Genomic DNA, 115,343 nt, shown 5'->3' on the forward strand with positions numbered 1-115,343 from the left:
TGCAAATTTAATTTCCTAAAGAAATAATACAACCATTAATTTCGCTTTAAAGAGATATTAATGGTTACTTATAATTTGCTTATAAAAAATCATTAGCTCTTTTACAGGGTGTACATTAAGAAACTCTAAGTATTATTTCAGTATGTATTAAATAGGCACAAAAAAGCCAGCTTAGCAGCTGGCTTTTAGTCAAAGGGAAGATAACTTATTAAAGGCCTGCTCGTTCCTTTAATGCAGTAATAACAGCTGAACCTGAGTGACCATTAGCATCAGCCCACGCTACATCACCGCCAGCCTCTAAATCACTTTTTGGCAACTGCTTAACAATGTACTCACCTGTACCATCAGCACCGCTAACAATCGCGTGACGAATTAAGTTGTTACCACCACAACTAATGCCAGCATATATGTTACGAAGCTTTACGCGAGAATCCTTCAGCGTTTTACGAATACGACTTTTATCATCTGCAGCAACGTAGTCACACAAACTTGCAGCTAGCTGCTCGTTTGCATTTACTGTGTGAGAGCTCAGTAACGCAGCCGAAGATAAAGAAAGAGTGATTAAAAATGTTGATAATTTCATGGTACAGCAACCTTAGTAGCACTTTATACTTAACTTGTTGATGACAATTCTAACAACAAGTTAAATTCTCTTCAAGAAATTAACCCTAATTTATTATAAATAACAAATCGGTAATGATATTGATTGACTTCATCAGGTGAAAAACTAGTACTTTCTAATATTTCCCAATTCGCAACTGCTTCGTAGTCAGGAAACTGTGTATCACCTTCAACATCCAAATCGATATGAGTTAAGTATAGACGATCTGCTCGGGTTAAAAAGTCTAAGTAAATTTTTCCACCACCGATGATCATCACCTCTTCAACATCACCAGCTAGCGACAAGGCGTGCTCTGGGCTTTCAGCCATTATTGCACCATCAATAACATAGTCACTATTTCGCGTAATGATTATATTATCTCTTCCTGGGAGTAAGCGCCCGATAGACTCATATGTGCGGCGCCCCATTATCACGGGTTTGCCTAAGGTGACTGCTTTAAAGTGTTTTAAATCTGCTGGAAGGTGCCAAGGCATATCATTATCTTTACCAATAACACGATTATTAGCCATCGCAGCTATCATTGAAATCATCATAAGAAATTAATACTTTTAACCTAGTAATTTATTATTAGTACTTTTTTATTAAATATAAAAAAAGGTGCGCAAGCACCTTTAATTATCGTTGATACACGACTTCTACATCGTAGTCATCTTCATCCCAATCTTCATCATCGTCGTCATCATCAAAATCTGACAACTGATCTTCATGGTATGTATCCCACTTAAACTCAACTTCAGCCTGTTCATCTTCTACAACAAACTTTTCTTTTGGCATTGACTCTAGTAACTGCATAATGTCGAAACACAGTTGCTCTGTACCAATTTTATTAAATGCTGAAATTTTATATGTTTTCTCTGCTTCTAACTCTTCAGCTATTTCAGCACATAACTCATCAGCTTCATCATCTAATAAGAGGTCAATCTTATTAAATACTAACCAACGAGGTTTTGCAGCAAGCTCAGGGCTGTAGCGCTCAAGCTCACCTAAAATAGTGTAAGCATTTTCTACCGGATCAGAACCGTCAACCGGCATAATATCAATTATGTGCAGTAAAACACGGCAACGCTCTAAGTGCTTTAAGAAACGTATACCAAGACCTGCACCTTCGGCAGCACCTTCAATAAGCCCTGGAATATCAGCGATTACAAATGATTGATTTTGGCTTGGTCTTACAACGCCTAAGTTAGGCACTAGTGTAGTAAATGGATAATCAGCCACTTTTGGTTTTGCCGCAGACACACTACGGATAAATGTCGATTTACCAGCATTAGGCAGGCCTAACAAACCAACATCAGCAAGAAGTAATAACTCTAAACGAAGGTTTCTGATTTCACCTGGTGTTCCAAGCGTTTTTCTGCGCGGGGCACGGTTCGTACTTGATTTAAAACGGGTGTTACCAAGTCCATGAAAGCCACCTTTAGCAACAATAATTTTATGGCCATGTTGCGTTAAGTCACCTAGTACTTCGGCAGTGTCGACATCAACAATGCGAGTACCTACAGGTACTTTCAAAGTGAGATCTTCCCCTTTTTTCCCTGTCATATTGCGACCAGCACCATTAGTACCGCGCTCAGCTTTATGGAAACGCTCAAACTGGTAATCAATCAAGGTATTTAAGTTTTCATCGGCTTCAATAAAAACACTACCGCCATCACCACCGTCGCCACCGTCAGGGCCACCATCAGGAACAAACTTTTCTCGGCGAAATGAAACTACACCGCTACCGCCATCACCAGCTTCAACGCGAATTTCAACTTCATCTACAAATTTCATATATTTAGCCTTACACAGCCTAGAATGTTTTCATTATACAAGACAATCAGGGTGTGCGTAATCAAGAAACAAAAAAAGCCCCGCATTTGCGGGGCTTTTTAAAATTTTTTAGGGATTACTCAGCAATGATGCTTACGTATTTACGACCTAAAGGACCTTTTTGCTCAAACTGAACTTTACCGTTTGAAGTTGCAAATAAAGTGTGGTCTTTACCCATACCAACGTTAGTACCAGCGTGGAACTTAGTACCACGTTGACGAACGATGATGTTACCCGCTAAAACTGATTCACCACCGTAGCGCTTAACACCTAGGCGTTTGCTTTCTGAATCACGACCGTTACGAGTACTACCAGCTGCTTTCTTATGTGCCATCTTTCTGTACCTCTAAATTAAGCGTTAATGCCAGTGATTTTAACTTCAGTGAACCACTGACGGTGACCCATTTGCTTGCGAGAATGCTTACGACGTCTAAACTTAACGATCTTAACTTTCTCACCACGACCATGAGATACAACTTCAGCTGTAACCTTACCGCCATTTACGAAAGGTGCACCAATTTCGATTTTCTCACCGTTTGCAACAAGTAATACTTTGTCAAATTCTACTGCTGCACCAGTTTCAGCCTCTAATTTCTCAAGGCGAATCGTTTGACCTTCAGTCACACGGTGCTGTTTACCACCACTTTGGAAAACCGCGTACATAATTAACTCCGTTCTGCGCCCTCAAATCGACGCAACTTAATAATCTTCGATAGGGCGCGAAGTCTACGCGAAATTAGACCATTGCGCAAGCCTATTTTTATAAAAAAGACTAATAATGTTGCGTTTCGAAAGACGCACTTAAAAATTTGATATTATTGGCGCCAATTCTACCCAATTATGTCCACTTAGAAAACCATTATTTTACATAAAATATTGATTCTACTAAAAGCCAAAAATAGTGTACAATCCCCGGCAAATATGTGGCTCTTCCCCTTTAAACTTGGAGACTCATGGATATCAAAGCGATCCAAGCCTTAACAGAACAAGATATGTTAGCAGTTAATCAACTCATCGAGCAGCAGCTGCAATCGAATGTCGCACTTGTTAATCAGTTAGGTCTTTATATTGTCAACAGCGGTGGCAAGCGAATTCGTCCTATTTTATCAATTCTTGCTGCAAAAGCTCTTGGGCACCAAGGCCAAGAACATGTTCGTTTAGCTGCAATTGTTGAGTTTATCCATACAGCGACTCTTCTTCATGATGATGTTGTTGATGAGTCATTACTTCGTCGTGGAAATCCTACAGCAAATGCTGAATTTGGTAATGCAGCAAGCGTTTTAGTTGGTGATTTTATTTACACTCGTGCATTCCAGCTAATGGTTGGTTTTAATAAAATGCAAGTAATGGATATCTTTGCCCATGCGACTAATGTGATTGCAGAAGGTGAAGTATTACAGTTAATGAATTGTAATGATCCAGATACAACTGAAGATAGCTACATGCAAGTTATCTATAGTAAAACAGCTAAGTTATTTGAAGCTGCAACTGAATTAGCTGCAATTATTACCGAGCAAAGTGATGAGGTAATTAACGGACTAAAATTCTATGGAATGCATTTAGGAACAGCTTTTCAGCTTGTTGATGACGTACTTGATTATAGTGCTAATCAAGCTGAACTAGGGAAATCTATTGGTGATGATCTTGCCGAAGGAAAACCAACACTGCCTTTGATCTATGCAATGCAGAATGGATCTGAAGACCAAAGAAATTTGATCCGCGGTGCAATTGAAAAAGCGGATGGCAAAGACTACCTAGATAAAGTCTTAGCCGTTTTAGATGAAACTAATGCCTTGTCACTTACAATGCAAAAAGCACAAGAAGAAGCACAGAAAGCAATTAACTACCTATCTGTGATACCAGAATCAGACTACAAAGATGCATTGATAGCACTTGCCAAAATATCTGTTGATAGAAAGTATTAAATTTTATCTATAAAAAAACCGCTGAAATCAGCGGTTTTTTTATTTTACGCTCTAAACAGCGATTCAATATTTAATCCTTGGTGCGTTAACACCTCTTTTAAACGACGAAGCGCTTCAACTTGAATTTGTCTAACTCGCTCGCGTGTTAATCCAATTTCTTTACCCACATCTTCTAATGTAGAAGGTTCGTAACCGAGTAAACCAAATCGTCTTGCTAACACTTCACGCTGTTTTGCATTTAGCTCTTCAAGCCAGTGAACAATATTATTGTGAATGTCTTGGTCTTGAATTTCACCTTCAGGACCACGCCCTTTTTCATCAGCAATAATATCCAGCAGTGCCTTATCAGAATCCCCTCCAATTGGAGTGTCAACTGAGCTAATCTTTTCGTTTAAACGCAGCATCTTACTTACGTCTTCAACTGGACGATCTAACTTTTCTGCTATTTCTTCTGCTGTTGGTTCGTGATCTAATTTTTGCGTTAATTCACGAGCAGTACGAAGATAAACATTAAGCTCTTTAACAACATGGATGGGCAGTCGAATAGTGCGCGTTTGATTCATTATCGCGCGTTCAATCGTTTGACGGATCCACCAAGTTGCATATGTAGAGAATCTAAATCCACGTTCAGGATCAAATTTTTCTACCGCTCTGATCAAACCTAAGTTACCTTCTTCGATCAGATCTAATAATGCTAAACCTCTATTATTGTAGCGTCTCGCAATCTTCACTACTAAACGTAGATTACTTTCAATCATACGTTTTCGTGATGCTTCGCAACCACGTAAGGCCTTGCGTGCAAAAAATACTTCTTCTTCTGCACTAAGTAATGGTGAAAAGCCGATTTCGCCTAGGTATAGTTGTGTAGCATCTAAGTTTTTAACAACTTCTTCTTTAGCGAAGATTTCGTCTTCTGTATCTTCTATCTCTTCAAGATCCTCATCTTTTACATCCATATCGATGATTAGATCTTCAGTATTTTCTTTCTTTGTGCGTCCCATAAGCATCCTCCCGAGTCATTCAGTGACCTTTAAACACTAAAACACGTTCGCGCCCCAACTAACTTAGCGTGGCAAATACCTTAATGGGTCAACCGATTTTCCGCGGTATCTCACTTCAAATCTAAGCCCTACAGACTTGGCTTCGGAGTTACCCATCGTGGCAATTTTTTGCCTAGCTGTAACTTTTTGCTTTTCTTTAACCAAAATTCTTTGGTTGTGAGCGTAAGCAGTTAGATAATCATCGTTATGTTTCACAATGATTAAATTACCGTACCCTCTTAACGCACTTCCCGCATAAACAACAATACCATCTGCTGCTGCAAGAATATCAGTCCCTGATTTATTTTTTATTAGTATCCCTTTGTAGCCATTTTCTTTTCCTGAAAATTTCCTTGCTACACGGCCTTTAGCAGGCCAATACCATCGCAACTTGTCACTACTCTGAGCTACTTTTTGTTGCTTTTTTAAACTGGCTTGATTTTCAACATACTCTTGTTGTTTTTTGGGATCAAGCGGTTTTTTTAATGAATTGTTATTTTTTTGTATAGTTTTAGTAGACTTGCTGGTCTTATCAGTGTAATTTTTAGGCTTTTTTTGACTTTTGATAGGAGCATTTAACTGTAAGATTTGGCCTGGAAAGATCGTGTAAGGGGCTTTAATACCATTGATCTTAGCCAGATCTCGAAAGTCTTTGTTTGATCTAAAAGCAATTGAATATAAGGTTTCACCTTTTTTAACTTTATAGTTACTTCCTTTAATTTTAATTTTTTGTTGCGAACTAGTCTTACCAGATGTGAGATTTGCAACAGGGGCAGGCGTTGTTCTACTACTACATGCGATTAGCTGTAAACATATAATGCAAGTAAAAAGCTGTAGAAATAAACGCATATTTACTCCTAATCAATCGCACCAGCGACTAATGGAACAAATCTTACTTCTTCTAAGGTTTGTGTAATAAAACTTTTTCCTTGCCGTTTTACTGCGACTAAATGCTGCTGATGCTCACCTATTGGAGAAATTAGCACACCACCATCATTTAATTGTTCAACTAAAGCTTGTGGAATTTCACTTGCTGCGGCAGTCACAATAATACCATCATAAGGTGCATTGGCATGCCAACCCTGCCAACCATCACCATGCTTCATTACCACATTAAATAAATCTAACTGCTGTAACCTTCTTTTTGCTTGCCACTGTAATGCTTTAATTCGTTCAACTGAATAAATACGCTCAAAGCACTGCGCTAGAATAGCTGATTGATAGCCTGAGCCTGTGCCAATTTCTAATACAGTTGCCGAAGGACTTGTTAGCTGCAAAAGTAACTCAGTCATTCTTGCAACAATGAAAGGTTGTGAAATCGTTTGCCCAAGCCCAATAGGCAAAGCCGTATTTTGATACGACTTATGTTTTAAAACATCATCAACAAACATATGACGAGGTGTTGATGCAATAGCGTCTAACACTTTTTGCGATCGAATTCCTTGCTGATATAAAAGCTGCGCCAATTGATGTGCGCTACGACTATAATTATTTAACACCTGAAATATTCAATCCTTCAATCCAGGTTTCCATTTTTTTAAGGCTCGATTTTGCTGTCATATCAACAGTAAGCGGAGTAACAGAGGCAAATCCATTCGCTACCGCATGAAAATCAGTCCCTTCACCAGCATCTTGCGCTTCACCTAAATGGCCGTACCAATAAATTTTTCGTCCCCAAGGGTCACTTTGCTCTTGCATAGTTTCGGCTTTATGACGAGAGCCTAAACGAGTAACTTTAATGCCTTTAAGTTCTGAAAGTGGAATGTCTGGTACGTTTAAGTTGATTATTTGATCTGACTCTAGTGGATGCGCTTTAATTTCATTAATAATAGAGACGGCTACGGCAGCAGCTGTGTCATAGTTTTCTTCTTTTTTTGAGCACAAAGATACTGCAATTGCAGGCAAACCTAAAAATCGCCCTTCTGAAGCAGCTGCAACAGTACCCGAATACAGCGTATCATCACCTAAATTTGCCCCATTATTTATACCTGCCACAACAATATCTGGCGTAAAATCAACCAGTTTATTTATGGCTAATTGAACACAATCACTGGGTGTACCATTAACTGAGATAAAGCCATTTTCATGTGTATGGGTTCTTAAGGGGTTTAGTAAAGTAAGTGAATTACTTGCACCACTACAGTTACGATCAGGCGCCACAACGGTGACTTCTGCAATTTGAGACAGCGCTAAATATAAAGCTTCAATGCCCTTTGCATTTACACCGTCATCATTGCTCAGCAAGATTTTCATTATTTTCCTTATTCTTTACAGATACATCTTGGCACAGTGCAAGCTCACGTAATACTGCCGTTGCAAAGCACCCTTTGGGCAGTGCAAAACTAAACTCTATCACATCTTCATCTACATGATGTACTTCAAATTTTTCTGGATAAAGGCGCATATTTCTGCGCTCAGATTTAAGGCCTAGTTGAGCAAGGCTCTCACACCAAGAGGCAAAAGGCGCTAGCCAAGTTTGTTCTTGCTCTGTGACACCTTGTTCACCTTTGCCTGCTAAAGGCGCAGATAAATGTATATCACCACTAGCAAGGCGATTAACGGTTTCAAGGCTTATCTCTTCTTTAAAAAAGGCATTGCTACCGTTCAGTAAAAATACTTCTTCTGTCATTGTTTTTGCAATGCCATATTGCGCAATTCGTTGGCTAACAACCTGATTAAAAATATGCGAACGCGCAGCTGATATTATTATGCCGCGCAATTTTTTATCATAGATTTCTTTGCCTGCAAATAATTGCTCTGCCAATTCTAAATTATGCCCATTATGACCAAAGCGTTGAGCGCCAAAGTAATTTGGAACACCTTGTCTTACAGCATTGATACGCGTTAGCACTTCGCTTACCGAGCTACAATGACGTAACACAATCGTGAAGCGGTTTGCCTTATGGCATCCTGTTTTGAGCTTACGGTTATGCCTTACCTGCTGCAATATTTTTACGCTATCACTATTAAGAGAAGAGAAATCAGCTTCTTTCTTGATAGGGACAGGCACACTAAACCATTGCGAGGTTACTGCGTTGCGATCTTTTAATCCTGGATAACTAACATTACGCGCTTGTGTGCCAGCGATTTTGGCAATTTGTTTCGCTATAAATTGTGTATTCTCGCCTTTTTTAAGCACCTGCAAACACACATGCTCACCAGAACCTGTCAGCTCAAAACCAAGCTCTTCATCAACGCGAAAATCCTCAGCTGAACTTTTAAACTCAGCTGTCGCATTCGGTTTTCCGTAAAGATAAGTTAAATTATCCATTTGTAAGTAACACTACCGCGTGGCTCTCAATACCTTCTTTTCGACCAGCAAAGCCAAGTTTCTCTGTTGTTGTCGCCTTAACATTAACCTGATCAATATTTATCTTTAGATCATCAGCTATCACCGCACGCATCGCTTCAATATGAGGAGCCATTTTTGGTGCTTGCGCCACTATAGTTATATCTGTGTTGGCAACGGAATAGCCACGTTCTTCCATTAATGACACAACATGACGCAGTAAAATTCGGCTGTCTATATTTTCAAATTCAGAGGCCGTATCAGGAAAGTGTTTACCAATATCCCCTAGTGCAAGTGCACCCAAAATTGCATCACATAGTGCGTGAATTGCAACATCACCGTCAGAGTGTGCGATAAAGCCAAATTCATAATCGATTTTTACACCGGCAATTGTAAGAGGACCTGTACCACCAAACTTGTGCACGTCATAACCATGTCCTATTCGCATTTATCTATCTCCAAAAGTTGTTTCGCAATTAAAAATTCTGCAATTGCTACATCATCAGGGGTCGTTAATTTAATATTATCAGCTCGGCTTTCAACTAGTTGCACTTTGCCACCAGCCCACTCAATCGCTGAGGCTTCATCCGTTATTGAAACCTGTTGAGCTAATGCATTTGACACTGCATTAGTTAATTCATCCAATAAAAACATTTGTGGAGTTTGTGCCTGCCAAAGCGAGTCTCTTGGTACTGTATTTTCAACAAACGAGGTACCTTGCTTAATCGTATCTCGCACTTTACTGGCTAAAATACCGCCACATTGAGTCGTTTGACACTGAGATATCAATTTTAGTATGTCACTTGGTAAAACAAGTGGACGCGCAGCATCGTGCACTAGCACCCACTCAATTGAAAAATTATGTGATAAGTAATTTAATGCATTTAATACTGAGTCGGCACGCTCTTTTCCGCCCGTTACGGTAATTACATTTTCAGGTAATGTGAGATCTTTAAAATAAGCATCACTATCACTAATCGCAATAATAATCAGCGCATCAGGCAAGGTTGCTTTTAGCTTGCCAATTGTGTGTTCTAATACTGTTTTTTCACCAAGATGGATATATTGCTTAGGCTTATTAGCTTGCATTCGTGCACCCACACCAGCAGCAGGCACAACAAATGCGATAGAAGGATTAATATCTGTCATTTTTATGTGTTACGCGAAAAAATGTTTCGCCTTGTTTGATCATCCCTAACTCATTTCGAGCACGTTCTTCAATGCCCTCTAAACCAAGTTTTAGATCTTCCACATCCGCTTTTAAAAGCTTATTTCGTCGTTCTAATCGAGTATTCACTTCAGTGTGTTGTTCAACCGCTGACTGCAGCTTTCGATAGTCTTTAACACCATGATGGCCAAACCATAACTGGTATTGCAAACTTGCAAACAAACACAACAAAGCTAGTTGAAATAATCGCATGGTAAATTCTATTTTTGAGTTATAAATGGGCGTTTAAAATCTTGCCAGTTTATTCGTGCTGCGAGCAACATTTCGCGTAATGTTAATACACGCGGGGTTGTCGCTCGTGAAAGCAACCAAACATGCCCGCAGCAAGCAGCTGAAAATGCCGCTTTGCTCGGTTTTAATACTTGTATTCCCGTATTTTCTTGGGAGCTTCCAGACATTGCAACCCAACCAAATTGATTACAATGAAAACCCGAGCTTGTTACTTCATCAACACTATCGATTCTAACAGTTGAATACTCAGCGTCATATACTAAAACAGGAATAATTAAGCCGACAAATACATTTTGGCTAAAGAATTGATGGTTTTTCTCTTCATCAACTTTTGGTATTGCACGTGACTGTTTCGCGATCCAACTGCCGTTTTGTGTATCTAAGGTAAGCGGGCTGTTGCCTTCTAAAATATGATTCGCGGCTTTTTCAATGTAATAAGGCAAACTAGCAAAGCGTCGTTGCAATCGCTCAACTGAACCAAACTGCTCTTTGCTTAAGCGATGAATCTCCCGAACATAAAAAGTATTACATAACGCATTGTACGCATTACTGCGTGACGAACTGCGCCATAACTCTGTTTGCTCTTCACATCCTGATTGCACTGATAAAAAACCTAGCGAATACACTTAATTAACCATAGTACATCATAATAAAATTGGATGTAACATCGACAATAGCTTAAAAATGATACGCCAAGAAATAAGACGGTATTCAGCACTTAAAGGAAGAATAAGTATAGAGTTAATTTACCTTACTGAACGACAGTAAGATAAATGAAAAAATTGAAAAATGTGAGATATTTTCGCAATTGCTACCAGTAAACAATTACGATAGGTAATTTAATCTATGCGCTTGCCCAGCTTGGCATATCCAGTTTCTAAAAACTGCACCACCTGATGACGTTTTTTACCAATTAGCAAACTGCCATCACTCATAAATAAAAAGTTTAACCATGTTGCTTTAAAGGTTCGCCAATCAGTTTCAATAACGTGCTTGCGAGATAAACAAAAATACACAGTCGTATTTTCATCCCAATCGAGGTGATTAATGATTTCATCTGGCAATGCATCATCGTTATCCCAAGCTGACTCCCATTTAACCGAGTTCACCCAAGTTTTGCCATTTCCTGGCCAATCTTTGTTATCAAAAAAATCGGGGTGATCTTTTTCACAACTGACAAAAGTAGCCCATAAATTTGTCGCACGACTTTCAGACATTGGTTTTATTTTAGCGAGTAAAGAATCATCAATAGGTAACTGCTGATGACGAAATGCCCATGCATATTTAAAATCATCAAGGGATATATAATTCATGCTTTATCAAATCTGTAACAAGTCGCGAAACTATACCATAAATCCCTATTTAAGCAGAACCGTTGTGGAGCCAGCTTGCCTTATAATTTTTTAGGAACTACTTGTTGGTATTTTTGATAAATCTCACTAAGCCGACCTGACTTTTCTAATTCGGAAAAGCGCATATCAAACAGATTTGCAATGTATTGACCTCTTACTGAATTGGAAAAAGCCATATATAAATTAAGTGAGCTAATATCAATAAGTTGAAATTCAGCTTTATCAGACTGATTTGCTAAATGCGTTGCTAAGATTGTGCGTACATCAATAAGGTAATCTACACGCTTATACCTCACTAAGTTAAACCCACTCTCAGTGTTTTCCGTTTCTACGCCATTAACCAAAGGCTTTATCGTATCGTTTAATAGTTCATTTTTGTAGCCAGAACGCCATACACCAACCAATTTAGGTAAATCACTTTCAGACACTTTGGCATAACGGTCTTTTCGAACTAACAGCGAGATAGGCTGACTTAATACAATATGCTTTGACATTATAAAGGTTGGATTTAATGGCATCGCCCCTGTTAAATCTGCCCCACCTGATTTAACCAGCTCTAAAGAGCGCAGCCAAGGTGCATACTGCACATTAAATTCGTTAGCTTCATAAAATATAGAGCGCATCAGCTCATGGTATAAGCCTGTACCATCCTGACTTGTGTAATTTGGCCAGGAGTCCGTCACCCATCGAACTGGTTTGCTAATGTCATTAGTATTTGAAAAAGTAGCCGGAGAAAATAAAAAAACGCTTAATAAAAATAAACATCCTAATCTCATTTTGCGCTCCAAATTAATCCAATTTCACTTAAACTCAACCTTAAAGACCACATTTTGCAGCAACTTCATACTTTACTTAATCACTTAATATGACACACTTACACATCATACCAGTTTAGTCTAAAAGGTGCCCTGTGCAATTTAATGGTACACAAAACTATATCGCTTCTGAATCACTTAAGTTAGCTGTTAATGCAGCAATTACTTTAGAAAAGCCATTATTAATAAAAGGTGAGCCTGGAACAGGTAAAACCATGCTTGCTGAAGAGCTAGCCCAAGTGCTCGATACTGAATTAATTCAATGGCATATCAAGTCAACGACTAAAGCACAACAAGGTCTTTATGAATATGACGCAGTATCACGATTACGTGATAGCCAATTAGGTGATGAAAAAGTTCATGACATCAGTAATTACATTGTAAAAGGTAAGCTGTGGCAAGCATTTGAAGCGCAAAAACGCCCTATTTTACTCATTGATGAAATTGATAAAGCTGATATTGAGTTTCCAAACGACTTACTGCTCGAACTCGATAAAATGGAGTTTTATGTATACGAAACCCAGCAGCAAATAAAAGCGGTTGAACGCCCCATTGTAATTATCACCTCAAATAACGAAAAAGAGCTACCGGATGCTTTTTTACGACGCTGCTTCTTTCATTACATTAATTTTCCTACACCAGAAGAAATGGCACAAATAATTGAAGTACACCACCCTAATGTGAAGCAAGATTTACTAGCACAAGCGCTACAAGTATTTTTTAATTTACGCGATGTAAATGGGCTTAAAAAGAAACCATCCACCAGCGAGTTAATTGATTGGTTAAAGTTGCTATTAGCTGAAGATATTGACGCCAAAACACTGCATGACAAAACTCAAAGTGGTGGCTTAATGCCATTATTTGGTGCACTTTTGAAAAATGAACAAGATGTTAGCCTAATTGAAAAACTAGCATTTTTAGCAAAGCGTTAGACCTTTTATGCTAATAGATTTTTTCTTTACCTTAAAAAAACATCGCGTAAATGTGAGTGTGCGTGAATTACTTGATTTAATTAACGCTCTAAAACAACACGTTGTTTTTGCAAATATTGATGATTTTTATCATTTAGCCAAATTGTGCTTAGTTAAAGATGAAACCCAATTTGATAAATTTGACCGAGCCTTTGCTGAATATTTCGAAGGTGTTGAATCAGTTGATATATTTTCAAAGCTACAAGCGCAACACCAATTACCTAAAGATTGGTTAAAGAAAGAATTTGAAAAGCATCTTAGCCAAGAAGAAAAAGATAAAATAGAAGCCATAGGCGGCCTCGACCAACTTATGAAAACATTGGCTGAACGTTTAAAAGAACAACAAAAAAAACACGCGGGCGGAAATAAATGGGTAGGTACTGGCGGTACATCACCTTTTGGCGCGTATGGTTATAACCCTGAGGGGGTTCGTATTGGTCAAGATGGCAACCGTCAGCGCCGCGCGGTCAAAGTGTGGGATAAACGCCAATTCAAAAATCTCGACCAAGATGCTGATATTAGCTCTCGAACAATGAAACTGGCTCTCAAAAAATTAAGAAAATTCGCTAGAAGCGGCGAAAGTGATGAGCTTGATCTCAACAGCACAATAAGCGCAACCGCAAAACAAGGTGGTATGCTTGATGTCAAAATGAAACCTGAACGTCACAATGCGATAAAAGTGCTTATGTTCTTTGATATCGGTGGTTCAATGGATGATTATATTCATACCTGTGAAGAGCTTTTTAGCGCGGCACATTCTGAGTTCAAGCATCTTGAGTTTTTTTACTTCCATAATTGTCTGTATGAACATGTTTGGCAGGATAATCAAAGACGATACACAAATGTGCTTGATACCTACAGTATCATCAATCGCTTCTCCAGTGATTACAAAGTGATATTTGTTGGCGATGCCACAATGGGTCCTTATGAAATAAGTTACCCTGGCGGCAGTGTAGAACATTGGAATGAAGAACCTGGCCAAGTATGGTTAGCGCGTATCACACAACATTTTAATAATGTTGTTTGGCTAAACCCTCAACCACAACAACATTGGCACTATTATCAATCAATAGGCCTAATTGAACACTTGATGGAAAAAAGAATGTTCCCATTAACTTTAGACGGGATTGGCCAAGCGATTAAGTGCTTAAATTAATTCTTAAACACATGTTTATGCTATTGAGCAGTTTAATGTAAAAGTTCGCGCCAATATCGTGTTTTGCAAAAACCAGCAGACTATTCGCTCAAGTATAAAGTATATAACCCATAAAAAAATAAGGATATTAGCTGAAATGGATAAACAAACCGTTACCGATTATTTACTGAAGAAACCTTTCACGAGTGTCACTCAACCTTTTGGTGATAACGTTGATGTATTCAAAGTAAAAGATAAAATGTTTGCAACTCTCTCTTTAGGTAACGGGAATGAAAAAGGCACAAATGGAAAAATGGCGGGTTATTATTGTATTAACTTAAAATGCGATCCAAATGAAGCACTTGCATTGCGTGATATTTTTGACGCTGTAATCCCTACTTACCATATGAATAAAAAGCTCTGGAATACGGTTATTCTAAACGATTCAATTCCAAAAGGTGAGATTGAGCGAATGATAGATAACTCATTCTTACTTGTAGTTAATAAAATGACCAAGAAAGAGCAAAAACTCATCTCGATGCACTTGTAAGCTATATAAATTAACTATTTAAAGATAGAAGATAGAAGATAGAAGATAGAAGATAGAAGATAGAAGATAGAAGATAGAAGATAGAAGATAGAAGATAGAAGATAGAAGATAGAAGATAGAGTAAATTGAACATAAAAATATTAACAATAAAATCTTTTAACACTTCACAATAGAACTTTAACAATCACTGAGTATTCAACATAAAAAAAAGCAGACTAGAAGTCTGCTTTTTTATTTGAAAGTATTTTATAGATACTGGAATCCCAAGAACTGGAACTTCCCAGTTGAAGATTCATTTGGATCAGGCCCAACCACAGATTCACCTAGATAAGCATCATAGTGAAAAGCGCCACTGCCAGTTACAGATACCGTTTTTCCTAAAATTGCGCCCATAAAATCAGCGGATGATGTTACTGTCACATCTGTTTTTGGTGCATAAACAGCTGCGTAAATATCTTCAGTTCCACCTTGAATAGCAATGCCATCGCCAACATAATCACTAAAAATACTTAATACAGGTAACTTATCAGGATTAGTCAAACCAACATCAGGGGTGTATATTTCTCCACCGCCACCAACCTCAAAGGTCCCTTGAATAATAATCATCAAACTACTGCCATCGGGAATGGTTAAGCTAGATTGGCCGCCCATTTCAAAATTGCCTTTAATAAACCACACTACATGGGAATTCTCAGCAATTTTAATATGCCCTTTAACAGAAACGTTATCGACCATAATCACATCGCGTTCTAAGCTTAAAAAAGTAGCTCTTACACTTTCTAAAGAAGCTACACTACCTTGATTTGTAGAATTTCTGTCAACTGAAAACTCCGCACTTGTTTCTCCAATGACAAAAACATCGCCACTACCAGAACCACTTACAAATAAATCACCATTAGAAACGTAACCTTCATTAATATCTGACATCTGACTATCAATATTCAGTGGATCGCATTGTACATCACCTACACCGCTGCCATCATCAAACGGAATTTCTTCAAGTGGCTCAATCTCATCGAATAATGCTAAGATATTTTCTTCGGTATCGTGGAAATCTCCTAAACCAAAATCGGTGTGTTCAATAAAACTACCGGTACCGGCATACAATAAATCTTTATCGGTAATAGTAGTGCCCCATTTGGGTAAACTAACATCACCAATAACACGAATACCCCCATCTACCCGACCATAAGTTTGCACAAAATTACCATATGTTTGAACACCATAAGATAAGGTCGAGGTGTCATAATCGATAATGGTGTTATTAAGAAAAACATCCCCTTTGCTATAAACACCACCATAAACAGTTTCACCTGTAATACTGACATTTGAGGGATCATTCAAAGAGCCTGAAACAGGGGAAGAAATTACGTCCCCGCCAACCACAACTTGAGATAACGTAATGTAACTATTACTTTGGATTGTGCCACCGATAATAGTATTTTTTACATCAACATAATCTAATGCTGTTACATCTCCACCGATAAAGCTTGATGCACTTGTGATATCAACAAATCCATTGGTGCTTAAATTCCCCGATATAGATGCCGAACCACCAAAAATAACATTACTTGTTGCTTTAACATCCCCTTGTATATCTGCGCCACCTTTAATGGTAATTACGCCAATATCGGATACCGTACTCACTGTCACTGCATCACCAACATTATCACCTCCATATGCACCATCCTTAGAGTTATAACTATCAGCTTCGCCACTACCTCCTAAAACGACGCCATCGCAACCAGTAAGCCCTGTTGCAAATGGTGAGGGGTAGTTAACGACATTGCCTGGTACAAATTTGAAAACGGCACTTAAAGTATCTCGCCCTTCAAATTGACTACCTTGCGTTTTAAAAGTGAATAAATCTCCCGAAACGGATGTCATTTCACTGCGATATTTGCTTGAATCTGATAGCCCTTCACTTACGAGCATATCTGTATTATTTGTCACTGCCTCAATAAAATCATCCAATTCCATATATGGATTGGCTTTGATCATATTTTCAACTTCTTCGCGAATATTTATCACACCTAATTCTGCGGTATGGCGTGAATTAATTTTCTTGTGAAAATTACCTGTTAGCCTTTCTTGGATAAAATTATCTTTCAGAGAACCCGCTACAAGTACACTTGCCATCATTACTAACAGCATAATACTTAAAAGCGCGAAACCTTTTGATGGATAAGAACTACGCATCAGTTAGTCTCCTCCAATAAAATCTTACTACTCAAGGAAATATCTATTCTTACCCCATTAGGTAAATCTGCAATAGGAAAGTCACCAGGTAAAACAGTGATTTCGACAAGATCCCCATTTATAACAATCGACATATTTTCAATGCCTTGTAAAATAACAATTTCCCCATTTCCTGCATTACACAACAAATTTGGCGCTTCAAAACGAAAAGATTCGGTGTAAGGTGCAACAATTGGTACTGTGCCATCACATGCCACAGAGCCCACTTTATCTTGAACAATGCGAATATTATCTGTACCAGTAGAAACTGGTGTAACAAGTGTTTGTTTCAAGCTTCGACCAAACACATCTGACGTGTATCGTAAAACCTCTTGGGTATTTTCGATGTTCTTAGATAGATTTATTGAATCTGAGATACCAATATAAGCAAAGCCTGTTCCGGCAACCAAAAACATCGAAACAGCCATAGCAACCATCAATTCGACTAAAGAAAATCCTTTATGCATTTTCATGAGCACACCCTTGGTAACTTCACATTTAAACCAGCTGTATTAGCGAGGTTATCTGTCATGCGTTCGTCACTCCAACTTACCCTGATTTCAAAATCATCAACGTCAAAACCGTTTGGAAACTCAATAACATATTTATCTGTTTGGGTTGCTACATTAAGATCATTTAATGTCAGAGTGCCATTTTGTAGTTCACACAAATTAGCCCATGATTGCTCAACTGCATTATTCGCCTGTATTAATGAAAGGGTATAATCTAAGCTGCTCGATGCATATTGAAGGGATTTAACTTGCCCAACACCCAAGCTTAAAAGCGCTATGGCTGAAACTACCGTTGCAACCATTGCTTCAATTAAAGAGAAGCCTCGTTGTTTATTGGGTGCTTTCATTTACACACCCTCCTTTAGTTAACTGACTTTGCCCACTCACTAAAACAGAAAAACAACGGTCAACCGTATCCGCATCGCCATCTTCAATAGTTAAATTTATGCTTGTGGTTTCACCAGAAGCACGTACAGTCATATTTGCTAAACCATTAACACTGACACTTGAATAATTACTGCTAAACGTCATGATTGTTTCGCCATCCAGTTGAACTAACCAATCACCTCCTGAGGCAACTAATTGCACGTCGGTTTCTCTTTTTACCGCTTCGCTTCGAGCAAATTTAAATGTACTGGTTAATTGATTAGCTGTAGCAACCAGCCTGTCAGATTTAATAGAAGTGATCATAGAAGGGATAGCAACGGTGCTTAAAACCCCTACAATACTTGAAACAACCGCTAGCTCTATTAAGGTATATCCGTTTTTCATAAATCACCTCAACGCCAACAGGTATCGAGTGATGCAGTCGTTGCACCTTGTTGATTAACCGATAAATCACCACATTTATCGTCTGACTGAGCTCCTTTAGGACTAGCACTTAGAGTAAATGAAGTGTCGCTATCGCGAGAATATTTGTAAGCATAGTAATCTGAGGTTTCAGGGGTAATTGAGTCTTCTGTTGGGTACTCACCAAGGCGAGTATAATTTCGTTCAAGCGTACCAGAGAGTTGCAGCAGATATTGCTGAGCATCTACTCTCCGACTTTCTTTAACATATTCAGTGTAAGCTGGTAGAGCTAATGCTGTAAGGATCCCTATGATTGCGACAACAATCATAATTTCAACAAGCGTGAAACCCATTTGTCTTTGCATTTCTATCCCCTTCTATACAAATACCAGAAATGCAAATCCATTTGTAACTGGTATAGAATAAGTATAGAAAAGTCTAAAAAATAGACAAAATGAAAAAACTAATTTTTATTTGGATACGCAGGGGTTGTTCAGTTTTAAGAAATGATTCAATCAAATAGAACTTTAATATTTTGAAAGTAATTTAGCTTCATACTTATCCGTATCAAGGATTACATTCACTTCTCGTGCTTTTGCATCTAATTCAGCTTGCCAGATGCTAAGTTCTTCCATAGTGATAGTGTTATCATCCAGCTGCCAAAGTTGACGCGATCCAGCATATGAATAGTTAATAATCTGCATTGCAACAACATCGCCCTCTTCAACTGCGGCTTTTAACTTACGCATTTTTCTGGTGATGTAATTCAGTTGCTTTTTTAATTCCCACACATACGTTACTTCAGTCATAAAGTCATGGTGCTTATATTTTTTTAATATACTACCAATGAATAAACACGTCACAACTACGCCTAAAAGATTCCAATGAAAATGGCTGCCCTGCTCACTAGGGAAAATAGCAATAAGGGCTTGTGCAATGCCCAAACTACCAATCACTAACGCCCCAATACAACCTACAATCACTTTATTTAAATGATTGCGATAACGAGCTTTATTGATCTCTTGAATTTTCATTAACGTAATTACCTATTAATTAATAGAACATTGAATTTTGAAAAATCATTTTACCATTAATCAAATGAAACAAAACCTTGCATGCATGCTCACAAAATATAAAATAGAAATAATTCTCAATAACATTTGAGTTGTAAAATATATGAAATGTTTAATCAAGCTAGGTCTACTCTCTCTTGCTGCATCATTTTTTTCTGTCAATGCTTCAGCGTCATGTTCAGCTACGCTCGAAGCAAACGACATGATGCAATTTAACCAAAAAACGTTAAGTTTTTCTAAAGACTGTAAAGAAATCAGCATAGAACTGAAACATACAGGCAAACTGCCAGCAAAAACGATGGGCCATAATATTGTCGTGGTTGATAGCGCAAATGTTCAGGCTGTAGCTACAGACGGAATGTCAGCAGGTATTGCAAATCAATATGTAAAACCGGGAGATGAGCGCGTTTATGGCTTTTCAAAAATAATCGGTGGTGGTGAAACAACTACATTAACCTTTAAAACAGATAAGCTCAAAGTGGGCGGTGACTATGCCTTTTTCTGTTCGTTCCCTGGTCACTGGGCAATAATGAAAGGTAAATTAGAGTTTAAGTAATTAAACCATCTCTTCTGGGCGTTTTTTAAACGCCCTTAAGGACATTTGTCCTTATAACTATAATCAACAAAGCACTATAGTGGTAAATCACTTTGAAAATACAGTAACGTTAAAATGAACTTTAACGTCATTAAAACGTCATAACTCTGTATTAAGTTAATGGAAATCGCAATCACCCTGATCCAGTGATTGCACATGTTAAACCTGTGTTTACTCTAAACACATAGAATAGAGAGTCGAAAATGGACTATTTATATCAAGGATCCAAAATCCATGTGGCGCTGCCTGTGGACTTTGCATCCATCAACAAAAGCAAGGTGACTTTCGAAGATAAGTCAGGCAATCAACGCGTTGATTTCGAGAACAAAAGCGACGCACGCCAATTCCTAAGCTGGCTAACTAGCCAAAAATAAAAAAACCGCGAACATCGCGGTTTTTTTATATCTAAATTCCCTATTCTGCTCGCTTTCTAGTAACGATAAACCAAACTTATTTTTAATTTTTCGACAAACGTCCAATCCTAATTAAAACTTTATAAAAAAACTGATTACGTTTGCCCATGAAAATTCGCACTAAAATACTTGCTCCAATTATATGCGCAACATTCATAATGATGTTGAGTTCCTTTTTTAGCATATACAAACTAGAAGCGTTACTTGCCGAATATGATGGCTTACTGAATAATGAAGTATCGCAGGCGCACAGCATCACACACGTTCAGATACTTTTTAAAGATCAAGTTCAAGCATGGAAAAACACGCTAATACGTAGTGCTGAGCAAGAAAAATACTGGGCGCAATTCTCAAGCCTTCAAAATGAAATTCAAACTCAATTAAATACTTCCTCAAAGTATCAAGCGTTACGGTCTCAGCATCAAAAATTGTTCGAACGCTATAATGAAGCAAAAAATCAGCTTAGCTCAGGTACAATCATGGAAGATGTTGACTCAAAAATAAGAGGCATTGATAAACAATTTAGCCAACAGTTAACATCGACAGTAGAAAGCAAAAACGAACAGGTTGTAAACGTACAAAAAACAATTAATAAGCAAAAAAATACTATTACTGTTATCTACCCAATCATTGTAATCGTGTTATCAATCTCTTCTGTTTTACTGGTTTTACTTTTATTAAACTCTTTAATCATCAATCCGCTCAGGCAGTTAATTAGCGAAATTACCGAAATTTCCGATGGCAAATATGATATTGCACTCAACTATGACAAAGACGATGAGTTAGGTGAACTCAGAAACGCTGCAACTGAGATTAAATCCCATATTGTCGATACAGTGTCCAGCATATCTTTAGTAAAAATGGATGTTGAAACTGCCTTTTCGTTATTAACTGAAGTAAGTAAACAAATCTCGAATGGCTCTACTGAACAACTCCACTGCACACAACAAATGGAAGAAATTATTGAAGAGCTCGTACATATTGCTACAGAGCTAGCGCAACAGAGTGATAATGCTCATCTTTCAACAAATACCGTACTTGAAAAATCAAATCTGTGTAATCAACAAATGATTGACTCCTCTAAAGACATGTTTGCATTAGCCAAACAAGTTGAATCAACATCACAAATAATAAAACAGCTCGATCAAGAAGCAGGCTCAGTAAGCTCTGTACTTGATGTCATTACAAGTATTGCGGAACAAACTAATTTACTTGCGCTTAATGCGGCAATTGAAGCTGCAAGAGCAGGTGAAGCAGGCCGAGGCTTTGCTGTTGTTGCTGACGAAGTTAGAATGCTCGCTACAAAAACACAGCAATCAACATTAGATATTGGCGAAATAATAAAATCTTTACAAGTTGCTGCCAAACAAGCTGTTGAGGCTATGCATGAATCTGAATCTATTACCGCAAAAAACCACGAGCAATCAAACTTGGTTCGCGAATCATTAAACGAAATTAGTGAAGAAATGGGTAATATGACCTCGCAAAGTCAGCTTGTGTCAGACATCTCCTCTCGCCAAGTAAATATAAATAATCAACTTAATGAGAATTTAAAGCATCTCAAATCAGTAACTGATAACTATCAAGAAATTGCAAATAGCAATACCGTGAGTGCAAGTGTCAATAAAGCCACTGATGATCTAAATAAAATGGTTGAAAAGCTTACTGGGAACCTCGCCCATAACGAAGTAGAACTCTTTTAATTGACGTGTTTACTAATTAATACGCTTAAGCTTTAGAGTAAATACTTCATATAAATGTAAATTGGCTGTAAAAATAACCACTTAGTTTAGTACCTTTATTAACAACAAAAATAAAGGTAAATATGAACATCAAACTCACCTCGCTACTGCTGGCAAGCTCGCTTGCTGCAGTCAGCCAACTAGCTAATGCATTCTCACAAGAAACACATAAACGTATTGTGATTGATGCTGTGAATTATATGCAGCAAAACCCTAATTCCACAGAATACGCAAAATTAGCGAACTGGGCGTCACAGCTTAATCTAACGGTAACTCAGTTAGCAAATCTGCTAGGGCAAGCAGCTTACGACGTTGATGATTTTGAAGATACATTCTTTTGTGGCGCAATCACAGGCTCTTGCGTACAAGCGCCTATTTGGGGCGCAGCTGAGAGCATTGTAAAATACACTAGCTACTGGCACTTTCAAAACCATACTCAAGGCCCTGACCAACACGGCAATGACTTTGGCGGTTATAACTACCAAAAACTTACGGTATGGGGTGACATTGATAATTTAGCCGCCACTTGGTTAAAAGGCGATTACTTGGACGATGGCCGCGGTGGCGAAACCGGCTGGTTTGGTTCTGACTCAACTAAATACAATAGCTACGGAATCACTGAAGCAAACTACCGTATTGATGGTCACTCACACTACAACATGTATGATGACTTTGAAGAAATGCCGTTCCAACCAATTGATCATTTAGGTCAATACTGGTTTCAAAAGTTTGTCGAAAGCAAAAACCCTCAGATCCTAGGATTTGTATTTCACACCACTGATTTACTACAACCACACCACACTTGGGTAACGTCTGCATTAAATCACTCTGGTTGGGAATCATGGGTAAAAGATTACTACGACAAAGAACAACTAAACGATTTTAGTAAAGTCAGCCAAGCACTTGAATACTACGCAACACTTGATGCAAGCCAGCAAGATATCCGCCCTATTCTTACTCAAGGTGGTGCGCTTTCATATTCACAAGGTGGCATAGTCCTTAACTCGAAAGACCATTATGACCGCGTAAATACCGGGCAAGTCGTGATCCCACATGCCATTGCTATGGTCGTTCATTTACTTAATCATGCCGTGGTACAGCTATAAATGAAGTTCTTAGTATTATTAAGCACGCTTTTAGCGTGCTTTGCACACGCTAATGTGCAATTTAATTACGATGAAATTGCTTTTATGAACCAGTTTTATATCAAGCAAGGCGAGCAATTATCCAAGCAGCAAACACAACAAAGGCTTGAAACCCTGTACTTTCATCTTGCCCTCGCTAAACAAAAAGCACCAACATTATTAAATCGTGTTGCAAGTGTTGGCTTTAGCACTAACTATCATAAAAAACGCTATATGATCAGCTTATTAAGTAATGAAAGCACTAAAGTTTCAGTGCCAAACATTGCTCTTACCAGCACAAAACTAAAACAGCTACTTGGTAACTATCCTCATAATGGCATCGCAACAACGCAAAATTTAGCTAAGTTAACTCAGTCTCTAACTGAAGGCTACACATTGGCAGATGCTTATAATGATGCATCGATGCAAGCACGTTTTAACCTGCACCAAGGGGACGTAAAACAGCTCACTGAACTCGTAAAGGTAGAAGCCCACTACCAAAGCGTAAAGCAACAGCATCAAAACCCAAATATTCGCTGGCAGGTGCTCGAGTCACTCAGTACAAGTCAGGCTATCACACCAGCACTGCTCTCTTACCTCGGTGTAAAAGCCAGTATGCATAATGAAAGCCCTTACCTCGACAATTTGAAAAAGCAGATAACATCGTCAGAAATAGCTCATTACTACAAACAAAATAAACAGCAATTTCGCTACAGCTCAGAAGTAACAGCCGCATCGCTTTCCTTTAGCTCGCAAGAAACTGCACAAAACGCTTATAAAAATAACGAGCTGTCACAACAGCTTAATAGAAAAAAAGCAGTTATAAAACGTCAAGCACTTAACACTAATTTTGTTAATCAAGCCGCATTCAATTTATCCACAAAACAAGGCCCTACACTTTTACGCACACCTAAAAACCAGTGGGTGATCATTCAAGTATTTGATAAAAAATATGATTACTATCCTGAAAACAGTGAAACCGTTGTTTATCAGGCAAAAACCTCCCTTGCAGCAACATTGGCCAAAAATCAGTATGCCAATGCTAAAAATCAATGGCTAAAAGGCGGCCAATTATGAAATTAAATTTACTGTTAGCTAGCATAGTTATAGGCTTAATTATCGCGCTTAGTTGGTTTAGCAATTTGCCAATGAGCCCTGAAGTTTATAGTGCTATGAATACCCCAAAAACCGTACATTCAAGAGAAAAACCCGCAACAAAAATACAATCCATTGAAGCACAAACACCAGTACCAACCGTTAACAGCAGATTAAAAACCACTTTAATCAGCCCTGTAAAAACGCATGTTAAGGTTGATATTCCGCCGATATCACCAACTAAATTAGAGACAACATTTACCGGTGATTTAGATGATCACGACGCTTACTTAGTGTATGAGAATGAACAAGAAATAGCTCTTAAAACAGCCTATATTCAAGCAGCGAAAGAAAAGGTGAAATTACTTAATAGTTGGCTTGCTAGAGGGTTAGAAGCAAAAATTGATCAAACACAAATCGAATTTGCTAAAGAAAAAATAAAAGCACTTGAACAACTAAGTCAAACCTTGGAAGAAGAACTAAAAAAGGCGAGCTAGATGCTCGCCTTTTTCTATATCAATTTTTAAGCCGGTTTTAAATCAACTTTACGTTGATTGTAATAGGCAATTAATTCATCAACTGTTTTTTGACAATACTCGCGTATGCCCGAAACCAGCATATTCTTCTCGCCTTTGCCAATTACTTTGTCGCCATCTTTAAAAACAAAAGGTAGTGTGATTTTTCCACGCTTACCTGAAAGTTCAAATTCAGGCGTCACAAACTCTAACACAGGTTGTTTAACATCAAGGTTAGAAAACTCAATCGACATTGACTCGTACATTACCATTGGGCGCGCAGGGTTAATCATCACCTCTTGTTCACCCATTAATGGAATAATCACATGTGGAAACGCTTTACCTGAAAACTCCACATAGTTTTTAATTAAACTATTGGTCAGCTCTTCACAGGTTGAAGTATCACCTTCACGGTTTACCGATAAGTACACTTTATCATCTTGTGTTAATGCAATATCACTGTCAGCGTCAGGGAAAGTAAGAGATACTTTCTCATCAACCATACCAGCAAAAGTAAAGTGCATTTTTTCACTTACACCGTACTTGTTTAACACCATTGAGAAAAGTAAATCACCTGGCACACAAAAACGCTTTGCATCAATATCGTGAAGCGGGTTGTAATCGTCAGCAATCAGTTTCGCAAATCGGCTTGCCTGATCACGTGTAAACGATACTTTTCCTTCAGATTCTTGATAGAAACCAGATAACATAAAATAACCTCAATTTTAACTTGGCCGCGCATTTTATCAGCGTTTTTCTGAATAATTGGTCATACCTGTTGAAAGGCTAAAATAGCGTTTAAAATCGATACTCCATATTCAAGTAATATTTATCCATTGATAAGAAGGTATGGTGACTATAGCCCGCTTTTAGCCCCCAGTTTTTCGCAAAGTTATATTGCACACCAAGCCCTAAATTGGCACCGTAATTTGTTGAGTGTTCTCGTGTAATCACTTCTCGCTGATGATCTCTCCAATAAGAAAGTTTGGTCGTTACATGAGTAACTGCAAGGCCTGCTAAACCGTAAAATGAAAGTTTGTCATTTACTGAATAAAAGTGATAGATACCATCTAAAGTGAGAATGCTCGCATCGCTATCATGGTAAACATTGTTTTTACAATCCAAAAAGCAAAAATCTAACCAATCCAGCTCAATGCCATAGGTGTAATTGGCGCGTACAGCTAAGTCATTCGTCAGGTAGTAACCCAAACCAATACTTGCATTCACAATATCGGCATCGTCGCCATTTAAATCATATTCATCTAGCAAGTCTTGAAAGTTTTGATCTAGTTCGTCTCTTGCATCCTTACTGTTGTAGTTATAATAGTTAGAAGCAAGACCAAAATTAATAAAATATTGCCCTTGATTCTGATTATTTGCCAAGGTGGAAATAGGAAGTAACAGAGCGAGAAAAAGAACCAAAGAAGAAACCGGTTTCATAACATATCCTTTTGTATTTAAATGAAAAATCAAAACCGGATATATCGTACCTAAAATAAGTAAAACGACTACAAATTAATAGTAATAAAATGTAAAAAGCCAGCATAATGCTGGCTTTTTAAAAATAAGTTACCAAGCAAAAATTATTGCGCTTGATACTCTTTATAAGCTTTTTCTAATTTCTTAGCTTGCTTCTTCGATACACCAATGTGGTTAAGTGCCACGCGTAAACGTGCACGCGACATATCTGAACCAAGAATTTCCATTGCATCAACAACCGATGTAGACGATGTTTTACCGGTAATAGCAACAAAAATCGGCTCTAAGAAGTCTTTAATTTTAAGGTCAAAGTGAGTTGCAACCGCTTTTGCAATGGCAAAAATCTCTGACTTTTCCCAACTACGTAGTGCTTCTAATTCCCAGATGAAAATTTGTAATGCTTCACGCACAATATCTTCTTCTACTTTGCCAGCTGTTAATAATGCAGGGTCATATTGTGGTGTACCCGCAACAAAGTGGCCTGCTAAATCAACTAAGTCAGATAACGTATTAATACGTGTTTTTGCTTGTGGCAATACTTTAGCAAGTAACTCAGGGTTAAATTTCCAGTCAAAGAAACGCGCCATTAACTCTTCGTCAGATAAGTTTTCGCGGATCCATAAACCGTTTAACCAGTTAAGCTTGTCGATATCAAAAATTGGACCACCTAGTGATACACGCTTCATATCAAAGTGTTCAATCATTTCATCAAGCGTGAACTTTTCACGCTCATCTGGCATTGACCAACCCATACGGCCAAGGTAGTTAAGCAATGCTTCTGGTAAAAAGCCCATCTCTTTATAGTAATTAATCGATGTTGGGTTTTTACGCTTAGATAATTTTGACTTATCAGGGTTACGCAGCAGTGGTAAGTGACCTAGTACTGGCGGCTGCCAGCCAAAATCTTCGTAAAGTTTTAATAACTTAGGCGCTGAGTTAATCCACTCTTCACCACGGAAGATATGGCTAATTTCCATATGGTGATCATCTACCACATTGGCTAAGAAATAGGTTGGGAAACCGTCAGCTTTTAAAAGTACCTGCATGTCTACGTTTTCCCACGGGATTTCAATCTCGCCACGTAGGTAATCGTTAAACTTAAAAGAACCTTCAGCAGGAATTTTCATACGAATAACGTAAGGCTTACCCGCTTCAAGGTTTGCTTTAATTTCGTCTTCAGACAAATTTAAACCACGGCCATCATACTTAGGACGAAGACCTTCAGCCATTTGCTCTTCACGCATTTGGTCAAGTTCTTCAGCTGTGGCAAAACAGTAAAACGCTTTACCTTCATCAACTAATTGATGCGCAAACTTTCTGTACAAATCAGAACGCTCAGACTGACGGTAAGGGCCAAACTCGCCACCCACATCAGGACCGTGATCCCAATTAAGGCCTAACCATTTAAGGCTATCCATAATCGCTTGTTCTGATTCACGCGTGCTACGCACTTGGTCTGTATCTTCAATACGCAGTACAAATTCACCACCTTGCTGTTTCGCAAAGCAGTAGTTAAATAGTGCAATATAGGCCGTTCCTAAATGCGGATCACCGGTTGGTGACGGTGCAACACGTGTACGAATTGTCATCAAATGTCTCTTATAAATCGATAGCGATAAAATTGGCGAAAAGATAGCACACCACAGCTATTTTTCGAAGTCATTCCCACACTTTTTTAAGCTAAATTACCACTTCAATACCACCATCACGATGCCGTAGTACTTGATCAACTCGAGCAAGACCAAGTTCAAATGCTTGTCGTGAGCTGGGACCGCCTAAAGTAAATCTAAGTGCATTGCAATTCGCGTTGCCATTACGTGTGAATACATCAACGGTTCGCACAATTACGCGATTTGCTTTTAATTGATTTGCCAATGAGAACATATTGATATGTTCAGGCAGAGGTAAATACACATTCAAGCCCGAAAACACTGCCTGTAAGCCATGTTTTTCAAAAAGTGTTCGCAGTAAGTTGATGCGCACTCTTACTTCTTCTGCGAGCTGTAATTGGTTACGTTTAAATTCATCATCGTGTAATGCAAGTGCTAACAACTCAAAATTCATCATAGATACCGACCAACACTGACTATGAATTTGCTTAAGCACTGCTTGCTGCCACAAAAATGGCGCAATTAAGTAACCAGCACGCAAGCCACCAGCAAAATATTTTGAAAAGCTACCTATATAAAACACTCTGTCATTGGCTGTTTGCCAAAGCGGTAAACGCCAGTTTTCAGGCAAACAGTAGTTCACATCATCTTCAAGAATAAAAAAGTTATAACGCTGGCTAAGCGCAAGCAGCCCATCTAACGTTGCTTGGTCATAGCGAATATTGGTGGGGTTTTGACAGTTTGGCGTAATGTAAATCGCTTTTACGGTATGTGACTTACAGTAGGCCTCAAGGGCGTTTAAATCGATGCCTTCAGGTGTAAGCTCAATCGGTTTTGTATTTAAACCGAGTGAATCGCATGCTTGATAAAAACCCGGATAACACATTTCTTCGTGAAGTACCGTGTCGCCAGGTTGGCACAATGCAGCAAGCACACTATAAATCGCTTGCTGAGCACCTTGGCAAAAAATTAGTTCCTGCTTGCCAATTTGCAAACCTTTATCGTTTAACCAAGCTTTAAAAATACCTTGTAGTTCATCGCTGCCATTGAGTTTGTAGCGCAAAATATCTGTCAGCGCAGAGGCGTTATTTGCTAGCTTGCGCATTTGCTCAGCCAATATATTTTGTTGCCCCATAAGCGGCATCATGCTCGATGAAAAGTCGGTATCGTCTAATTCATCCAAATGTACTGACTGTGCTTTTATAAACGTGCCGGCCCCCAGTTTTGCTGTCGCAATACCGCGCTTAACGAGTAAATCATAGGCGCGCGTAACCGTGCCATGAGTCACACCAAGGTGATCAGCCAAAATTCGCTGCGCTGGCAACTTTTGCTCCGCAGAAATTACCCCAGATTGGGCGACACGCTCAATTAAAACCGCAAGCGCTTGATATTTTGAACTTATTTTACAGAGCTCTTGGTACTCCGCTATATCTGGAAACCAAATTGTATTCATAACAATATTTCAATTGATCCTTTTTAATCAATATGCCATTGCTAACAATATAAATAAACATGAAATTGTATTGATACAATTTAAGGGTCAAAATGGAAACCAACACAGTATTGTCATTACTACCTGCACTTATATTATTCAGCATAAGTGCCACGCTCACTCCTGGACCAAATAATATTCTGCTCGCCTATTCAGGGGCGAATTTTGGATTTCGTAAAACGCTGCCGCATATTGTGGGCATTCGTATCGGCATGACGTGTATGCACTTAGCTATGTTACTTGGCCTTGGCAAGCTGTTTGAGCAGTTTCCAATGCTGCATCAAGTATTAAGTGTGTTTGCCGCCAGCTACATTATTTATTTAGCAATTAAGATTGCTCGCGGTAAGCCAAATAGCAGTAACAGTAGCGCCTCCCCTATGACATTTAGCCAAGCGGCACTGTTTCAACTGGTGAACCCTAAATCATGGGCAATGTTACTCACTCTAGTAACCGCACTTACTTTACCCAATGAACAGTACTGGCCTTCAGCCTTGCTAGGTGTAATCGTGTTTAACTTGGCAACCTTGCCCTGCTCGTTTTTTTGGGTTGGTGTTGGTCGTTATTTAAAGGGCTTTTTACAAAATCCACAAAAGCTTAAACGCTTCAATTTAGTCATGGCGAGTTTGCTGCTACTGACATTGCCACTTATTTTTTATTAAGGAGTAAATAATATGAAGGTGTGCCACACAATTGATGAGCATGATTTTGAGCACATTCATCAGTTTTTATCGCTTCATGCATATTGGTGTTTAAATATTCCAAAGCACACATTAAAAACGGCGTTAAGCAACTCACTATGCTTTGTTGTAAAAAGTGATGAGGATGAACTACTCGCATTTGCACGGGTAGTAAGTGACTATGCTACATTTGCTAATTTACTCGATGTCTTTGTTTTACCAAATAACCGAGGCTTTGGAGTTGGTAAAGCGCTCATGAAAGCCATTGTTGAACATCCTAAGTTACAAGGTTTAAGGCGTTTCACCCTTGCGACTAAAGATGCTCATGGACTTTATCAACAGTTTGGTTTTAAAGCGCCTAAATTTCCTGACACTAATATGGAAATCTATTTACCGAATATGTATTAAATTTAAGGCACAATAATAGTGGGTGCTTCTGGCTCTTCTTTACCTAACATGCGGCGAATAGCGTGTAGCTTTTGTGCATGCTCATTCTCTTTATGATACGCAATATACACATCACGCTTAAACTCAGGTAATGCATCTAATCGATGCAATGAGCCTTGTTCAATAAATGGCTCTACTAATACATCAGGTAAATAGGCTGTGCCGCCACACTGCAACATTAAATCGAGTGCGATACGTGCCGTACTTGTTCGCATCACCGGGGTAACCATGCCTTTTAACTCTTTTGCATGCCACGCGGTAAAATGCGCTCCCCAATCAACACGAATATAACGCGCTACATCACTTGGCTGTGCAATAGTGTCTGGCGTGGTTGAAACTGGAATAAGCGCAAAGGTATAGAGTAGCTCTATTTTTAATTCTTCCGCTTTCGGAGGATCAAAAATAATCGCAATATCTAATGAGCGCTCAAGTAATTGGCGAGTAATTTGTTCACGCGCCAAAATCTCCGCAACCAAACTAACATCAGGCTGCGATGCATAAATTTTAGAAATTGCATCATGAATATAGGTATCCCACGTATTTGGGGTGCCTGCTATCGAAATTTGTGTCACTTGCTCTTGCGTTAATGCAACATCTTGCTTTGCCATACGCAACGTTTGCATCATCACCTCAGCATGAGAAACAAAACGCTCTCCCGCGGCTGTTAATTGAATATTGTTGCGGTTGCGAACAAATAACTCTACACCAAAATACTGCTCTAGCTGACGAATTCTGGAGCTTACTGCGGCTTGGGTTAGATATAAATTTTCGGCTGCTTTGCCAAAGTGACGGCAGTCTTTTACTTCAATAAAGGTCTTAATTAATTCTATATCCAAAACGCTATCTCTTATCGTGACGATAAATTTTTATTGTTGTACTTGTTAAACGCAATTCACGCATACTCCGCCAAAATGGGCAAAGTTGTCAACATGAGAATATCATATGGACTTATTACATGGTTTTGTAAAAACAAGCAATTTCTATGATGACCTGAATTTTCCACAAGGATTTAACCGTAGCGGCCACTTTACAATTCAAGAAGCAGAGTTGTTAACAGCCATTGGTAAGAGATTATTTCAACTAGAACATCAACTTGCAGATCCTCAAAATCATACGGAAGAGAATTTCGTGATTATGTGCCACACTAAACGAGAAGCCGAAACGCGTATCGAAAGTTTGTGGCACAAGTATAAATCGGTGACACAAGGAAGAAGAATTCACACGCTCACTGGCAGTACGCCTGGAAATGTTGGCAACACTCTTAATGAATTAGAAGGTAATTATTAGTGCGTGGTTGGATAATTTACAAACACAATGACATGCTATTGCGACAAGAAGCATATGAAATTAATCGCTTAGTTGAAGTAGCAAAAGAAGAAAACATCGATCTTCAAGTTTTTTCCCCTGATCAGTTTGACCTTACAGTGACTCGTGATGATGAAAAAAGTATTTTGATCGATGGCGAGCGTCAGCAATTACCTGACTTTGTTATGCCGCGCATGGGTGCAGGCACAACGTACTTTACACTTGCGGTTATTCGCCACTTAGAGCGTTTAGGTGTTTACTGTGTAAATAGCTCACATTCAATTGAAACCGTTAAAGATAAACTGTTTGCACAGCAAATCTTAGCTGAGAAAAATTTACCAACACCAGACACTATGCTAGTTAAGTTTCCAGTAAACGTGGCGCTAGTTGAAAAACAAATTGGTTTTCCTGTTGTTGTTAAAACACTTTCTGGTTCACAAGGCAGCGGTGTATTTTTATCAAAATCACCAGGTGAATTTGATGACTTAATGCAGCTTATTGAAGCAACAAGTCCAAAAGCGAATATCATTTTACAACAGTTTGTTAAAGCCAGCCACGGACGTGATTTACGCGTATTTACTATTGGTGGTCGCGCAATTGCCTGTATGGAACGTAATTCAAACGGTGAAAACTTCAAAGCAAATGTAAGTTTAGGCGGTACAGGTAAGCTTTACCCAATTACACCTGAGATTGAATGGCTTGCAACACAAACAGCGAACGTGCTTGGTTTAGATGTAGCGGGTATTGATTTATTATTCGATCAAGAACACTTTAAAATTTGCGAAGCAAACTCATCACCAGGTTTTGAAGGGCTAGAAAGCGCAGTTGATATTGACGTACCGCGCGAAATCTTCCACTTTATTCGCATTCGCTTAGGTATTTTTGAAAAAACCTCAGCAAAAAAAACATCTAAAGTATCTGCTGCTAAATCGTCAGAATAAAGCAACGACTAACTTTCAGCTTAATAATAAAACGCAGCTACGGCTGCGTTTTTTGTTTGTTCGATAAATAGTTTTGAAATTGCTTAGGCAGCTTACACTTGCGACTACTTTTACTATTGCTATTACAATCAACAGCTGCCACTTTAAGTAACTTGCTCTGTGCAATAGGTACTACATATTTTTCACAGTGAGTGCCCTTTTTAACATAGCCATCTATGCACTGCCAACCACCTTTTGCATCATCAATAGCAAACTCTGGTAACCCATTACTGACACATTTGCCGTAGCGCCAATCTTTACCTATCGGGCAGACGCAACCTCCACCAACTAACGACGTGTCCATATCTGTACCGCATTGGTTCGCCAATAAACTAAGTGGAAAACATAACAGCAAAAACAGCAACTTCATTTATCTATCCATGAAAAACAACTATTAATTAAATTGTATATTACATGCAAAATGTCAAAAAACAAAAAACGCAGCCGAAGCTGCGTTTATATCAATTTGATTTTTAGCAATTTAAGCAGCTTTTTTTGCTACTTCATTTTCTAAAAAGGCAATAATATCGTTAGACTCATAAAGCCATGTTACTTTGTCGTCTTGCTCAATACGCAAACACGGCACTTTAACCTTACCGCCCTCTGCTGCAAGCGTTTCACGGTGAATACCTTCGGCTTTTGCATCACGTAACTCAATATTTAAGCTGTTGCGCTTCATTGCACGGCGTACTTTTACGCAAAACGGGCACGCTTTAAATTGATACAAGCTTAGGTTTTGGGTTTTTGCGTCAATTTCAGCCTGTAACTGTGCATCGCGCTTAACACCACGTGGTGTTGTAATAAAATCAAAAAATAAAATAATGCGGCCTAATAACCAACGAACAAACTTCATACAACCTCCAATCAATTTGGCGGCATTCTACTGTAAATATTGGAACGAATAAAGATTAGCCCTAAGCTAGTTTTGCTTATTTAGAGCCAACGGCGGACGTTTGTTTTGTACTGTGTAAACTGCTCACCAAAGCACTCGGTTAACGCGGCTTCCTCTGGTTTAATTTGAAAGCGCTCAATAAACAACATAAATGCCACAACACCTAACAAACTTAACCAACTGCCAAGTAAAATAGCAAAGCCTAAAATCGCTAAAGCCATGCCCAAATACATGGGGTTTCGCGTGTATTGAAAAATACCGCTAGTAACTAAGCTTGAGGCGGTTTCAGGTTTAAGTGGGTTTACCGTGGTACTGGCTTTACGAAATGAAATAACACCAGCAAGGGCAATCGCTACCCCAAGCAAAACGGCAAGTGCAAACAGTTTAAAATTAAGTGTGCGAATAATCTCAAATGTGAATTCAGCATCTGACACTAAATACATGCCCAGCATACAAGATAATCCCACCACAGGGGGTGGGATTTTATTATTCAGCTTATTGGCGAATGAGGTAATCACCCTCACCTACCCATTTATATGTGGTTAATGCCTCTAAGCCCATAGGCCCGCGGGCATGCAGCTTTTGTGTTGATACGGCAACTTCAGCACCTAAGCCAAACTGCGAACCATCAGTAAAGCGGGTACTCGCGTTAACATATACCGCCGCAGAATTTACCGCTGCAACAAACTTATTCGTGTTGCTTAAACTCTCAGACAAAATACCATCTGAGTGACCTGATGAATGCTCACGAATATGCATTATCGCCTGATTAATATCATCAACGACTTTTATGCCAAGTGTTAGGCTTAGCCATTCTTTGCTGTATTCACCATCAGCAATTAGGCTAACGCGTTCACTTAGCGCTGCCGCTCTTTCACAGCCTTTAAGTGTCACTTGCTCTAAACGCTTTGCTAATAGTGGCACTAACTGCTTTGCAATTGATTCATCCATAAGCACAGTATCAAGTGCATTGCACACACTTGGGCGCTGTACCTTAGCGTTTTCAATAACATCCAACGCTTTTTGCAAATCAGCTGAAGCATCAACGTATAAATGACAAATACCAATACCGCCAGTGATCACCGGAATTGTGCTGTTTTCCACGCATACTTTTTGCAGCGTATCGCCACCGCGCGGAATAATCATATCGATGTACTTATCTTGCTTTAAAAGCTCAAGAACTAAGGCGCGATCTGGGTTGGTAATTAATTGCACTGCGTCTTTATTAATGCCCGCATCAATAAGTGCTTTACCAATTAATTCAACTAAGTAAGTGTTGGTATTAAGTGTTTCTTTACCGCCGCGCAAAATGCTGGCGTTACCGGTTTTTAAACACAAACAGGCAATGTCTAAAGTAACATTGGGGCGCGCCTCATAAATAACGCCTACCACACCTAATGGCACAATTTGTTTTTTTAAGCGCAGGCCATTTTCAAGCGCTCTACCATCATATTCACCGCCAACAGGGTCATCCATTGCTATTAAGCTTTGAATATCATTGGCAATGCCTAGAATGCGTTCTTTGTTTAATAACAAACGATCAAGTAAGGCCTCGGTTAAGCCATTTTCTTTACCAGCATCAATATCTCGCTGGTTCACTTGTTCGATTTGTTCGGCATTTTCTAAAATGATGGAACGAATATTTTCTAATGCTGTATTTTTCTGTGCTGTTGTCGCCACAGCGAGATCAAAACTTGCTAACTTTGCCTGCTGTGCTAATTGCGTAATCACGTTAATCCTCCAATAAGTACCAAATCATCGCGATGAATCACCACCGCCCCATAGTCGTAACCGAGCAATTGATTGATTTGCTCGGAATGTTGCCCTTTTATTTGGGCCAAATCGCTTGATGAATATCGACAAATGCCACGTGCTATTTGCTCTCCATTTTGGTCGCATAATTTCACCATGGCACCGCGTTCAAATTCACCAAGCACATCACTCAAGCCTTTTGCTAATAAACTTGAGCCCGAGTGTTTCATTGCGCGAACAGCGCCTTCATCTAATATCAGCTCACCGCTTGCTGGCGGCCCTGCCATCAACCACTGTTTGCGGCTTTCTTTCACTGATGCCGTAGCTAAAAAACGTGTGCCAACATCTTCACCAAGTGCCGCATCCACAATTACGTTGTCTTTATGGCCTGCAGCAATAATCACCTCAACGCCAGCTCGGCATGCAATGTCAGCTGCTTGCAGTTTAGTTGCCATGCCGCCGGTGCCTAAATGCGTGCCCGAGCCACCTGCCAATGCTTTTAAATTAGCGTCTATTTTATCGACCAAGTTAATCAACTTGGCATCTGGGTTAGCGCGCGGATCGGCGGTAAATAATCCCGGCTGATCCGTCAGTAACAACAATTTATCGGCCTTAGCGAGAATGGCAGCCAAAGCCGATAAATTATCATTATCCCCAACTTTAATTTCTTGTGTTGCCACCGCATCATTTTCATTAATGATCGGCACAATATCGTGCTTAATAAGTGCTTTTAGCGTATCGCGTGCATTTAAATAGCGCTCGCGGTCATCTAAGTCTGCACGTGTTAACAGCATTTGCCCCACATGCATGCCATACAAGTTAAACAAGGTTTGCCATGTATGAATTAAATGACTTTGGCCAACGGCAGCAAGCATTTGTTTGTTATTCACATTGCTTAAATCACAGCTTAAATGTAAATGCTCTTTACCCGCAGCAACTGCACCGCTCGATACCAAAATAACTTTGTACCCTTTCTTTTTTAATTGGGCACACTGGCGCACTAATTCAACCATATGCGCTTTATCTAAAGTAAAACTGCCACCGGTTAATACACTCGTACCCAGCTTTACAACAATTGTTTTTTTCCCGTCACTCATTCCCAACACCTAACACCTCAGGCAACAACCTTTGTTATATCAAAGCTGAGAAAATCAACAAGGGTAAAATGGTCTCACACAAAAAAATATCATGCAAACCACCAAATAAACCAAATATAAATAAAAAAATCTAATCTATGTCAGCATAAAATTTGGCATTTATGTGTTCTGCTATTCTTTGGTCGAGACTTGTCGCTTGATACTTATTGCACCAATAAAAGTCTGTTAAAATCCATTGCCCCTTTTATTTGAGTATTCGTTATGCCCGCTAGTTTATGTTTGCTTATCGCCACCTTTTTGTGGGGAAGCTCGTTTATTTCCTTAAAGTTCGCCATTGATTTATACCACCCTGCGGTAGTGATTTTTCTTCGCATGCTCACCACATTCACTTTATGCTTAATGCTTTGGCGCTATGTGAAAAAATTTGATTACCAACAAGGTGATTGGAAGTACCTACTCGGCATGTCACTTGCCGAACCTTGTTTGTACTTTTTATTTGAAGGCTACGCCCTTGAATATACCTCTGCGAGCCAAGCAGGTGTGATTGTCAGTTGCTTCCCACTTATCGTAGCGATTTTGGCGTTCTTTATGCTGAAAGAGTATTTATCTAAATCCATCATCACCGGATTTGTGTTTTGTATTGTTGGGGGTATTGCGCTTACCCTTGTATCGCCCGATACCAGCGCCGCACCCAACCCAATTTTAGGTAACTTTTTAGAGTTTCTAGCCATGGTATGCGCCGCTATATATGCGGTGTGCGTAAAACATTTAGCTCATCGTTACTCACCACTAAGTTTAATTGCTTTGCAAGGCATTAGCGGCACCTTATTCTTTGCACCCTTTTTGTTTTTTGTTGAATTACCAAGTGAAATGTCGCTCGAAGGCATTGCTGCCATTATCTATTTAGGCTCGTTTGTAACCTTGGGTGGCTACGGTATGTATAACTATGCCATTTCAAAAGTATCGGTATTAACCGCAGCCGCGTTTTCAAACCTTATTCCCGTATTCACCTTGTTACTTGCGTCATTACTACTTCATGAATTTTTAACGTGGCAACAGTGGCTCGCCATTGGCTGTGTATTTATTGGCGTAGTGATTGCCCAGCGCCATAAGCCAAAACCACACCAGGATATGGAGCCGCAAATGGATACCATGCCGGTAGAGGTTGGGGGTGAAAGGTAGTTTTTATTTATAGCAGTTACTTATACTTTTGAGTGGCTGCTAAATTGTGCCTCCATGCGTTTCGAAAAAGCCCATCCTTGGGCTTTATGTTACTTTTCTTTGCTTCGCCAAAGATAAAGTAACCAAAAGAAAGGCGACCGCACTATCAAACTTAATCCTCAAATCAAATTTGAATTTTATGATAAACGCCATGAAGCAACGTCCATGTTGTACATGGCTTGCTCGACCGCTTCGCTCCCTGTCTCGCATTATTCATTTAAGCCACTTTTTCAGGTTTGATTAATGGGGTGACGAAAGACCAAAGCAACGCTTCGCAGTTTGAGGAAGTGAGGTCATGGATGACCGATGGAACCAAGCTTCATGGATGAATTTTAAAGCGTAACGGTTTGGTCAAAATCGGCTTTTACACAGCCTGGGGACTACGAGGAAATAAGCTATGAATTTAATTATGTATCCGGCAGCAATGAACCCTCGACGGTCACTATAAAATTATTTTTCAGCACTGATTTTATGGCCAGTTGCTAAGTGTTTCTCCTATGTTCAAGAAAACGACCCATTTGGTCGTTTTTATCCTTTTTATAACTTCTAAAATGATTAAAAGTTTATCTGTAGCAACAAGTTAGTTAGTATGATAGAACTGGTACAATGATAAAAATAACCCGTGGCTCGGTAGAAAAACATCCCATTGGGTCGATATTAAATTGTTAGCTGCTAGGAAAGCAAATGTCTAAATATGTTCTAGAGGATTTATGTTGGAGCTTCATCGGTGAGCCGTTTGAGCTGATAGATGAATTTGAAGCTGAGTTGAAAGAATACCAATTAGATATAATTGGTGAAGACTTTGATGAGCAAATACTCAATGAGCTAGTTATTATTGAGCCCTCCATAAGAGTCAAATATTGGTGTTATGACGGTGATGAACAGATTGAGCCGACTGTGACCATTAATGCGATAAATTCGCATGCATTTACAGCCACAGATTTAATGTTTCAGTTGCACAATGCTGTTGTATGCAAACTAGATGAGATTGATCATCACTTTTTCCAAGGGTTAGTTTTAGAAAAAGAGCAAGATGAAAATTTACCTACATTATACACGCTGCAGCAAGGCAGCTAACAAGTCAAATCAGGCATGGACGCGCTTACAGCGCGCCCCTGTTTGAGACGTTCAATGTCATAGGAGTAGCCACATTGGAAGGTAATACCTATCCTGTAAGATGGAAAAAACAAGGTGAAAAATTTCTAGTCTATCTTGATAACGATAAAACTGTGAAAGGTTTGGATATAGACTTTGAAACTGCATGTGAAGAACTATGTTTCGAAATTTGTGATAGATATGCTGACGGTGAAGCAGCACTAAACTTTTTACGTGAACCGCCGGAACCCTCAGGAGTATCCAAATTCGCGAATCCAGCATTGGTGACTTTAAGTTGGAATGAAGCTGCAGAAGGAGAAAAGTGGCAGGAAGGGCTTTTCGAAGGTGGTTATTGCGGAGCATGCAGGGGTGGCATAGGTAAACGCACATCTATAAGCTTAACTGTTAGCACATTTCCAATAGGAGACATTGGGGGTTTTAATCAAATTATGTATAACCCCCTGTTGTTATCTGAAGACTTTTTGACCCTTTTTACGGAATCTGAAAGAGATTCTTTTGAACTCATAGAAGTCGTATCCACTAAAAAAAGAAAGAAGAGATTTTTTGAAGTAAATGGCGAGGCTGTTTTAAAACAGGTGGGTGTTAAAGAAGGTAAATATTACTCGCTTGCTAGCTGGGAATGTCAATCGTGTGGTTATAAATCATTTTCCTGCACTCATCCAGATATGCCGGACAATTACAAGTACTCGGACTTTATCTCCAAATCTGATTTACCAAGCGATCTAAGTAATGCATTTGTCATAGAAGATAATATCGGCCGAAAAATGATATGTATGTCCCTAAATAAATGGAAGAAGATTAATAATCACAAGAATGCAAAAGGGGTTTCTGCAGATAGAATATACGTCTTAACAGAAGATCAAGTGGATAGAAATCCATCCGTAAGAATTGAGACCAATGCAAACTAAAACATTGAAGAAAAAATTAGAGTCAAATATTGCAGCATTGAGCACGACACTCTTTAAACCTAAGCACAGTTTACAAGATTCACTCCTTCACCCCTTAATCAAACCTGAAAATACAATTTAAATGAATAATGCGAGACAGGGAGCGAAGCGGTCGATCAAGCCATGCACAACAGGGACGTTGCTTCATGGCGTTTATGTTCATATTTAAATTGTGTTTGAAGAATCAGTTTGATTTTGGGGCGTCGGGGGAATCCAAAGGGGGGCCGGCATTAGCCCCCTTTTGGCTGCCGTCGCCAGCGCGACAAATATGCGTTCTAATTTGCATTACAGCTAATAATTAGCTTCCCAGTCAGAGCTCTGAGATCCTGAAACAAGTTCAGTAGGACAGTATTTTGCACCTTGGCTTTCCGCTGTATTTGTGTCGCATGCCGCAAAATCTAAATCACTGGCTCTGCCACAACCACAACCCTTCCCTCTGGCACTAAATCCAAACTGTTGCGACGCTCGCAAGTAATCAGTACTAAATACCCATCTAACCCTAATAGCCAGTTTGAATCTCGGTAATCTACATGTATTTTATTCACTACTTTAAAATGTTGCTGCGCCTTACCTTGTGCTTGATAGCTAATTTTCTCGTCGAGCTTTAACTCTCTAACAAAGCTAAAATGAGTGTCGTTATGTGCGGCGACTAAAATGTTATTGCTTGGGTGATGCCAAATACCGGGGCCAAATGCGAGGTTACGGTTACTTGCCTCATTAAGCACAATTTGCGAAATATCTCTGCTTTTAACTTTGAGTTCACCAACCGGATAGCCGTCGGCGTAGTACCATGCTTTTTGCTGGCGATTGGCATCCGTTTTATTTTCTAGCCATGCCTGCCACAGTAAAAACTGAGCAAGTTGCGCTTTGCCATACACATAACTTGATTTAAACACTAAAACTAAACCTAATATCGCAATACAAAACGCCAAAAGGCGTAATAATTTACGCCTACTCTTCATTTTTCTGCGTCCTCTTTTTGCCCCCAAAGAGCTAATAAAAAACCGCCAACTAGCAATAAAATGCCAAGCCAAAGCAAGCGGTCGTTATTACCTGATGTTTGAGGCATCGCACTTCCTTGCGGCAGCATATTTGGCGCTTCGAACGATTTATTGGCAACATCACCAAAGTATCTTTCTACCGCGATAAAAGCTGTATATGGCGTTAATAACCCATGGCGAATGCCAAGCTTGGTTATTTCCGCTTTATCTTGTACTAAATCTAGCGTGTTAATGTGTTCTTTAGCGAAAGCGCGGGCGATGCCTTTTGCAGCAATCGCATTTTCAAGCGAAACCCGTTTTAAAAACTTTCCATTAACACCATCCCCTGCAATTTGCACCGCTTGAGCCGGTTGTGCTAATTTAAAATACGCCACCAGCGGCGATGAAAAATAAAGATCTGCAGTTGGTAAGCTATCAACAAGTGGTAAGCCCATATCATTTAATACGCGAATATTCTGAAGTGCTGGATTGCTAAGCTTGTCACTTAACAAAGCCACTTCATCAGCGATGCTTTCAAGGTTATTAATAAACAAGGTTTCACCTTTGCCGTGCTTGGCTAATAAGCGCATTAAATGGCTATTGGGTGCACTGCCAATACCCACGGTAAATAGCTTGCTATCGGCGCGGCGATTTTTTACTAAGCCCTTAACAGATTCAGCGTCGGCAACTGCGCCATCGGTTAATAACACCACTTGGCGTACGCGTGTTTCATCAAATTGACCATCAAAGCTAGCTGCTAATGCGCTATTTATTTCGGTACCACCGTCAGCTTCAAGCCCTGCAATAAAGCGTTTTGCCGCTTGCAATTGCGAGTAGGTTGCTGCAACTGCTTCTGGTTTAAACAGTTCAACTTGATGATCAAATGCCACAATATTAAAAAGATCATCTGTGCCGAGTTTTCCTAACGCTAAAATCAGCGCCTGTTTTGCTTGCTCCATTGATATACCTGCCATCGAACCCGAGGTATCAATCACGAACACCAATTCGCGGGGTAAACTGTGCGACACAAAGTCCGATTTAGGCGGCATCATCATCACTTGGTAAAAAAGTTCGCCATCAATATTTTCATGGAACACTTGCGTGGTAATTTGCTCATTTAGAAGCGGCACAAATTTAATATCAAAGTCGCGATTTGCCACTAAGCTTTGTGGTGCAGGAATCAGTTGATACTGTGTATTTCCGGTTTGCACTACCGACAACATATGACTTGGGCTGGAAATGCTATCGAGTTCAAAGCCTAAGTTCACATCAAAATTGATAGTAATCTTGTTGTTTGCATTGAAACTGGTTAACACAGTGTTTGGCAAAAAATCGAGAGTTGGCGCCTCCTCAGCCATTAATGTATTAGGTTGAAAACTGCTTTGCGAACGCGTTTTAAAATGGCTATTCGGGTCATTTTCATCAAGGTCAAGATTATTAAAATAGCGCGGCGCAACCACTGTCGGTAATCGCAAGCTAAACACTTCATCTTGATAGGTTAAAGGAAATTGAAAGCTCAGCTTAACAGCGACTTCCTGCCCCGGTTCAATATTGGCCACCTTTGTTTTAAATACATTGGCGCTTTGGTTTTTAACTAATGCGGCTTTATGGCCTTGTTGCTGGGCTTTTTTATAAATCACCTCAGCCTGCTGTTTTTCTTTAATTTCACCAATAATTTTGCGGTTATCAAGCATCATTTCCATGGCAAATACCGCGCTATTTTCAGGCAGTGGAAACTGGTAACTGCCATTTAGCGTTTCTAATGCTGGATTTTGATAGACCTGTTTTAATTCAACAAACGCCAGCATGCCTTTTACTTGAATATCAAGGTGGGTCGATTTAAGCACACTTTGCTCAACTTCTTGCCCTGCCTGATTAGTTAAAATAAGCCCTTGCGCCGACACTTTCGCGCTAAACAATATGGCCGAGGCAAGCCAAGCAACAAAAAGAATGGCAAGGTTGATGAAAAGGCGCAGATGCGCGCCTTTTCGTTTACCTTGTTGTTCTTTTTCACCTCCTTTTGTGTGTTTTGGTAACATTACTAGCCCCTCTCTAGTATTGGTTGTTAGCGGTTTGAGATTGTTCTTGCATGCGTGCATGCACGGTTACGCGGCGGTCAAACACGTTGCTTTCAAAGCTGTCTTCTGCATTTTGTTTGGCAATACTTTGGCTTTCACCAAAGCCATGTGTGCTTAAGCGGTTATGGTCAACACCTTGTTTAATTAGAAATGCGGCTACATTGTCGGCACGTTTAGTTGAGAGTGCTAAGTTGTTTTCATCGTCACCGCGTTGGTCAGCAAAGCCGTTTAGGTCGAGATAAATTTCAGGTTGCTGTTTCATCACTTCAGCAAGCTCAATCAATTGCTCGGCAAAGTGTGGTTCAATGTCAGCCGAGCCTGAGCGGAACTGCACCGACATTGCGAGTAAGTTGTCGATACGCTGCTGTGCAATGCGTTCAAGCTGAGATTCTAGCTGCTGCTTAGACGCAACTAACTCTTGGTAATCTGATGTTTTATGTTGCAGTGCAACGATGGTTTGTTGCTGCTTTGAAATTTCAGCTTGCTGCTCTTTAATATCAACTTTATCCCCTTCTATCTTGCCGATAAAAATCCCCACAATACCACCAGCAACTGCGCCAACCGGACCACCGATAATTGCCCCCATGGTTGCGCCAGCGCCAAAGCCAATTAATGGCTCTTTTTCAAATTCTTTTTCTGTTGCCATTGCTGGGTTGCTAAGTGCTAATGCGATTACTGAAACTAAAAGTGCTTTTTTCATAATATTCTCCAAGAATGAGTTTTAATTTTTTTACTGCGTTTATGTGTTGATGCTGCTGCTCCGTTTGCGTTGGAGTAATTAAAACAAGCTGTTCTGGCAATTTTTGGGGTGAAAAAAGGCAATGCGATGAGCAATTGTGGCAAAAAAATGGCAATTGGCCTCAGTCCCTATTTTTTGCGCAATTTTTCGGTATAGTGGCGGCTATTGAGTAGGTAATTATCAGTAATCCATGAAAAAAATCGCCATCATTGAAGATCAAGACGCTATTCGCGAAAACTATATTGATATGCTGCAAGGCCAAGGTTATTCAGTTAAAGGCTATGCTGATCGCATCAGCGCACAAGATGAGTTATTAGCTAACCTGCCAGATTTAGCAATTATTGATATTGGCCTAGGTGATGAAATAGATGGTGGTTTTATGTTGTGCCAAGCATTACGTGCAAAAAGCCAAACTTTACCGATTATTTTCTTAACTGCGCGCGATAACGAAATCGATACTGTATCAGGGTTACGCATGGGCGCAGATGACTACTTAACAAAAGATATTAGCCTTGCTCATTTAGCTGCGCGTATTTCAGCGATTTTCCGCCGCCAATTGGCACTTAATGCGCCACAACAGCAAGAGCAATTAATAGAACGTGGTGATTTAGTGATTGATCCTGAGCGCATGCAAGTCACTTGGCAGGGCGTTACCATTGATTTAACCGTGACTGAGTATTGGTTAGTACATGCGTTGGCTATTCGCCCAGGCCATGTAAAACAGCGCAATGATTTAATGAGTGAAGCAAAAATTTACGTTGATGACAGCACCATCACCTCACATATTAAGCGTATTCGTAAAAAGTTTTTGAAAGTTGATGAGGCATTTAACCATATTGATACTGTTTATGGCATGGGTTATCGCTGGGAGGCAAAATAAACCATGAGAATTGGTCTGCGTACTAAAGTTGTTGTTCTTTCTAGCTTTTTGCTATTACTGCCTTGGCTTGGCCATCAATATGTGGCCGAAATGGAAAACTTTTTACGCTTAGGACAAGAAAAAAACTTAGTTGCCACCAGCCGCGCTTTAGCAACCGCACTGCACGACAGACCAAAACTATTCGACAGCCAAGCAAGCTTTTTAGACTCAGTTGAAAAAGGTCGCGATCTCTACGCTTACAATATTGTGGGACCCATTCAGCTCGATGGTAAATTACAGGAATGGCAGCCCTATTTACCGCTCGTTTGGCATTATGGCGACGCCTATTTAACGCAAGATAAGAATGCCCATAGCGATGCCGATATATCGTTTAAACATATGGTTGGTAAGTATAATAACTACTTGTATGCACAATTCAGTGTGACCGATGACGATGTGGTACTTCGCGGTAAAAACACCATCAGCTTAGAGCGCAATGATCATTTAAAAATCGCCTTTACCAATGCTGCTGGGGTCGTGAAAACTTATTTAATATCAACCACGCAACCTGGTTGGGTAAATGCGTTCGACGCTGAAACAAAAATGCCCTTTACGCAAATTCAAGGTTATTTTCGTTTAACTGAACAAGGCTACAATATTGAACTGCGCTTGCCGTTAACGCTTCTTGGTAACAAATTAGGTTTTGCTATTTTAGATAAAGACCAAGGGGAAGACGATTTAACCGAAATCGCCACCTCTAACCTCAGTGAATTACAAAGCTTAGGCTCAATTTTAGTACCCTCTCCAGAGATTGAAGAAATTATTAAAGGAATGGCACGCGCTGGCAGCCGTGTGTTTGTTGTTGACCAGCACCGCCGCGTATTAGCCGATGCTGGCAACATTAAAAACGCCGATGGCGGTTGGGGTGATGCCATTAAAAAGCGCAAGCAATCGCGCTGGGAGCAATTTGAAGAAGAATACTTGCACCCAATTTACTACAAGATTCTTACTCGCCCTGCTACAGAGTTTACCGATATAACCCGTGATGTAGCTGCACTTGATGGCAGCCATATAAATGCTGCTCTTGAGGGGCATGCTAAATCAACATGGCGCTTAACCCCTGATCAAAAAGCAGTGATCCTCTCTGCTGCCTATCCTATTTGGATTGACGACCAAGTAATGGGCGCCGTAATTGCTGAAGAAACCACAAATGGCATTCGCGAAATCAGAAACAAAGCGTTTGAAAAGCTGTTTAATGTAATTTTAGCGATTATGCTGATTGGCACGTTGAGCTTATTTTTATTTGCATCTATTATCTCAACGCGTATCAGGCGCTTACGTGATGCAGCAGAAAAAGCCATTGATGCACAAGGGCGTGTTACCGGTAAGATTGAAAAACAATTTTCCAGTGATGAAATTGGCGACCTGTCACGCAGCTTTGCCAATATTGTTAATCGCCTTGGTGGCTACACTCATTATTTAGAAAATATGAGCTCGCGTTTATCACACGAGCTGCGCACCCCTGTTGCTGTAGTGCGCTCATCCCTTGAAAGCTTAGAATTACAAAACACCGATGAACCAAGCCAAAAATACATCGCACGGGCAAAAGAAGGGGTAGCGCGATTAAATAAAATTCTGACTACCATGAGCGAGGCAACACGCCTTGAGCATGCCATTGAAAATAGCCAAAAAGAGCAATTTGACTTAAGCGAAGTAATAAATGGGTGTTTGCAAGGCTACGCCCTTGCCTACCCAGATAAACAGTTTAAGTTAGCCTTAAGTGAAGAAGCATTTAAATTAAATGGTGTGCCTGAGTTTATCGCTCAGCTACTTGATAAGCTTATCAGCAATGCAGTTGATTTTGCTGAACCTGAAACAGCAATTGAAGTGAACTACACAATCCAAAATAACAAAGCGCAATTTAGTATTTTTAACGCAGGTCCTGCACTTCCTAGCGATATGGCAAACCATATTTTTGATTCAATGGTATCGGTACGTGAATCAAGCAAACAAAAAGAGCCGCATTTAGGACTTGGTTTGTACATGGCACGTTTAATTTGTGATTTTCACGGTGCAAGCATAACAGCCAACAACAAAGATGGCGGCGTTGAGTTTTTGGTAAGCTTTAAACTATAAATTTTAAAGCCCTTAACTTATTAATAATTAAGGCTATAAAGATTTTTATTTGATGCGCTTTAAAAATTATTTCTCAAGTTTTTATTGCAGAAAACGATATAAAGCTATTGTATTAGTTGAGAAGTAGACATGTAATGCAAACGAACCAATTTAATGAAGTTAATTTCGCGTCTTTAAACAGCGCAATCATTGTTGAACAAGAGCTTTGGCAAGCGGTTTGTATTAATTGCTATGACCTTGTTTCGCGTGGTGTATCTAATTGTGCAAACTCGCTAAATTATGTGATTGAAACAGCGCTTAAACTTGCCAAGCAACTAAATTTACCCGCTGTTCTTTGGACGACTAACTGCGAAAACGAGCAAAAATTAGCAACTTTATTAGTTGCCATTAACGCGCAGATCCAAACGCCTCAGCAACTATTAAATAGATAACCCTCGACTATGTGGTAGCGCCCTACCACAGTTTATTTAACGCCAGTTCATGTAATGAGTGGCGTTAAATACTTTTCTTCATCAACCACTTATTTTTTAATTTGTTTTTGCTATTCTGAATACACACACTAAGCGTGAGAATAACAATGACAACAAAAAACCAACTTAAACGCGCATTCATCGCTGTTACCAGTTTGGGCCTAAGCGCCATTGCACCTGTAGCCTTTGCTGATTACACCATTTTACACAACGCAAACGGTTACACCTTGAAACAGGGAGCTGGCGTTCACGAATTTTCGACCTTGGTTATCAAAGACGGTAAGGTCGTTGCCACCGGTGATAAATCGATTATTTCAACCTACAGCCCAGCTGAAAAAATCGATGTAGAAGGCAAAACATTACTGCCAGGTTTAATTGATGCTCATGGTCACATTATTGGCCTTGGTAAAAATCAAAGTCAGCTCGATTTACGCAGCAGTAGTTCGCTTAAAGATGCTCTAAAAGCAATTGAAGAATACGCAAAAAATAGTGATGGTTGGGTTATTGGCCGTGGCTGGAACCAAGAAAATTGGCCAAGCAAGTCGTTTCCTAGCGCTAAAGATCTCGATGCCATTGTAAGCGACAGGCCTGTAGCCCTTACTCGTGTTGATGGTCATGCCCTTTGGGTAAATTCAAAAGCGCTCGAAATTGCAGGCATCACTAAAGACACAAAATCACCTGACGGTGGTGAAATTATTCGCTTAGAAAATGGCGAGCCGTCGGGTATTTTAATTGATAATGCAGAGCCTTTGGTTTATCAACATATGCCTAAAATTGATAAAACAGAGGTTAGTAAACGCCTTGATGCTGCCGGTGAACATTTACTGAGCTTGGGTATTACATCTGCCCATGATGCAGGTATTGATGACTTAACCTACCAAGTTTATATGGAGCGTGCTGCCAAAAACACCTTACCAATACGCATTTATGCCATGTTAAGTGCGACGGATAGTCAGCTCAGCAAACAACTGGCGGCAGGTAAGCAATTTGACGGTAATGATATGCTGGCAATTCGCAGTGTAAAGGTATATTCCGATGGTGCTTTAGGCAGTCGAGGTGCGGCTCTACTTGAAGATTATCAAGACCGAATTGGCCATAAAGGCTTAATGTTAATGTCGAATCAAGAGCTTGAAAATGTGTTTACGCAAGCATTTAAAGCGGGCTTTACCGTTAATACCCATGCTATTGGTGATAAAGCTAATCGTGTAGTACTCGACACCTACGAAAAAGTCTACGCTAAAACCGGTGGTAAATTACTTAGGAACCGTATGGAACATGCGCAAATTGTTGAACCAAGCGATATTAAACGTTTTAAACAACTTGCGATTATTCCGTCAATGCAACCGGTACATGCCACATCTGATATGCATATGGCAGAAGATAGATTAGGCAAACATCGTCTGACAGGCGCATATGCGTGGCAAACCTTCTTAAAACAAGGCTCTCGTGTAGCCGCAGGATCAGACTTCCCTGTTGAATTAGCAAACGCGTTTCATGGTTTATACGCAGCAGTTTCTCGCCAAGATAAAGATGGAGCCCCAGAAGGTGGCTGGCTTGCTGAGGAGAAATTAACGCGTGAGCAAGCGCTTCGCGCATTTACTTTAGATGCAGCGTATGCCGCACACCAAGAATTTAAAATTGGTAGCCTTGAAAAAGGAAAATGGGCAGATTTTATAATTGTGGATACTAACTATTTTAAAGCGCCGCTGACTGATATTTACCACACGCAAGTTGAACAGACATGGCTTGCAGGTGAATTAAAATATCAACAAAAGTAAGCTCAAAGAGCGTTTAGGATTCAGAGCACTATTGCGCTCTGAATTCTTCATCCAGAAACTGTTAACTGTCAGCTTTATCCTTAGTTGCAGTAGATTTTTTCTTTGCTAACTTAATTAAGTGATAGATATTTACCAGTGAAAGCAAACCGTTAGTAAATGCAACTGGCCACGCTGAAATTGCAAAACCATAAAGGGTAAAACAAATACAGCCGGCTAAATTAAACCAGCGTAATTTAGCAACATCTTCCATCATTAACGAAGCAACAAGCAATGCCGATGCAAAATAACCTAAATATTCCCAAACCATGTGCTGCTCCGATTCTAATTATTTCCAGTTTGCTGTAAGCTATACGGTTCGTTAGAATAGCTAAAGGACAATTGTCCAACGGTTATTGCTCACTGGCGCTAATTATATGTTCTCAACAAGCGAGACTTTATGTTCGATTACCACTTTTCAAAAACTCTAGTTGATGAGTTACTGTCTTATGCAGGCAATAGCTATACCTTAAAAAAGGGAAAGCTACTTGCTGAACAAGGCAAACCGCTAAGTAAGTTAATTTTAGTACGTAGTGGCACAATTTCATTTAGTTATGATGTGGGTAATGGCAGGCGTTTGTTACTAGGCCAGTTAGATTGTAACAATACTCTTGTGGGTGAAGTGGAAGCACTTAACGACAGGCCATGTATTTATTCGATGACTTGTCAAAGTGAAGTAACCTACAACCTGATTGAGTTGAAGTACTGGCGTGAGTTATTACAAGAAAAACCAGAGCTTGCGATGTACACGGCAAAAAGCATCGCTGAAAAGTTTATTGAGAACCAACAAATAAACTTAAATAAGCTGCTATTACCACTTAGTTTTAATATTGCCAAAGACTGCTTAGCGCGCTACCAAGATGAAACAGTGACTATGCTTAAGCCTTATCCAAAAGTAAGTGCTGAAGCTGAGCGTTTTGCAACCACAGAGCGTGCCTATCGTCGCGTGGTCAGTGATTTGGTAGAACAAGGTTTAGTGCAGCGCACAGAGCAAGGTTTAAAACCGCTTGATGAAGATAAACTAGAAGATTTTATCGATAGTTTTGCAAGCCGCTAAACGCATTTATCAATACTAAAAAAGGTCGCAATTGCGACCTTTTTCTATTTATTAGAGATTATTTTTTATCAATAAATAAATGGCTGATTTCTTTTAAATCTGTTTTGCCATTAGCTAGTTCATCTGGTGTTAAACCTGAAAGCTCATGTGGGAATACTAACCACTCATCTGAATCATGAATGTAGTAATCAGGCTCAATTGGTGTTTTGTTGTTTTTAGGCTTGTAGTAAGGACATGCTACGCGAATATCTTGCGGTAAATTTAAACGCATTAATTCTTTTAGCTTTTCTTTTAATGCAAAGATACTACGGCCAGAATCAAATACATCATCAACAATTAATAAGCTATCAGACGCGTTAGCGTTTTCAATGATGTAGTGCAAGCCATGTACTTTAATATCTTTAGATTGCTTGCCAATACCGTAGTATGACGACGTACGTACCGCAATGTGATCTGTGTCTACACCTTTAAAGTCATAGTATTCTTGTACTGCAATACCAATTGGTGCACCACCACGCCAAATACCCACAATATAATCAGGGCGAAAACCATCATCAAAAACTTGTGCTGCGAGTTTAAATGAGTCTTGCAAAAGCTGCTCTGCGGTAATAAAAACCTTATCTGACATGAAGTGCTCCTGATTTTTTGGGGTATAAAAAAGGGTGTGAATAATAGCTCATATTAAACTAAATAGCTTGCTTTATATCAAAAATGCATGATGTAAGTCTTATAAAATATATTACACCCTGATTGGTTAAATACTAAGCTTATTAAGTAATCGAAGAACATAGACGTAAATAGATTATGGAGTTATTTTTGGTCTTTTACCAAAAAACATATTTTAGGGATGAAGCAAATAAATTGAGGTAACTCTTATGTTGTGGATATTTGCTTTCATGCTTCTTGGTTCATTAATAGCATTAAAACTAGTTAGATTTAATGACTCAACACCAAGCAACGAAGAATTAAAGCGATTAGGCTTTAAAGATCGTGAATAAAAAAGCCTGCATTTGCAGGCTTTTTTATTGTTACAACTAACCTTGTCTATGCTTTTTCAAGCAAAGTACGCGCAACAGTTCGCATACCCCAAGTTGTTGCACCTGCAGCCCACTGGCTGTTTGCTGAATCTTGGAAGCTAGCAGCAAGGTCGATATGCACCCAGCCTTTACCTTCATTTGGTACAAAGCGCGATAAGAAACCAGCTGCATTTGATGCACCACCAAAACCACCGCCTTTCTGTGCACGGCTGTTAGCAGTATCAGCATAAGCTGATGGGCAGTTAAATTGGTGGAATTTTTCAAGCGGTAATGCCCATGCAGCTTCAAACTCATCACTTGCAAAGCTTTCAACTTCACGAACAAGTTCTTTATCAAGACCAAAAAGTGCGTTGTACTCTTGACCAACTGCTACAAGTGCTGCACCCGTTAATGTTGCAGCATCAATAATTAGTGGTGCACCCGTTTCACCTGCAGCCATTAAGCCATCAGCAAGCACTAAACGGCCTTCCGCATCAGTATTCACGATTTCAACAGTGGTACCATTTTTATATTTAAGAATATCGCCTAGCTTATATGCATTACCTGAAATAAGGTTTTCTGCGCAGCAAAGGAATAATTTAACGCGCACATCTAAACCACGGCTAATTGCAAGAGCAAGACCAGCAGTAACCGTTGCGGCACCGCCCATATCACACTTCATTGAAAGCATGCCTTCACTTGGTTTAATTGAATAACCACCTGAATCGAAAGTAATGCCTTTACCTACTAATGCCGCGGCAACAGGTGCATTTTCATCACCCGTTGGGTTGTAATCTAACGTAAGTAAAACTGGTGGGCGTTCACTACCACGACCAACAGAGTGAATACCAATCCACTCTTGCTCTAGTAATGCATCACCTTTAATGATGTCATAGCTAACATGTTCAGGTGCCAGTGAGCCGATAAATTCTGCTGCTTTTTCAGCAAGGCTTTCTGGGTAAACATCTTCAGCTGTGCCATTGATCATTTGACGTTGCCAAATTGCAGAACGTTTCAATGCAGCAAGTTCTTCTAAAGATGACTGGCTGTTTTCCGCAAATGTCACAGCATCAAGATTTTTTGCAGTAACAAAGCCTTGGTAAAGTGCCCACTGGCTTTCAGTACACCAAGCATCGCCCTCTAAAGCGATTGTTTTAATGCCTTGATTAGCAAGTGCGCGACCTGCTTTTTGCACATTTTTAAGTGTTTCTTGTTGCTGTAAATGAACGGTAGCACCGTCATTTGAGAAAGAAAGAAGTGCGTTTTCGCCCCAATGCGCCGCAGCAGCATCTTGCGATAACTGAACTTTGAACAGATCTGACATATTTTTTCTCTTGTGTGTTCACATAATTGCGTGGCTCCAGTGTACACTAGTGGCATTAATAGCCCAATAATTTGCGACCAAGCCAATGCAATTTCAGTCTGAATTAAAACAAGCTAAATTAATTAAGCGCTACAAACGATTTTTAGTCGATATTGAAACAGCACAAGGCGAGATAACCATTCACTGTGCTAATACCGGCCGTATGACTGGCTGTGCTGACTCTGGATTTACAGCGTATTACTCCACATCCAACAATAGCAAACGTAAATACCCACATTCGCTAGAACTAACACAAAACCTCGCAGGTGATTTAATTTGTGTAAACACCAGTATGGCGAATCACGTGGTTGCCGAAGCGATTAGCAATCGAAATATTCCTGAATTCATTGGTTATTCAACTTTAAAACAAGAAGTGAAATATGGTGACGAAAACAGCCGTATTGATATTTTACTCAGTGATAACAATAAACCCGATTGCTACATCGAAGTAAAATCAGTCACTTTGCTTGAAGAAAATGGCAAAGGTTACTTTCCAGACGCAGTAACCGCCCGTGGTAGCAAACATTTGCGTGAATTAGTTGCAATGAAAAATGCTGGACACCGTGCAGTTTTATTCTTTTTAATTCAACACACTGGCATTCAGTCTGTTGCTCCAGCTGCGCATATTGACGCCAACTACGCCAGCGAAATAAAAAAAGCATTGGCCGCAGGGGTTGAAATTTTATGTTACCGTACCAACATATGCTCGGAACAAATTGTAATAGATAAATCCATTCCCTTTGTTGAGTCGCAGTAATAAATAAGATGGTTCAAGCCTTTTACCGCATAAATGATTGTCATAGCTTCTCGCTAAAATTTTTTAATTGGTAAAAATTAATTGCACTTCATTTTTTATTCTGCTATTTATAGCCGCCGACTTTTATTGGGACTCTATTCATAGAAGAATTAGGAGACAGTTATGCCATCACAAAATAATTTGAGTTTACTGGCTCAAGCGGGCGTTGTACCGTACACAGAAAAACCTGGCGAAGAATACATGAATGACGCTCAACTAGCGCATTTTAAAGCGATTCTTGAGACATGGCGTAACAATTTACGTGAAGAAGTAGATCGTACGAAAAACCATATGCAAGACGAAGCTGCAAACTTCCCAGATCCGGTTGACCGTGCTGCACAAGAAGAAGAGTTTGCATTAGAATTACGTACACGTGACCGTGAGCGTAAGCTAATTAAAAAGATTGAAAAAACATTACAACTAATCGAAGACGAAGATTTTGGTTATTGTGATGCATGCGGTATCGAAATTGGTATTCGTCGCTTAGAAGCACGTCCTACCGCTGATCTTTGTGTTGATTGCAAAACATTAGCTGAAATCAAAGAAAAGCAATCAGGCCGTTAATTTGGCCTAAATGTTGGCAAACACATTTGATTTTGGGGCATATCGTGGCCGATTTGCCCCTTCACCTTCAGGCCCACTTCATTTCGGCTCATTAGTTGCTGCACTTGGCAGTTACCTCGATGCAAAAGCACATAATGGTTCATGGCTAGTTCGCATCGAAGATATCGATACCCCCCGCGTAGTTGCAGATAGTGATTCACTCATTTTACGTGCGCTTGAAAACTATGGCCTGTATTGGGATGAAACGATTCGCTATCAAAGCGAATGTTTAGACCACTATCAAGATGTACTCAATACACTTACCAATGCAAAACAAGTCTATGCGTGCAAATGTACCCGTAAAGAAATAAAGCTGCATGGTGGTTTTTACACAGGCCATTGTCGTGACTTAGAACTTGCATTTGAACAACAAGCTTTAAGATTAAAACAGTCTTTACCTACCTATCAATTCAATGATTTATTTAAAGGCAATATCATTGTTGAAAGTAAATTTGCCGAAGAAGATTACATAATCAAACGCCGCGATGGATTATTTGCCTACCAACTTGTTGTCGTACTTGATGATATTGAACAGCAAATTTCACATATTGTGCGAGGTGCTGATTTACTTTTCCCCACAGTACGACAAATCAGTTTATACAAGCTGTTGGGAGCCAAGGTACCGCAATTTGGCCATTTACCTCTCGCCGTTGCAGAACCCGGATTTAAACTATCAAAGCAGAATTATGCAGCTGCAATAGATATGGATAAGCCGCAACAAACGCTGCTTGCCGCACTAAATTTTTTGGGCTTAGATACTGCAGCTCAACTTAAAAGCGCAACTGTTGAAGAAATAATTCAATGGGCAGTAAACACATGGCAACGAGAACTTGTGCCTGCCAATGATGAAATCCAACTTATACCAAACGATAACAGCTTTACCTTTAAACCTCTTTAAGATGTTCAATCTTTAGGCTAAATAATGCCTAAATAACAGCCCATTCAACCCTGCTAGAGATGGCATTAACACAGTGATTAGTATATTATTACGCGGTTAATTTTCCCTGTATGAATTCTGGAGCTGTCCCATTATTTCTAAGCTTGTAAAAATCTGCCGAGATATTTTATCTGGGTCAGAACAAAGTCAAGAACCACAAAGTGCTGCGAGTTTCTCAAAGCCGCTGGTTGTCACCAGAGAACATCACGTGGTTTCGCGTAAACAACTTAGCCCAAATGCCTTAAAAGTACTTTATCGTCTTAAAGATGCTGGCTACGACGCCTATTTAGTTGGCGGCTGTATTCGCGATATTTTACTTGGCTTAGAACCAAAAGACTTCGACGTGGTAACCAATGCCACACCAGAACAAATCAAAAAGCAGTTTCGTAATTGCCGTTTAATTGGACGACGCTTTCGCCTAGCGCATATTATGTTTGGCCGTGAAATCATTGAAGTGGCCACAATGCGTGGTCATCACAGTGACGAACAAGAAGAAAAAAACAAAAGCCAAGCGAGTGACCAAGGTCAATTACTGCGCGACAACGTTTACGGCACCATAGATGAAGATGCTGAGCGTCGTGACTTCTCAATTAATGCGCTTTATTACTCAATTAATGATTTCAGTATTCATGATTTTGCCGGTGGAATGGAAGCGATTAAAAATCGCCGCATTGAATTAATTGGCGATCCTGAAACACGCTACCGTGAAGATCCAGTTCGCATGCTTCGCGCAGTGCGTTTTGCTACTAAGCTGGATATGACCATTGCACCCGCCACAGAAAAGCCGATGTTTCAACTTGCATCGTTGCTTGGCAATATTCCAGCAGCCCGCCTATTTGAAGAAATGCTCAAGCTATTTCTAAATGGCAAAGCAGAGGCTAATTTTGACTTATTACGTCATTACGGGCTTTTTTCTTATCTTTTCCCAGCGCTTGATAAGCTGCTAAATAAAAAGCCTGATGGGCCTGAAATAGCACTTATAAAACAAGTGTTAAGTAATACCGATAAACGAATCAATGCCGGTAAAAAAGTAACACCTGCTTATCTTATTGCCGCATTTTTATGGTATCCACTGCAAGCACAAACCAAACGTATTACAACGCAAGGTGAGACACCGTTTAATGCATTTAATATTGCAATGAACCAGATTTTATCTGAAAGCGCAAAAGCCATTGCTGTACCAAAGCGCTTTACCATTGGTGCCCGAGAAATTTGGCAATTGCAGCACCGTTTTGACAAACGTGGTGGTCAACGTGCATTTCGTTTAACGCAGCAACCACGTTTTCGTGCTGCAAAAGATTTTTTCTGCTTACGTGCCCAGTACGAACCAGAACTTGCTGAGCTTGCTGCATGGTGGGATAACTACACAGAACAAGATGCAGGCAGTCAGAAACGCATGGTAGGTGAATTAAATAAATGTGCCAAAACCAGCAGTTTCCGTCGCAGACGCCCACGTAAACCAAAAACTAACAATGCGAAACGTCATGACTAATCAAGCTACTCAGCGTGTGTATTTAGGTTTAGGCGCAAATTTAAATGCTCCTTTAGAACAAATCCGAAATGCCACAATGGCGCTATCTGAGCATGCTGCAATTAATTTAGTTGCAAGTTCTTCGCTCTACGGCAGTAAACCGATGGGACCGCAAGATCAGCCTGACTATGTTAATTCAGTTGTGGCTATTGAAACAAATTTAACGCCTTTAGCACTTTTAGACATTACGCAAAAAATTGAACTTGATTTTGGTCGTGTGCGTAAAGAAAACCGTTGGGGACCACGTACACTCGACATAGATATCATTTTGTTTAAAGGTGAAGAGATTGAAAACGAACGCCTTACTATACCGCATTATGGTATGAAAACCCGTGAGTTTGTTCTCTACCCGTTAAATGAAATTGCTCCCAATTTGTGCCTACCGTGTGGCACTGAATTAAACGCATTACTCAAAACCATTGATAAAAATGGCTTAACCATTTTGGCATCAAGCTAATAACAAAAAACAATCGAGAGACACATGGCTAAGATTACTGTTTCAAAATTAAAGAAGATGAAGCAAGAAGGCGAAAAAATTGCTGCACTAACGGCATACGACGCGAGCTTTTCCAGCCTATTTGAACAGCAAGGCGTACACGTTTTATTGGTAGGCGATTCAATGGGTATGGTACTACAAGGTGGCAGTGACACACTTGCGGTGACCAATCAAGAGATTGCTTATCACACTCGCTGTGTCCGCGCTGGCGCCAAAGACACATTTGTGATTGCCGATATGCCATTTATGACATACTCAAACCCAGCGGATGCCTGTCGAAATGCTGCTGAGCTAATGCGCTCAGGTGCAAATATGGTCAAGCTTGAAGGGGGTGAATGGCTTTACCCTGCAATTGAATCACTTACGCAACAAGGTATTCCTGTATGTGGTCATTTAGGATTAACGCCACAGTCGGTTCATGTGTTTGGTGGTTTTAAGATTCAAGGTCGCACAAACGAAGCGGCTGAAAAAATGATTAATGATGCCAAAGCGCTTGAAGCTGCTGGTGCACAATTATTGGTACTTGAATGCATTCCTTCTGAGCTTGCTAAAGCCATTACTGAAGCGGTATCTATTCCAACAATTGGTATTGGCGCGGGTAAAGATACCGACGGTCAAATCTTAGTTATGCACGACTTAGTAGGTATTTCAGCAGGGTATATTCCTAAATTTTCAAAGAACTTTTTACTTGAAGCTGGCAGCATGCCAGAAGCAGTTAAAAAATATATCGATGATGTGCAAAGTGGTCAGTTCCCTGCCCCTGAGCATGAATTCAATTAATTTAAGTGTTAAGTAGTTACTTTTATGCAAACGGTTTCTAACGTTTCTCAATTGCGCAGCAAAATAAAAAGCTGGAAGCAAGAAGGTTTAACAGTTGCTTTTGTGCCAACCATGGGCAACTTACATGCAGGCCACTTTTCATTGGTGGATAAAGCGAAACAAATTGCCGACAAAGTGGTTGTCAGTATTTTTGTGAATCCAATGCAATTTGGCAAAAATGAAGATTTAGACAAATATCCTCGCACGCTTATCGATGATCAAAATGGTCTTATCGAGCATGGCGCTGATTTACTCTTTACACCAACAGTTGAGACGATTTATCCGAAAGGACTTGAAGCGCAAAGTTACATTGATGTGCCAGGTGTATCAGAAGGTCACTGTGGTGCTAGTCGCCCTGGTCATTTCCGTGGTGTTGCGACTATCGTAAATAAATTATTTAACCTTGTGCAGCCAGATATCGCGTGTTTTGGTGAGAAAGATTTCCAACAGCTTGCGGTTATTAGAACTATGGTGGAAGACTTATCAATGCCCATTGAAATTATTGGCGTTGCTACCAAGCGTGAAGAGTCAGGCCTTGCAATGAGTTCACGTAATGGTTATTTGTCTGAAACTGAAAAACAGCAAGCCAGCGCGCTTTATCAGATTATGCTAAACGCTGAAAATGCCTTAAAAGCCGGTGAGTTAAGTATTGCTGAAGTCACTGAACAAGCGCATTTAGCAATCGTACAAAACGGCTTTAAGCTCGACTATTTTAATATTTGTAACGCCAGCACCTTACAACCGGCGTCAAATGATGATACAAATTTAGTGATTCTGGTTGCTGCATTTTTAGCAAATGTGCGTTTAATTGATAACTTACAAGTTACAACAGCCTAACCTCGCTACTCAATTTAAAAAAATTATAAGGATTAAGGATAATGAAAAAGCTAGTCACCATCGCCTTAGTAGCTTTATTGGCTGCATGTAGTGCAAATAAAGACTTAACACCAGCACAAAAAGAAGTACTTAATAGCTGTGCACAACAAAACTTCCAGTGTGAGTCTTCATGTGAAAACACCAATATGCGCGATAATATGGCGAATGGCGTGTGTATGCGTCAGTGTATTGATCAACATAATGCGTGTAAGGCACAGCTAGGCCCAGAATTTATTAACTAACCTGAATTCAGGTTAACTAATACCATTCACTTGAGTAGCTGATCACCTACTTAGCAGAATTGGTATCAAAGTTCTTTTAAACACAAAAAAGCCGCTAACTAGCGGCTTTTTAATTGGCTGAGATACTTTATTTATAGAAGGCCTAGCTTCTTAAGTTCTTTGTTTGCCATGTTTGAATCAAGTGGTACATAACCATCTTTCTCAACGATTTTCTGACCATCTTTAGAAAGTACCATCTTCAGGAACTCTGCTTCGATTGGTGAAAGCGGCTTGTTAGGGTGCTTGTTCACGTATACGTATAGAAAACGAGAAAGTGGGTATTTACCAGTTGCTACGTTTTCTAATGTTGCATCAACATAGTTAGTGCCTTTCTTCGCTAGAGGTACTGTACGAACACCAGACGTTTTGTAACCGATACCTGAGTAACCGATTGCATTTAACGAAGATGAAATAGACTGTACTACTGATGCAGAACCTGGTTGCTCATTTACGTTGTTTTTAAAGTCGCCTTTACACAGTGCTTTTTTCTTAAAGTAACCATAAGTACCTGATACAGAGTTACGACCATACAACTGAATGTCTTTACCTGCCCAAGTACCCTCTAGACCAATATCGCTCCAGCGAGTAGCTTCTTTATCAGCACCACATTTACGTGTTGATGAGAAAACTGAATCTAGTTCTTTAATTGTTAAACCTTTGATTGGGTTATCTTTGTGTACAAATACTGCTAATGCATCAATTGCAACACGAACTTCAGTTGGCTTATAACCGTATTTTTTCTCAAAAGCTTCAATTTCTTTTGACTTCATTTTACGGCTCATTGGACCGAAGTTTGAAGTACCTTCTGTTAATGCCGGTGGCGCAGTTGATGAACCAGCTGCTTGAATTTGAATATTAACGTTAGGGTATTGACGCTTATATTCTTCAGCCCAAAAAGTCATCATGTTTGCTAATGTATCTGAGCCTGTAGATGAGAAATTACCAGAAATACCAGTTGTTTTTTCGTAATCTGCTAATTGGTTATCTACTGCAATCGCGTTACCAGCAAACATTGCAGTAACAGTTAGGCCCATTGTAGCCACTAAGTTTTTAAGTTTCATTGGGTAACTCCAATTGATTATCCCGTTTTGATGATGCGACTATTTTTAGCCTTTTCCATGACAGTAACATGACTAAAATATGACAAATTTATTAACACCAATATTTATTCAAATCCAGCTTCTAACTTTTTGTTTTTTAAGCGTTCGCGTGAAAAACAAAAACTAAAAATTGAACCTTCACCTACTTTTGATGAAATATTTAAGTGAGAATCATGACGAGTTAGTACATGTTTAGTGATCGCCAAACCTAAACCTGAGCCACCTGTATCCCGTGAGCGGGCTTGGTCAACTCGGTAAAAACGCTCTGTTAAACGGTGAATATGTTCACTCGCAATGCCATCACCATTATCTTCTACACTAAATTCAGCGCCGGTTTCATTCTTTTGCCAAGTGATAATAATTTCACCACCTTTTGGTGTGTAGCGAATTGCATTAAACACAAGGTTTGAAAAAGCACTGCGTAGCTCTTGTTCTTTACCGATAACGTTAAGCGTATCGTCAATATTAAGCGCAATCGTGTGTTGCTTGTCTTGATTCAACTGCTCGGCTTCACGGTAAATATTCATCAACATATCGCTGATATCCACTTCTTCTTCGAAGTCCGGCTTGTCTGAATTCTCGATACGCGCTAATGCCAGTAATTGCTCTACTAAACTTGCCATGCGCTTACATTGCTCTAGCATAGTTTGCTGTGCTTTGCCCCACATCGCAGGCGGTGGCGCCATATCGGGATCAAACATTTCAAGATAACCCGACATTACAGTGAGCGGCGTGCGCAATTCATGGGATACATTAGCAATAAAATCACGGCGCATTTCTTCAAGCTGCTTTATTAACGTCACATCACGCACAACCATCATCAATTGTGATGTTGCGTAAGGTGTCACCCTCACTTCTAAAACACTATGAGAGTCAATTGGCGATTGCAGTTCAAGCGGCTCTAGGTACTCTTTTGAGCGCATATATTTAATAAAGTCTGGACGACGAATTAAATTATCTAAACGCTGGCCATGATCAAGCGGCCACTGTAAACCAAGTAGCGCGATCGATTCTTTGTTGCACCAAACGATCGCCAGATCATCTTGCAACACTAATACACCATCTGGAACCGCTTCAGCACCTTCTCGGAAACGACGAATTACATCCGCAAGCTCATTGCGCTTTCTGCGATTTCGCTGTTGTAAGCGGTAAATACCCTCAAACACTTGTTCCCACACACCCTCACCTTCAGGTGGGTAGTATTTTCGTTGTTCCGTTAACCAATCGCTAAGTCGGAATAACTGGCGATAATTCCACACTAATAGTGAAAATGTACCTAGCCATAAAAGTAAAAAAGGAGCCCCTAACAGGACTCCTATTAATGTAAGTGGAATAAAGTAAACAAAAAGGCGTTTAACTAATTCCCGCTTACTAACAATTCGTAGCATAGACTTCTCTTAGATTTTGCTCGAAAAACGATAGCCAGCACCGCGTACTGTTTGCACTAATTTATCATGTCCCATTGGTGCAATCGCTTTACGTAGACGACGAATATGTACATCAACAGTACGGTCTTCTACATACACATTTGTACCCCAAACATTATCTAGCAGTTGTTCACGGCTGTAAACACGCTCTGGGTGAGTCATAAAGAAGTGCAGTAATTTAAATTCCGTTGGGCCCATATCCAACTCGTTACCAGCTGATGTAACACGGTGAGAAATAGGGTCTAAACGTAAACCGTGAACTTCAATTGCTTCTTCAAGAGATGTTGGCGATACACGACGGAAAACGGCTTTAATACGTGCCATTAATTCTTTCGGTGAGAATGGTTTAGTAACATAATCATCAGCGCCTACTTCAAGCCCTTTAATTTTGTCTTCTTCTTCACCACGAGCGGTTAGCATTATGATTGGGATATGACGAGTGTAATCGCTATTTTTAATCTTTTTAGCAATTTGTACACCACTGGTACCAGGCAGCATCCAGTCTAATAAAATCATATCAGGATAAGGCTCAACTAGCGCATCCATTGCTGAATCATAATCCTGAGCTTCAATAGCCTGAAATCCATTTTGTTCAAGTACGAATACCAACATTTCACGAATTGGTGCTTCGTCATCAACCACTAGTATCTTACGCGACATGAAATAATTCTCTTAGTTATCAACTGACTTCATTATCAAAGTAAAGTGTGACACTTTTATGAATATAAACATAAAAATATCATAAATAAAATGTTGTTAATCTGTAGTGTTATTTTCATCACTCTTTAATACTATAAAAAACAGCATATTTATCATTACGATAGAGACAAAAAAACACTATAAATTAATATTAAAAAGCCCCTAAAAGGGGCTTAAAAAATTAACTAAATTGTCACGTTTTTATTGCAATTAAAAATCATATCTAAGGGTAACCGCCAAGTGCCCTTCGTCATCACTGTTATCTAAATCTCGCTGGGTATACCAAATATAGGCTTTAGCTTGTTTGCCTAATTTGCGTTCAACACCCACAGAACTTGCCGTGCCGCTGTCTTTTAATTTACCAAATCCGGTTTCATCATCTTGATACTGAACAAGGATCTTATAATTTTCAATTTTGTATGAAGCACTTACAACAAAGGTATCACCATCGTCACCAGAAGATACTTTTTCGCTGTTTTGATACATACCATTAATCGTAAAATCCCCTAATTTACCTTGAGCTGATACGCGGTCAATATTATAGCCAGCAACATCCTCATCATGCGCGTATGACACATAGAAAGGTGTTTTCTTTAATGCCTTATCACCGTAACCAATTGCTGCTGAAACCCCTGCTCCGTCAGTTTGTTTACTATTTTCTTCAGCGACATAAGTCACTTCAAATTGCAATTGGCCAAATTTAGGCGATTGGTAATTCACCATATCTCCTAAACGGTTTTCACCCGTTGCCAAATGTTTAATATCACCGACAAAATCATTCATCATATCGAGTTTATTTTGCGATTTTTTAAGTGCGGTATCTTTTCGGCCAATTAAGATCTGACCAAACTTATTGCTTTTGATCCCGACATATTGATCACGCGATTTAATATTATCGTCGCTACCGTTAGCACCATCTTGCTCTGAGATATTCACTTCCCACTCTAACTTGGTCAGAACCGAAAGATCATCCGAAATACTATGATTTGCTTTAATGCCAAAGCGAGAGGAATAAGAATCTACTTCAGTGGAGCTATCTTGATTATCAATATCGACATACCTTAAACCAAGGTGTGCTCGACCATACACTTTGGCTTCCGTGTCTGCGATCACATCCATTGGTAGCAGCACTAAACCGATACAGCTCGCTAGTAAGAGTTTTTTGATCATGATGATTTCCTCAAGCAGAGTATGTTTCAAGCAATTTGCTTTTATTTTATATACTTATGAACTGAATATATATTTTATTTATTATTTACTCTAGTACATTTTTGCATGATGGCAATGATTATGGATCACTATTTTACTAGTCGGATCATCTTTATACTAAGAGTGAGCAAAAAAGGCGTTGTTTGGATCTAAAAATTACCAAGATCATTGTGGTTTTAGATCAAATTTCAATGAGTTAGCAGTGTTTTAACTTTGAAATTAGGTAAAAAAAGGCATTTAGTTGGTAGGATCGTGATCCCTAATCGTAAAATTGAGATCTTGTTGGTAAGAAAGTGATCCCAAATTAAATTTGAGATCACCGCAACTTAATTATTGAGCTTGTTTTTCTGCAATCTGCCAAACACTTACTGAGCCTGAGATCTCATTACCAACAACCAATAGAGGTTTACCTGTTGGACTGTGTTCAGCCGCAATAAACGACATACCTTCAGGCGCTAAATCACCACTGATTTCAGCACCTTCTTCAACGCCACGATTAATAAAGTAATCAACAAATTCAACGTTATATGGGTTAGTGATATTAAATACCATAATCCCTCCCATACGCTCTAAACCTAAAAAGGCATAACTTTGCTCGCCAATCTTACCGATTGCAAGTGCCTCAGGCTCTGCTCCTTTGGCATCAGAGCGTGTATCGCCTTCATTAGTATCTTCATCATTATTAAATGCTTCACCATGGATAGACGCTGTGATTCGGTCAACCTGATCACCTGAATCAAACACCAACAATCCATTTTGATCCCAAATAGAAAATGATCGCGCACCATAGGTGTACAACTTCTCATATAGACCATCTTGATCCGCATCACCGTACTCGGTTGTTACTTTTAAACGGCCAATATCATCATTGTCATTATTCAAGTGGCTAAAGTTTGCAGCTAGGTTAAGGTCTTTTACGCGAGACTCATCGGTATAGGCCAAGCAGCCGTCGTCTTCATCATAGTCAAGGCCACCGTTTGCAATACATTCAGCTTCATTTGCAGCATCAAAAAAGTATTCGCGACCGTCACCTTCATTAGCTGAAACTATAAATGACGCACCTTGCCAGGTGTAAGTTGCGATTGTATCGGGCTGATACATGCCAAATAAATCGTTATAGCGTTTGAAGTTTATACCTCCGTCTTTATCGGATGCGTCAAAATCAAGGTTTGACCAATCTTTAAAGCCTAACCCTTTTATTTCCAGTGTATTAGTTGTTAGATCTAAAAACGCAATAGCATTGTTTTCTTGCAGGCTAACATAGGCCATCTTGCTATCTGCACTTACAGAGATGTATTCAGGCTCTAAATCTTCAGCAACGGTGGTGTTAATTAACTTGCCTTTAATGGTTTGCCCTTTAGGATTAGCAAATACAACGCCATCAGCTTCAAGCTCAACTTGCTTACCATTATATGCTGTCAGTGAAATTTCAGTTGCCGTGTTTGCCACTTCGCCATTAGTAACTGTAATAATTGTTACGCTGCCTTCACCATCAAATGAGTAGTCACTTAGAGGTTCACCTTCATTGGCTACCAGTATTTTTGTGCCATCAGGTGTAAACGTTAGCATGTCAGGTAAATAACCAACTGGTACGTTTTTCACAAAGCTTGGTGTAGCTCCAGATAAGCTATAAATTGCAACATTTCCCTTTTCGGCTTTACTTGGTGCAGCCATTGCCACCGCAAGTAAGCTTTGATCGGGCGAAATCGCAATGCTATTTGCATCACCGCTCGTGTGTTCGTTTAATTTAATTTGGCTAAATGAAGTCAGGTTTGTATTGGTAACAACACCTTCATTGTTTTTAAGTAAACCATTGGCATCTACAGCATCAATTTTTATTAAATCAACAACAGCTTCAGAACCTGAGCTATTTATTGCAAAAATAGTTTGTGAGGCTTTATGAAAAGCAACAATCTCTGCTGCGCCTTCTGGAGATTGTGCATTAAGTACAGCGCGACCAACTAGCTTTATGTCGAGTAAGTTCGTTGCATTTAGACCATCAACGCCATTGCTACCATTCGCGCCATTTGTACCATTTACACCTGTAGCACCGTCTTTTCCGTCATCGCCATCTAATGAACAACCTGATAATGCAGCTAATACTGTAATTGCTAGCAAAGATCGTTTAAGCATTTTTATTTTCCTAAAATTATTGTGATAAAAATCAACCCAGTATTAAGCAAGATAAAAATGAATAAACGGTGACAACAGTTTGATGTTTTTATTGCACAAAAAAAGCGTTTACATGAACTCATATAAACGCTTTGCTTGTTAAAGGAAGTTGTAAAACTTGATATTACTTAACTTGTTGGTTTAACTCACCAGCAAGGTATTTTAAGTGCATATCATCAAGTGAAATTGGTTTAATTTTAGCGGCTTGACCTGCTGTACCAAACGCTTCATAACGTGCAATACAAATTTCAGTCATTGCTTTCGTTGCTTCGGCTAAGAACTTACGCGGGTCAAAGTTTGCAGGGTTGTGTGCAAGGTGACGACGAATTGCACCTGTTGATGCTAAACGTAAGTCGGTATCGATATTTACTTTACGTACACCATGCTTAATACCTTCAACGATCTGCTCAACTGGCACACCGTAAGTTTCAGGGATCTCACCGCCAAACTCGTTGATCACAGCTAGCCACTCTTGTGGTACTGATGACGAACCGTGCATTACTAAGTGAGTATTTGGAATACGCGCGTGAATTTCTTTGATGCGGTTAATTGCAAGAATGTCACCCGTTGGTGGACGTGTAAACTTATACGCACCGTGTGAAGTACCACATGCAATCGCAAGTGCATCTACACCTGTTTGCTTAACAAAGTCAGCTGCTTCTTCAGGATCAGTTAACAGTTGGTCTTCAGTTAGTTTACCTTCTGCACCAATACCATCTTCTTCGCCTGCTTCACCCGTTTCTAATGAACCAAGTACGCCTAGCTCACCCTCAACTGAAACACCACACGCGTGTGCCATTTCAACTGTACGACGTGTTACATCAACGTTGTACTCGTAGCTTGAAGGCGTTTTACCATCTTCAAGTAATGAGCCGTCCATCATTACCGATGAAAAGCCTAATTGGATTGAGCGTTGGCAAACTGCTGGGGATGTACCGTGATCTTGGTGCATAACAACTGGAATGTGTGGCCATTCTTCAATTGCCGCTAAAATCATATGGCGGATAAACGGCGCACCGGCGTATGCACGCGCACCTGCTGAACCTTGAACGATAACAGGACTGTTTGTCTTGTCTGCTGCTTCCATAATTGCACGCATTTGCTCTTGGTTATTCACATTAAACGCTGGAACACCATAACCATTTTCTGCCGCATGGTCTAATAGCTGACGCATACTGATTAAAGCCATTTTGCTTTCTCCAATTTTTGATGGCACCTAACACCATCGAGTTTGAACGGATAGATTTTTAATTGCCAAGTAATCACTAAATTGAGAGAGATATGATTACTTGGCTTTTTATTCAGTTACTTAGATTCTGTTACATTAATCTAAGTATAGCGTGCACAAATTATTTCGCGCGCGCTTCTAACATTGCTACAGCTGGTAACTGCTTGCCTTCTAAAAATTCTAAGAAAGCACCACCACCTGTTGAAATGTATGAAATTTTGTCTGCAACTTCATATTTATCAATTGCTGCAAGAGTGTCACCGCCACCAGCAATTGAGAATGCATTTGACTCTGCAATCGCATGTGCAAGTGCTTTGGTACCTTCACCAAATTGGTCAAATTCAAATACACCTACAGGGCCGTTCCAAACAACAGTACCTGCATTTTTGATAATCTCAGCAAGTGCCTTCGCTGAATCTGGGCCAATATCAAAAATCATGTCCTCTGAATCAACATCTGCAACTGACTTTAATGTTGCTACAGCTGTTTCTGAGAACTCTTTACCCACTACCACATCAGTTGGTACTGGAATATCGCCACCCGCTGCTTTTGCTGCGTTAGTTAGCTTATTTGCTTCATCAATTAAATCAGCTTCATAAAGTGATTTACCAACGTTATTACCCGCAGCTGCGATAAAGGTATTTGCAATACCACCACCACACACTAGCTGATCAACAACGCTTGAAAGCGACTCAAGTACAGTAAGCTTAGTTGATACTTTTGAACCACCCACAATCGCTACAAGTGGGCGCGCTGGGTTATCAAGTGCTTTACCAAGTGCATCTAGCTCTGCGGCAAGTAATGGACCTGCACAGGCAACATCTGCGAATAAACCAACACCGTGAGTAGATGCTTGTGCGCGGTGCGCAGTACCAAATGCATCCATTACATACACATCACACAGTGCAGCTAATTTTTTAGCTAAAGCTTCGTCGTCTTTTTTCTCGCCCTTGTTGAAACGTACGTTTTCAAATACAACCACTTCGTTGTCTTGAACCTCAACACCGTCAAGGTAGTCTTTTTCTAGGCGAACAGTTTGCTCTAATACGTCATTTAAATAGTTAACAACCGGCAGCATTGAGAATGCTTCATCGTATTCGCCTTCTGTAGGGCGACCTAAATGCGACATAACCATTACTTTTGCGCCTTTTTCTAAGGCTAATTTAATGGTTGGTAACGACGCACGAATACGCGCATCACTTGTTACTTTACCGTTTTTTACTGGAACGTTTAGGTCTTCACGAATAAGCACGCGCTTACCTTGTAAATCTAAATCAGCCATTTTAATGACAGACATTTGAGCTCTCCTTTAACATAAAAAAACCGCAAATTTGTTGGCAAACTCACGGTTATCTAAATCTAACTTTTTAATGCCATCGCTTCGGCAGTATCTAGCATACGGTTGGCAAAACCCCATTCGTTATCGCACCAAGCTAAGATTTTTACTAAGCGCTTGTGGCTTACTCGGGTTTGCGTACCATCGATAATCGACGAATGACTATCATGATTAAAATCAACCGATACTAATGGCTCTTCGGTATAACTGATAATACCGGCCAAGTGTTGATGCTCTGCATCTGAAAGTACTTTATTAACCGTTTCAATTGTTACATCAGTATTAAGTGTGACACTTAAATCCATAGCAGTAACATTGATGGTCGGTACACGCACTGCAATTGCTTCAAAGCGGCTTTTAAACTTAGGCAGAATACGCTCGATACCACGTGCTAGTTTAGTATCAACTGGAATAATCGATTGGCTCGCAGCTCGCGTTCGACGAAGGTCACTATGGTAGGCATCAATCACTTGCTGATCATGCATTGACGCGTGAATCGTAGTAATCGCACCCGACTCAATACCAAACGCATCATCAAGTACTTTAATCACTGGCACAATACAGTTAGTGGTACACGAACCGTTAGAGACGATAGTGTGCTCAGCTTTTAATTCATTGTCATTAATACCAAAAACAATGGTGGCATCCATATCGGCATCGGCAGGTTGCGAAAACAAAACTTTTTTCGCGCCAGCATTTAAATGTAGTTCAGCATGTTCGCGTGAGTGATATACACCCGTGCATTCAAGCACCACGTCTACATCCAATAAACCCCAAGGCAATTCATTTGGATTTTCTTCAGCAAATAACTGAATTAAATCACCATTTACTGTGATGGCATCTTGTTTTAATTGCACAGGAAACTTAAAACGACCATGAGAAGTGTCGTATTTTAATAAATGCGCGATACCTTTAGCGTCTGCTAACTCATTAATCGCAACAATTTGAATGTCGTTAGTGCGACCAGCTTCGTATAAAGCTCTTACGATATTTCGTCCGATTCGACCAAAACCATTAATTGCAACTTTGATTGCCATTAAGTTGTTTTTCCTAACAGTGCAATGCACTTTTCACAAGTGGTGAGAGGGTTAATGGCGGGTATTCTAAAGCAAAGAAATTGATTTCGATAGTGAAAAAAATTTATTCTTGGATTAGCAAATATAATGACACCGGTTACTTCCTAGGTATATCAAGGGATCCAGTAATTTCGCAAGTTTCGTGAAGATTTTTAGAAAAATGTGATTTTAATTTCTCCGTCAAAAATGACACCGGTTTCCCTAAATTTATTACGGCAATTTAGTGCTAATCACGCGCTATAAAAAAGCCTAATTTAGGCTTTTAAAGTCATCTAAAAAAAGCTGTAGATTTAGTCATTCATTTGCAACTTTTCTTCTTGGCGTAAAGTTAGCACTTCAAAGCCGTCTTTGGTGACTAAAATTGTATGTTCCCATTGCGCTGATAGTTTTTTATCTCGGGTAACTACAGTCCAACCATCGGATAGGGTTTTGGTTTTTGATGTGCCTTGGTTAATCATTGGTTCGATAGTAAACGTCATGCCTTCTTGAAGAGTCACACCACTTCCTTTTTTACCAAAATGAAGTACTTCAGGTGCTTCATGCATTTGCTGACCAATACCATGACCGCAATACTCTCTTACCACGGTATACCCTTGTTGCTCTGCATGTTGTTGAATTACCGCGCCGATATCGCCCAGTTTTGCACCCGGTTTTACCTGTTTTATCGCAAGCCATAGTGCCTCATAAGATGTATCAACCAAGCGTTTTGCTAAAGGCGCTACATCGCCAATACAGTACATTTTACTGCTATCAGCAATAAAGCCATTTTTCTCTAAAGTAATATCGATATTTATGATATCGCCATTTTTAAGCTTTTGCGTGCTACTGGGTACACCGTGACAAACCACTTCATTTATCGATGGATTGAGTACATATTTAAAGCCATATTGGCCTTTACTCGCAGGGCGCGCATTTAAGGTATTGGTAATATAGTCTTCAACAAAATTATTGATATCTAAAGTCGACTGACCAATTGCAATATAGTCATCTAGCGCTTCGAATACTTTAGCAAGCAATTGCCCTGATGTTCGCATAAATGCTATTTCAGAAGGATTTTTAATTATTATTTCACTCATTACTCGTTCCTTGTAACGCTACTTCGCGTAACAATTCCTTTTCCATTATTTCAGCAAAGGTCAAATTTGGATTACGCTCAGCGAGGCGCCCTACTTTTATCCAAAATTCAGCTTGAGAGTTGATAGAACGCACCATTACGGTGCTAGCATGACGAATTTCGTCATGTAATTGATCGGAAATTTTTACAATACCCATAGCTTTGCTTAAACCCAAATATACGATTTATATATAATACGTATATACACTATATAATAGCAATAAAAAATGGCGCCATAGGCGCCATTTTGGGCTGGGTAACAAATGAAATTATCTTGGCAGATTTTTGCTTAACTTTTTGTTTTTATTCATTACATCACTGTAATAACCATGAAGCGCTTCGCTTAACTGCCCTTCTTGGCGCTTTAACTTCTCTGCTTGTGAAATATTTTGCTGCTTTAATGTCACATTTTCAGCACGCAATTGATTTATTAAGTCGCCTTGCTGCTGTGCTTTGGCTTTTAAATCTTCTACGCTATGAAGTGACTCTTTAATCAACGCATTTAACTCTTCGTTGCGCTCATTAAGCTCACGGCAATGATGCTTCATAACTGATTTACTCATGTTGGCTTCTTCAACCTGCTGCTGTAAATCATATAATTTTGCTGTTAATTCAACACTTGGCTTTTTCTTAGCGTCTGCTAACTGTTCCATTAGTGTTTCGAGCATGGCATTTGAGTTTTCCCACTCACGCTCAATAAGCTGAACATGCTTAATGATCATGGCATGATCGTTTTGTAGCTGTTCAAATTGCTGCTGCTTTTCTAATAACAGTGTTTTCTGCTGAATTAGCTGTTCTGTCAGTGCTTTTTCATGTGCACGTTGCGCAAAAGAGGTAATATTTGCTTGTACGGGATCTGCACCACAAACAAGTTCAGGTGCATTTTGTTCAGAGGTAACCATCTCCCTTTCCTCGTTTTTATACCTATCAAAAGTTGGTCAAATTTTAGCAAGAGGATTGCTTTGGGGAGTTTGATCTAAATCAGTTTTTTTAATTAAGAATCGTTATCAAAGATAAAACTATTGCGCTAGATCAAAAAAGCGATGCATTTGCATCGCTTTTGATTATTATAGCTTTTTTTGCAATTATGCGAGTTGGTTTGCTTTCGCTACGATATTTTCAACCGTAAAACCGAAATGCTTAAATAGCTCATCAGCAGGTGCTGATTCACCAAACGTTGTCATACCAACAACTGCACCATTTAAACCAACATACTTGTACCAGTAATCTTCAATGCCCGCTTCTACTGCAATGCGCTTAATTACCGCACTTGGTAGTACTGATTCTTTATACGCCGCATCTTGTGCATCAAATAAATCAGTTGATGGCATAGAAACAACACGTACTTTTTTACCTTGCGCGCGAAGTTCAGCTGCTGCTTGCATTGAAAGTTCAACTTCAGAACCTGTCGCAATAAGAATAATCTCAGGCGCACCATCACAGCTTAATACATAACCACCTTTGCGAACATTTGCTAATTGCTCAGCAGTACGCGTTTGCTGTTGTAAACCTTGACGGGTAAATACCAGTGATGTTGGACCATCTTTACGCTCAATAGCATCTTGCCATGCAATTGCAGACTCAACTTGGTCACACGGGCGCCAGTTAACTAGGTTAGGCGTTAAACGCATGCTTGCTAGTTGTTCAACTGGTTGGTGCGTAGGACCATCTTCACCTAAGCCGATTGAATCGTGAGTATAAACAAAGATTGAAGGCTGCTTCATAAGCGCCGCCATACGTACCGCATTGCGCGCGTATTCCATAAACATAAGGAACGTCGCACCATAAGGAATAAAGCCTTTGTGAAGCGCAATACCATTCATGATTGCAGACATACCAAATTCACGTACACCGTAGAAGATGTAGTTACCTGATGCGTCATTTGCGGTTAAGCCTTTTGAACCTTCCCAAAGAGTCAGGTTTGAACCAGCAAGGTCAGCAGAACCACCCATAAATTCAGGTAGCATAGGACCAAACGCATTTAGTGCATTTTGAGATGCCTTACGTGTTGCTGGGTTGTCAGGGTTTGCCTGAAGGCCTTCAATATAAGCTTGTGACTTCTCAGCCCAATCAGCTGGTAATTCACCTTTTTGACGACGTTCAAATTCTGCCGCTAGTTCAGGGAAAGCTGCTTTATATGCGTCAAACTTCTCAACCCAAGATGCTTCTTTCGCAGTACCCGCTTCAACTGCATTCCAATCAGCATAAATATCTGCAGGAATATCAAATGCACCGTGCTCCCAGTTTAGGAATTCGCGTGCAGCTGCAATTTCAGCATCACCTAGTGGTGCACCGTGACAGTCGTGACTACCTGATTTATTTGGTGAACCATAACCAATCACTGTTTTACAACAAATTAATGTTGGCTTGCCCGTTTCAGCACGTGCTTCATCGATTGCTGCGCGAATAGCTTCGCTATCGTGGCCATCTACGTTACGTACAACATGCCAACCGTAAGATTCAAAACGTGCCGCTGTATCGTCAGTGAACCAACCTTCTACTTCACCGTCGATTGAAATACCGTTGTCATCCCAAAACGCAACTAGCTTACCTAATCCTAAAGTGCCTGCTAGCGAACACGCTTCGTGAGAGATACCTTCCATAAGGCAACCATCACCTAAGAAACAGTATGTGAAGTGGTCAACAATATCGTGACCTTCACGGTTAAACTGGTGCGCAAGTGCTTTTTCAGCAATTGCCATACCTACAGCGTTAGTAATACCTTGGCCAAGTGGGCCTGTCGTTGTTTCAACACCTGGTGCATAACCATACTCTGGGTGACCCGGTGTTTTAGAGTGCATTTGACGGAAGTTTTTAATTTCCTCAATTGGAAGATCATAGCCAGATAAATGCAGTAAAGAATAAATTAGCATTGAGCCGTGACCGTTTGACAGAATAAATCGGTCGCGATCAGCCCAATCAGGGTTTGCTGGATTATGGTTTAAATAGTCGCGCCATAGCACTTCAGCAATGTCTGCCATCCCCATTGGGGCACCTGGGTGGCCAGACTTGGCCTGTTGCACAGCGTCCATAGATAGAACGCGAATAGCATTTGCTAGTTCTTTACGTGACGGCATGGATTTTCCTACCTCATTATTTGTTTGCTGTCATAATTTGGGTACATTGCCTATTGGTATTGTGTATGCAAAAATCCAATACCAATAGGTCAATGTACCCACGCAGTTCTATTCTTACCTATAAGCACACGCGGAGCAATGGAAAACCGTCTATAATCTAGCTTCTTTATGCATAAAATATGATAGTTACAGTGAAGAATTTTCACTTTATATTTTTTTTAGACGTCTAGGCGTAAAATTATTGTTTGCAGCGTCGATATTAGTTAGAATACCCGACCATTTATTTTGAACCTGCGCAAATCCATGTGGCAACGCGCATTTTTGTGAGTGAGTAGAAATACCATGGCAAGAACTTTATTTACTTCTGAGTCAGTATCTGAGGGTCATCCGGATAAAATCGCTGACCAAATTTCTGATGCGGTTTTAGACGCAATTATCGCACAAGATAAGCACGCGCGTGTTGCCTGTGAAACAATGGTTAAAACAGGTGTTGCAATTATCTCTGGTGAAGTTACGACTGACGCTTGGGTAGACCTTGAGTCAATCACGCGTAAAGTAATCACAGATATTGGTTATACATCATCTGACGTAGGTTTTGACGGTGACACATGTGGCATCATGAACCTAATTGGTCAGCAATCACCTGAAATCGCACAAGGTGTTGACCGCGCTAAGCCTGAAGAGCAAGGTGCTGGTGACCAAGGTTTAATGTTTGGTTATGCAACTAACGAAACACCAACATTAATGCCTGCGCCACTTTACTACTCTCATTTACTTGTAGAGCGTCAAGCTGAAGCACGTAAGTCAGGTATTCTTCCTTGGTTACGTCCTGATGCAAAATCTCAGGTAACGTTTGTATATGAAGACGGTAAGCCTGTTGCAATCGATGCAGTTGTACTTTCAACACAGCACAACCCAGACATCGAGCAAGATGCACTAGTAGATGCGGTAATGGAAAACATTATTAAGCACACGCTACCAGCTGAGCTTTTAACTGAGAATACTAAATACTTCATTAACCCAACTGGCCGTTTCGTAATCGGTGGTCCTGTAGGTGACTGTGGTTTAACAGGTCGTAAGATCATCGTTGATACTTACGGCGGTATGGCTCGTCACGGTGGTGGTGCTTTCTCTGGTAAAGATCCATCAAAAGTTGACCGCTCTGCTGCATACGCAGGTCGTTATGTTGCTAAGAACATTGTTGCGGCTGGTCTTGCTGATAAGTGTGAGATCCAAGTTTCTTACGCTATCGGTGTTGCTGAGCCAACGTCTATCACTATCGACACATTCGGTACTGGTAAAATCTCTGAAGAGAAATTAGTTGAGCTAGTACGTGAGCACTTCGACTTACGTCCTTACGGTATCACTAAGATGCTTGACCTACTTCACCCAATGTACCAAATGACTGCAGCATACGGTCACTTCGGTCGTGAACCGTTTGAAATGACGGTTGGTGAAGATACATTCACAGCATTTAGCTGGGAAAAAACAGACAAAGCTGACGCTCTTCGCGCCGCTGCTGGTTTATAATAACCTTCTGATTTTGAAAAAGCGCCACTGGCGCTTTTTTTATGCCTAAAATTCAGTAAGTTGCTATGATAACCGCTCTAACAAGTGATAAAGAAACTACACGGTGAAGTTATGTACCTTTCAATCAAACATTACCCTGAAATAACAAACCATAGTGACCAAGACAGAATAACGCGCCTAGCCAAACCTTACCTCACAACTCCAGCAATTATTTACGTTATCCATTGTGTCATCTTGATAGCCCTCGTCATGATAGACATAGCCAGTGTGCAGCAACTACATCCTTTTATTCTAAAAGCAGGTTTGTTTATTATTTATATGATGGTTATGTATTTAACTGGTGTTAATACGTGGCAACGTAGCCAGTTTTTAATGCATCTTGATGAAATAAAGGCAAAAGCAGAACAATCTGATATCGCTCTTGCACAATCATCTTTATTTAATTATTGGCAAGATTATCAAGTAGCTAAAACGTTTATCGTAACAGCGCCTAGTTACTCACGGATACATACTTTCGAGTTTGGTTACTTAAGCCTTAGTGAAAATGGTGAAAAAGCGATGATCCGTGTATTAGAAGACGAAAGTTTAGCATCAAGCCAACTTAAAATAGCGATTTTAAATGAGCAAGTAATCCCTGCGGTGATTACAGAAAATACAAACGTCCTCTTAACCATAGCGGAGCAACCAATAAATGGCTCCATCAGCAAAATTAACCAAATAGCAAAACGTAAAATCACCACTAATCAATTAGCAATTAACTTTACGGAAAAGTTTCTGGTGATAGAGTTTGAACAATCGCCACATGAACTCTCACTGATAACAAGCGTAACAAACCCGCAAACCAAGCAATCCTATCAACTAAAACTCGTTGCCGTAGATAATCAAGATTATGTGGTATATAAAATCCTCGATGAGGATATCTCACGTCCGCTTTTGAGTGCAGATTTAATCATTTTTGAAAACGATAAAAAACAACGCGCCCATGTGCTCGGGTTTTCAGAGCTCGCTTCACACTTTGGCAATCACTATCCACTCAGTGGTGGTAAAATTCGCTGATTAGACTTTCCATCACAAATTGAGTATAAAAACATCTTCTAAACAAGGAGTACTTTGATGAGTAAAGGGTATGTAGTTGCGTTTGTACTTGGCGCATTTAGTTTTTTTGTTGTTTCAACGTTTTTTCATTCCGAGCATCTACAGCAAAGTACACAAACACTAGAACACACTCTCACAAGTAGTGAAAAATCAATTAACCAAGCGTTTTCGCAAACCCAACAACCATTTGAAAGCGCGTTGAAAAACACAACAAAATCGTTAGAAAACACCCTAAGTACGCTTTCTAAATCAGCGCTTATTGAAAAGGTAATATTGCTAGAAGATCAACTTGCTACCACAACTCAAAAACAAGAGCAGCTTATTGAAGAAGTTACACAACAATCGCAAAATTTAATAAAACAAAAAGTTGCTGAGCTAGAGCAGCAAATGCAACAACAAATTGACACTTTACTAAGTAAAGGCAGTGATAACTTTAATTTAGCTTTGCAGTTTGAACAACAAACACGTGATGATAACTGGGCTGAAAACAGCGAAGCGTTACTGAGCGATTTTTTTAGCACTCACGACTTTATAGATGATGTAAAACTTAATAACATCAAATGCCGCACCAGCATATGTCAAGTAAATTATCAATATGCTGATGATTTTGAATCATCACATCTCTTTAGACATCGTTTGTCTCAATTTATAACTAAACACAACTTCGGCTCAAGCCAATCACAAAATAACAATGGTGTCGTTAATATGCATATTGCGAAGTAGTTTAAATTTGGCCTAGATTGTTTTAATGCAGGAATATAACTTAAGCCGCTCTTTCATTTTTTTGAAGGTATTGAACACGTTTGATTTAGCAACAGAATTGCCTAGCCAGTGAGGAATTTTACCTGCAGGATCCGCAATCGCTTGGTATTCAATCGAAATTGAATTTGGACTACGTTGATTAATCACCCAACTCGCTTCAACATACTCAATACGAATGTAATTATCTTGTATTGGGTAAACATTTGGTGCAGCTTGAATGCCTATTTGCGTTTGTGAATTAGAAGTTCGAAAAATTCGTGAATACGTCACCATATCACGGTTTTTAATCGGCCAAGGTGCATTAAACCTCGTGTGTACAATATGTTCATCGGGTGATGGTGATTCAAGTACCGTAACGCTTTGCACATTACTTAGCCATTTGTCCGCATGTTGGGTATCAAATAGTAATGACTCAAAGGATGCTAAGCATCCTTCGGTTAAAGTGATGGCTTTTAGTTTAAGCAGTCCATTTGGTAATGCTTGCTGATAAACTTCAATCCCTTGTTTGTTTTTAACTTGCTGCCACTCTAATGCACTCAGTTGAGCGCAAAAAAATAACAGCAACAGCAAAATACGCATATTATTGCCAGTAAGGCTCCAATTTTTGACTTGCAAGACGGCTGTGCTCCATTGCCGCAAGTAACCCATCATTTTTCTGCGCTAACCACAGTAAAATACTCTTAAATCGCTCAGGTTCTTGTTGCGATTCACACAATTGTTTCAAGTAATCGTAAGTCGCAAGTTCATCCATACCATGAATTATATCAAGCCAGGGACCTCTAAACTCATCACGTAGCGAACCTTCAAATAGCTGACCTAAACAACAGCCACTCAATAGATTGCGATGTAATTTCTGGCGTTTTTCAATATAGCTCTCAGCACTTACTACATCATGCGGTAATAAATGCTGCATTTCTTGCCAATCATTTTCAAATAACTTCGCTGCAATCTCTTTAACTGGCGTACTGGCCGCGACAATTTGCTCTTGACCCCAATCATCACGCCAACGTTTTTCAATCAAAAACCGGGTTAAATCCAAGATCAACTGGTTATAACGTGGGCTGTGAAATATCGCTTTTAGATTTTTACGCGACGGTTGCTCTGCTTTCAGGTTATCGATAACTTGCTCAAGCTCTGGTGCCGCTGAAATACGCTTATGAAAAGCATGTTTTTTGGACGTAAACATACGTAATTGAATTGCGGTTTCAACCCAAGAAAAGGTTTCTAACAGCCACTTTAATTCTTTACGCAATGACTTAGTAACTTGTTTATCGGCCACTTCTTCAAATAACCAAAAACTATGACGAATTAGGCTCACCCCGTCCACAATGCGTTTTAAGGTTTTGAGTTTAGGCGCATCGATATAACATTGCTCATGCTTTTGCACAAACTCAATGCCATACTGTAAACACTTCTCAAGCGCTTGCTCTTGCGTTGCCGTTTCATCCAGTTGTACATAGCCTAAAAAGGTATCTGCAACTAATGGGGCATCGTCTGCTAAACGATATCCACGCGCGGCTTTACTGTACAAACCTAAGCGCACTTCACTGCAACTTATTAGCTTGTTTGCCAGCTCAAAAAGCTCGCCTCTATCCCCGCTGATTAATTCCATTTCAACTTCACAAATCGGCACACTTTGCCCTAAAGCGGAAATATCCCCTTTATCGAGTACCAATTCTATTTCAGTGCCTGATTCTGTTTCCAATAACCAAGTACGGCGAATAAAATTAGTATTAAAAATTGAAAATAAATTTTCACTAATCGCGCTTGGCTCAATACCCGCTGGCCAAATAGCACTGTCGAATAACGCAATATTGGGGCGCGAATTATTAATTGGCACATTGTATTCAGGGCGTTGATGAAAGCCACCTACCACTTTGCCTGCTAGCTTAATTGTTTGTTCACACTCACCATCAACACAACGCGTACGCAAACCAATATCAAGCGCTCTGAGCTCTCGACTAGGTGTGTCAAAGTAGGCGTTTTGTAAATTACGTGAAGCTTTATTACTGACTTTTTTTGAAAACTGAGTAATCAGTGCTGGCAGTTGAGAAATAACTTGTTCTGAAACTAAAAATTTCAGCTCTATTTCAGTATCCATTAGCTGGAGGATTGACCTATTTAATTAGCAAAGCCTAAGTAAAACTAAATCTGCGTTTAAATGCAACCTTTTACGTCACCACTTGTAAACAACAACTAAATTATTAGAAGGCCAAAGCATCGCGGGCAATTGCCTTTCTCGACTTGCTATTACACTGCTAAATCCATACTATGAAGCCTTACATACTGGACAACAACAATTAAAACAGGATCTTCCCATGTTTAAATCGATTGCTGGGTTTCTTTTATTAGCAAGTTTAAGCACAGCCATCCAAGCCGAAACGACACCTGAAAACGAACCGGCTACCGAAGTACTTGAAGTACAAACTTCAGAGACATCAACTTCTTCAACGGCTTATATTACAGATAACTTATTTGTTTATATGCACTCAGGTCCGGGCAAAAATTATCGTATTCTTGGTTCTGTGCAAGCAGGTACTGAGTTACAACTACTCGATGAAAACAAAGAATCGGGATACAGCCAAGTAAAAGACAGCCGTGGTCGCACAGGCTGGATTGATAAACGTAATATCAGCAAGCGTCCAGGTTTAGCACAACAAAACGCTAAGCTAAAAAGTCAACTGTCTGAACTTCAAGCTGAACTAAACTCAGCACAGCGTGACATGCCTTTATTACGCCAATCAACAAATGAGCTAGAAGTTAAAAACCGTGAATTAAGCGCTGAAATTGAAAGCTTAAACTCGCAAATTGCAAATTCGCGCAATCAAAAACAGCAGGCTTCTGACAAACAGCAAAAACAACTGCTGATTTATGGTGGTGGCATTGCATTTATCGGTATTTTACTAGGCATTATCATCACCATCGTATTATCACGCCGCAAGCGTTACGACGGTTGGGCATAAATGCCTTATAAAAAAAGCGCTGATATCAGCGCTTTTTTTATTCGTCTATTTTGACTGTTAAACCGTTATCTTGTTTAACATGTTCAATCACCATATAAGTCCGATTGGTACCTACCCCTGGAATATCAACAATTTTACCAAGCACCTCTCGATATTCGATCATATCGCCTACACGTATTTTCAACAGGTAGTCATAACCGCCTGCTACCATATCGCACGATACAACTTGTCCTATTTGTAAAATATGCTGTTTAAAAATATCAAATGCCGCTTCGGTTGATTCTTTTAACGTTACCTCAACATGGGCAACCACGTTTTGTTTTAACTTTGTAGCATTTAAACGAGCACCATAACCTTCAATGTAACCGTCTTCTTCTAACTTTTTTACCCTTTCAAGGCATGGACTTGGGCTTAGGTTGACCTGTTTTGCTAAATTTACATTCGAAATTCGGCCATTTTTTTGTAAAGCATCTAAAATTGCTAAATCGATGCGATCGAGTACTCGGGTTTTTATAGAGGTGGTCATACAGAATATTATTCGGCATCTTTTGGACTATTCCCTGTAAATTACCGGATATAGCCAAAATACGCCAGCACATTCTGCTGAAAAGAATTTACACTACGCCCCTATTTTAGAAATTTAACCTATTTTATTTTGAGGGTTTCTTTATGCTTTACAATGGTGACTTAACTACCAAATGTCCGATCCGTCAGCAGATCCGTGACTTTTACCGTATTGATGAAGACCAAGTAATTGACCATATTCTGCCGCTTGCAGAAGTTGGTGTAAGTGCACGTAGCCGCGCATGGGAACGTGCTCGCCAAATGGTTTTAAATATTCGTAACGACCAAGAAGGTCAAGGTGGTGTTGATGCACTGCTTAACGAATATTCTCTGTCTTCTGAAGAAGGCGTGGTGTTAATGTGCCTTGCAGAAGCCCTACTTCGCGTGCCAGATAAAGAAACTCAAGACAGTCTAATTCGCGACAAGCTAGCGAACGGTGACTGGAGCTCTCACTTAGGTAATAGCGATTCTCTATTTGTAAATGCATCAAGCTGGGGTCTTCTTTTAACCGGTAAAATGGTTAACTATGCTGACAAAAATAAAGAAGACCAATTTGGGTTATTAAAGCGCACTATGGGTCGCATTGGTGAACCAGCTATTCGTAAATCGGTTCAGTATGCCATGAAGATCATGGGTAAGCAGTTTGTAATGGGTACTACCATTGAAGAAGCTGTTGAACGTGCGAAAGATAAAGAAGCAAAAGGCTACGCATATTCTTACGATATGCTTGGTGAAGGCGCACGCACCATGGCGGATGCAGAGCGTTACTTCAACAGCTATATGATGGCAATTCACGTAATTGGTAAAGCTGCTAATGGCCGAGGTCCAATTAAGAGCCCTGGTATTTCAGTAAAACTTTCAGCTATTCACCCTCGTTACGAGTTCACACACCGCGAGCGCGTAATGGAAGAGCTAGTACCAAAACTGAAGGAACTTGCGCTAACAGCAAAGCAGTACGACATTAACTTTACAGTTGATGCGGAAGAAGCAGACCGTTTAGATATCTCTTTAGACATTATTGAAGCAGTATTCTCAGATGATGCTTTAGGTAACTGGGCAGGTTTTGGTCTCGCGGTTCAGGCATACCAAAAGCGCGCTATCTTTGTAATTGATTGGTTAGAAGCGCTTTGTCGTCGCGTAAACCGTAAGATGATGGTTCGCCTTGTAAAAGGTGCATACTGGGATACTGAAGTAAAAATGACGCAAGCGGATGGCCTTGAAGACTATCCTGTATTTACTCGTAAAGCGACAACTGACGTATCTTACAAAGCCTGTGCGATTAAATTAATGAAAGCACGTGATGTAATTTTCCCACAGTTTGCAACACACAACGCATACTCTGCGGCAACTATTTTAGAACTGGCTGATGGCAATTACTCTAACTTCGAATTCCAGCGTCTACACGGTATGGGTGAGTCACTTTATGACCAAGTTGTAACTGAAGATCGCGTACAGTGCCGTGTTTATGCGCCAGTTGGTCACCATGAAGACCTACTTGCTTACTTAGTTCGTCGTTTACTTGAAAACGGTGCTAACTCGTCATTCGTAAACGCGATTGTAGATGAGTCGCAACCAGTTGAATCTCTACTAGAAGATCCAGTAGAAAAAATTCAGCGCGTGCGTAACAAGCGTAACCCGCAAATTGTATTACCAAAAGATTTATACGGTAGCGAACGCCAGAACTCGAAAGGTTTAGATTTAACCAACATCAACCATATCACGCCATTTAAGGCAAACTTAGATAAGTGGGTTGCTGAAAACCTAATGACCCATGCGGATGTGCCTGAAGGTCACGAAGCAGTTATTAACCCAGCTAATCACGCTGAAGTGCTTGGTTCTATTCGTCACCAAGACGAAGCAGAGATGAAAGCGTTAGTAGATACAGCAGAAGCTGCTTTCCAATCTTGGTCACAAACACCGGTTGCTGAGCGCGCTGATATTTTACGCCGCACTGCAGACATTTTAGAGCGTCATCGTGATGAACTAATCGCGCTATGTATTAAAGAAGCTGGTAAAGTTGCACAAGACGGCGTAGATGAAGTACGTGAAGCAGTGGATTTCTGTCGTTACTACGCAGCACGCGCCGAAGAACTTGCAGCTGATAGCCGTTTCTCACCTCGCGGTGTAATTTTATGTATCAGCCCTTGGAACTTCCCGCTTGCGATTTTCCTAGGCCAAGTAGCTGCAGCAATCGCTACGGGTAACTCAGTAATTGCAAAACCAGCTGAGCAAACATCACTTGTTGCACTTCGTACCATTGATTTAATGCGTGAAGTTGGTTTACCAGAAAACGTAGTTCAACCTGTTATTGCGCGCGGTAGCAAAGTTGGTCAGGTAATTATTCCTGACGAGCGTGTACAAGCGGTAATGTTTACAGGTTCAACAGAAACAGGCACGCGCATTGCACAAACGCTTGCTGAACGTGGTGGCGACCAAGTACCTCTAATTGCAGAAACAGGCGGTCAAAACTGTATGATCGTTGACTCAACTGCACTTCCAGAGCAAGTGGTTGACGATGTAATTTCTTCAGGTTTCCAATCTGCAGGTCAGCGCTGTTCTGCACTACGAGTACTATTCGTACAAGAAGAAATTGCAGATAAAGTAATTAAGATGATCAAAGGTGCAATGAAAGAATTGCATGTTGGTGACCCTGCTTACTTATCAACAGATGTTGGTCCTGTAATTGACCAAAAAGCACTTGATGCCCTGAACGAGCACGTTGAGTACTTAAAAGACAAAGCGACACTTCATTTTGAATGCCCAATTCCGGCAGATAATGAAGATGGTCACTTCTTCTTTGCACCACGCTTATATGAAATCAGTGACCTATCAGTACTAACGAAAGAAGTATTTGGTCCGTGTGTACACGTAATCCGCTTTAAAGGTACTGAAATTGATAATGTTATCAACCAAGTAAATAGCACTGGTTTCGGTTTAACTATGGGTATTCATACCCGTATCGAAGAGCGTGCTGAGTACCTAGCAAAACAATCTCGCGCAGGTAACATTTACGTAAACCGTAATATGATCGGTGCAGTTGTAGGTGTGCAACCATTTGGTGGTCGCGGCCTATCAGGTACGGGCCCTAAAGCAGGTGGTCCAACTTACTTAACACGCCTAGTAAAAGAAAATGCTGCACCTGAAAACGTTCAAGCAACCAATATCAACCTTGATGGTGAAGTAATTGCAGATGACAAGCACGCAGTTGAGCGCGTTAATCAGCTTATGGTTAACTCAATTCGTGATGAAAAGACATGGCGTGCAACCAGCTTAAACGACCGCATTTCAGTATGTCGTCAAATGCTTGCGAAAATCGCGCAAGTTGAAATTATGGATAAACTTGCTGACGACTTAACGCAAACAATTGCGGACGCGAGAAGTCAATTAGACCGTATTGAAAAACGTTTAGCAAAAGGCACTGTACTGCCAGGTCCTACAGGTGAATCAAATACAATTTACCTAGAGCCACGTGGTTGTGTTGTTTGTTACGCTGATAAAGATACTTCGTTTAACTTCTGGGTACTTTCTATCGTAACGGCAATTGCAGCAGGTAATACGGTAATTACTGTTGTTTCTGATTTATTCCACGAAGAAGCGTTAGCATTCCGTGAAAAACTGATTGCATGTGGTGTTGCAGAAGGTGTACTACAAGTTGCTAAGCTGTCTGAGCTAAATGCAACACTTGCTCACCCGCATGTTGCAGGTGCGGTAATTGGCAGTGGTTGTGAGCGTAAAGCATTAGTGAACGAAAAACTAGCGGCACGTTCTGGTGCAATTTTACCAGTAATCAGTGCTCAGTATTACGACACGCTAATCAACCGCCTAGTTACTGAAAAGACAGTGAGCATTGATACCACAGCATCTGGTGGTAACACGTCACTTATGACATTAACTGACGCGGACTAATTTGAAGTTCTGACCCGATACTCGGGTTGTTAAGCAAAAATAAAAGGGCGAAGTTTTACTTCTGCCCTTTTCTTTTATATTCAACTTAATTTTCATCACTTTATTTGCTAGTTTTAAAGATAATGAAAAAATAATTAATGTGCTGCCAATGTTAAAAACCATTTTAGTATCCGAACTTGTACCAGGCATGTTTGTGCAAGGTGTTGTAAAGCAACAAGGTAGTGTCAAAGTAAAGACCGAAGGCTGGGTAAGGACACAAGCCGCAATCGACAAACTTGTGCAATCTGGCATTTTAGAGGTCTCTGTCGATCCTGATAAATTTATCGACTTAGCCGCAGAAAAAAAAGCGACTACAGAAACAAAACCAGTGCCAACTGCAAAGTTTGATCCGACAAAAACTACCGCTAGCTTTTCAAGCGAAGCTAACAAAGCTAAAAAACTTTACAGCGAAGCAAAACAGCTTCAATCAAAAGCATTTGATGATATCCGCGCTGGCCGCAAGATTGATGTTGAGCCTTTTAAACAAGTTGCTAACGGCTTTATTGACTCGGTGTTCCGCAATCAAGATGCCCTTGCCTGCATGACGCGCATTCGAGAAAAAGACGCTTATTTACTTGAGCATTCAATCAATGTTTCGGTACTTATGAGTATTTTTGCAAAGCATATGGGATTTGACCGAGACATTATTCATGAGCTTGCCACCGGTGCGTTATTGCATGATATTGGTAAAATTAAAGTCCCAGATGAAATCCTCAATAAGCCCGGAAAGTTAACCGATGACGAATTTGATGAGATCAAACGACATGCGCTTTACAGTAAAGAGATTTTAGAAAATTCAGGCTTAAGCGACATTGCCATTCAAGTGGCAGGATTTCACCATGAACGTTTAGATGGAAAAGGCTATCCATTTGGCCTTAAAGATGACGAAATCAACCAATATGTGCGCATGATATCAATTGTCGATGTATATGACGCGCTTACAGCTAAGCGTGTTTATAAAGATGATATGAACCCTATTCAAGCCTTCAAAATTTTGCGTGCAGGTTGCCCTAACTGTTTTGATAGTGAATTAGTTGCAAGATTTATTCAGTGTATTGGTATTCACCCTGTAGGTACGTTAGTCAAACTCAAAAGTCAAAAGCTAGGCATTGTGTCACAAAGTAATTTTGAGCAACCACTTAAACCAATGGTAAAAGTTTTCTACAGTGCAAAACATCAACACTACACTGAAATACAGGACTTAGACTTAGCCAGCAATCGCACTGACGATGAGCTGGAATCATCAATCAAACCTGAAGATTTTGGCATTGATTTAATTAAGTTTTTCCGCAATGCCTTTTTTGATTAAGAAGAAATGACTCCTGATAAAAACGGTAAAATCCGCATTCCTATTACCAAGTTGGAAGTAGGTGATTTTGTGGAAGAAGTAACAAAGCAGCTTGGTGATGTAAAGATAGTACAAACAGGTATTGTGCGTAATTACTTTGCATTACAAGCGCTTAAGAAAAAAGGCGTTATTGAGGTTTTAGTCGATACTGCACGGTCAAATAAAAGTGAAGAAGTAGAAACAACGACGGCAATAAAAAAAATAAAAATTGAAAGCCAAATTGAAGCTGCACTCCACTGGCAAGACAAAGCACTTAGCCTAATGGAAGACACTCTTGCTCGTGCCAAAGCGCACTTGCCTATCGATTTATTTAGTTTAGAAAAGCTCGCAATTGATGCATTAGCGCTTACCAAACAACATAAAGATGTTTTAGGTTTAGCAGTGCGCTGCAAGATGTCCAATAACTTGCTGGCGAGCCATTTGATTCGTATTGCTGTGAGCTTGGCACAGTTTTGTCAAAGCCATAACTATCAGCCCCACGTTAATCAAAGCTTAGTACTTGCAGGATTACTGTCGCGCCTTGGTTACCAGTTGCTGCCAAACAAGCTTCGTTTACCAAATGAAAAATTAGCGGTTATTGAACAGCGTCAAAAACAGCAGCATATTGCCCAGCTGCTCAAACTACTCTCACTTAGTGGGCAACCTAGTCCACAGGTATTGCGCCTGCTTGCAGAGCAAAATGAATTACTTGATGGTACAGGCTATCCTCATCAATTAGACATAGATAAGCTAAATTCCGCACAACGGATTTTAAGTATTGCGATTACGTTTGATAGTTTGGTATTTGGTTTTGATCATACTAAATCGCTCGGCAGTACAGCGGCCTTTCGAGAGCTTATGGATCGTTCGCCTGCCCATTTCGACCCCGATTTACTACAACAGTTTATTCAAACAGTCGGTCTATACCCTGCGGGCACCTTAGTAAAATTAGCCTCTGGTAGAATCGCTTTAGTGATTGAGAACCAAACACAACTCACCAAACCACGAGTAAAGGTGTTCTACAATGGCGAGTTTAATCATCATGTGGCGGTGCGCATTATTAATTTAGCTGAATCAGACGATAGCATTGAAGGTACCGCCAAAGCACAGCGGTACGACTTAAATATTTCGGACTTAGTTACCGAAGACGGTATCTAAAATTATTCCAATTGCATTAATTAGCGGGTCATTTATTGCGACAGAAAAATGGCTCATAAACAAGGCTTAAAATTCGACATGTAGTTGTTCTACTTTAGAATTTTAAAACGCAGTTTATGGGTCATTTAACTCGCTAGAATGATAAAATGATTAATAAAATTGGTATTAGAACTGCCAATCTTCCATTGAGCCTAAACTAAATTCAACGCCTTCAAACTGCATTAATGTTTGCTCTGCGGCAATTTCAATGATGTAAACACCATTGATATTGTCGCCTACTTTTAGTTCTCGGTCGTTGATTTTAATCCAGCTACGGCTTGGTTCTGAGGCAAATACATGCGCTTGGTACCGCATTTCAGGAATGCGTACACGAAATGCTTCAGGTAAGTTTTCAATGGGTGGCACTCTTGCAGAGGTTGTTGACGAAGTGATCACCTCTTGCTCTAACGGCTCGTTTTGCACTTGCTCAAATGCCTCGCTAAATGCATCTATTAATGCATAGGTTTCTTCCCTTTGTTTATTCTGATATCCAACAACTTTATATTCAGATAAATCAATTTCTTGATTGTCGTTATTCTGTTGTTCTTCTGGCTGTGTTTGGCTATTTGCTGGCGTTGTCTGTTGAGTTTGAGCTGCCTGTTGAGCCTGAAGTGGTAAAGGCTGTGAATACACAGGCACTGGCACGAGCTGATATTGTATTTGTGGTTGATTTGCTATTGGTAACTGATTAACAGATTCTACTGTTGGCTTATTTTCGATGGTTTTATCCGGTTCAAATTGTGTTTGAACGATTTTTTCAACTTTTTCAGTTTGTAGGCCTTTGCCAAGAAAAAATCCTAACGTTAAGGTTAGTAAAAATCCTAAAAACAACGCTAAATTTCGGTAGAAGCGTAACTTCTGACTTAACACATATTCTTGCTGATAATCACCTTGCATCGGCATTGTTCCTTTGCTACTTGATTCATTCTGTTTTAACGCATCGAGAATATAAGACATACACACTTCTATTTAAAAAATAAATGACAAACCAATGCCAACTAATAAGGCAACAATAGCAAAGCAAGCATACATCCATACTACGTAATTGGCATTATGTGATGCTGCAGCATTAGCTTCTAACGGTAAAATTTCGGTTGCAGCTGTTGCAATCATGGCTTTATTAACCAAATGACGACTATTTGCAAATGCCCCCATTAAAGAACGCTCACATAGTAAATTGATAAGCCGAGGGATACCACCAGTAAGTTGGTGAATTCGTTTGATTGCAGCGTTTTCAAATAGCATTTTGTCACAACCTGCAACATGCAATCGATGTTTAATGTATGCAAACACCTCAGCTTCGTTAAGCGGCATTAAATGGTAACGCGCTGTAATCCTTTGTGCTAATTGCCTTAAATCGTTACGTTTTAATAATGTTTGTAATTCAGGCTGCCCAACTAAAATAATTTGCAGTAACTTGCGTTGATTGGTTTCTAAGTTAGTTAATAGGCGTAACTGTTCAAGCACCGCACCACTTAAATGCTGTGCTTCATCGATCACCAACATGGTGCGTTTATTTTGACTGTGGTTTTTAAGTAAACGATTTTTAATTTTATCGGTTAAATTTTTAAGTGTGGCTTCTGATTTTTTATAGCGAATACGCAACTCATCACAAATACTGGCCAATAACTCAAGCTCAGATAACGATGGATTAAGCACAAATGCCACTTGCGTATCATCACCTACATTTTCCAGCATACAACGTGTGACCGTTGTTTTACCTGTGCCAACTTCACCAGTTAATAATACAAAGCCGCCAGCATCCCCTAAACCATAGGTTAGATGTGCAAGTGCTTCTTTATGGCGCTCACTAAGGAATAAGTAATCTGGATTGGGGGCTATGGAAAATGGCTGATCCGTTAAACCAAAATAGTCTAAATACACGTGCTTACATTAACTGAATAAAAACTGAGCCTATCATACCAATTCACCACCGAATTCCAAATTATGATAATCTTTACACATTATTCGTTTCGATTTAGTCCGATGAAAGTATATTTAGTCGGTGGCGCTGTTCGCGATAAACTTCTTAAGCGCCCCATCAAAGAATGTGATTATGTTGTGGTTGGCAGCACACCAGCTGAGCTAATTTCACTTGGTTACCAACAAGTGGGCAATGACTTTCCTGTTTTTTTACATCCAAAAACAAAAGATGAATATGCCCTTGCTCGCACCGAACGTAAATCAGGTCAAGGCTACACAGGCTTTATTTGCGACTTTACGCCAGAGGTAACCCTTGAAGAAGACTTAGTGCGCCGCGACTTAACTGTTAACGCGATGGCTGAAGATGAAAACGGCAATATTATTGACCCTTTTAATGGCCAAACAGATTTAGCAAACAAGCTTCTGCGCCATGTTAGTGATGCTTTTTGTGAAGACCCATTGCGTATTTTACGTGTTGCACGCTTTGCCGCACGTTATCATTATTTAGGCTTTACTATCGCGCCTGAAACCCAACAATTAATGCAACAAATGGTAGCTAGAGGTGAGATTAATACATTAACCAAAGAACGTATTTGGCTGGAAATTGAAAAATCCTTAGAAGATGGTGCGATTAATGTATTTACCGATGTACTTGCTGAGATTAACGCATTACCAATAATCCTGCCTGCACTAATAGATTTTTGGTCGCAAGAATACAGTTGTAAACTCGCAGAGTTATTATCTAAAACGTCGGGTGAACAGCAAAAAATCGTGCGTTTTTGCTTGTGGCTAAAAGATATTTTGCCTGAACAAATTAATTCACTTTCAGCGCATTTACGGATCCCTAATACTTATAGTGATGCACTTTATTTATTTAACCGCTTTGCGCCTATATTTTCGAAAAGCGCCCCATGCACACAGCAAGTATTAGATCTGTTAAACACAGCAGATGTGTGGCGACGCCCTGAGCGACTGGCCTTATTTTTAGCAACATTTAAGCTATTAGGCGACTCGCAGTCATCACTTGCAAACGAAATTGAACTTGCGGCAAAACACGCTTCAGCAATTAATGTGCAAGCAATTATTCAACAAGGCTATAAAGGGGCTGAAATCAAACAGCAATTAGATATTGAACGCGAAAAAGCGATCAATGACGTTTTTAGTAATTAGCTATTAGCGCTATTTGCTTTAAATGTGAAATGACTATTGACGTTGTTTATATATAAATAATGCACAAAAAAGGCTAAGCATCTCGCTTAGCCTTTTCATTTCAAATCTCACAATGCACGATTAAGCGCTAATATAACCGAGTCCAATAAGGGCAAATAAACCAACACCTAGAATTAGTCGGTAAATAACAAACGGTAACATGCCCATACGCTCAATAAACTTTAAAAATAAAAAGATACAAGTATAGGCAGAGGCAAACGAAAGCACTGTACCTAGTATCAAAGCATGCCAATCAACCGCTGTGTTATCCAAAATAAGTTTAATGATCATCACTAAACCTAACCCACCGATTACCGGAATAGACATTAAAAATGAAAAACGCGCTGCGCTTTTTTTATCAAGCCCTAATAATAAACCGGCTGTAATGGTTATGCCCGAACGTGATGTGCCCGGAATTAACGCAACCGCCTGAGCAAGGCCCATTAATAGCGCAGCTTTCCATTTAATATCGAAAATATTCTTGTTTTCTTTCGCTTTGATATCGGCATACCAAAGCGCTAAACCAAATACAATGGTGGTAGTGGCTATCACCGCTGCGCCACGCGTGTTAGCTTCTATGAAATCTTTTGCAAGACCTGCAACTAACCCAGCTGGAATAGTCGCCAAAATAATGTACCAGCCCAATTTACTTTCTGCAGTATGACCTTTACCAGCACAAGATTTAAACCACGCTGTTAAAATTTCTACCACATCTTTTCGAAAATAAATAAGCACCGCAAATAAGGTGCCCACATGCACTGCAATATCAAACGCTTGCCCCTGATCTTCCCAACCTAATAACTGGCTAGGTAAAATAAGGTGACCCGAACTCGATATAGGCAAAAACTCTGTAAATCCCTGAATTAAAGCCAGTACGATAATTTCAATCAGTCCCATCTAGTTTATATCTCCACTTTCCATAATTTTTGTTTGGTTTTATCGTATTCTTGCCATAGTTGAGCAACACTTTTGTTTTCAACTGGGTGAGAAAACTCTCCTGCAACTTCGGCTAACGGCCAAAGTACAAAGGCATTTTTGGTGATTTCATCACGTGGCAATTGCGCAGGGGTGTCGCAAATCACGTCGTCAAAAAACAGTAAATCGAGGTCTAGTGTGCGCGGGCTAAACTTTTTATCAGCAGGCGTTCTTCCATGCTCTCGCTCAATTTGCTTGAGTAACGCACACACTTCTTCCAAGGTTAAGTCAGTTGTTGCAGCGGCTACGAGATTATAAAAGTTATTACCTTCAAACCCGACAGATTCACTTTCAAAAATACTTGAGTAAGTCACATTTTCGAAATGTGTTGGCAATATTGCTAATGCTGCTTTTATATAACGCTCTTTGTTGATATTAGAGCCAATACTTATAAATATCTGTGCCATTAGCTTTGCTTTTTACGTGTGATTTCAATGCCCACTGTCTGTGCTTCAAGCACCGCTTGGGGCTTAGAAATACGCAATGTTACTTGCGATACAGCAAATTCTGTTAAGATAATTGACGTTAGTTGTTCTGCAAGTGTTTCTAACAATTCAACTTGAGTTGAACCACAATGAGCGATTATACGTGCTGAGACTTTAGCGTAATCAACCACATCATCAACATTATCGCTTTGTGCGGCCTTGGCAAAATCTGTCAGCATTTCCACGTCAAAAAACAGCGGTTGCTTTGCTTGTTTTTCAAAATCAAACACGCCAATAATGGTATTAACCTGTAATTGACTAATAAAAACCTTGTCTTGCACCCGTATTCACCCCAATTATACTGTGGTCGGATACCAATTAGAGAAAAAAATAGGTACTCTTATGGGTAAATCCGCTGAAAAGAATTAGCGGCAGATAATAGCCTATATTTGCTAAAGAAAAAATAAGGAACACTGTGTTAGCAAGCTTAATGATTGTCTTTGCCTATCTGTTTGGCTCCATTTCTTCAGCAGTGCTCATTTGTAAGCTGTTTCGCTTACCTGATCCCAGAACAACGGGTTCAAATAACCCTGGTGCAACTAATGTTTATCGTATTGGCGGTAAACTGCCTGCCAGCTTAGTGTTAGTGTTTGACGTATTGAAAGGCACCATTCCGGTTTACGGCGCTTATTTCTTGAAAATTGAACCACTTTATCTTGGTTTTATTGCAATCGCAGCCTGTCTTGGCCACATCTACCCAATATTTTTTGGTTTTAAAGGTGGAAAAGCTGTAGCAACTGCCTTTGGTAGTTTATTACCACTTGGTTTTACGCTAGCAGGTTTATTAATCGTTACTTGGGTTGGGTTAATCTGGTTAACGGGCTACTCTTCACTGGCAGCCATTATTACGGTCAGCCTTGCACCATTATTTACTTGGTTTATAAAACCTTTATATGTGTTGCCCGTAACTATGCTTGCGGCACTTATTGTATTTCGCCATCGCGCAAATATTATTCGTTTATTACAAGGTAAAGAGCCAAAAGTAACACAAAAAAAAGCCGAATAATTTCGGCTTTTCTATTTTAACTAATCAGTTAAATCGCTTCTAACTCATCAAGTGACCAACGCGGTTTGGCTCGCATATCAAGTGGTGCGTATTGTTTTGCTTTCAAGCGCTGCATTCCCGCATAGGCGATCATCGCGCCGTTATCGGTACAAAACTCTGTGCGTGGGTAATAAACACGCCCTTGCATGCCCGTCATCACTTTTTCTAAGGTCTCACGTAAATACACATTTGCACTTACACCACCTGCAATAACCAAACGCTTAATGCCATACTCTTTTAGCGCGCGCTTACATTTGATAACTAACGTATCAATTACCGCTGTTTGAAACGCATGAGCGATATTTGCTTTCACCTGTTCAGATATTTCGCCATTTTCATCTTTTTCACTGTTAATGGTGTTAGCTGCAAATGTCTTTAAACCACTAAAGCTCATATCAAGGCCGGGTCTGTCGGTCATTGGGCGCGGAAAACGATAAACTTCTGGTTCACCTTTTTCTGCAAGCTTGGCAAGTAGAGGCCCCCCAGGGTAATCAAGGCCTAATAATTTAGCCGTTTTATCAAACGCTTCACCTGCTGCATCATCAATTGATTCACCTAAGATAGTGTATTGCCCAATACCTTCTACCTTAACAATCATACTGTGACCACCCGATACAAGTAGCGCTATAAATGGAAATTCAGGCACCTCTTCATCAAGCATAGGCGCTAATAAATGCCCTTCCATATGATGTACTGCGACAGCCGGCACATTCCAACCATAAGCAAGCGAACGACCAATTGACGAACCCACTAATAACGCACCTACTAAACCTGGGCCTGCGGTGTAAGCAACGCCATCCAGATCTTCTGGACCACAGCCTGCCTGCTTAAATGCGGCTTCAATTAAAGGAATTGTTTTACGTACATGGTCACGTGAAGCAAGCTCTGGCACAACACCACCGTAATCAGCATGAACTTTCACTTGAGAATATAACTGATGAGCTAATAAGCCTTGTTCATCATCATAAATCGCGATACCCGTCTCATCACAAGACGATTCAATACCCAAAATACGCAAGTTTCTCTCCTAAAATAATAATTAAAGCTCGTTGAATTAAGCTAAGGCAGCGATTTTACAAGCTTTCAGATTTTTTGTCAGCTTTTTACCATCTTTGGTATAATTATTCTTTACATTGCGTGGTGCTTCAGATTACAATGCCGCACCATTTTTGAACTAGTCGGTTAAATCTTAACCGAGATGAGTGGCACTAGCTAAATGTTTAGCTAATAAAACTCATTTAAGTAGAAACATATTACTAAGTAGGTGATTTTTTAATGCCAGTTATTAAAGTTAGAGAAAACGAGCCGTTTGACGTAGCTCTTCGCCGTTTCAAGCGTTCATGTGAAAAAGCAGGTATCCTTTCAGAAGTTCGTCGTCGCGAGCACTATGAAAAGCCAACAGCTGAGCGCAAGCGCAAAAAAGCAGCTGCGGTAAAGCGTCACATGAAGAAGCTTTCTCGCGAAAACGCTCGTCGCGTAAAACTTTACTAATCTAGATTAGGTCTTGTTGATGAGCCTTTTAGCACAACTTAAAGATGCACAAAAAGATGCAATGCGCGCTAAAGACAAATTACGTCTTGGAGCAATTCGCATGGTTTTGGCAGCTGTTAAGCAAAAAGAAATCGACGAACAAGTTACTTTAGGCGATGCTGAAATTACTTCAGTACTCGTTAAACTTGTAAAACAGCGTAAAGATTCTGAAACTCAGTATCGTGATGCTGGCCGTGAGGACTTAGCTGAAGTTGAAGCGAACGAAATTAAAGTACTTGAAGCGTTTTTACCAAAACCGCTTACTGAAGAAGAAATTCTTACTTTAATTGACGAATCTATCGCTGCAAGTGGTGCGTCAGGTATGCAAGATATGGGTAAAGTAATGGGCTTGCTTAAAGCTAAAGCTGAAGGTCGCGCAGATATGGGCAAACTTTCAGGTTTAATTAAGCAAAAACTAAGCGCTTAATCCAGAGTTTTAAAGGCTGACTTTCTCAAGTCAATAACTGCTGGCCTTAACAGCTTTAGAAACCGAGCTTTTGCTCGGTTTCTTCATTTCTAGACTATGATAACGTCTAGCTTAAGCATGCTTTTTTGGGTATGCTACATCACTACCCCACACCACTAGAAACAATTAAAAACTGACCATGGCCGGAAAAATCCCACGCAGCTTTATAGATGATCTATTAGCCAGAACCGATATTGTTGATCTTATCGACGGTAAAGTAGGCTTAAAAAAAGCAGGCAAGGATTATCAGGCATGTTGTCCATTCCATAACGAAAAATCACCATCTTTTACGGTATCGCAAGATAAGCAGTTTTATCACTGTTTTGGATGTGGTGTGCATGGCAACGCCATTTCATTTATGATGGAATACGAAAAGCTCGAGTTTGTTGATGCTATTGAAGAACTCGCCGCAATGCTTAACCTTGATGTGCCAAGAGAAAACGCTTCAAATCAAGGCCCTCAGGTCAGCACCGAGCAAAAGCGTTCAGACTATGAACTGATGATGCATGTTGCTAAATTTTACCAACATCAGCTAAAACACCATGCTAATTCATCCCAAGTTATTGAATACTTAAAAGGTCGTGGCCTGTCTGGCGAAACCGCTAAGCAATTTATGATTGGTTACGCACCGAGTGAATGGGATGCGGTTTGTAATACATTTGCTAAAAATCATGACAGCAAAAAGCAGTTATTAGAACTTAAACTTGCCAGTGAAAAATCAGCAGGGCGACAGTTTGATTTCTTCCGCGACCGCTTGATGTTCCCTATTCGTGATAAACGTGGCCGTGTCATCGCCTTTGGTGGTCGCGTAATGAATAGTGACGACAATGGCCCTAAATATTTAAACTCACCTGAAACGCGCATTTTTCACAAAGGCTTTGAACTCTATGGCCTGTATGAAGCAAAACAAGCAAACAAAAAGCTTGAACAAATTTTAGTAGTTGAAGGTTATATGGACGTGGTTGCACTTGCCGAAAAAGGCATTAATTACGCCGTCGCGGCGCTTGGTACAGCAACCACACCTGAACATATTCATACCTTATTTAGAACGACTGACCGCATAATTTGCTGCTACGATGGTGACCGTGCAGGTCGCGATGCCGCTTGGCGCGCGCTTGAAAACGCGCTGCCTTATTTAAATCATGGCAAAGCACTAGAATTTGTGTTTTTACCCGATGGTGAAGATCCTGATTCACTAGTACAAAAAGAAGGTAAAGAAGCTTTTGAACTGCGCTATGACAATGCAACTGATTTTTCGGCTTACTTATTTGATCGCCTTGCGCAAGAAATTAATTTGACCACAGATGCTGGAAAATCAAAATTATTACAACAAGCGCTACCTTTAATTGAAAAAGTGCCGAGTGATTTTTATCAAGAAAACTTACTTGAAAAATTAGCGCGCTTAATTGGTCGTACACGTGCCCAGCTACAAAAGAAAATAAACACCCCTAAGCAGCAACAAGGCCTTGCCAAAAAATTTAAAATAACGCCAATGCGCCGCGCCATTGGCTTGCTATTACAACATCCTGAACTGGCCAGTGAAGTCCCTTTTCAACCCGAGCTTGCGCAAATGGATGTACCAGGAATTAAGCTGTTTATTCAATTACAGCAAAGCGCCTTAAATAAACAAATCACGACAGCACAACTACTTGAACAGTTTAGAGAAAGTCCTGAATATGCGCCATTAGCAAAGCTTGCATCTTGGCAGCACCAAGTCAATCAAGACTCGTTAGTTAGTGAATTTCAAAGCACCTTTAATTTTATTGAAGATCAGTGTTTAAATTTGCGCCTTGAATCCCTATTAATAAAAGAGAAAACGCAAGGGTTAAGTAAAGCTGAAAAACAGGAATATTCACTACTTACTCTTGCGTTAAAAGGCAGATAACAGCTAGCCAGATTAAAGCTTTGGTGTTATAATCGCCTATTCACTGCGTCTTGTATCGAGTTGTTTAAGGCGCCCGTTGTATCAACTTATCAAAGTGGAAGAGATTACCTCTATGGAGCAAACTCCTCAGTCACAGCTAAAACTCCTCATTCAAAAAGGTAAAGAACAAGGTTACCTTACATTTGCCGAAGTTAACGACCACCTTCCACAAGACATCATAGATTCGGAACAAGTTGAAGACATCATCGGCATGATCAACGACATGGGTATTCAGGTAGTAGAAAATGCACCTGATGCCGATGAGCTTATGATGCAAGAGACCACTACCGATGAAGATGCTGCAGAAGCAGCCGCGGCAGCCCTTGCTACGGTAGAAAAAGAAATCGGTCGTACTACTGACCCGGTACGTATGTATATGCGTGAAATGGGTACTGTTGAACTACTTACACGTGAAGGCGAAATCGACATCGCTAAGCGTATTGAAGACGGTATCAACCAGGTACAAGTATCGGTTGCTGAATACCCAGAAGCAATTAACCACTTACTTGAGCAGTGGGATAGTTACCTTGCTGAAGATGTTCGCCTAAGCGATATTATCAGCGGTTTCTACGATCCAGATGCAGATGACTCAATGATCTCTGCAACGCACATTGGTTCAGAGCTATCAGAAGAAGAACTAGATGATGAAGATTCAGATCTAGAAGAAGACGATGAAGATAGCGAAGACGAAGGCGATACTGGTCCAGATCCAGAAGAAGCGCGCGAAAATTTTGAAAAACTTCGCGACCTTTACAACAAAGCACGCACTATTTTTGAAGAAAAAGGTCGTTCGCACCCAGATGCAGTAGCGATTATTACTGAAATCGGTGAGCACTTCCGTACCTTTAAATTAATGCCTAAGCAATTTGATCGCATGGTTAAAAACATGCGCGATATGATGGACCGTATTCGTGTTCAAGAACGTATCGTTATGAAGCAAGTAGTTCAAATTGCAAAAATGCCTAAGAAAACATTTGTTAAAAACTTTGCTAACAATGAAACAGATTTAGCATGGTTAGACAAAGAAATTGCTGCAGGCGAGCTTTACTCGAATAAACTTGCAGAAGTTAAACCTGAAGTTGAACGTTGTATCAACAAGCTTCGCCATATGGAAGAAAGCACAGGTCTTAACTTAGAGCGTATTAAAGATATCAACCGTCGTATGTCAATCGGTGAAGCGAAAGCACGCCGTGCGAAAAAAGAAATGGTTGAAGCAAACTTACGTCTTGTAATTTCAATTGCGAAAAAGTACACCAACCGTGGTTTACAGTTCTTGGATTTAATCCAAGAAGGTAACATTGGTCTTATGAAAGCAGTTGATAAGTTTGAATACCGCCGTGGTTATAAGTTCTCAACTTATGCTACATGGTGGATCCGTCAGGCAATTACTCGTTCAATTGCTGACCAAGCGCGTACTATCCGTATTCCAGTACACATGATTGAAACGATTAACAAACTAAATCGTATTTCACGTCAAATGTTACAAGAAATGGGTCGTGAGCCTTCACCAGAAGAACTCGCAGAGCGCATGGTAATGCCGGAAGATAAAATCCGTAAAGTACTGAAAATTGCAAAAGAGCCAATTTCAATGGAGACACCAATCGGTGACGATGAAGATTCGCACTTAGGTGATTTCATTGAGGATAGCACCATTGAATCGCCGGTTGATTCGGCAACAATGGAAAGCCTCAAGAATGCAACACACGATGTACTTGCAGGTCTTACAGCACGTGAAGCAAAAGTACTTCGTATGCGTTTCGGTATCGACATGAATACTGACCATACATTAGAAGAAGTAGGCAAGCAGTTTGATGTAACGCGTGAACGTATTCGTCAAATCGAAGCGAAAGCACTTCGCAAGCTTCGCCACCCTTCACGTTCAGACTTACTGAAAAGCTTCTTAGACTTCAAAGGCTAAGTAAACAGTTAAACTAAAAGGCCGCACATTGCGGCCTTTTTTCTTACAGGAAAAACATTATGGCGTGGATCCAAATTCGCATAAATGCCACAAAAGAAACAGCTGAAGTTATTAGCGATGAACTAATGGAGCTTGGCTGCCCTTCAGTTACCTTTGTTGATGCTAAAGATACTCCAATTTATGAACCTAAATTAGGCGAAGTTACTCTTTGGGCAGATACCACGGTAATCGGCTTATTTGATGCTAGTGTCGATATGCAAGCAATTACAGAACAACTTGCAACGCTGCCAGTATTACAAGAAAACTTTGTCTATAAAGTAGAACAACTGGAAGATAAAGACTGGGAACGCGAATGGATGGATAATTTCCACCCTATTCAGTTTGGTGAAAGACTTTGGATTTGCCCGAGCTGGCGCGATGTGCCCGATCCATCAGCGGTCAACGTATTACTAGATCCTGGCCTTGCATTTGGTACCGGCACACACAATACAACTGCACTTTGTTTACGCTGGTTAGACAGCTTAGATTTAACAGGTAAAACAGTTGTCGATTTTGGTTGCGGCTCAGGAATTCTTGGTATTGCTGCACTTAAATTAGGTGCAAAACGCGTAATTGGCATCGATATCGACCCTCAAGCGCTAGCTGCAAGCCGCGATAACGCCGAGCGAAATGGTGTTGCCGATTTACTTGAAGTTTACTTGCCTGAAGATCAACCTGAATTTGAAGCAGATGTATTAGTTGCCAACATTCTTGCACAACCACTCAGAGAGTTGCATCAAGTTATCTTAGGATTACTTAAATCAGGTGGCCAGTTTGCATTATCCGGTATTCTCGAAGAACAAGTGGGTTCTGTAGAAGATATTTACCGCCAATATGCAAGCCTTGAAACAAGCCAACAAGATGGTGAATGGATGCGCGTAGCAGGTCAAAAGAACTAACCATCATTTTGCCCAGTCCCTTTAAAATCCTTAGCTCAAGGCATATTGAGTTAAGGATTTGTTACTTTTGCTAACAAAAATCTTCCTTTTTTTCTGCTCGATAGCTCGTTACAAAAAGTCAATATCAAAAGTTTAAAAAAAAACCACTTTTGTATAAATAATAGGCTTTGATTTTTGCAAAAAAAACCGTAAACTTAGCGCCCCTTGATTGGTGACCCAGATTTATTGTGCAGATAGGCCCTTATCAGTTAGAAAATAACTTAATGGTTGCTCCTATGGCAGGAGTAACAGATAGACCGTTTAGACAGCTATGCCGTCAACTCGGTGCAGGCCTTGCTGTATCTGAAATGTTGTCATCCAATCCTAAGGTTTGGAAAACCGAAAAATCAATGTCTCGTATGGATCATTCCGGCGAGTCTGGTATTCGCAGTGTGCAAATTGCAGGTGCTGACCCTCAGCTGATGGCGGAAGCAGCCCAATTTAATGTCAAAAATGGCGCACAAATTGTGGATATCAATATGGGTTGTCCAGCAAAAAAAGTGAATAAAAAGCTCGCAGGCTCTGCCCTTTTGCAGTACCCCGAACTCGTTACTGATATCGTCAAAGCCGTAGTTAATGCGGTTGATGTACCAGTCACGTTAAAAATCCGTACAGGATGGGATACTGATAATCGAAATGGTGTAGAGATTGCGCGCATCGCTGAACAAAATGGTATTCAATCGCTAGCGGTTCATGGCCGTACGCGCTCTTGTATGTACAAGGGGGAAGCTGAGTACCAAACAATTAAGGACATTAAAAGTTCAGTCTCCATACCTGTGGTTGCTAACGGTGATATTACATCGCCGCAAAAAGCGAAACAGGTGTTGGAATATACGGGCGCAGATGCTTTGATGATAGGCCGTGCAGCACAAGGTCGCCCTTGGATTTTTAGGGAGATAAACCATTATCTCACCACCGGAGAATTACTACCCGAACCAGCAATGGACGAGGTACAGAGTATTCTAATGGAACACTTGGTAAATCTTCATGCATTTTATGGTGATGTAATGGGTGTGCGAATAGCGCGTAAGCATGTCTCATGGTATTTGCAGGCTCATGACCGTGAAGGTCAATTTAGGCGAGTATTTAATGCTATCGACTCTCAACAAGAGCAAATCGATTCATTAGAAAAGTACTTTGAAACACTAGCAGATAATTAACAAAGAGTAAGAAAGACGATGTTCGAACAAAACGTGACTTCTCCATTTATTACTAACGCACACGTTCAGTCTCAAGAGAAACCACAACCATTACGTGATGCTTGTAAAAAAGCAGTTCACAACTACTTAAAGCAACTTAATGGTCAAGATGTACAAGATGTTTACGAGCTAGTTCTTTCAGAACTTGAAGCGCCGTTACTTGAAGAAGTAATGACATATACTCGCGGTAACCAAACTCGCGCAGCTATCTTATTAGGTATCAACCGCGGTACTCTTCGTAAGAAGCTTAAAAAGTACGGTATGAACTAATACGCACCTTCTGGTGCAATAAAAAGCACCCTTGGTTTCCTCGGGTGCTTTTTTGTTTTTCTAACCCCGAAAAACACACTGCTTTATTACAATTCATGTAAAAAGTAGTTAAAGACCAGCGCTACAGGTCTTGTTTATAAATTCGGCAATTGGCCGTCGTGTTATAGACAAAAGTAAGTTAAAATATTCGTTTAAATTAAGTGTTTTCTCGCACTATCAATCAAATTTTGAGGTAATCAAAACTACCATGGATACATTACGTCCAATTCGTCGCGCTTTGTTAAGCGTTTCAGACAAAACAGGTATTGTAGAATTTGCACGCGCGCTTTCAGAGAAAGGCGTTGAACTTCTTTCAACTGGCGGTACATGTAAGCTTTTAGCTGACAACGGCATCGCAGTAACAGAAGTATCAGACCACACAGGTCATCCTGAGATCATGGATGGTCGTGTTAAAACATTACACCCAAAAATCCACGGCGGTATTTTAGCGCGTCGCGGTACTGACGAAGGTGTAATGGAAGCAAACAACATTTCTGCAATCGACATGGTGGTAGTTAACCTTTACCCATTTGCACAAACTGTTGCAAAAAAAGGTTGTTCACTTGAAGATGCTATTGAAAACATCGACATCGGTGGCCCTACAATGGTGCGCGCTGCCGCTAAAAACAACAAAGACGTTACTATTATTGTAAACGCAGGCGACTACGATCGCGTTATCGCTGAAATGAATGCAAACAATGGCGCAACAACGTATGAAACACGTTTTGACTTAGCAATTGCTGCATTTGAGCATACTGCACAATACGATGGCATGATCGCCAACTATTTTGGTACACAAGTACCAGATTACAGCGAAAATGCAGCGGAGACTGAAGAGTCTAAATTCCCGCGTACAATTAATTTCCAATTCACTAAAAAGCAAGATATGCGCTACGGTGAAAACTCACACCAAGACGCAGCGTTCTATGTTGAAAACAACATTGAAGAAGCATCTGTTGCCACTGCAAAACAGTTACAAGGTAAAGCCCTTTCGTACAATAACATTGCAGATACAGACGCAGCGCTTGAATGTGTTAAAGAATTTGACGCACCAGCATGTGTAATCGTTAAACACGCAAACCCGTGTGGCGTATCAATTGGCGACAACATTCTTGACGCTTACGACCGCGCGTTCAAAACTGACCCAACGTCAGCATTTGGTGGCATCATTGCATTTAACCGCGAGCTAGATGCAGACACAGCTGAAACTATTGTTTCGCGTCAGTTTGTTGAAGTTATCATTGCACCAAGCGTTTCTGAGGCAGCAGCACAAATTGTTGCAGCAAAACAAAATGTACGTTTACTTGAGTGTGGCCAGTGGTCAAACAAAACAACAGGTGTTGATATTAAACGTGTTAACGGCGGTATCTTAGTACAAGATCGCGACCAAGGCATGGTTGATATGGGCGACCTACGCGTTGTTTCTAAGAAACAACCAACTGAGCAAGAACTAAAAGACTTAATGTTCTGCTGGAAAGTGGCTAAGTTTGTTAAATCAAATGCGATTGTATACGCAAAAGACGGTATGACAATCGGTGTGGGTGCAGGTCAAATGAGCCGTGTTTACTCTGCAAAAATTGCAGGTATTAAAGCAGCTGATGAAAACCTAGAAGTAGCAGGCTCAGTAATGGCATCTGACGCTTTCTTCCCATTCCGTGACGGCATCGATGCAGCAGCAGAAGCGGGTATTACTGCAGTAATTCAGCCAGGTGGCTCAATGCGCGATGAAGAAGTTATCGCTGCAGCAGATGAGCACGGCATGGCGATGGTATTTACTGGTATGCGTCATTTCCGCCATTAATATTTGCTTGCAAACTTGTTAGTGCGAGCACTTTGTTTGCTCGCACTAAGCTGTTAATTTTGCTATATGTTGCTTAATAAAAATAAAAACTAGGAAGAAAATGAAACTCACAGTAAAAGCATTAGTAACTGCCCTGTCGCTTACTTTAGCTGGATGTGCATCGACTGATATCGATACATTACTTACCAAAACTGCGACTGCTGATAACCGTTCAAGCGAAAACAAAGCGCGAGATACATACCGTCATCCAAAAGAAACACTGGAATTTTTTGGCCTTCAGCCAAATATGACCGTGGTGGAAATTTGGCCTGGCGGCGGTTGGTATACTGAAATCCTTGCGCCTGTTTTACAAAAAGATGGACAATATTTTGCGGCTCATTTTCCTTCCGATTCAGAAGTTAAATACTACCAACGTTCTCTAAACCAATTTCAAGATAAATTGGCAAGCGATAGCTTATATGAAAACGTAACTCTTTCTGAGTTTTACCCAGGCACACACCATAATATCGCGCCAGCAGGCAGCGCTGATATGGTATTAACCTTCCGTAATTTACATAACTGGTATATGCAAAAAGATATCGAAGGCATCAATGAAGCCTTTAAAGCATTTTTTACTGCACTTAAGCCAGGTGGCGTATTAGGTGTGGTAGATCACCGTTTACCAGAAAACCGCGATAGCGCTAAAGCCAAGCGCTCAGGTTATGTAAAGCAGAGCTGGGTTATTGAACACGCTGAAAAAGCTGGATTTATTTTAGAAGCCGTGAGCGAAGTTAACGCCAATCCATTAGACACAGCCGATCACGAAAAAGGTGTATGGACCTTGCCACCGCGTTTAGCGTTAGGTGAAAAAGACATCGCCAAATACCAAGCAATTGGTGAAAGTGATCGTATGACATTAAAGTTTAGAAAACCTGAATAGGTAAAGGAATTCCAATGAATGTATTAGTAATTGGTAGTGGTGGTCGCGAGCACGCACTTGCGTTTAAAGCGGCACAGTCAGCAAAAGTTGAAAAAGTATTTGTTGCACCTGGTAACGCAGGTACAGCGCTTGAGCCAAAGCTGGAAAACGTAGCAATTGGTGTAGAAGACCTTGATGCACTTGTTGCTTTTGCAAAAGAAAATAACGTTGAGCTAACCATTGTTGGCCCAGAGGCTCCGCTGGTAATTGGTGTAGTTGATAAATTCCGTGAAGAAGGTCTTGCGATCTTCGGCCCAACGGCGGCTGCTGCACAGCTTGAAGGTTCGAAGTCTTTCACTAAAGATTTCTTAGCACGTCATAAAATCCCAACAGCGGATTATCAAACGTTTGAGCAAATCGACCCTGCACTTGCATACCTTAAAGAAAAAGGCGCGCCAATTGTTGTTAAAGCCGACGGCTTAGCAGCTGGTAAAGGTGTTATCGTTGCAATGACAGAGCAAGAAGCTGAAGATGCAATTCGCGACATGCTTGCTGGCAATGCGTTTGGCGACGCTGGTAGCCGCGTTGTTATTGAAGAATTTCTTGAAGGTGAAGAAGCATCATTTATCGTAATGGTTGATGGCGAAAACGTACTTCCGTTTGCTACATCTCAAGATCACAAACGCGCTTATAACGAAGACAAAGGCCCTAACACAGGTGGCATGGGTGCATACTCACCAGCACCAGTTGTTACCGCTGAAATCCACCAGCGTATTATGGATGAAGTAATCTACCCTACAGTGAAAGGCATGAGTGATGAAGGTCATCCTTACACAGGTTTCTTATACGCAGGTTTAATGATTACTGCTGATGGTACGCCTAAAGTAATTGAATATAACTGCCGTTTTGGCGATCCTGAAACACAGCCTATTATGCTTCGTTTACAATCAGACCTAGTTGAATTGATTGAAGCAGCTAACCGTGTTGAACTTGATAAAACTGATATTCAGTTTGATTCACGTGCAGCTGTAGGTGTCGTACTAGCAGCCGCTGGCTACCCAGGCTCTTACCCGAAAGGTGATGCAATCTCAGGGTTACGTGTTGATTATGCTGAAGGCACAAAAGTATTCCACGCGGGTACCAAGCAAGATGGCGACAATGTCGTTACTGCAGGTGGCCGCGTATTATGTGCAACAGCACTTGGTAACACAGTAACTGAAGCGCAGCAAAATGCTTATAAACTAGTTGATGAAATCAATTGGGATGGTGTTGAGTACCGCACAGATATCGCATACCGCGCTATTGCTCGTGAAAATAACAGCTAAACATAGTTATTTTCCGTTTAAAGAATCAACCTACCTCGCGTAGGTTGATTTTTTTTTGTGCTAATGGAATATAAAACCAACGCTAAATTAGTAATGTAGGCTACCTATTTAAGTTAATTTAATCTAATCTTTATAAGCTGTTAAACTCCAAGGAAGCTCATGAACCAGTTAAAGTCTGTCTATTTATTTATAGCATGCATGCTATTTGCAGCTTTATCACTGGTTATTGCATCATTGGTTTTTAATATTGGCGACCCTACTACCAACTCTATCGAACGCACCCACGCTATTTATTTGAAGCCTTCTTATTGGGTTGACGAGCAAAGCACTGCCAATTTATCAGAAGCATTAAATCAAACGTTTCAAAATTCAGAGATTAGTAATGTGCCGTGGCAATTTGGTACACAAACCTATTGGCTTAAAGTGAGCGTTACCAATCGTACTGAATATGTAGAACAACTCACAGCCCACTTTGATAATCCTATGCTAGATCAGCTAGAAATCTGGCAATTAGACAACAGCAATAATGTTGTAAAGCACAAATTATTGGGTGATACGCTACCTAATTTAAACCTGCATGAACAAGCTTTCCCGCATTTTAATTTTACTCTCAATGCAAAAGAAAGCAGTGTCATTGTGACACGAATTAAAACCACCGGTATAACTAAAACACCGTTGAAGATTTACCAAGCTGATAACTTTAATAGCGTAAAAAAGTTTAGTTACCTTATTTGGGGTTTATTTATTGGCGTAACCGTAATGATTGCGCTCTACAACTTGATACTGTTTATCAGCATTCGAGAGACCGTTTATTTAGCTTACATCGGTTATATTTTATCGACACTCATGATGATGGGCTCAGTGCTTGGCTTCGGCTATTATATTTGGCCCACCCCAATGCAAAACTGGTTGCAAGTATATGTAGTTTCAACCAATTTTAGTGTTGCAATCTGTGCGCTGATATTTGGTTCTTTGTTTTTACGCTATGCAACAATAAAAACTAAACTAAATGCGTTAATTAAAGGCACTTTAGCCATTTTATTAATCGGTGGTGTTAGCAGTTTTTTCTTACCAGAATACTACGCAGCACCTGTCTTTTTTGTCTGTATGGTGCCGCTCTACATCACCATTTTACTCATCGTATTTAACCGCTTACTCACCGATTTTGTTTGGGCTAAATACTACTTTTTCTCTTGGTTACCGCTGATTGTTAGCGGTGCTGTGCAGCCTTTAGTTTTGGTTGGCGTACTTGAGCACACCTTTTTAACACGACACGCTTTTTTAATCGGCGTTTTATTAGAGGTGCTGCTAATGGCAATGGCTTTAGCAGATAAGTTCTCACACCAACAGCGTGAAAGTTACTTTAAAGCAACTCATGACTCGAGTTCACAGCTGCCTAATGAAACCTTATACAAATACAAAATAACCCAGCTTATTGAGCAACAACAAAACTTTATTACCTGTTTTATTGAGTTAAAAAACTTTGGTCAATTTATTCCCTATATGGCACCAAAAGCAAAAAAGGACTTAGTGAATCAAGTTTATAGCTCACTGCAACCAGTGCTTATAAACCAAGCAAATATTATTGTGATTGAAGAGCAAGGGCTTAATACGGTTAAACTCGCCTACCTTCGCGATGGCGTTTTTGCGCTATTACTGAATCATGGTACTAATCGCGAATCACTTAATAAGTTATTACATACCCTACAATCGCATATTCCTACGTCGCTGTTAATTGACGGTATTTTACTTAATTTATCGAGTCATATTGCCACTTGTTCCAGTATCTATAGCAATCAACGTAGTGGCTTATTGCTGCGTAAAACATGGCAAACGCTGTTTCAAGCCAAACAAGAAGGCGTTGCATTACTGCATTATAAAAAAGAGAGCGGTAACGATATTGGCCAACAATTTAATCTTGCCTCTGAATTGCACAGCGCTATTGAAGATAAACAACTCACGTTAAACTTTACACCGGTTTATCACGTTAAAACGAAAAAATTAATTGCAATTACTTGCCAATTTTCATGGCCGCACCCAGAGTTTGGTCAAATCAGCCAACAAGAAATTATTAAATTAGCGATAGATACAGGGCTTAACGTTCAACTTAACCGCTGGTTGTTTAGCGAACTATTTAGCGCCATTAGCACCCTTAAAGAAGGTGGTGTTAATTGCAAGTTTTCTCTGACCTTATCGCTTAATCAATTGAATCATAGTGGCTTTATTGGCTGGTTATCAGAACAAGTAACGCATTTTGATACTGACAACATTATGATTTATACCCAGCATCCTGTATTTGATGAACAAAGTCAGCTGCAAGAAACGCTGCAAAAGATGCTCGACCTTGGGTTTAAATTTGGCTTAGATAACTTCCATGGCGATCTCGACCGCTTATTTGAAGCCCGTGAATGTGGCTTTAGCGATGTGCGTATTGGCCACTTATTTACTAAAACCAATATTCAAGGCCATAAATTAACTTTATTATTAAGTGCGATGGTTGATGTAGCCAAAGGCCTTGATCTATCAGTCACTGCAATTGGCGTAGATAATCAAGAATTCGCCGATATTGTTAATCAATGTCAGTGTGATTATATGCAAGGTGAACTGCTTGCACCGACCATGAATTTCAGAATTCTCAACTCATTCTTACTTGCGCAACAATCTCGCATTGGTAATCTTTCCGAGCTTTGATACGATAGCCTTTTTGCTTGATTAGGGGCTTTAAATGCAAGCAACACAACTCACTGGTACTTTGCGTAAAATGCAAGCAAGCCACACTTCGCCAATTAGCTATCAGCTACCTGTAGGTGAACATACTGTCGATTTAAATGATCTGATAGGTAAAACACTATCACTTACCTTTAGTGGCAATATTTTCTGTAGTAGCTGTGGGAAAAAAACCAAAAAGAGTTATTCACAAGGTCATTGCTTTGTTTGTATGCGAAAGCTCGCCAGCTGCGACATGTGTATTATGAAACCAGAAACCTGTCACTTTGACCAAGGTACCTGTCGCGAGCCACTGTGGGGCGAAGAAAACTGTATGATCCCACATTATGTGTACCTAGCAAATACCACCGCGATAAAAGTGGGTATTACGCGCCATACACAAATTCCTACGCGCTGGATTGATCAAGGTGCAACACAAGCATTACCTATTTTTAAAGTGGCTACGCGCCACCAGTCAGGCCTTTTAGAAGTAGCGCTTGCTGAATTTATCGCTGACAAAACAAATTGGCGTAATATGTTAAAAGGCAATGGCGAATCTATCGATTTAAAACGTCAGGGTGCGGAGCTTATTGAGCAAATTCGTCCAAAATTAACCGAGCTCAGTGAGTTATTTGGTGCAACAGCGATTACCGAGTTAAATGAAGAAGTTGTAGAACTTGATTTTCCTATCTCGGAATTTCCCAGCAAAATAAGTTCATTTAACTTTGATAAAGACCCGCAAGTATCAGGTGTTTTACAAGGTATTAAAGGCCAATACCTAATTTTTGATAACGGCGTAATTAATATTCGTAAGTTTACTTCATATGAAGTTACTGTGAGTTACTAGGCGCTAAGTCTATTTGCAATTTTGCGGGGCGATGCGCCTCGCAAAAAAGTTCGAACTGCTCTGCGCTGAGTGGTTTGCTAAAGAAATACCCTTGTATTGCATGACAATCAAGCTCTTGTAAAAATGCCAATTGATGAGCTTGCTCCACCCCTTCAGCAACTAAATTTAATTCAAGACTATGTGCCATAGCGACAATGGCCTTCACAATCTGACTATTGCCGTATTCGTCAGGTACTTTGGCAACAAAACTAGCATCAATTTTTAAAGTATCAATCGGTAAACGCGCCAAATAACTTAATGCTGAATAGCCTGTACCAAAATCATCGAGCGATAAACTCACGCCTAACTTTTTAAGCGCTTTAAGTACCTTTTTAGCATCTTCTAACGAGCGAATAAAACTACTTTCGGTAATTTCAATTTCTAAATAACGCCCATCAATTTGCCAAATATTCAATGCGTTTTTAACTGTTTGTGCCAAATTCCCCTGGGTAAAATGAAGTGCAGAAACATTCGCAGAAATGCGTTTATCAAAGATGCCTTTTTTCTGCCAAAGTTGAATTTGTTTACATACTGCATTAATCACCCAAATATCAATATCCACTATCAACCCTAACTCTTCAGCTAAGGGAATAAAGTTTGCTGGGGAAATAAAACCAAGCTCACTATCATGCCAACGCAATAGTGCTTCTGCACCAACAATTTGATGGGTAAAACTGTCAATTTTTGGCTGGTAATACAAACTAAATTCGTTGTTTTTAAGCGCTTGTTTTAGTTTATTTTCAATCGCCATACGCTCAAGAGAGCGTGCATTCATAGCCGGTTTGTAAAGTTGAAAAGAATTACGCCCTATCTCTTTAGAGCGATACATCGCAATGTCAGCATGCTTTAGCAAGGTTTCTGCATCTTGACCATCATCAGGGTAAATTGCACCGCCAATCGAAGTGGTAATGACAATTTCGGTATTACCAATTTGGATCGGGTCTCGCAGTGCTTCAATAAGGCTTGCAGCACAGCGGTGAATATTTTTAACTTCATCAATTTCAGTCAGTAATAAAGTAAATTCATCCCCCCCTAAACGCGCAAGCGTATCCCCTTCATGCATACAGTTTTGCAATCGTTTGGCTACCTGCTTTAAAAGCTCGTCTCCAGCGCTGTGACCAAGGGTGTCATTCACTTGTTTAAAATGGTCTAAATCAAGAAACATCACCGCAATTTTGCTGTTATCACGATGCGCTGTCGCCAAAGCCATTTCCAAACGGTCATTGAATAATCGGCGATTAGGTAAATGTGTTAACTCATCAAAGTAAGCCAATGTTTTAATACGTTTTTCATTGCGTTTACGCTCAGTAATATCACTGAAAATCGCTGCATAAAGGGCTTCTTCTTCATCGCTTTCACGGATACAAATAATCGTCAGCCATTCGAGATATATTTCACCATTGCGCTTACGATTATAAATCTCACCTTGCCAAACTCCTTTATGACGCAGCTGTGCCCACATTTGATCATAGAAATTTTTATCATGACGACCAGAGCTCAACATAGATGGTTTTTGCCCAAGCACTTCTTGCTCACCATAACCCGTAAGCTGTGTAAAAGCAGGGTTTACTTGCAAAATAGTATTGTGCGAGTCGGTGATCATAATGCCATCGGGCGAAGCATTTATAATTTGCTCAGCTAAATAGAGGTTTTTTTGAGATTTTTTTAGCGCTCTATCGCGTTGATGTAATACCGTTTCAAGCTCCTGCATATACGCAGACTCAATTTCACTCAAGATATTTCTAAGTGCTAATACGCCGAGGATTTCACCGTTATCCCCTTCAACGATTAAATGGCGGATCTGTTTTAGCTTGAGAATTTGATATGCCTTAAACAAGCTCGTTGTATAGTGCACTGTTAAAAGCGGCCAACTGGCATACTGCCATGCAGGTTTATCTACTTTCTGACGGCTTAACATTGTCAGTAAGTCACGTTCGGTAATAATACCGGTTTGGCCTACCTCAGGGTTATCGATTAACACAAAGTTTGAACGGCGTTGACGCATAATTTCACTAATGCTGGCAACAGAAATATCCCCCTGCGTTATTGCCACTTCAGCAACATAGCTGCTTTCAATCGTTTTAAAATGTAAGTAATGCTCAAGCCCTTGACTGCGTACAACATCACTTAGACTGATAACACCAACAGGCTCTGCATCATTGCCTTTCGTAACCAACAAATGACGAAAACCATAGCTATGGAATAACACTGTGACTTCAGAAAGTTGAGTAGCATGCCCAACCGTTTTTACTGGGGATGTCATGTAGTGTGACACTGGTTGATGAAATACATCAGGATCGGAGAAATCAACCTTAGCGCAATCGCCTTCAGTCCATACCCCTAGAATTTTGCCATCTTGTTTAACAAAAATAGAACTAACATTTTCATTACGCATACGACTAGCACAATCAGCTAAGCTTTGTTCTGGCGAACACACTAAAAGCTCTGTTGACATAACATCTTCAACGCGTAGCTTTTTACTGGTTTGAGTCATATGTGTAACCTATTTAAAACAGTCGGGTAAAAGGATTCTACGCATAACCGCAATAATGAAATTTGATGGAGAACAAGTTATTCGTTGATTAAAATTTAAGTTAACAACTTTACCTAAATTGATAACTTAAAATTTAAAGGCCCGTTAACGCCTTTAAATGCGTAGCAACAGAGCGGCCCAATGCTGAATTGTTATAACCGCCTTCCAGCATCGAGATAATGCCTTTGCAATTAACTTGCTTACACAAGGAAACAACTTGCTCAGTAAACCAAAAATAATCGCTTTCAACTAACTGTAAACCACCCATATCATCTTCATAGTGGGCATCAAATCCAGCGCTGATAAAAATTAATTCAGGCTCAAATTGCTTTAGTTTAGGAAACCAGGTATCGAGCAATGCACGTTCAAAATCATCCCCTGCCATACCTGCAGTCATTGGGGTATTGATAATATGCTCATTGCTATCAATAGCGGTATTTGGATAAAAAGGGTGTTGGAAGATGGAGCAAAACAGCACATCAAGGTCATCAACAAAGATATCTTGAGTGCCATTACCGTGATGCACATCAATATCTAAAATTGCAATGCGTTTTACACCTTGCTGCTGCGCATAACGTGTAGCAATTGCAATATTGTTAAAAATACAAAAACCCGATGAGGTGTCTTTATTGGCATGATGACCGGGCGGTCTCACTGCACAAAAAGCCGCATCCAATTCACCCGCTAAAATTTTATCAACTGCAAGTAAACCAGACCCTGCTGCCCTTTTTGCGGCAAGTAAACTATCAGGACACAGCCAAGTATCTCCATCAAGGTCATTTAAGCCTTGTTCTGGGATTTTGTCTTCAACTGTTTTAACTAAGTTTTCTGAATGCGCTAACAGTAACTGTTCTCGCTCAGCAAGCGGTGCATCAAGGTGAGTAAGTGCAATATCCAACCCAGCAGCTAAAATACGGTCGTTAATTGCATCAAGTCGTGAAGGGCACTCAGGATGATCAGGGATCATTCTGTGCTTTCGACAGTCTGTATGAGAAATTATCGCTGTGCGCATGCCGCCCTCCAGGTTAAAACTAACACTAGTCTAACAAAGTCGGTGAATACCGACTTTGCGACTTTGGTCGGTTAAAACGCGTTCTACTTGATTGGGATCAAGTTAAGGTTATGAAAGTCAAAACTAAAATCAGTAATACTTGGTGCTACTGCATGCATTTTTGCGCTCTTAACCTGATTTGTCGGGCTCATTTCAAACTCAATAAACGCATCCGCTTCCAATAACTTCTCATGCCAACGCACAATAAATGTATTGCCATTAAAGTGCTCAAGGGTACCTTTTAAACGCGCCGAATGGGTAAAGTCGATGGTCAGTTTATTGTCTTGCAGAGCAATCACAATATCGCCATACCAACTGTCTTTATAATTTGCTGCATAAACAGATAATGGCAAGGCATTTTGCTGTTGTGCTGGTTTTTCAACAACCGCTTTTTCATATGCCTTTGCTTTGCGTTCAAAATGTTTTTCAGCGAGCGTTTCAACCCAATCTTTATTTGGTAAATCAAGCGCGTCTTCAAGCACTTCGTGCGTAATTGCGCTAAGTGCACTAAACGCTTGTTGGTTTGATAACACCACAATACCAAGTTGCTTTTCTGGTACTAAAGTGACTTGCGAAACCATACCTAAAATACCACCGCCATGACCTAACTTTTTATAGCCTTGGTAATCTTCAATCGACCAACCTAAGCCGTAGCCACGAAACTGCTGACGATAGTCATTAAACGCATTTTTAGATGCCATACTCGTAATATGAGGATGCCACATTTGCGCTTGTTGTTTTTCACTAAATAGCACCTCGCCATTTGGCATTTTGCCACCAGCAAGTTGGGTTTTTAGCCAGTTAGCCATTTCATCTACGTTTGATGCAATCGCCCCTGCACCACGAAAATCTTCAAGGTAATTCACAAAGAATGGATGAAGCTTGCCATCCATTGGAATATGGCCTGTTGCCCAGTTTTTATTCGACTTTGGAATACGAGAAAAACCCGCTTTTGACAATGTCATACCAAGTGGTTTTAACATCTCTTGTTCGACAAACTCTTGCCAAGATTTCCCCGATACACGTGCAACAACTTCACCTGCTGTAACAAACATTAAATTGTTATAAGTGTATTGACTGCGGAAACTTGAAACTGGTTTTAGATAGCGAATACCATGAATTACATCTTCTACTGATTTATCAGTATCTGGCCAAATCGATAAATCACCGGCCCCTAAGCCAAGACCTGCACGGTGGCTGAGCAAATCACGAATTGTCACCTCACGTGTTGCATAGGCATCAAACATACGAAATTCAGGTAAGTGATCAATTACTTTATCATTCCAATTGAGCTTGCCTTGATCGACCAGCATTGCAAGGGCTGCTGCTGTAAATGCTTTGGTGTTTGACGCGATACCAAATAAAGTATGCTTATCTACCTTTTCACCTGTGGTTAAGTGCCTAACCCCAAACCCTTTTGAAAAAACAACTTCGCCATTTTCAACTACGGCAACTGCCATACCTGGTACTTCAAAGCGTTTCATCGATTGCTCAATGGTTTGTTCAAGCTGCTTATTATCGATTGCGGCATAAAGCTGGCTCGACGCAATAACGCCAAGCGCGAGAGTAATTTTACTGACTATTTTTTTCATAATATTCTTATTCGTAGATTGAAAATTCGCGCTCTGCGCGTGCACTATCCAAATCAATTTTCGTTTGTTGTAATCGAATTTGATTTATATACTCACTTGGTAATTTTGCTTCTAGAGCACCAGTAAGTACATGTTTTAAATACCAATCATAAGGAAGTTGTTGTTGGCATAAAGTATTTGCAACATAACAATATGCAGTAAATTGACCACCACACTCATTAGTCACAACAATCTCGTGGTTATCGTAGCGAGGCCCTTCAATGTCATCCAATATTAACTTTTCATCTTGTGTAATTTTGTAGAGCACACCGTACAATACGTCATCATCATTGTTCGTTAAAAATGCATTACATTTACCAGAATTATCAAAGCCTTTTTTATCAAATGTCAGCTTAAAACCACGCACAGTGGCTACACCAACACGTGTTGCATTCGGTAAGCGTGCCAATAAGCGATTTAATGACATATTAGAACCATACGCTAAGTTGTAATAAATCATACCCATACCACCCTAATTGCAAGACCAATTAACACCACACCAATGCCGCGATCAAACCAGTGTCCAGCACGTAAAAAGAACGCGCGCACCTGCTCTTTGCTCAGCACAACAGATAAAAAGCTAAACCAAATAAGGGTCGCAATCGCCATATATAAGCCGTAGCCAGCCTGAATAAGTAATGGTGTTTCAACACTAATGACTAAGGTAAATAAACTTAAAAAGAATAGTGTGGCTTTGGGATTTAGGGCATTAACTAAAAAGCCACGGCTAAACGCCTTTACCATCGACTCAGGCTGAGTATGCTCTAACAACTGTTCGGCTTGTTGCGTTGCTGGTTTTGCCCTGAGTGCCATTACACCTATGTAAGCGAGATATGCTGCAGCCAAATACTTTAATACCGCAAAAAGTGTAGGAGATTGCGAAATCACAATAGCCACGCCTAATACACAATAACTTACATGCACTAAAATTCCGGTTGCAATACCCGCACTGGTGACCAAGGCATTTTTGCGCCCTTTTTGAATACTTTGTTTTAACACCAATGCAAAATCAGGCCCGGGGCTTGCGACTGCAAAAAAGTGACTAATTACTATTAATAGAAATTCATCGAGATAATTCACTTGTCCTCCGTTAATGCGATAAGCATTGGGTTAGCTGACTGCGCGATTGTATTTTCGAGTTGCTTATTGGCGCGCTTTAGCATTGAACGTAAATGCGGTTTTAAATGCGTGGAAATATGCGAAAGCGGTAAATTTTTCGCTCTTAATAATAGTGCTAAAATATACACTAATTCAGGCTCAGCTAATGTCGCGCTACGGTTAGCATACGGGTTATAACACGAACCGCAACCGCCTCTAAACTGGTAAGCGGTATTTGCCATCATTACACCAAACCCCATAAAACATGAGAGCAAATCAACCGCTTGCGGTAATAAGTCTTTGCCACCTGGCGGTAAACTACCGCTTTGTAAAACATTTATGTAAGAGAGTGATTGCGCAAAAGAAGCAATTAAGTCTTGTGGTTGATTTATTTGGTTTGGATTAAATGAAATTTGCAATGAACCCGATGACGCCAAAAGCTTTGCTGACTCACCACGTTTTACACTGGCAAATTCGAGCCGTGGAAACTGCTGTTCAGTAACTTGATTAGGCCCAACTAAAACGAGAGGCCATGCTTGCATGCCTGCGTAATTTCTTACTTGGTTAAATACATAAGTGGCCATTTGCTCAATGCTACTGACTTGCTCAGGAAAAAATTCACCATTAGGTAAAATAAAGCGCATGTCTTTGAGCAGCACATCACCATCAAATTCTTGATAGGCCCATAAAAATGTATCAAG

General features: G+C 40.1%; 115 protein-coding genes (1 of these 115 only partly in view). 50 read left to right on the top strand and 65 right to left on the bottom strand.

Annotation, left to right across the window (positions count from 1 at the left end; translation table 11 throughout):
• Positions 1–208 precede the first annotated feature (208 nt).
• The 5 genes from AAEU29_RS06900 to rplU form a co-directional block, all read right to left on the bottom strand.
• Positions 209–583 carry a DUF3718 domain-containing protein gene (locus tag AAEU29_RS06900; RefSeq protein ID WP_421972631.1) on the bottom strand — a complete coding sequence of 125 codons (375 nt, stop codon included), beginning with the start codon at positions 581–583 and terminating at the stop codon, positions 209–211.
• Between the two features lie 71 nt (positions 584–654).
• Positions 655–1,155: a type 3 dihydrofolate reductase gene (folA, locus tag AAEU29_RS06905; protein WP_421972632.1), complete on the bottom strand. Its 501-nt coding sequence runs from the start codon at positions 1,153–1,155 to the stop codon at positions 655–657.
• 82 nt (positions 1,156–1,237) lie between these two features.
• Positions 1,238–2,395 (bottom strand): Obg family GTPase CgtA, encoded by a 1,158-nt coding sequence (gene cgtA / locus AAEU29_RS06910; protein ID WP_421972633.1) that lies wholly within the window; start codon positions 2,393–2,395, stop codon positions 1,238–1,240.
• 115 nt (positions 2,396–2,510) lie between these two features.
• Positions 2,511–2,768 carry a 50S ribosomal protein L27 gene (gene rpmA, locus AAEU29_RS06915; protein ID WP_010560931.1) on the bottom strand — a complete coding sequence of 86 codons (258 nt, stop codon included), beginning with the start codon at positions 2,766–2,768 and terminating at the stop codon, positions 2,511–2,513.
• A 17-nt stretch (positions 2,769–2,785) separates the two neighbouring features.
• A complete protein-coding gene (gene rplU / locus AAEU29_RS06920) occupies positions 2,786–3,097 on the bottom strand; it encodes a 50S ribosomal protein L21 (protein WP_010560932.1) in 312 nt (103 codons plus the stop codon).
• A gap of 290 nt (positions 3,098–3,387) precedes the next feature.
• On the opposite strand from rplU, the gene ispB reads away from it, so the two are divergent.
• The gene (gene ispB, locus AAEU29_RS06925; RefSeq protein WP_421972634.1) at positions 3,388–4,359 is read left to right on the top strand and encodes an octaprenyl diphosphate synthase; all 972 of its coding nucleotides are present in this window, start codon (positions 3,388–3,390) and stop codon (positions 4,357–4,359) included.
• Positions 4,360–4,403: 44 nt separating this feature from the next.
• On the opposite strand, the gene rpoS is transcribed toward ispB, so the two are convergent.
• The 11 genes from rpoS to AAEU29_RS06980 form a co-directional block, all read right to left on the bottom strand.
• The gene (gene rpoS / locus AAEU29_RS06930) at positions 4,404–5,360 is read right to left on the bottom strand and encodes an RNA polymerase sigma factor RpoS (RefSeq protein WP_421972635.1); all 957 of its coding nucleotides are present in this window, start codon (positions 5,358–5,360) and stop codon (positions 4,404–4,406) included.
• A gap of 63 nt (positions 5,361–5,423) precedes the next feature.
• Positions 5,424–6,248, bottom strand: coding sequence for a peptidoglycan DD-metalloendopeptidase family protein (locus tag AAEU29_RS06935; protein ID WP_421972636.1), 825 nt, complete (start codon positions 6,246–6,248; stop codon positions 5,424–5,426).
• An 8-nt stretch (positions 6,249–6,256) separates the two neighbouring features.
• Positions 6,257–6,898: a protein-L-isoaspartate(D-aspartate) O-methyltransferase gene (locus tag AAEU29_RS06940; RefSeq protein WP_421972637.1), complete on the bottom strand. Its 642-nt coding sequence runs from the start codon at positions 6,896–6,898 to the stop codon at positions 6,257–6,259.
• The gene (gene surE, locus AAEU29_RS06945; RefSeq protein WP_421972638.1) at positions 6,888–7,652 is read right to left on the bottom strand and encodes a 5'/3'-nucleotidase SurE; all 765 of its coding nucleotides are present in this window, start codon (positions 7,650–7,652) and stop codon (positions 6,888–6,890) included. Before surE ends, AAEU29_RS06940 begins: the two co-directional genes overlap by 11 nt.
• On the bottom strand, positions 7,630–8,670 hold the full coding sequence (gene truD, locus AAEU29_RS06950; RefSeq protein ID WP_421972639.1) for a tRNA pseudouridine(13) synthase TruD: 1,041 nt from the start codon (positions 8,668–8,670) through the stop codon (positions 7,630–7,632). Before truD ends, surE begins: the two co-directional genes overlap by 23 nt.
• Positions 8,663–9,136, bottom strand: coding sequence for a 2-C-methyl-D-erythritol 2,4-cyclodiphosphate synthase (ispF, locus tag AAEU29_RS06955; RefSeq protein WP_421972640.1), 474 nt, complete (start codon positions 9,134–9,136; stop codon positions 8,663–8,665). Before ispF ends, truD begins: the two co-directional genes overlap by 8 nt.
• Positions 9,127–9,837 carry a 2-C-methyl-D-erythritol 4-phosphate cytidylyltransferase gene (ispD, locus tag AAEU29_RS06960; RefSeq protein ID WP_421972641.1) on the bottom strand — a complete coding sequence of 237 codons (711 nt, stop codon included), beginning with the start codon at positions 9,835–9,837 and terminating at the stop codon, positions 9,127–9,129. Before ispD ends, ispF begins: the two co-directional genes overlap by 10 nt.
• Complete coding sequence (ftsB, locus tag AAEU29_RS06965) at positions 9,824–10,108, bottom strand: cell division protein FtsB (protein WP_274762161.1); 285 nt, start codon at positions 10,106–10,108, stop codon at positions 9,824–9,826. The genes ispD and ftsB overlap by 14 nt, the downstream gene beginning before the upstream one ends.
• An 8-nt stretch (positions 10,109–10,116) precedes the next feature.
• The gene (locus tag AAEU29_RS06970; protein WP_421972642.1) at positions 10,117–10,749 is read right to left on the bottom strand and encodes a hypothetical protein; all 633 of its coding nucleotides are present in this window, start codon (positions 10,747–10,749) and stop codon (positions 10,117–10,119) included.
• A 237-nt stretch (positions 10,750–10,986) separates the two neighbouring features.
• A complete protein-coding gene (locus AAEU29_RS06975; RefSeq protein ID WP_421972643.1) occupies positions 10,987–11,460 on the bottom strand; it encodes a DUF2947 family protein in 474 nt (157 codons plus the stop codon).
• An 80-nt stretch (positions 11,461–11,540) separates the two neighbouring features.
• Positions 11,541–12,275, bottom strand: coding sequence for a substrate-binding periplasmic protein (locus tag AAEU29_RS06980; protein ID WP_421972644.1), 735 nt, complete (start codon positions 12,273–12,275; stop codon positions 11,541–11,543).
• A 134-nt stretch (positions 12,276–12,409) separates the two neighbouring features.
• On the opposite strand from AAEU29_RS06980, the gene AAEU29_RS06985 reads away from it, so the two are divergent.
• From AAEU29_RS06985 to AAEU29_RS06995, 3 genes are all read left to right on the top strand, one after another.
• Positions 12,410–13,246 (top strand): AAA family ATPase, encoded by an 837-nt coding sequence (locus tag AAEU29_RS06985; protein ID WP_421972645.1) that lies wholly within the window; start codon positions 12,410–12,412, stop codon positions 13,244–13,246.
• A gap of 7 nt (positions 13,247–13,253) precedes the next feature.
• Positions 13,254–14,441, top strand: a complete 1,188-nt coding sequence (locus tag AAEU29_RS06990; protein WP_421972646.1) for a vWA domain-containing protein — start codon at positions 13,254–13,256, stop codon at positions 14,439–14,441.
• A gap of 136 nt (positions 14,442–14,577) precedes the next feature.
• Entirely contained in the window at positions 14,578–14,970 is a 393-nt protein-coding gene (locus AAEU29_RS06995; RefSeq protein WP_421972647.1) for an MmcQ/YjbR family DNA-binding protein, read from the top strand.
• A gap of 246 nt (positions 14,971–15,216) precedes the next feature.
• Here the strand turns inward: AAEU29_RS06995 and AAEU29_RS07000 are convergent, their stop codons facing one another.
• The 6 genes from AAEU29_RS07000 to AAEU29_RS07025 all read right to left on the bottom strand — a co-directional run bounded on the left by AAEU29_RS07000 (position 15,217) and on the right by AAEU29_RS07025 (position 19,543).
• Entirely contained in the window at positions 15,217–17,169 is a 1,953-nt protein-coding gene (locus tag AAEU29_RS07000) for a DUF7305 domain-containing protein (protein ID WP_421972648.1), read from the bottom strand.
• Entirely contained in the window at positions 17,169–17,675 is a 507-nt protein-coding gene (locus AAEU29_RS07005; protein WP_421972649.1) for a PilW family protein, read from the bottom strand. Before AAEU29_RS07005 ends, AAEU29_RS07000 begins: the two co-directional genes overlap by 1 nt.
• A 2-nt stretch (positions 17,676–17,677) precedes the next feature.
• Positions 17,678–18,067 (bottom strand): type IV pilus modification PilV family protein, encoded by a 390-nt coding sequence (locus AAEU29_RS07010; RefSeq protein WP_421972650.1) that lies wholly within the window; start codon positions 18,065–18,067, stop codon positions 17,678–17,680.
• Positions 18,051–18,491 (bottom strand): pilus assembly FimT family protein, encoded by a 441-nt coding sequence (locus AAEU29_RS07015; RefSeq protein WP_421972651.1) that lies wholly within the window; start codon positions 18,489–18,491, stop codon positions 18,051–18,053. The genes AAEU29_RS07010 and AAEU29_RS07015 overlap by 17 nt, the downstream gene beginning before the upstream one ends.
• A gap of 8 nt (positions 18,492–18,499) precedes the next feature.
• Entirely contained in the window at positions 18,500–18,874 is a 375-nt protein-coding gene (locus AAEU29_RS07020) for a type IV pilin protein (protein ID WP_421972652.1), read from the bottom strand.
• Between the two features lie 162 nt (positions 18,875–19,036).
• Positions 19,037–19,543 (bottom strand): DUF3087 domain-containing protein, encoded by a 507-nt coding sequence (locus tag AAEU29_RS07025; protein ID WP_421972653.1) that lies wholly within the window; start codon positions 19,541–19,543, stop codon positions 19,037–19,039.
• A gap of 142 nt (positions 19,544–19,685) precedes the next feature.
• Between AAEU29_RS07025 and azu the strand changes: the two genes are divergently transcribed.
• From azu to AAEU29_RS07050, 5 genes are all read left to right on the top strand, one after another.
• Positions 19,686–20,138, top strand: coding sequence for an azurin (gene azu, locus AAEU29_RS07030; protein ID WP_421972654.1), 453 nt, complete (start codon positions 19,686–19,688; stop codon positions 20,136–20,138).
• A 610-nt stretch (positions 20,139–20,748) separates the two neighbouring features.
• A complete protein-coding gene (locus tag AAEU29_RS07035; protein WP_421972655.1) occupies positions 20,749–22,293 on the top strand; it encodes a methyl-accepting chemotaxis protein in 1,545 nt (514 codons plus the stop codon).
• A 122-nt stretch (positions 22,294–22,415) separates the two neighbouring features.
• Positions 22,416–23,438, top strand: coding sequence for a phospholipase C/P1 nuclease family protein (locus AAEU29_RS07040; protein WP_421972656.1), 1,023 nt, complete (start codon positions 22,416–22,418; stop codon positions 23,436–23,438).
• Positions 23,439–24,533 (top strand): hypothetical protein, encoded by a 1,095-nt coding sequence (locus tag AAEU29_RS07045; protein WP_421972657.1) that lies wholly within the window; start codon positions 23,439–23,441, stop codon positions 24,531–24,533.
• Positions 24,530–25,048 carry a hypothetical protein gene (locus AAEU29_RS07050; RefSeq protein ID WP_421972658.1) on the top strand — a complete coding sequence of 173 codons (519 nt, stop codon included), beginning with the start codon at positions 24,530–24,532 and terminating at the stop codon, positions 25,046–25,048. The genes AAEU29_RS07045 and AAEU29_RS07050 overlap by 4 nt, the downstream gene beginning before the upstream one ends.
• A gap of 26 nt (positions 25,049–25,074) precedes the next feature.
• On the opposite strand, the gene AAEU29_RS07055 is transcribed toward AAEU29_RS07050, so the two are convergent.
• The 4 genes from AAEU29_RS07055 to AAEU29_RS07070 all read right to left on the bottom strand — a co-directional run bounded on the left by AAEU29_RS07055 (position 25,075) and on the right by AAEU29_RS07070 (position 29,608).
• Positions 25,075–25,776, bottom strand: a complete 702-nt coding sequence (locus tag AAEU29_RS07055) for a DUF3581 family protein (protein WP_421972659.1) — start codon at positions 25,774–25,776, stop codon at positions 25,075–25,077.
• Positions 25,777–25,864: 88 nt separating this feature from the next.
• A complete protein-coding gene (locus AAEU29_RS07060; RefSeq protein WP_421972660.1) occupies positions 25,865–26,506 on the bottom strand; it encodes an outer membrane protein in 642 nt (213 codons plus the stop codon).
• A 143-nt stretch (positions 26,507–26,649) separates the two neighbouring features.
• Positions 26,650–28,134 carry a glutamate--tRNA ligase gene (gene gltX / locus AAEU29_RS07065; protein ID WP_421972661.1) on the bottom strand — a complete coding sequence of 495 codons (1,485 nt, stop codon included), beginning with the start codon at positions 28,132–28,134 and terminating at the stop codon, positions 26,650–26,652.
• Positions 28,135–28,225: 91 nt separating this feature from the next.
• Positions 28,226–29,608, bottom strand: coding sequence for an aminotransferase-like domain-containing protein (locus AAEU29_RS07070; protein WP_421972662.1), 1,383 nt, complete (start codon positions 29,606–29,608; stop codon positions 28,226–28,228).
• A 92-nt stretch (positions 29,609–29,700) separates the two neighbouring features.
• Between AAEU29_RS07070 and AAEU29_RS07075 the strand changes: the two genes are divergently transcribed.
• Positions 29,701–30,306, top strand: coding sequence for a LysE family translocator (locus AAEU29_RS07075; protein ID WP_421972663.1), 606 nt, complete (start codon positions 29,701–29,703; stop codon positions 30,304–30,306).
• A gap of 12 nt (positions 30,307–30,318) precedes the next feature.
• Positions 30,319–30,732 carry a GNAT family N-acetyltransferase gene (locus tag AAEU29_RS07080; RefSeq protein ID WP_421972664.1) on the top strand — a complete coding sequence of 138 codons (414 nt, stop codon included), beginning with the start codon at positions 30,319–30,321 and terminating at the stop codon, positions 30,730–30,732.
• A 2-nt stretch (positions 30,733–30,734) separates the two neighbouring features.
• Here AAEU29_RS07080 and AAEU29_RS07085 read toward each other — a convergent pair whose 3' ends face one another.
• Positions 30,735–31,607 (bottom strand): LysR family transcriptional regulator, encoded by an 873-nt coding sequence (locus tag AAEU29_RS07085; protein ID WP_421972665.1) that lies wholly within the window; start codon positions 31,605–31,607, stop codon positions 30,735–30,737.
• Positions 31,608–31,713: 106 nt separating this feature from the next.
• Here AAEU29_RS07085 and maoP point away from each other — a divergent pair, with 106 nt between their 5' ends.
• Both maoP and AAEU29_RS07095 read left to right on the top strand, forming a co-directional pair.
• On the top strand, positions 31,714–32,058 hold the full coding sequence (maoP, locus tag AAEU29_RS07090) for a DUF413 domain-containing protein (protein WP_421972666.1): 345 nt from the start codon (positions 31,714–31,716) through the stop codon (positions 32,056–32,058).
• Entirely contained in the window at positions 32,058–33,017 is a 960-nt protein-coding gene (locus AAEU29_RS07095; protein WP_421972667.1) for an ATP-grasp domain-containing protein, read from the top strand. Before maoP ends, AAEU29_RS07095 begins: the two co-directional genes overlap by 1 nt.
• 37 nt (positions 33,018–33,054) lie before the next feature.
• On the opposite strand, the gene AAEU29_RS07100 is transcribed toward AAEU29_RS07095, so the two are convergent.
• The 5 genes from AAEU29_RS07100 to proB all read right to left on the bottom strand — a co-directional run bounded on the left by AAEU29_RS07100 (position 33,055) and on the right by proB (position 36,797).
• Positions 33,055–33,426, bottom strand: coding sequence for a hypothetical protein (locus AAEU29_RS07100; RefSeq protein ID WP_421972668.1), 372 nt, complete (start codon positions 33,424–33,426; stop codon positions 33,055–33,057).
• Positions 33,427–33,537: 111 nt separating this feature from the next.
• Entirely contained in the window at positions 33,538–33,909 is a 372-nt protein-coding gene (locus tag AAEU29_RS07105; RefSeq protein WP_010560969.1) for a glutaredoxin family protein, read from the bottom strand.
• 80 nt (positions 33,910–33,989) lie between these two features.
• Positions 33,990–34,400, bottom strand: coding sequence for a methyltransferase family protein (locus AAEU29_RS07110; RefSeq protein ID WP_421972669.1), 411 nt, complete (start codon positions 34,398–34,400; stop codon positions 33,990–33,992).
• Positions 34,401–34,443: 43 nt separating this feature from the next.
• Entirely contained in the window at positions 34,444–35,679 is a 1,236-nt protein-coding gene (locus AAEU29_RS07115) for a glutamate-5-semialdehyde dehydrogenase (RefSeq protein ID WP_421972670.1), read from the bottom strand.
• Entirely contained in the window at positions 35,676–36,797 is a 1,122-nt protein-coding gene (gene proB / locus AAEU29_RS07120) for a glutamate 5-kinase (RefSeq protein ID WP_421972671.1), read from the bottom strand. The genes AAEU29_RS07115 and proB overlap by 4 nt, the downstream gene beginning before the upstream one ends.
• Before the next feature lie 261 nt (positions 36,798–37,058).
• On the opposite strand from proB, the gene AAEU29_RS07125 reads away from it, so the two are divergent.
• From AAEU29_RS07125 to AAEU29_RS07135, 3 genes are all read left to right on the top strand, one after another.
• A complete protein-coding gene (locus tag AAEU29_RS07125) occupies positions 37,059–37,979 on the top strand; it encodes a DMT family transporter (protein ID WP_421972672.1) in 921 nt (306 codons plus the stop codon).
• Between the two features lie 723 nt (positions 37,980–38,702).
• Entirely contained in the window at positions 38,703–39,095 is a 393-nt protein-coding gene (locus AAEU29_RS07130; protein ID WP_421972673.1) for a hypothetical protein, read from the top strand.
• A gap of 74 nt (positions 39,096–39,169) precedes the next feature.
• Positions 39,170–40,042, top strand: coding sequence for a hypothetical protein (locus AAEU29_RS07135; RefSeq protein ID WP_421972674.1), 873 nt, complete (start codon positions 39,170–39,172; stop codon positions 40,040–40,042).
• 437 nt (positions 40,043–40,479) lie between these two features.
• Here the strand turns inward: AAEU29_RS07135 and AAEU29_RS07140 are convergent, their stop codons facing one another.
• From AAEU29_RS07140 to pdsO, 3 genes are read right to left on the bottom strand one after another with little or no spacing between them, the layout of a single operon-like run.
• A complete protein-coding gene (locus AAEU29_RS07140; RefSeq protein ID WP_421972675.1) occupies positions 40,480–41,043 on the bottom strand; it encodes a sortase domain-containing protein in 564 nt (187 codons plus the stop codon).
• On the bottom strand, positions 41,040–43,100 hold the full coding sequence (locus AAEU29_RS07145) for a VIT domain-containing protein (protein WP_421972676.1): 2,061 nt from the start codon (positions 43,098–43,100) through the stop codon (positions 41,040–41,042). The genes AAEU29_RS07140 and AAEU29_RS07145 overlap by 4 nt, the downstream gene beginning before the upstream one ends.
• Before the next feature lie 13 nt (positions 43,101–43,113).
• A complete protein-coding gene (gene pdsO / locus AAEU29_RS07150; RefSeq protein WP_421972677.1) occupies positions 43,114–43,839 on the bottom strand; it encodes a sortase-associated OmpA-like protein PdsO in 726 nt (241 codons plus the stop codon).
• A 229-nt stretch (positions 43,840–44,068) separates the two neighbouring features.
• Between pdsO and pdsR the strand changes: the two genes are divergently transcribed.
• The 4 genes from pdsR to AAEU29_RS07170 all read left to right on the top strand — a co-directional run bounded on the left by pdsR (position 44,069) and on the right by AAEU29_RS07170 (position 49,121).
• Positions 44,069–44,758: a proteobacterial dedicated sortase system response regulator gene (gene pdsR, locus AAEU29_RS07155; protein ID WP_421972678.1), complete on the top strand. Its 690-nt coding sequence runs from the start codon at positions 44,069–44,071 to the stop codon at positions 44,756–44,758.
• Between the two features lie 3 nt (positions 44,759–44,761).
• Entirely contained in the window at positions 44,762–46,873 is a 2,112-nt protein-coding gene (pdsS, locus tag AAEU29_RS07160; protein ID WP_421972679.1) for a proteobacterial dedicated sortase system histidine kinase, read from the top strand.
• A gap of 134 nt (positions 46,874–47,007) precedes the next feature.
• Positions 47,008–47,304 (top strand): hypothetical protein, encoded by a 297-nt coding sequence (locus AAEU29_RS07165; RefSeq protein WP_421972680.1) that lies wholly within the window; start codon positions 47,008–47,010, stop codon positions 47,302–47,304.
• 146 nt (positions 47,305–47,450) lie between these two features.
• Entirely contained in the window at positions 47,451–49,121 is a 1,671-nt protein-coding gene (locus AAEU29_RS07170) for an amidohydrolase (protein ID WP_421972681.1), read from the top strand.
• A gap of 61 nt (positions 49,122–49,182) precedes the next feature.
• Here AAEU29_RS07170 and AAEU29_RS07175 read toward each other — a convergent pair whose 3' ends face one another.
• A complete protein-coding gene (locus AAEU29_RS07175; RefSeq protein WP_421972682.1) occupies positions 49,183–49,428 on the bottom strand; it encodes a uroporphyrinogen decarboxylase in 246 nt (81 codons plus the stop codon).
• Positions 49,429–49,557: 129 nt separating this feature from the next.
• On the opposite strand from AAEU29_RS07175, the gene AAEU29_RS07180 reads away from it, so the two are divergent.
• Positions 49,558–50,214, top strand: coding sequence for a Crp/Fnr family transcriptional regulator (locus tag AAEU29_RS07180; protein ID WP_274761577.1), 657 nt, complete (start codon positions 49,558–49,560; stop codon positions 50,212–50,214).
• A 58-nt stretch (positions 50,215–50,272) separates the two neighbouring features.
• Here AAEU29_RS07180 and AAEU29_RS07185 read toward each other — a convergent pair whose 3' ends face one another.
• Both AAEU29_RS07185 and pepB read right to left on the bottom strand, forming a co-directional pair.
• The gene (locus AAEU29_RS07185) at positions 50,273–50,842 is read right to left on the bottom strand and encodes a phosphoribosyltransferase (RefSeq protein WP_421972683.1); all 570 of its coding nucleotides are present in this window, start codon (positions 50,840–50,842) and stop codon (positions 50,273–50,275) included.
• Between the two features lie 416 nt (positions 50,843–51,258).
• Positions 51,259–52,554 (bottom strand): aminopeptidase PepB, encoded by a 1,296-nt coding sequence (gene pepB, locus AAEU29_RS07190; protein WP_421972684.1) that lies wholly within the window; start codon positions 52,552–52,554, stop codon positions 51,259–51,261.
• Positions 52,555–52,639: 85 nt separating this feature from the next.
• Between pepB and sfsA the strand changes: the two genes are divergently transcribed.
• From sfsA to AAEU29_RS07230, 8 genes are all read left to right on the top strand, one after another.
• Positions 52,640–53,350, top strand: a complete 711-nt coding sequence (gene sfsA, locus AAEU29_RS07195) for a DNA/RNA nuclease SfsA (RefSeq protein WP_421972685.1) — start codon at positions 52,640–52,642, stop codon at positions 53,348–53,350.
• A 162-nt stretch (positions 53,351–53,512) separates the two neighbouring features.
• Positions 53,513–53,953, top strand: coding sequence for an RNA polymerase-binding protein DksA (dksA, locus tag AAEU29_RS07200; protein ID WP_421972686.1), 441 nt, complete (start codon positions 53,513–53,515; stop codon positions 53,951–53,953).
• A gap of 10 nt (positions 53,954–53,963) precedes the next feature.
• Positions 53,964–54,890 (top strand): tRNA glutamyl-Q(34) synthetase GluQRS, encoded by a 927-nt coding sequence (gluQRS, locus tag AAEU29_RS07205; RefSeq protein WP_421972687.1) that lies wholly within the window; start codon positions 53,964–53,966, stop codon positions 54,888–54,890.
• A 106-nt stretch (positions 54,891–54,996) separates the two neighbouring features.
• On the top strand, positions 54,997–56,421 hold the full coding sequence (gene pcnB, locus AAEU29_RS07210) for a polynucleotide adenylyltransferase PcnB (RefSeq protein WP_421972805.1): 1,425 nt from the start codon (positions 54,997–54,999) through the stop codon (positions 56,419–56,421).
• Positions 56,414–56,917 (top strand): 2-amino-4-hydroxy-6-hydroxymethyldihydropteridine diphosphokinase, encoded by a 504-nt coding sequence (folK, locus tag AAEU29_RS07215; RefSeq protein ID WP_421972688.1) that lies wholly within the window; start codon positions 56,414–56,416, stop codon positions 56,915–56,917. Before pcnB ends, folK (AAEU29_RS07215) begins: the two co-directional genes overlap by 8 nt.
• 24 nt (positions 56,918–56,941) lie before the next feature.
• Complete coding sequence (panB, locus tag AAEU29_RS07220; protein ID WP_274761572.1) at positions 56,942–57,736, top strand: 3-methyl-2-oxobutanoate hydroxymethyltransferase; 795 nt, start codon at positions 56,942–56,944, stop codon at positions 57,734–57,736.
• 24 nt (positions 57,737–57,760) lie between these two features.
• Positions 57,761–58,612: a pantoate--beta-alanine ligase gene (panC, locus tag AAEU29_RS07225; RefSeq protein ID WP_421972689.1), complete on the top strand. Its 852-nt coding sequence runs from the start codon at positions 57,761–57,763 to the stop codon at positions 58,610–58,612.
• 41 nt (positions 58,613–58,653) lie between these two features.
• Positions 58,654–58,893, top strand: a complete 240-nt coding sequence (locus AAEU29_RS07230) for a hypothetical protein (RefSeq protein ID WP_274761570.1) — start codon at positions 58,654–58,656, stop codon at positions 58,891–58,893.
• A gap of 131 nt (positions 58,894–59,024) precedes the next feature.
• Here the strand turns inward: AAEU29_RS07230 and AAEU29_RS07235 are convergent, their stop codons facing one another.
• The 12 genes from AAEU29_RS07235 to tkt form a co-directional block, all read right to left on the bottom strand.
• Positions 59,025–59,993 (bottom strand): PstS family phosphate ABC transporter substrate-binding protein, encoded by a 969-nt coding sequence (locus AAEU29_RS07235; RefSeq protein ID WP_421972690.1) that lies wholly within the window; start codon positions 59,991–59,993, stop codon positions 59,025–59,027.
• 104 nt (positions 59,994–60,097) lie between these two features.
• Complete coding sequence (gene phoR / locus AAEU29_RS07240; RefSeq protein ID WP_421972691.1) at positions 60,098–61,420, bottom strand: phosphate regulon sensor histidine kinase PhoR; 1,323 nt, start codon at positions 61,418–61,420, stop codon at positions 60,098–60,100.
• A 9-nt stretch (positions 61,421–61,429) separates the two neighbouring features.
• On the bottom strand, positions 61,430–62,119 hold the full coding sequence (phoB, locus tag AAEU29_RS07245) for a phosphate regulon transcriptional regulator PhoB (protein WP_010560997.1): 690 nt from the start codon (positions 62,117–62,119) through the stop codon (positions 61,430–61,432).
• 249 nt (positions 62,120–62,368) lie between these two features.
• Entirely contained in the window at positions 62,369–63,328 is a 960-nt protein-coding gene (locus AAEU29_RS07250; RefSeq protein WP_421972692.1) for a porin, read from the bottom strand.
• Positions 63,329–63,697: 369 nt separating this feature from the next.
• The gene (locus AAEU29_RS07255) at positions 63,698–65,500 is read right to left on the bottom strand and encodes a choice-of-anchor I family protein (RefSeq protein WP_421972693.1); all 1,803 of its coding nucleotides are present in this window, start codon (positions 65,498–65,500) and stop codon (positions 63,698–63,700) included.
• A gap of 163 nt (positions 65,501–65,663) precedes the next feature.
• Positions 65,664–66,728 (bottom strand): class II fructose-bisphosphate aldolase, encoded by a 1,065-nt coding sequence (gene fba / locus AAEU29_RS07260; protein ID WP_421972694.1) that lies wholly within the window; start codon positions 66,726–66,728, stop codon positions 65,664–65,666.
• A 160-nt stretch (positions 66,729–66,888) separates the two neighbouring features.
• Positions 66,889–68,064, bottom strand: coding sequence for a phosphoglycerate kinase (locus AAEU29_RS07265; protein ID WP_421972695.1), 1,176 nt, complete (start codon positions 68,062–68,064; stop codon positions 66,889–66,891).
• 62 nt (positions 68,065–68,126) lie between these two features.
• A complete protein-coding gene (gene epd, locus AAEU29_RS07270) occupies positions 68,127–69,140 on the bottom strand; it encodes an erythrose-4-phosphate dehydrogenase (protein ID WP_421972696.1) in 1,014 nt (337 codons plus the stop codon).
• A gap of 329 nt (positions 69,141–69,469) precedes the next feature.
• Positions 69,470–70,255, bottom strand: a complete 786-nt coding sequence (gene map / locus AAEU29_RS07275; RefSeq protein WP_421972697.1) for a type I methionyl aminopeptidase — start codon at positions 70,253–70,255, stop codon at positions 69,470–69,472.
• A complete protein-coding gene (locus tag AAEU29_RS07280; RefSeq protein WP_274761561.1) occupies positions 70,248–70,451 on the bottom strand; it encodes a ParD-like family protein in 204 nt (67 codons plus the stop codon). Before AAEU29_RS07280 ends, map begins: the two co-directional genes overlap by 8 nt.
• Positions 70,452–70,562: 111 nt before the next feature.
• Positions 70,563–71,195 (bottom strand): hypothetical protein, encoded by a 633-nt coding sequence (locus AAEU29_RS07285; RefSeq protein WP_421972698.1) that lies wholly within the window; start codon positions 71,193–71,195, stop codon positions 70,563–70,565.
• A 183-nt stretch (positions 71,196–71,378) separates the two neighbouring features.
• Entirely contained in the window at positions 71,379–73,370 is a 1,992-nt protein-coding gene (tkt, locus tag AAEU29_RS07290; RefSeq protein WP_421972699.1) for a transketolase, read from the bottom strand.
• 342 nt (positions 73,371–73,712) lie between these two features.
• On the opposite strand from tkt, the gene metK reads away from it, so the two are divergent.
• The 3 genes from metK to AAEU29_RS07305 all read left to right on the top strand — a co-directional run bounded on the left by metK (position 73,713) and on the right by AAEU29_RS07305 (position 76,718).
• Positions 73,713–74,900 carry a methionine adenosyltransferase gene (gene metK / locus AAEU29_RS07295; RefSeq protein ID WP_421972700.1) on the top strand — a complete coding sequence of 396 codons (1,188 nt, stop codon included), beginning with the start codon at positions 73,713–73,715 and terminating at the stop codon, positions 74,898–74,900.
• Positions 74,901–75,011: 111 nt separating this feature from the next.
• The gene (locus AAEU29_RS07300; protein WP_421972701.1) at positions 75,012–75,956 is read left to right on the top strand and encodes a hypothetical protein; all 945 of its coding nucleotides are present in this window, start codon (positions 75,012–75,014) and stop codon (positions 75,954–75,956) included.
• A 57-nt stretch (positions 75,957–76,013) separates the two neighbouring features.
• Positions 76,014–76,718 carry a hypothetical protein gene (locus tag AAEU29_RS07305; protein WP_421972702.1) on the top strand — a complete coding sequence of 235 codons (705 nt, stop codon included), beginning with the start codon at positions 76,014–76,016 and terminating at the stop codon, positions 76,716–76,718.
• Positions 76,719–76,730: 12 nt separating this feature from the next.
• Here AAEU29_RS07305 and AAEU29_RS07310 read toward each other — a convergent pair whose 3' ends face one another.
• Together AAEU29_RS07310 and AAEU29_RS07315 are read right to left on the bottom strand one after the other, a co-directional pair.
• On the bottom strand, positions 76,731–77,336 hold the full coding sequence (locus AAEU29_RS07310) for an START domain-containing protein (protein WP_421972703.1): 606 nt from the start codon (positions 77,334–77,336) through the stop codon (positions 76,731–76,733).
• Position 77,337: 1 nt separating this feature from the next.
• On the bottom strand, positions 77,338–78,858 hold the full coding sequence (locus AAEU29_RS07315; protein ID WP_421972704.1) for a CYTH and CHAD domain-containing protein: 1,521 nt from the start codon (positions 78,856–78,858) through the stop codon (positions 77,338–77,340).
• A gap of 217 nt (positions 78,859–79,075) precedes the next feature.
• Here AAEU29_RS07315 and AAEU29_RS07320 point away from each other — a divergent pair, with 217 nt between their 5' ends.
• Positions 79,076–79,720, top strand: a complete 645-nt coding sequence (locus AAEU29_RS07320; protein WP_421972705.1) for a TIGR04211 family SH3 domain-containing protein — start codon at positions 79,076–79,078, stop codon at positions 79,718–79,720.
• A 37-nt stretch (positions 79,721–79,757) separates the two neighbouring features.
• Here the strand turns inward: AAEU29_RS07320 and AAEU29_RS07325 are convergent, their stop codons facing one another.
• Positions 79,758–80,246, bottom strand: coding sequence for a winged helix-turn-helix transcriptional regulator (locus AAEU29_RS07325; RefSeq protein WP_372768664.1), 489 nt, complete (start codon positions 80,244–80,246; stop codon positions 79,758–79,760).
• 143 nt (positions 80,247–80,389) lie between these two features.
• Here AAEU29_RS07325 and putA point away from each other — a divergent pair, with 143 nt between their 5' ends.
• The 3 genes from putA to AAEU29_RS07340 all read left to right on the top strand — a co-directional run bounded on the left by putA (position 80,390) and on the right by AAEU29_RS07340 (position 86,714).
• Complete coding sequence (gene putA, locus AAEU29_RS07330; protein WP_421972706.1) at positions 80,390–84,190, top strand: bifunctional proline dehydrogenase/L-glutamate gamma-semialdehyde dehydrogenase PutA; 3,801 nt, start codon at positions 80,390–80,392, stop codon at positions 84,188–84,190.
• Between the two features lie 148 nt (positions 84,191–84,338).
• Positions 84,339–85,538 carry a cyclic di-GMP phosphodiesterase gene (locus tag AAEU29_RS07335; RefSeq protein ID WP_421972707.1) on the top strand — a complete coding sequence of 400 codons (1,200 nt, stop codon included), beginning with the start codon at positions 84,339–84,341 and terminating at the stop codon, positions 85,536–85,538.
• A gap of 6 nt (positions 85,539–85,544) precedes the next feature.
• Positions 85,545–86,714: an HD-GYP domain-containing protein gene (locus tag AAEU29_RS07340; protein ID WP_421972708.1), complete on the top strand. Its 1,170-nt coding sequence runs from the start codon at positions 85,545–85,547 to the stop codon at positions 86,712–86,714.
• A gap of 165 nt (positions 86,715–86,879) precedes the next feature.
• On the opposite strand, the gene AAEU29_RS07345 is transcribed toward AAEU29_RS07340, so the two are convergent.
• Positions 86,880–87,710 carry a general secretion pathway protein GspB gene (locus AAEU29_RS07345; RefSeq protein WP_421972709.1) on the bottom strand — a complete coding sequence of 277 codons (831 nt, stop codon included), beginning with the start codon at positions 87,708–87,710 and terminating at the stop codon, positions 86,880–86,882.
• A 12-nt stretch (positions 87,711–87,722) separates the two neighbouring features.
• The gene (locus AAEU29_RS07350) at positions 87,723–88,637 is read right to left on the bottom strand and encodes an ExeA family protein (protein ID WP_421972710.1); all 915 of its coding nucleotides are present in this window, start codon (positions 88,635–88,637) and stop codon (positions 87,723–87,725) included.
• 102 nt (positions 88,638–88,739) lie between these two features.
• Here AAEU29_RS07350 and AAEU29_RS07355 point away from each other — a divergent pair, with 102 nt between their 5' ends.
• Positions 88,740–89,846, top strand: coding sequence for a tRNA nucleotidyltransferase/poly(A) polymerase-related protein (locus tag AAEU29_RS07355; RefSeq protein WP_421972711.1), 1,107 nt, complete (start codon positions 88,740–88,742; stop codon positions 89,844–89,846).
• 120 nt (positions 89,847–89,966) lie between these two features.
• On the opposite strand, the gene AAEU29_RS07360 is transcribed toward AAEU29_RS07355, so the two are convergent.
• Genes AAEU29_RS07360 through folB form a run of 3 tightly spaced genes read right to left on the bottom strand, consistent with a single transcriptional unit; the run spans position 89,967 to position 91,626 of the window.
• Positions 89,967–90,782, bottom strand: coding sequence for an undecaprenyl-diphosphate phosphatase (locus tag AAEU29_RS07360; protein WP_421972712.1), 816 nt, complete (start codon positions 90,780–90,782; stop codon positions 89,967–89,969).
• 5 nt (positions 90,783–90,787) lie between these two features.
• Positions 90,788–91,267 carry a 2-amino-4-hydroxy-6-hydroxymethyldihydropteridine diphosphokinase gene (folK, locus tag AAEU29_RS07365; protein WP_421972713.1) on the bottom strand — a complete coding sequence of 160 codons (480 nt, stop codon included), beginning with the start codon at positions 91,265–91,267 and terminating at the stop codon, positions 90,788–90,790.
• A complete protein-coding gene (gene folB / locus AAEU29_RS07370) occupies positions 91,267–91,626 on the bottom strand; it encodes a dihydroneopterin aldolase (protein WP_274761663.1) in 360 nt (119 codons plus the stop codon). The genes folK (AAEU29_RS07365) and folB overlap by 1 nt, the downstream gene beginning before the upstream one ends.
• 134 nt (positions 91,627–91,760) lie before the next feature.
• Between folB and plsY the strand changes: the two genes are divergently transcribed.
• Positions 91,761–92,351, top strand: a complete 591-nt coding sequence (gene plsY, locus AAEU29_RS07375; protein WP_274761662.1) for a glycerol-3-phosphate 1-O-acyltransferase PlsY — start codon at positions 91,761–91,763, stop codon at positions 92,349–92,351.
• A gap of 28 nt (positions 92,352–92,379) precedes the next feature.
• On the opposite strand, the gene tsaD is transcribed toward plsY, so the two are convergent.
• Entirely contained in the window at positions 92,380–93,408 is a 1,029-nt protein-coding gene (gene tsaD, locus AAEU29_RS07380) for a tRNA (adenosine(37)-N6)-threonylcarbamoyltransferase complex transferase subunit TsaD (RefSeq protein WP_421972714.1), read from the bottom strand.
• Positions 93,409–93,665: 257 nt separating this feature from the next.
• Between tsaD and rpsU the strand changes: the two genes are divergently transcribed.
• The 12 genes from rpsU (at position 93,666) to AAEU29_RS07440 (ending at position 108,290) form a co-directional block, all read left to right on the top strand.
• Positions 93,666–93,881: a 30S ribosomal protein S21 gene (rpsU, locus tag AAEU29_RS07385; protein ID WP_010362466.1), complete on the top strand. Its 216-nt coding sequence runs from the start codon at positions 93,666–93,668 to the stop codon at positions 93,879–93,881.
• 19 nt (positions 93,882–93,900) lie between these two features.
• Positions 93,901–94,347: a GatB/YqeY domain-containing protein gene (locus AAEU29_RS07390; RefSeq protein ID WP_372769705.1), complete on the top strand. Its 447-nt coding sequence runs from the start codon at positions 93,901–93,903 to the stop codon at positions 94,345–94,347.
• A 178-nt stretch (positions 94,348–94,525) separates the two neighbouring features.
• A complete protein-coding gene (gene dnaG / locus AAEU29_RS07395) occupies positions 94,526–96,271 on the top strand; it encodes a DNA primase (protein ID WP_421972715.1) in 1,746 nt (581 codons plus the stop codon).
• Positions 96,272–96,383: 112 nt separating this feature from the next.
• Positions 96,384–98,228, top strand: coding sequence for an RNA polymerase sigma factor RpoD (gene rpoD / locus AAEU29_RS07400; protein ID WP_421972806.1), 1,845 nt, complete (start codon positions 96,384–96,386; stop codon positions 98,226–98,228).
• 59 nt (positions 98,229–98,287) lie between these two features.
• Positions 98,288–99,166 carry a 50S ribosomal protein L11 methyltransferase gene (prmA, locus tag AAEU29_RS07405; protein ID WP_421972716.1) on the top strand — a complete coding sequence of 293 codons (879 nt, stop codon included), beginning with the start codon at positions 98,288–98,290 and terminating at the stop codon, positions 99,164–99,166.
• A gap of 227 nt (positions 99,167–99,393) precedes the next feature.
• Entirely contained in the window at positions 99,394–100,365 is a 972-nt protein-coding gene (dusB, locus tag AAEU29_RS07410) for a tRNA dihydrouridine synthase DusB (RefSeq protein WP_372769699.1), read from the top strand.
• Positions 100,366–100,383: 18 nt separating this feature from the next.
• Positions 100,384–100,674 (top strand): DNA-binding transcriptional regulator Fis, encoded by a 291-nt coding sequence (fis, locus tag AAEU29_RS07415; protein WP_010561030.1) that lies wholly within the window; start codon positions 100,384–100,386, stop codon positions 100,672–100,674.
• Between the two features lie 247 nt (positions 100,675–100,921).
• A complete protein-coding gene (gene purH / locus AAEU29_RS07420; RefSeq protein WP_421972717.1) occupies positions 100,922–102,514 on the top strand; it encodes a bifunctional phosphoribosylaminoimidazolecarboxamide formyltransferase/IMP cyclohydrolase in 1,593 nt (530 codons plus the stop codon).
• A gap of 100 nt (positions 102,515–102,614) precedes the next feature.
• Positions 102,615–103,433 carry a class I SAM-dependent methyltransferase gene (locus tag AAEU29_RS07425; RefSeq protein ID WP_421972718.1) on the top strand — a complete coding sequence of 273 codons (819 nt, stop codon included), beginning with the start codon at positions 102,615–102,617 and terminating at the stop codon, positions 103,431–103,433.
• A 14-nt stretch (positions 103,434–103,447) separates the two neighbouring features.
• Entirely contained in the window at positions 103,448–104,737 is a 1,290-nt protein-coding gene (gene purD, locus AAEU29_RS07430) for a phosphoribosylamine--glycine ligase (RefSeq protein ID WP_421972719.1), read from the top strand.
• Between the two features lie 159 nt (positions 104,738–104,896).
• Positions 104,897–107,428, top strand: a complete 2,532-nt coding sequence (locus AAEU29_RS07435; RefSeq protein ID WP_421972720.1) for an EAL domain-containing protein — start codon at positions 104,897–104,899, stop codon at positions 107,426–107,428.
• Between the two features lie 34 nt (positions 107,429–107,462).
• The gene (locus AAEU29_RS07440) at positions 107,463–108,290 is read left to right on the top strand and encodes a DUF2797 domain-containing protein (RefSeq protein WP_421972721.1); all 828 of its coding nucleotides are present in this window, start codon (positions 107,463–107,465) and stop codon (positions 108,288–108,290) included.
• Here AAEU29_RS07440 and AAEU29_RS07445 read toward each other — a convergent pair.
• The 6 genes from AAEU29_RS07445 to AAEU29_RS07470 form a co-directional block, all read right to left on the bottom strand.
• Positions 108,274–110,823 (bottom strand): EAL domain-containing protein, encoded by a 2,550-nt coding sequence (locus tag AAEU29_RS07445; protein WP_421972722.1) that lies wholly within the window; start codon positions 110,821–110,823, stop codon positions 108,274–108,276. The genes AAEU29_RS07440 and AAEU29_RS07445 overlap by 17 nt on opposite strands.
• 133 nt (positions 110,824–110,956) lie before the next feature.
• Complete coding sequence (locus AAEU29_RS07450; protein ID WP_421972723.1) at positions 110,957–111,874, bottom strand: histone deacetylase family protein; 918 nt, start codon at positions 111,872–111,874, stop codon at positions 110,957–110,959.
• An 83-nt stretch (positions 111,875–111,957) separates the two neighbouring features.
• On the bottom strand, positions 111,958–113,505 hold the full coding sequence (locus tag AAEU29_RS07455; protein WP_421972724.1) for a serine hydrolase: 1,548 nt from the start codon (positions 113,503–113,505) through the stop codon (positions 111,958–111,960).
• Positions 113,506–113,512: 7 nt separating this feature from the next.
• Positions 113,513–114,004, bottom strand: coding sequence for a gamma-glutamylcyclotransferase family protein (locus AAEU29_RS07460; RefSeq protein WP_421972725.1), 492 nt, complete (start codon positions 114,002–114,004; stop codon positions 113,513–113,515).
• Positions 114,001–114,624, bottom strand: coding sequence for a LysE family translocator (locus AAEU29_RS07465; protein ID WP_421972726.1), 624 nt, complete (start codon positions 114,622–114,624; stop codon positions 114,001–114,003). The genes AAEU29_RS07460 and AAEU29_RS07465 overlap by 4 nt, the downstream gene beginning before the upstream one ends.
• On the bottom strand, positions 114,621–115,343 hold the 3' portion of the coding sequence (locus AAEU29_RS07470; protein ID WP_421972727.1) for a hypothetical protein. 81 nt of this gene lie beyond the right edge of the window; only the last 723 of its 804 coding nucleotides appear in the window; its start codon lies off the right edge, out of view; the stop codon is at positions 114,621–114,623. The genes AAEU29_RS07465 and AAEU29_RS07470 overlap by 4 nt, the downstream gene beginning before the upstream one ends.

It is taken from the genome of Pseudoalteromonas aquimarina, from assembly GCF_049257255.1.
Taxonomy (GTDB): Bacteria; Pseudomonadota; Gammaproteobacteria; order Enterobacterales; family Alteromonadaceae; genus Pseudoalteromonas.

Coding starts and splice junctions, on each gene's coding strand:
- AAEU29_RS07060 (WP_421972660.1), bottom strand. CDS start 26,506: ATGAAACCGGTTTCTTCTTTGGTTCTTTTTCTCGCTCTGTTACTTCCT.
- AAEU29_RS07440 (WP_421972721.1), top strand. CDS start 107,463: ATGCAAGCAACACAACTCACTGGTACTTTGCGTAAAATGCAAGCAAGC.
- epd (WP_421972696.1), bottom strand. CDS start 69,140: ATGGCAATCAAAGTTGCAATTAATGGTTTTGGTCGAATCGGACGAAAT.
- prmA (WP_421972716.1), top strand. CDS start 98,288: ATGGCGTGGATCCAAATTCGCATAAATGCCACAAAAGAAACAGCTGAA.
- AAEU29_RS06995 (WP_421972647.1), top strand. CDS start 14,578: ATGGATAAACAAACCGTTACCGATTATTTACTGAAGAAACCTTTCACG.
- purD (WP_421972719.1), top strand. CDS start 103,448: ATGAATGTATTAGTAATTGGTAGTGGTGGTCGCGAGCACGCACTTGCG.
- pepB (WP_421972684.1), bottom strand. CDS start 52,554: ATGTCAGATCTGTTCAAAGTTCAGTTATCGCAAGATGCTGCTGCGGCG.
- tkt (WP_421972699.1), bottom strand. CDS start 73,370: ATGCCGTCACGTAAAGAACTAGCAAATGCTATTCGCGTTCTATCTATG.
- AAEU29_RS07280 (WP_274761561.1), bottom strand. CDS start 70,451: ATGGGTATTGTAAAAATTTCCGATCAATTACATGACGAAATTCGTCAT.
- pdsO (WP_421972677.1), bottom strand. CDS start 43,839: ATGAAAAAAGCACTTTTAGTTTCAGTAATCGCATTAGCACTTAGCAAC.
- AAEU29_RS07035 (WP_421972655.1), top strand. CDS start 20,749: ATGATGTTGAGTTCCTTTTTTAGCATATACAAACTAGAAGCGTTACTT.
- AAEU29_RS07450 (WP_421972723.1), bottom strand. CDS start 111,874: ATGCGCACAGCGATAATTTCTCATACAGACTGTCGAAAGCACAGAATG.
- AAEU29_RS07080 (WP_421972664.1), top strand. CDS start 30,319: ATGAAGGTGTGCCACACAATTGATGAGCATGATTTTGAGCACATTCAT.
- AAEU29_RS07055 (WP_421972659.1), bottom strand. CDS start 25,776: ATGTTATCTGGTTTCTATCAAGAATCTGAAGGAAAAGTATCGTTTACA.
- AAEU29_RS07445 (WP_421972722.1), bottom strand. CDS start 110,823: ATGACTCAAACCAGTAAAAAGCTACGCGTTGAAGATGTTATGTCAACA.
- AAEU29_RS07110 (WP_421972669.1), bottom strand. CDS start 34,400: ATGCTGGGCATGTATTTAGTGTCAGATGCTGAATTCACATTTGAGATT.
- fba (WP_421972694.1), bottom strand. CDS start 66,728: ATGGCTTTAATCAGTATGCGTCAGCTATTAGACCATGCGGCAGAAAAT.
- AAEU29_RS07455 (WP_421972724.1), bottom strand. CDS start 113,505: ATGAAAAAAATAGTCAGTAAAATTACTCTCGCGCTTGGCGTTATTGCG.
- panB (WP_274761572.1), top strand. CDS start 56,942: ATGGCTAAGATTACTGTTTCAAAATTAAAGAAGATGAAGCAAGAAGGC.
- AAEU29_RS07435 (WP_421972720.1), top strand. CDS start 104,897: ATGAACCAGTTAAAGTCTGTCTATTTATTTATAGCATGCATGCTATTT.
- AAEU29_RS07130 (WP_421972673.1), top strand. CDS start 38,703: ATGTCTAAATATGTTCTAGAGGATTTATGTTGGAGCTTCATCGGTGAG.
- AAEU29_RS07390 (WP_372769705.1), top strand. CDS start 93,901: ATGAGCCTTTTAGCACAACTTAAAGATGCACAAAAAGATGCAATGCGC.
- AAEU29_RS07070 (WP_421972662.1), bottom strand. CDS start 29,608: ATGAATACAATTTGGTTTCCAGATATAGCGGAGTACCAAGAGCTCTGT.
- panC (WP_421972689.1), top strand. CDS start 57,761: ATGCAAACGGTTTCTAACGTTTCTCAATTGCGCAGCAAAATAAAAAGC.
- rpsU (WP_010362466.1), top strand. CDS start 93,666: ATGCCAGTTATTAAAGTTAGAGAAAACGAGCCGTTTGACGTAGCTCTT.
- ftsB (WP_274762161.1), bottom strand. CDS start 10,108: ATGCGATTATTTCAACTAGCTTTGTTGTGTTTGTTTGCAAGTTTGCAA.
- AAEU29_RS07005 (WP_421972649.1), bottom strand. CDS start 17,675: ATGCATAAAGGATTTTCTTTAGTCGAATTGATGGTTGCTATGGCTGTT.
- AAEU29_RS07335 (WP_421972707.1), top strand. CDS start 84,339: ATGTTAAAAACCATTTTAGTATCCGAACTTGTACCAGGCATGTTTGTG.
- rpoS (WP_421972635.1), bottom strand. CDS start 5,360: ATGGGACGCACAAAGAAAGAAAATACTGAAGATCTAATCATCGATATG.
- rplU (WP_010560932.1), bottom strand. CDS start 3,097: ATGTACGCGGTTTTCCAAAGTGGTGGTAAACAGCACCGTGTGACTGAA.
- gluQRS (WP_421972687.1), top strand. CDS start 53,964: ATGTTGGCAAACACATTTGATTTTGGGGCATATCGTGGCCGATTTGCC.
- AAEU29_RS07040 (WP_421972656.1), top strand. CDS start 22,416: ATGAACATCAAACTCACCTCGCTACTGCTGGCAAGCTCGCTTGCTGCA.
- AAEU29_RS07100 (WP_421972668.1), bottom strand. CDS start 33,426: ATGAAGTTGCTGTTTTTGCTGTTATGTTTTCCACTTAGTTTATTGGCG.
- AAEU29_RS07255 (WP_421972693.1), bottom strand. CDS start 65,500: ATGCTTAAACGATCTTTGCTAGCAATTACAGTATTAGCTGCATTATCA.
- AAEU29_RS07185 (WP_421972683.1), bottom strand. CDS start 50,842: ATGTCAGATAAGGTTTTTATTACCGCAGAGCAGCTTTTGCAAGACTCA.
- AAEU29_RS07165 (WP_421972680.1), top strand. CDS start 47,008: ATGCAAACGAACCAATTTAATGAAGTTAATTTCGCGTCTTTAAACAGC.
- AAEU29_RS07075 (WP_421972663.1), top strand. CDS start 29,701: ATGGAAACCAACACAGTATTGTCATTACTACCTGCACTTATATTATTC.
- ispD (WP_421972641.1), bottom strand. CDS start 9,837: ATGACAGATATTAATCCTTCTATCGCATTTGTTGTGCCTGCTGCTGGT.
- AAEU29_RS07425 (WP_421972718.1), top strand. CDS start 102,615: ATGAAACTCACAGTAAAAGCATTAGTAACTGCCCTGTCGCTTACTTTA.
- AAEU29_RS07010 (WP_421972650.1), bottom strand. CDS start 18,067: ATGAAAGCACCCAATAAACAACGAGGCTTCTCTTTAATTGAAGCAATG.
- AAEU29_RS07305 (WP_421972702.1), top strand. CDS start 76,014: ATGAGTAAAGGGTATGTAGTTGCGTTTGTACTTGGCGCATTTAGTTTT.
- AAEU29_RS06900 (WP_421972631.1), bottom strand. CDS start 583: ATGAAATTATCAACATTTTTAATCACTCTTTCTTTATCTTCGGCTGCG.
- AAEU29_RS07105 (WP_010560969.1), bottom strand. CDS start 33,909: ATGAAGTTTGTTCGTTGGTTATTAGGCCGCATTATTTTATTTTTTGAT.
- rpoD (WP_421972806.1), top strand. CDS start 96,384: ATGGAGCAAACTCCTCAGTCACAGCTAAAACTCCTCATTCAAAAAGGT.
- AAEU29_RS07345 (WP_421972709.1), bottom strand. CDS start 87,710: ATGTCTTATATTCTCGATGCGTTAAAACAGAATGAATCAAGTAGCAAA.
- AAEU29_RS07175 (WP_421972682.1), bottom strand. CDS start 49,428: ATGGTTTGGGAATATTTAGGTTATTTTGCATCGGCATTGCTTGTTGCT.
- cgtA (WP_421972633.1), bottom strand. CDS start 2,395: ATGAAATTTGTAGATGAAGTTGAAATTCGCGTTGAAGCTGGTGATGGC.
- truD (WP_421972639.1), bottom strand. CDS start 8,670: ATGGATAATTTAACTTATCTTTACGGAAAACCGAATGCGACAGCTGAG.
- AAEU29_RS07025 (WP_421972653.1), bottom strand. CDS start 19,543: ATGAAAATTCAAGAGATCAATAAAGCTCGTTATCGCAATCATTTAAAT.
- AAEU29_RS07310 (WP_421972703.1), bottom strand. CDS start 77,336: ATGCGTATTTTGCTGTTGCTGTTATTTTTTTGCGCTCAACTGAGTGCA.
- rpmA (WP_010560931.1), bottom strand. CDS start 2,768: ATGGCACATAAGAAAGCAGCTGGTAGTACTCGTAACGGTCGTGATTCA.
- AAEU29_RS07460 (WP_421972725.1), bottom strand. CDS start 114,004: ATGATTTATTACAACTTAGCGTATGGTTCTAATATGTCATTAAATCGC.
- ispF (WP_421972640.1), bottom strand. CDS start 9,136: ATGCGAATAGGACATGGTTATGACGTGCACAAGTTTGGTGGTACAGGT.
- AAEU29_RS07250 (WP_421972692.1), bottom strand. CDS start 63,328: ATGATCAAAAAACTCTTACTAGCGAGCTGTATCGGTTTAGTGCTGCTA.
- AAEU29_RS07320 (WP_421972705.1), top strand. CDS start 79,076: ATGTTTAAATCGATTGCTGGGTTTCTTTTATTAGCAAGTTTAAGCACA.
- map (WP_421972697.1), bottom strand. CDS start 70,255: ATGAGTGAAATAATAATTAAAAATCCTTCTGAAATAGCATTTATGCGA.
- AAEU29_RS07235 (WP_421972690.1), bottom strand. CDS start 59,993: ATGAAACTTAAAAACTTAGTGGCTACAATGGGCCTAACTGTTACTGCA.
- putA (WP_421972706.1), top strand. CDS start 80,390: ATGCTTTACAATGGTGACTTAACTACCAAATGTCCGATCCGTCAGCAG.
- AAEU29_RS07230 (WP_274761570.1), top strand. CDS start 58,654: ATGAAAAAGCTAGTCACCATCGCCTTAGTAGCTTTATTGGCTGCATGT.
- AAEU29_RS07125 (WP_421972672.1), top strand. CDS start 37,059: ATGCCCGCTAGTTTATGTTTGCTTATCGCCACCTTTTTGTGGGGAAGC.
- folA (WP_421972632.1), bottom strand. CDS start 1,155: ATGATGATTTCAATGATAGCTGCGATGGCTAATAATCGTGTTATTGGT.
- AAEU29_RS06975 (WP_421972643.1), bottom strand. CDS start 11,460: ATGAATTATATATCCCTTGATGATTTTAAATATGCATGGGCATTTCGT.
- AAEU29_RS07355 (WP_421972711.1), top strand. CDS start 88,740: ATGAAAGTATATTTAGTCGGTGGCGCTGTTCGCGATAAACTTCTTAAG.
- AAEU29_RS06990 (WP_421972646.1), top strand. CDS start 13,254: ATGCTAATAGATTTTTTCTTTACCTTAAAAAAACATCGCGTAAATGTG.
- AAEU29_RS07315 (WP_421972704.1), bottom strand. CDS start 78,858: ATGGATACTGAAATAGAGCTGAAATTTTTAGTTTCAGAACAAGTTATT.
- phoR (WP_421972691.1), bottom strand. CDS start 61,420: ATGCTACGAATTGTTAGTAAGCGGGAATTAGTTAAACGCCTTTTTGTT.
- AAEU29_RS07050 (WP_421972658.1), top strand. CDS start 24,530: ATGAAATTAAATTTACTGTTAGCTAGCATAGTTATAGGCTTAATTATC.
- AAEU29_RS07045 (WP_421972657.1), top strand. CDS start 23,439: ATGAAGTTCTTAGTATTATTAAGCACGCTTTTAGCGTGCTTTGCACAC.
- AAEU29_RS07265 (WP_421972695.1), bottom strand. CDS start 68,064: ATGTCTGTCATTAAAATGGCTGATTTAGATTTACAAGGTAAGCGCGTG.
- pdsR (WP_421972678.1), top strand. CDS start 44,069: ATGAAAAAAATCGCCATCATTGAAGATCAAGACGCTATTCGCGAAAAC.
- AAEU29_RS07140 (WP_421972675.1), bottom strand. CDS start 41,043: ATGAAGAGTAGGCGTAAATTATTACGCCTTTTGGCGTTTTGTATTGCG.
- folK (WP_421972688.1), top strand. CDS start 56,414: ATGACTAATCAAGCTACTCAGCGTGTGTATTTAGGTTTAGGCGCAAAT.
- AAEU29_RS07180 (WP_274761577.1), top strand. CDS start 49,558: ATGTTCGATTACCACTTTTCAAAAACTCTAGTTGATGAGTTACTGTCT.
- sfsA (WP_421972685.1), top strand. CDS start 52,640: ATGCAATTTCAGTCTGAATTAAAACAAGCTAAATTAATTAAGCGCTAC.
- AAEU29_RS07000 (WP_421972648.1), bottom strand. CDS start 17,169: ATGCGTAGTTCTTATCCATCAAAAGGTTTCGCGCTTTTAAGTATTATG.
- folK (WP_421972713.1), bottom strand. CDS start 91,267: ATGGCACAGATATTTATAAGTATTGGCTCTAATATCAACAAAGAGCGT.
- AAEU29_RS07340 (WP_421972708.1), top strand. CDS start 85,545: ATGACTCCTGATAAAAACGGTAAAATCCGCATTCCTATTACCAAGTTG.
- gltX (WP_421972661.1), bottom strand. CDS start 28,134: ATGACAATTCGTACACGTGTTGCACCGTCACCAACCGGTGATCCGCAT.
- AAEU29_RS07300 (WP_421972701.1), top strand. CDS start 75,012: ATGTACCTTTCAATCAAACATTACCCTGAAATAACAAACCATAGTGAC.
- proB (WP_421972671.1), bottom strand. CDS start 36,797: ATGAGTGACGGGAAAAAAACAATTGTTGTAAAGCTGGGTACGAGTGTA.
- AAEU29_RS07015 (WP_421972651.1), bottom strand. CDS start 18,491: ATGAAAAACGGATATACCTTAATAGAGCTAGCGGTTGTTTCAAGTATT.
- AAEU29_RS07325 (WP_372768664.1), bottom strand. CDS start 80,246: ATGACCACCTCTATAAAAACCCGAGTACTCGATCGCATCGATTTAGCA.
- fis (WP_010561030.1), top strand. CDS start 100,384: ATGTTCGAACAAAACGTGACTTCTCCATTTATTACTAACGCACACGTT.
- purH (WP_421972717.1), top strand. CDS start 100,922: ATGGATACATTACGTCCAATTCGTCGCGCTTTGTTAAGCGTTTCAGAC.
- maoP (WP_421972666.1), top strand. CDS start 31,714: ATGGACTTATTACATGGTTTTGTAAAAACAAGCAATTTCTATGATGAC.
- azu (WP_421972654.1), top strand. CDS start 19,686: ATGAAATGTTTAATCAAGCTAGGTCTACTCTCTCTTGCTGCATCATTT.
- AAEU29_RS07360 (WP_421972712.1), bottom strand. CDS start 90,782: ATGGGACTGATTGAAATTATCGTACTGGCTTTAATTCAGGGATTTACA.
- AAEU29_RS07285 (WP_421972698.1), bottom strand. CDS start 71,195: ATGGTTACCTCTGAACAAAATGCACCTGAACTTGTTTGTGGTGCAGAT.
- AAEU29_RS06980 (WP_421972644.1), bottom strand. CDS start 12,275: ATGAGATTAGGATGTTTATTTTTATTAAGCGTTTTTTTATTTTCTCCG.
- AAEU29_RS07145 (WP_421972676.1), bottom strand. CDS start 43,100: ATGTTACCAAAACACACAAAAGGAGGTGAAAAAGAACAACAAGGTAAA.
- pdsS (WP_421972679.1), top strand. CDS start 44,762: ATGAGAATTGGTCTGCGTACTAAAGTTGTTGTTCTTTCTAGCTTTTTG.
- AAEU29_RS06935 (WP_421972636.1), bottom strand. CDS start 6,248: ATGCGTTTATTTCTACAGCTTTTTACTTGCATTATATGTTTACAGCTA.
- metK (WP_421972700.1), top strand. CDS start 73,713: ATGGCAAGAACTTTATTTACTTCTGAGTCAGTATCTGAGGGTCATCCG.
- AAEU29_RS07170 (WP_421972681.1), top strand. CDS start 47,451: ATGACAACAAAAAACCAACTTAAACGCGCATTCATCGCTGTTACCAGT.
- surE (WP_421972638.1), bottom strand. CDS start 7,652: ATGAAAATCTTGCTGAGCAATGATGACGGTGTAAATGCAAAGGGCATT.
- AAEU29_RS07020 (WP_421972652.1), bottom strand. CDS start 18,874: ATGCAAAGACAAATGGGTTTCACGCTTGTTGAAATTATGATTGTTGTC.
- phoB (WP_010560997.1), bottom strand. CDS start 62,119: ATGTCGCGTAAGATACTAGTGGTTGATGACGAAGCACCAATTCGTGAA.
- dnaG (WP_421972715.1), top strand. CDS start 94,526: ATGGCCGGAAAAATCCCACGCAGCTTTATAGATGATCTATTAGCCAGA.
- dksA (WP_421972686.1), top strand. CDS start 53,513: ATGCCATCACAAAATAATTTGAGTTTACTGGCTCAAGCGGGCGTTGTA.
- ispB (WP_421972634.1), top strand. CDS start 3,388: ATGGATATCAAAGCGATCCAAGCCTTAACAGAACAAGATATGTTAGCA.